Source organism: Glycomyces sp. NPDC021274, assembly GCF_040641195.1.
Taxonomy (GTDB): Bacteria; Actinomycetota; Actinomycetes; order Mycobacteriales; family Micromonosporaceae; genus Glycomyces.
The window spans coordinates 169,557-284,160 of the sequence record NZ_JBFADC010000004.1 but is presented as its reverse complement, the minus strand read 5'-3'; the positions used below and the strand labels follow the sequence as shown (position 1 = coordinate 284,160).

110 protein-coding genes, 1 tRNA gene and 1 riboswitch (2 of these 112 only partly in view) are annotated in these 114,604 nt (G+C 68.9%); of the genes, 81 read left to right on the top strand and 30 right to left on the bottom strand.

Annotated features, from left to right (window positions below; genetic code table 11):
* The 33 genes from AB0I03_RS12240 to AB0I03_RS12080 all read left to right on the top strand — a co-directional run.
* Positions 1–563, top strand: partial view of a hypothetical protein gene (locus tag AB0I03_RS12240; RefSeq protein ID WP_360410674.1) — the 3' end only. Its footprint begins 718 nt before the window's first position; only the last 563 of its 1,281 coding nucleotides appear in the window; its start codon lies beyond the left edge, outside the window; its stop codon occupies positions 561–563.
* Between the two features lie 1,069 nt (positions 564–1,632).
* Positions 1,633–5,067 carry a DNA-directed RNA polymerase subunit beta gene (locus AB0I03_RS12235; protein WP_360410672.1) on the top strand — a complete coding sequence of 1,145 codons (3,435 nt, stop codon included), beginning with the start codon at positions 1,633–1,635 and terminating at the stop codon, positions 5,065–5,067.
* A 94-nt stretch (positions 5,068–5,161) separates the two neighbouring features.
* Positions 5,162–9,049, top strand: a complete 3,888-nt coding sequence (locus tag AB0I03_RS12230; protein WP_360410669.1) for a DNA-directed RNA polymerase subunit beta' — start codon at positions 5,162–5,164, stop codon at positions 9,047–9,049.
* Between the two features lie 123 nt (positions 9,050–9,172).
* The gene (locus AB0I03_RS12225; protein ID WP_360410666.1) at positions 9,173–9,430 is read left to right on the top strand and encodes a hypothetical protein; all 258 of its coding nucleotides are present in this window, start codon (positions 9,173–9,175) and stop codon (positions 9,428–9,430) included.
* Complete coding sequence (locus tag AB0I03_RS12220) at positions 9,427–9,822, top strand: type II toxin-antitoxin system VapC family toxin (RefSeq protein WP_360410663.1); 396 nt, start codon at positions 9,427–9,429, stop codon at positions 9,820–9,822. Before AB0I03_RS12225 ends, AB0I03_RS12220 begins: the two co-directional genes overlap by 4 nt.
* 8 nt (positions 9,823–9,830) lie before the next feature.
* Entirely contained in the window at positions 9,831–10,055 is a 225-nt protein-coding gene (locus AB0I03_RS12215; RefSeq protein ID WP_360410660.1) for a hypothetical protein, read from the top strand.
* Positions 10,056–10,064: 9 nt separating this feature from the next.
* Positions 10,065–10,427 (top strand): hypothetical protein, encoded by a 363-nt coding sequence (locus tag AB0I03_RS12210; protein WP_360410657.1) that lies wholly within the window; start codon positions 10,065–10,067, stop codon positions 10,425–10,427.
* 699 nt (positions 10,428–11,126) lie between these two features.
* The gene (gene rpsL / locus AB0I03_RS12205) at positions 11,127–11,498 is read left to right on the top strand and encodes a 30S ribosomal protein S12 (RefSeq protein WP_270114993.1); all 372 of its coding nucleotides are present in this window, start codon (positions 11,127–11,129) and stop codon (positions 11,496–11,498) included.
* 3 nt (positions 11,499–11,501) lie between these two features.
* Positions 11,502–11,972 (top strand): 30S ribosomal protein S7, encoded by a 471-nt coding sequence (gene rpsG, locus AB0I03_RS12200; protein ID WP_030155149.1) that lies wholly within the window; start codon positions 11,502–11,504, stop codon positions 11,970–11,972.
* A gap of 18 nt (positions 11,973–11,990) precedes the next feature.
* On the top strand, positions 11,991–14,099 hold the full coding sequence (fusA, locus tag AB0I03_RS12195; protein WP_360411069.1) for an elongation factor G: 2,109 nt from the start codon (positions 11,991–11,993) through the stop codon (positions 14,097–14,099).
* Positions 14,100–14,227: 128 nt separating this feature from the next.
* Positions 14,228–15,421, top strand: a complete 1,194-nt coding sequence (gene tuf, locus AB0I03_RS12190) for an elongation factor Tu (RefSeq protein WP_270109021.1) — start codon at positions 14,228–14,230, stop codon at positions 15,419–15,421.
* A gap of 463 nt (positions 15,422–15,884) precedes the next feature.
* Positions 15,885–16,193, top strand: coding sequence for a 30S ribosomal protein S10 (gene rpsJ / locus AB0I03_RS12185; RefSeq protein WP_026922761.1), 309 nt, complete (start codon positions 15,885–15,887; stop codon positions 16,191–16,193).
* A gap of 7 nt (positions 16,194–16,200) precedes the next feature.
* On the top strand, positions 16,201–16,848 hold the full coding sequence (gene rplC, locus AB0I03_RS12180; protein ID WP_360410653.1) for a 50S ribosomal protein L3: 648 nt from the start codon (positions 16,201–16,203) through the stop codon (positions 16,846–16,848).
* Positions 16,849–16,850: 2 nt separating this feature from the next.
* Entirely contained in the window at positions 16,851–17,501 is a 651-nt protein-coding gene (gene rplD / locus AB0I03_RS12175) for a 50S ribosomal protein L4 (protein WP_360410650.1), read from the top strand.
* Positions 17,498–17,812 (top strand): 50S ribosomal protein L23, encoded by a 315-nt coding sequence (gene rplW / locus AB0I03_RS12170; protein ID WP_360410647.1) that lies wholly within the window; start codon positions 17,498–17,500, stop codon positions 17,810–17,812. The genes rplD and rplW overlap by 4 nt, the downstream gene beginning before the upstream one ends.
* 11 nt (positions 17,813–17,823) lie before the next feature.
* Positions 17,824–18,666 (top strand): 50S ribosomal protein L2, encoded by an 843-nt coding sequence (rplB, locus tag AB0I03_RS12165; protein ID WP_270109024.1) that lies wholly within the window; start codon positions 17,824–17,826, stop codon positions 18,664–18,666.
* Positions 18,667–18,669: 3 nt separating this feature from the next.
* Positions 18,670–18,951 (top strand): 30S ribosomal protein S19, encoded by a 282-nt coding sequence (gene rpsS, locus AB0I03_RS12160; RefSeq protein WP_208496280.1) that lies wholly within the window; start codon positions 18,670–18,672, stop codon positions 18,949–18,951.
* Between the two features lie 38 nt (positions 18,952–18,989).
* Positions 18,990–19,454, top strand: a complete 465-nt coding sequence (rplV, locus tag AB0I03_RS12155; protein ID WP_205326518.1) for a 50S ribosomal protein L22 — start codon at positions 18,990–18,992, stop codon at positions 19,452–19,454.
* Positions 19,454–20,266, top strand: coding sequence for a 30S ribosomal protein S3 (rpsC, locus tag AB0I03_RS12150; protein ID WP_360410642.1), 813 nt, complete (start codon positions 19,454–19,456; stop codon positions 20,264–20,266). Before rplV ends, rpsC begins: the two co-directional genes overlap by 1 nt.
* 5 nt (positions 20,267–20,271) lie before the next feature.
* On the top strand, positions 20,272–20,697 hold the full coding sequence (gene rplP / locus AB0I03_RS12145; protein WP_136528409.1) for a 50S ribosomal protein L16: 426 nt from the start codon (positions 20,272–20,274) through the stop codon (positions 20,695–20,697).
* 2 nt (positions 20,698–20,699) lie between these two features.
* Positions 20,700–20,933 carry a 50S ribosomal protein L29 gene (gene rpmC, locus AB0I03_RS12140; protein ID WP_205326516.1) on the top strand — a complete coding sequence of 78 codons (234 nt, stop codon included), beginning with the start codon at positions 20,700–20,702 and terminating at the stop codon, positions 20,931–20,933.
* Positions 20,930–21,199 carry a 30S ribosomal protein S17 gene (gene rpsQ, locus AB0I03_RS12135; protein WP_289955202.1) on the top strand — a complete coding sequence of 90 codons (270 nt, stop codon included), beginning with the start codon at positions 20,930–20,932 and terminating at the stop codon, positions 21,197–21,199. Before rpmC ends, rpsQ begins: the two co-directional genes overlap by 4 nt.
* 12 nt (positions 21,200–21,211) lie before the next feature.
* The gene (gene rplN / locus AB0I03_RS12130) at positions 21,212–21,577 is read left to right on the top strand and encodes a 50S ribosomal protein L14 (RefSeq protein WP_270114987.1); all 366 of its coding nucleotides are present in this window, start codon (positions 21,212–21,214) and stop codon (positions 21,575–21,577) included.
* Between the two features lie 3 nt (positions 21,578–21,580).
* The gene (gene rplX / locus AB0I03_RS12125) at positions 21,581–21,895 is read left to right on the top strand and encodes a 50S ribosomal protein L24 (protein ID WP_289955198.1); all 315 of its coding nucleotides are present in this window, start codon (positions 21,581–21,583) and stop codon (positions 21,893–21,895) included.
* Positions 21,895–22,470, top strand: coding sequence for a 50S ribosomal protein L5 (gene rplE / locus AB0I03_RS12120; RefSeq protein ID WP_360410636.1), 576 nt, complete (start codon positions 21,895–21,897; stop codon positions 22,468–22,470). The genes rplX and rplE overlap by 1 nt, the downstream gene beginning before the upstream one ends.
* Positions 22,463–22,648: a type Z 30S ribosomal protein S14 gene (locus tag AB0I03_RS12115; protein WP_030155111.1), complete on the top strand. Its 186-nt coding sequence runs from the start codon at positions 22,463–22,465 to the stop codon at positions 22,646–22,648. The genes rplE and AB0I03_RS12115 overlap by 8 nt, the downstream gene beginning before the upstream one ends.
* Before the next feature lie 85 nt (positions 22,649–22,733).
* Positions 22,734–23,141 (top strand): 30S ribosomal protein S8, encoded by a 408-nt coding sequence (gene rpsH, locus AB0I03_RS12110; protein WP_360410633.1) that lies wholly within the window; start codon positions 22,734–22,736, stop codon positions 23,139–23,141.
* A gap of 15 nt (positions 23,142–23,156) precedes the next feature.
* Positions 23,157–23,696 carry a 50S ribosomal protein L6 gene (rplF, locus tag AB0I03_RS12105; protein WP_360410630.1) on the top strand — a complete coding sequence of 180 codons (540 nt, stop codon included), beginning with the start codon at positions 23,157–23,159 and terminating at the stop codon, positions 23,694–23,696.
* Positions 23,696–24,091: a 50S ribosomal protein L18 gene (gene rplR / locus AB0I03_RS12100; protein WP_360410627.1), complete on the top strand. Its 396-nt coding sequence runs from the start codon at positions 23,696–23,698 to the stop codon at positions 24,089–24,091. The genes rplF and rplR overlap by 1 nt, the downstream gene beginning before the upstream one ends.
* A 133-nt stretch (positions 24,092–24,224) precedes the next feature.
* Positions 24,225–26,030, top strand: coding sequence for a glycoside hydrolase family 3 N-terminal domain-containing protein (locus tag AB0I03_RS12095; RefSeq protein ID WP_360410624.1), 1,806 nt, complete (start codon positions 24,225–24,227; stop codon positions 26,028–26,030).
* Positions 26,031–26,258: 228 nt separating this feature from the next.
* Complete coding sequence (locus tag AB0I03_RS12090) at positions 26,259–26,948, top strand: lysozyme (protein WP_360411066.1); 690 nt, start codon at positions 26,259–26,261, stop codon at positions 26,946–26,948.
* Between the two features lie 151 nt (positions 26,949–27,099).
* Positions 27,100–27,339: an AbrB/MazE/SpoVT family DNA-binding domain-containing protein gene (locus AB0I03_RS12085; RefSeq protein ID WP_360410621.1), complete on the top strand. Its 240-nt coding sequence runs from the start codon at positions 27,100–27,102 to the stop codon at positions 27,337–27,339.
* A complete protein-coding gene (locus AB0I03_RS12080; protein ID WP_360410618.1) occupies positions 27,332–27,748 on the top strand; it encodes a type II toxin-antitoxin system VapC family toxin in 417 nt (138 codons plus the stop codon). The genes AB0I03_RS12085 and AB0I03_RS12080 overlap by 8 nt, the downstream gene beginning before the upstream one ends.
* 6 nt (positions 27,749–27,754) lie before the next feature.
* Here the strand turns inward: AB0I03_RS12080 and AB0I03_RS12075 are convergent, their stop codons facing one another.
* Complete coding sequence (locus AB0I03_RS12075; protein WP_360410615.1) at positions 27,755–28,636, bottom strand: MurR/RpiR family transcriptional regulator; 882 nt, start codon at positions 28,634–28,636, stop codon at positions 27,755–27,757.
* 102 nt (positions 28,637–28,738) lie between these two features.
* Here AB0I03_RS12075 and murQ point away from each other — a divergent pair, with 102 nt between their 5' ends.
* On the top strand, positions 28,739–29,668 hold the full coding sequence (gene murQ, locus AB0I03_RS12070) for an N-acetylmuramic acid 6-phosphate etherase (RefSeq protein ID WP_360410612.1): 930 nt from the start codon (positions 28,739–28,741) through the stop codon (positions 29,666–29,668).
* 14 nt (positions 29,669–29,682) lie between these two features.
* On the opposite strand, the gene AB0I03_RS12065 is transcribed toward murQ, so the two are convergent.
* The gene (locus AB0I03_RS12065) at positions 29,683–30,636 is read right to left on the bottom strand and encodes a BadF/BadG/BcrA/BcrD ATPase family protein (RefSeq protein ID WP_360410609.1); all 954 of its coding nucleotides are present in this window, start codon (positions 30,634–30,636) and stop codon (positions 29,683–29,685) included.
* Positions 30,637–30,772: 136 nt separating this feature from the next.
* Here AB0I03_RS12065 and AB0I03_RS12060 point away from each other — a divergent pair, with 136 nt between their 5' ends.
* The 5 genes from AB0I03_RS12060 (at position 30,773) to AB0I03_RS12040 (ending at position 36,580) form a co-directional block, all read left to right on the top strand.
* Entirely contained in the window at positions 30,773–31,702 is a 930-nt protein-coding gene (locus AB0I03_RS12060; protein ID WP_360410606.1) for a MurR/RpiR family transcriptional regulator, read from the top strand.
* A gap of 57 nt (positions 31,703–31,759) precedes the next feature.
* Complete coding sequence (gene ngcE / locus AB0I03_RS12055; RefSeq protein ID WP_360410603.1) at positions 31,760–33,169, top strand: N-acetylglucosamine/diacetylchitobiose ABC transporter substrate-binding protein; 1,410 nt, start codon at positions 31,760–31,762, stop codon at positions 33,167–33,169.
* Between the two features lie 29 nt (positions 33,170–33,198).
* Positions 33,199–34,122 carry a sugar ABC transporter permease gene (locus tag AB0I03_RS12050; RefSeq protein WP_360410600.1) on the top strand — a complete coding sequence of 308 codons (924 nt, stop codon included), beginning with the start codon at positions 33,199–33,201 and terminating at the stop codon, positions 34,120–34,122.
* Between the two features lie 8 nt (positions 34,123–34,130).
* Positions 34,131–35,036, top strand: coding sequence for a carbohydrate ABC transporter permease (locus AB0I03_RS12045; RefSeq protein WP_360410597.1), 906 nt, complete (start codon positions 34,131–34,133; stop codon positions 35,034–35,036).
* Between the two features lie 68 nt (positions 35,037–35,104).
* Positions 35,105–36,580, top strand: coding sequence for an ATP-binding protein (locus tag AB0I03_RS12040; protein ID WP_360410594.1), 1,476 nt, complete (start codon positions 35,105–35,107; stop codon positions 36,578–36,580).
* Between the two features lie 143 nt (positions 36,581–36,723).
* Here AB0I03_RS12040 and AB0I03_RS12035 read toward each other — a convergent pair whose 3' ends face one another.
* From AB0I03_RS12035 to AB0I03_RS12020, 4 genes are read right to left on the bottom strand one after another with little or no spacing between them, the layout of a single operon-like run.
* Positions 36,724–40,251, bottom strand: a complete 3,528-nt coding sequence (locus AB0I03_RS12035; protein ID WP_360410591.1) for a PQQ-dependent sugar dehydrogenase — start codon at positions 40,249–40,251, stop codon at positions 36,724–36,726.
* The gene (locus AB0I03_RS12030; RefSeq protein ID WP_360410588.1) at positions 40,241–41,680 is read right to left on the bottom strand and encodes a glycosyltransferase family 2 protein; all 1,440 of its coding nucleotides are present in this window, start codon (positions 41,678–41,680) and stop codon (positions 40,241–40,243) included. Before AB0I03_RS12030 ends, AB0I03_RS12035 begins: the two co-directional genes overlap by 11 nt.
* The gene (locus tag AB0I03_RS12025) at positions 41,677–44,016 is read right to left on the bottom strand and encodes a glycosyltransferase (protein WP_360410585.1); all 2,340 of its coding nucleotides are present in this window, start codon (positions 44,014–44,016) and stop codon (positions 41,677–41,679) included. Before AB0I03_RS12025 ends, AB0I03_RS12030 begins: the two co-directional genes overlap by 4 nt.
* Complete coding sequence (locus tag AB0I03_RS12020; RefSeq protein ID WP_360410582.1) at positions 43,952–44,452, bottom strand: GtrA family protein; 501 nt, start codon at positions 44,450–44,452, stop codon at positions 43,952–43,954. Before AB0I03_RS12020 ends, AB0I03_RS12025 begins: the two co-directional genes overlap by 65 nt.
* Positions 44,453–44,976: 524 nt before the next feature.
* Between AB0I03_RS12020 and AB0I03_RS12015 the strand changes: the two genes are divergently transcribed.
* The 9 genes from AB0I03_RS12015 to AB0I03_RS11975 all read left to right on the top strand — a co-directional run bounded on the left by AB0I03_RS12015 (position 44,977) and on the right by AB0I03_RS11975 (position 52,216).
* A complete protein-coding gene (locus AB0I03_RS12015; protein ID WP_360410579.1) occupies positions 44,977–46,434 on the top strand; it encodes an RICIN domain-containing protein in 1,458 nt (485 codons plus the stop codon).
* A gap of 251 nt (positions 46,435–46,685) precedes the next feature.
* Entirely contained in the window at positions 46,686–47,345 is a 660-nt protein-coding gene (gene rpsE, locus AB0I03_RS12010) for a 30S ribosomal protein S5 (RefSeq protein ID WP_309299866.1), read from the top strand.
* A 10-nt stretch (positions 47,346–47,355) separates the two neighbouring features.
* Positions 47,356–47,538, top strand: a complete 183-nt coding sequence (gene rpmD, locus AB0I03_RS12005) for a 50S ribosomal protein L30 (RefSeq protein ID WP_106361906.1) — start codon at positions 47,356–47,358, stop codon at positions 47,536–47,538.
* Positions 47,539–47,540: 2 nt separating this feature from the next.
* Complete coding sequence (gene rplO / locus AB0I03_RS12000; protein WP_353895351.1) at positions 47,541–48,014, top strand: 50S ribosomal protein L15; 474 nt, start codon at positions 47,541–47,543, stop codon at positions 48,012–48,014.
* Positions 48,015–48,298: 284 nt separating this feature from the next.
* Complete coding sequence (gene secY, locus AB0I03_RS11995) at positions 48,299–49,636, top strand: preprotein translocase subunit SecY (RefSeq protein WP_360410574.1); 1,338 nt, start codon at positions 48,299–48,301, stop codon at positions 49,634–49,636.
* A gap of 41 nt (positions 49,637–49,677) precedes the next feature.
* A complete protein-coding gene (locus tag AB0I03_RS11990) occupies positions 49,678–50,313 on the top strand; it encodes an adenylate kinase (protein WP_360410571.1) in 636 nt (211 codons plus the stop codon).
* Between the two features lie 4 nt (positions 50,314–50,317).
* Positions 50,318–51,154: a type I methionyl aminopeptidase gene (gene map, locus AB0I03_RS11985; protein ID WP_360410568.1), complete on the top strand. Its 837-nt coding sequence runs from the start codon at positions 50,318–50,320 to the stop codon at positions 51,152–51,154.
* Between the two features lie 24 nt (positions 51,155–51,178).
* A complete protein-coding gene (locus AB0I03_RS11980; RefSeq protein ID WP_360410565.1) occupies positions 51,179–51,694 on the top strand; it encodes a DUF1707 domain-containing protein in 516 nt (171 codons plus the stop codon).
* A 30-nt stretch (positions 51,695–51,724) separates the two neighbouring features.
* A complete protein-coding gene (locus AB0I03_RS11975; protein WP_360410562.1) occupies positions 51,725–52,216 on the top strand; it encodes a DUF1707 domain-containing protein in 492 nt (163 codons plus the stop codon).
* A 56-nt stretch (positions 52,217–52,272) separates the two neighbouring features.
* Here the strand turns inward: AB0I03_RS11975 and AB0I03_RS11970 are convergent.
* Both AB0I03_RS11970 and orn read right to left on the bottom strand, forming a co-directional pair.
* Positions 52,273–52,348 (bottom strand) — tRNA-His (locus AB0I03_RS11970).
* A 66-nt stretch (positions 52,349–52,414) separates the two neighbouring features.
* A complete protein-coding gene (gene orn / locus AB0I03_RS11965) occupies positions 52,415–53,047 on the bottom strand; it encodes an oligoribonuclease (RefSeq protein ID WP_360410559.1) in 633 nt (210 codons plus the stop codon).
* Positions 53,048–53,657: 610 nt separating this feature from the next.
* Here orn and AB0I03_RS11960 point away from each other — a divergent pair.
* The gene (locus tag AB0I03_RS11960) at positions 53,658–54,608 is read left to right on the top strand and encodes a sigma-70 family RNA polymerase sigma factor (RefSeq protein WP_289955138.1); all 951 of its coding nucleotides are present in this window, start codon (positions 53,658–53,660) and stop codon (positions 54,606–54,608) included.
* A gap of 232 nt (positions 54,609–54,840) precedes the next feature.
* Here AB0I03_RS11960 and AB0I03_RS11955 read toward each other — a convergent pair whose 3' ends face one another.
* The 3 genes from AB0I03_RS11955 to AB0I03_RS11945 all read right to left on the bottom strand — a co-directional run bounded on the left by AB0I03_RS11955 (position 54,841) and on the right by AB0I03_RS11945 (position 57,853).
* Positions 54,841–55,731: a C40 family peptidase gene (locus AB0I03_RS11955; protein WP_360410556.1), complete on the bottom strand. Its 891-nt coding sequence runs from the start codon at positions 55,729–55,731 to the stop codon at positions 54,841–54,843.
* 109 nt (positions 55,732–55,840) lie between these two features.
* Positions 55,841–56,000, bottom strand: a riboswitch (cyclic di-AMP (ydaO/yuaA leader).
* Positions 56,001–56,353: 353 nt separating this feature from the next.
* Positions 56,354–57,181 carry a fused MFS/spermidine synthase gene (locus AB0I03_RS11950; protein ID WP_360410553.1) on the bottom strand — a complete coding sequence of 276 codons (828 nt, stop codon included), beginning with the start codon at positions 57,179–57,181 and terminating at the stop codon, positions 56,354–56,356.
* Positions 57,182–57,208: 27 nt separating this feature from the next.
* A complete protein-coding gene (locus AB0I03_RS11945) occupies positions 57,209–57,853 on the bottom strand; it encodes a MerR family transcriptional regulator (protein ID WP_360410550.1) in 645 nt (214 codons plus the stop codon).
* A 183-nt stretch (positions 57,854–58,036) separates the two neighbouring features.
* Here AB0I03_RS11945 and AB0I03_RS11940 point away from each other — a divergent pair, with 183 nt between their 5' ends.
* Positions 58,037–59,578: a heparinase II/III family protein gene (locus AB0I03_RS11940; protein ID WP_360410547.1), complete on the top strand. Its 1,542-nt coding sequence runs from the start codon at positions 58,037–58,039 to the stop codon at positions 59,576–59,578.
* Here AB0I03_RS11940 and AB0I03_RS11935 read toward each other — a convergent pair.
* Positions 59,525–61,249, bottom strand: coding sequence for a SulP family inorganic anion transporter (locus tag AB0I03_RS11935; protein ID WP_360410544.1), 1,725 nt, complete (start codon positions 61,247–61,249; stop codon positions 59,525–59,527). The genes AB0I03_RS11940 and AB0I03_RS11935 overlap by 54 nt on opposite strands.
* A 138-nt stretch (positions 61,250–61,387) precedes the next feature.
* On the opposite strand from AB0I03_RS11935, the gene AB0I03_RS11930 reads away from it, so the two are divergent.
* Both AB0I03_RS11930 and AB0I03_RS11925 read left to right on the top strand, forming a co-directional pair.
* On the top strand, positions 61,388–61,840 hold the full coding sequence (locus AB0I03_RS11930) for a hypothetical protein (protein WP_360410541.1): 453 nt from the start codon (positions 61,388–61,390) through the stop codon (positions 61,838–61,840).
* Entirely contained in the window at positions 61,837–62,310 is a 474-nt protein-coding gene (locus AB0I03_RS11925) for a hypothetical protein (RefSeq protein WP_360410538.1), read from the top strand. Before AB0I03_RS11930 ends, AB0I03_RS11925 begins: the two co-directional genes overlap by 4 nt.
* Here the strand turns inward: AB0I03_RS11925 and AB0I03_RS11920 are convergent.
* Positions 62,307–63,134 (bottom strand): GNAT family N-acetyltransferase, encoded by an 828-nt coding sequence (locus AB0I03_RS11920; protein WP_360410535.1) that lies wholly within the window; start codon positions 63,132–63,134, stop codon positions 62,307–62,309. The two genes, AB0I03_RS11925 and AB0I03_RS11920, sit on opposite strands and share 4 nt — an antisense overlap.
* 202 nt (positions 63,135–63,336) lie before the next feature.
* On the opposite strand from AB0I03_RS11920, the gene fdxA reads away from it, so the two are divergent.
* Together fdxA and dapC are read left to right on the top strand one after the other, a co-directional pair.
* Entirely contained in the window at positions 63,337–63,657 is a 321-nt protein-coding gene (gene fdxA, locus AB0I03_RS11915; RefSeq protein ID WP_289955116.1) for a ferredoxin, read from the top strand.
* 5 nt (positions 63,658–63,662) lie between these two features.
* Complete coding sequence (gene dapC, locus AB0I03_RS11910; RefSeq protein ID WP_360410532.1) at positions 63,663–64,778, top strand: succinyldiaminopimelate transaminase; 1,116 nt, start codon at positions 63,663–63,665, stop codon at positions 64,776–64,778.
* 103 nt (positions 64,779–64,881) lie between these two features.
* Here the strand turns inward: dapC and AB0I03_RS11905 are convergent, their stop codons facing one another.
* Complete coding sequence (locus AB0I03_RS11905) at positions 64,882–65,358, bottom strand: hypothetical protein (protein ID WP_360410529.1); 477 nt, start codon at positions 65,356–65,358, stop codon at positions 64,882–64,884.
* Between the two features lie 348 nt (positions 65,359–65,706).
* On the opposite strand from AB0I03_RS11905, the gene AB0I03_RS11900 reads away from it, so the two are divergent.
* Positions 65,707–68,709, top strand: coding sequence for an AAA family ATPase (locus AB0I03_RS11900; protein WP_360410526.1), 3,003 nt, complete (start codon positions 65,707–65,709; stop codon positions 68,707–68,709).
* Between the two features lie 65 nt (positions 68,710–68,774).
* Here the strand turns inward: AB0I03_RS11900 and AB0I03_RS11895 are convergent, their stop codons facing one another.
* The 3 genes from AB0I03_RS11895 to AB0I03_RS11885 all read right to left on the bottom strand — a co-directional run bounded on the left by AB0I03_RS11895 (position 68,775) and on the right by AB0I03_RS11885 (position 73,126).
* On the bottom strand, positions 68,775–69,632 hold the full coding sequence (locus tag AB0I03_RS11895; RefSeq protein ID WP_360410523.1) for an ABC transporter permease: 858 nt from the start codon (positions 69,630–69,632) through the stop codon (positions 68,775–68,777).
* 30 nt (positions 69,633–69,662) lie between these two features.
* Complete coding sequence (locus AB0I03_RS11890) at positions 69,663–70,622, bottom strand: ATP-binding cassette domain-containing protein (RefSeq protein WP_360410520.1); 960 nt, start codon at positions 70,620–70,622, stop codon at positions 69,663–69,665.
* A 101-nt stretch (positions 70,623–70,723) separates the two neighbouring features.
* Entirely contained in the window at positions 70,724–73,126 is a 2,403-nt protein-coding gene (locus tag AB0I03_RS11885) for an HAD-IC family P-type ATPase (protein WP_360410517.1), read from the bottom strand.
* Between the two features lie 167 nt (positions 73,127–73,293).
* On the opposite strand from AB0I03_RS11885, the gene proS reads away from it, so the two are divergent.
* The 15 genes from proS to AB0I03_RS11810 all read left to right on the top strand — a co-directional run bounded on the left by proS (position 73,294) and on the right by AB0I03_RS11810 (position 85,903).
* The gene (gene proS, locus AB0I03_RS11880; protein WP_360410514.1) at positions 73,294–74,700 is read left to right on the top strand and encodes a proline--tRNA ligase; all 1,407 of its coding nucleotides are present in this window, start codon (positions 73,294–73,296) and stop codon (positions 74,698–74,700) included.
* 161 nt (positions 74,701–74,861) lie between these two features.
* Positions 74,862–75,347, top strand: a complete 486-nt coding sequence (rpsP, locus tag AB0I03_RS11875; protein WP_360410511.1) for a 30S ribosomal protein S16 — start codon at positions 74,862–74,864, stop codon at positions 75,345–75,347.
* A complete protein-coding gene (locus AB0I03_RS11870) occupies positions 75,347–75,580 on the top strand; it encodes an RNA-binding protein (protein ID WP_344473217.1) in 234 nt (77 codons plus the stop codon). Before rpsP ends, AB0I03_RS11870 begins: the two co-directional genes overlap by 1 nt.
* 89 nt (positions 75,581–75,669) lie before the next feature.
* A complete protein-coding gene (gene rimM, locus AB0I03_RS11865; RefSeq protein ID WP_360411062.1) occupies positions 75,670–76,182 on the top strand; it encodes a ribosome maturation factor RimM in 513 nt (170 codons plus the stop codon).
* Positions 76,182–76,952 carry a tRNA (guanosine(37)-N1)-methyltransferase TrmD gene (trmD, locus tag AB0I03_RS11860; RefSeq protein ID WP_360410508.1) on the top strand — a complete coding sequence of 257 codons (771 nt, stop codon included), beginning with the start codon at positions 76,182–76,184 and terminating at the stop codon, positions 76,950–76,952. Before rimM ends, trmD begins: the two co-directional genes overlap by 1 nt.
* Positions 76,953–77,036: 84 nt before the next feature.
* Positions 77,037–77,384: a 50S ribosomal protein L19 gene (gene rplS, locus AB0I03_RS11855; RefSeq protein WP_030155016.1), complete on the top strand. Its 348-nt coding sequence runs from the start codon at positions 77,037–77,039 to the stop codon at positions 77,382–77,384.
* Between the two features lie 100 nt (positions 77,385–77,484).
* Positions 77,485–78,675: a signal peptidase I gene (lepB, locus tag AB0I03_RS11850; RefSeq protein WP_360410505.1), complete on the top strand. Its 1,191-nt coding sequence runs from the start codon at positions 77,485–77,487 to the stop codon at positions 78,673–78,675.
* Positions 78,676–78,770: 95 nt separating this feature from the next.
* On the top strand, positions 78,771–79,367 hold the full coding sequence (gene lepB / locus AB0I03_RS11845) for a signal peptidase I (protein ID WP_360411059.1): 597 nt from the start codon (positions 78,771–78,773) through the stop codon (positions 79,365–79,367).
* 4 nt (positions 79,368–79,371) lie between these two features.
* Complete coding sequence (locus AB0I03_RS11840) at positions 79,372–80,025, top strand: ribonuclease HII (RefSeq protein ID WP_360410502.1); 654 nt, start codon at positions 79,372–79,374, stop codon at positions 80,023–80,025.
* A 145-nt stretch (positions 80,026–80,170) separates the two neighbouring features.
* Positions 80,171–80,473 (top strand): DUF2469 domain-containing protein, encoded by a 303-nt coding sequence (locus tag AB0I03_RS11835; RefSeq protein ID WP_091040324.1) that lies wholly within the window; start codon positions 80,171–80,173, stop codon positions 80,471–80,473.
* A gap of 151 nt (positions 80,474–80,624) precedes the next feature.
* Positions 80,625–82,103 (top strand): histidine kinase N-terminal domain-containing protein, encoded by a 1,479-nt coding sequence (locus AB0I03_RS11830; protein ID WP_360410499.1) that lies wholly within the window; start codon positions 80,625–80,627, stop codon positions 82,101–82,103.
* Positions 82,104–82,524: 421 nt separating this feature from the next.
* Positions 82,525–84,201: a nitrite/sulfite reductase gene (locus AB0I03_RS11825; RefSeq protein ID WP_360410496.1), complete on the top strand. Its 1,677-nt coding sequence runs from the start codon at positions 82,525–82,527 to the stop codon at positions 84,199–84,201.
* Entirely contained in the window at positions 84,198–84,401 is a 204-nt protein-coding gene (locus AB0I03_RS11820) for a hypothetical protein (protein WP_360410493.1), read from the top strand. The genes AB0I03_RS11825 and AB0I03_RS11820 overlap by 4 nt, the downstream gene beginning before the upstream one ends.
* Before the next feature lie 22 nt (positions 84,402–84,423).
* Positions 84,424–85,134 carry a phosphoadenylyl-sulfate reductase gene (locus AB0I03_RS11815; protein ID WP_360410490.1) on the top strand — a complete coding sequence of 237 codons (711 nt, stop codon included), beginning with the start codon at positions 84,424–84,426 and terminating at the stop codon, positions 85,132–85,134.
* Positions 85,127–85,903 carry a CbiX/SirB N-terminal domain-containing protein gene (locus tag AB0I03_RS11810; RefSeq protein ID WP_360410487.1) on the top strand — a complete coding sequence of 259 codons (777 nt, stop codon included), beginning with the start codon at positions 85,127–85,129 and terminating at the stop codon, positions 85,901–85,903. The genes AB0I03_RS11815 and AB0I03_RS11810 overlap by 8 nt, the downstream gene beginning before the upstream one ends.
* A 93-nt stretch (positions 85,904–85,996) precedes the next feature.
* Here AB0I03_RS11810 and AB0I03_RS11805 read toward each other — a convergent pair whose 3' ends face one another.
* Entirely contained in the window at positions 85,997–86,446 is a 450-nt protein-coding gene (locus AB0I03_RS11805; RefSeq protein WP_360410485.1) for a hypothetical protein, read from the bottom strand.
* Between the two features lie 32 nt (positions 86,447–86,478).
* On the opposite strand from AB0I03_RS11805, the gene AB0I03_RS11800 reads away from it, so the two are divergent.
* Both AB0I03_RS11800 and AB0I03_RS11795 read left to right on the top strand, forming a co-directional pair.
* Positions 86,479–87,432 carry a diacylglycerol kinase family protein gene (locus AB0I03_RS11800; RefSeq protein WP_360410482.1) on the top strand — a complete coding sequence of 318 codons (954 nt, stop codon included), beginning with the start codon at positions 86,479–86,481 and terminating at the stop codon, positions 87,430–87,432.
* A gap of 845 nt (positions 87,433–88,277) precedes the next feature.
* On the top strand, positions 88,278–88,541 hold the full coding sequence (locus AB0I03_RS11795) for a WhiB family transcriptional regulator (protein ID WP_205326283.1): 264 nt from the start codon (positions 88,278–88,280) through the stop codon (positions 88,539–88,541).
* A 207-nt stretch (positions 88,542–88,748) separates the two neighbouring features.
* Here the strand turns inward: AB0I03_RS11795 and AB0I03_RS11790 are convergent, their stop codons facing one another.
* On the bottom strand, positions 88,749–89,195 hold the full coding sequence (locus AB0I03_RS11790; RefSeq protein ID WP_360410477.1) for an anti-sigma regulatory factor: 447 nt from the start codon (positions 89,193–89,195) through the stop codon (positions 88,749–88,751).
* Between the two features lie 280 nt (positions 89,196–89,475).
* Positions 89,476–89,886 carry a superoxide dismutase, Ni gene (gene sodN, locus AB0I03_RS11785; RefSeq protein ID WP_243901056.1) on the bottom strand — a complete coding sequence of 137 codons (411 nt, stop codon included), beginning with the start codon at positions 89,884–89,886 and terminating at the stop codon, positions 89,476–89,478.
* 189 nt (positions 89,887–90,075) lie between these two features.
* Here sodN and AB0I03_RS11780 point away from each other — a divergent pair, with 189 nt between their 5' ends.
* A complete protein-coding gene (locus AB0I03_RS11780; protein WP_360410473.1) occupies positions 90,076–91,038 on the top strand; it encodes a zinc-binding dehydrogenase in 963 nt (320 codons plus the stop codon).
* A gap of 134 nt (positions 91,039–91,172) precedes the next feature.
* Positions 91,173–91,667: a hypothetical protein gene (locus AB0I03_RS11775; RefSeq protein ID WP_360410470.1), complete on the top strand. Its 495-nt coding sequence runs from the start codon at positions 91,173–91,175 to the stop codon at positions 91,665–91,667.
* A gap of 160 nt (positions 91,668–91,827) precedes the next feature.
* Here AB0I03_RS11775 and AB0I03_RS11770 read toward each other — a convergent pair whose 3' ends face one another.
* The 5 genes from AB0I03_RS11770 to AB0I03_RS11750 all read right to left on the bottom strand — a co-directional run bounded on the left by AB0I03_RS11770 (position 91,828) and on the right by AB0I03_RS11750 (position 99,692).
* Positions 91,828–92,718 carry a carbohydrate ABC transporter permease gene (locus AB0I03_RS11770; protein WP_360410467.1) on the bottom strand — a complete coding sequence of 297 codons (891 nt, stop codon included), beginning with the start codon at positions 92,716–92,718 and terminating at the stop codon, positions 91,828–91,830.
* Position 92,719: 1 nt separating this feature from the next.
* Positions 92,720–93,667: a sugar ABC transporter permease gene (locus AB0I03_RS11765; protein WP_360410464.1), complete on the bottom strand. Its 948-nt coding sequence runs from the start codon at positions 93,665–93,667 to the stop codon at positions 92,720–92,722.
* Positions 93,668–93,688: 21 nt separating this feature from the next.
* Complete coding sequence (locus AB0I03_RS11760) at positions 93,689–95,029, bottom strand: extracellular solute-binding protein (RefSeq protein WP_360410461.1); 1,341 nt, start codon at positions 95,027–95,029, stop codon at positions 93,689–93,691.
* A gap of 229 nt (positions 95,030–95,258) precedes the next feature.
* Positions 95,259–99,023 carry a multifunctional oxoglutarate decarboxylase/oxoglutarate dehydrogenase thiamine pyrophosphate-binding subunit/dihydrolipoyllysine-residue succinyltransferase subunit gene (locus tag AB0I03_RS11755; protein WP_360410458.1) on the bottom strand — a complete coding sequence of 1,255 codons (3,765 nt, stop codon included), beginning with the start codon at positions 99,021–99,023 and terminating at the stop codon, positions 95,259–95,261.
* A gap of 315 nt (positions 99,024–99,338) precedes the next feature.
* A complete protein-coding gene (locus AB0I03_RS11750; protein ID WP_143015085.1) occupies positions 99,339–99,692 on the bottom strand; it encodes an STAS domain-containing protein in 354 nt (117 codons plus the stop codon).
* Positions 99,693–99,992: 300 nt separating this feature from the next.
* Between AB0I03_RS11750 and AB0I03_RS11745 the strand changes: the two genes are divergently transcribed.
* The 3 genes from AB0I03_RS11745 (at position 99,993) to AB0I03_RS11735 (ending at position 103,851) form a co-directional block, all read left to right on the top strand.
* Positions 99,993–100,712, top strand: a complete 720-nt coding sequence (locus AB0I03_RS11745) for a response regulator transcription factor (protein WP_270118629.1) — start codon at positions 99,993–99,995, stop codon at positions 100,710–100,712.
* Positions 100,709–102,211: a HAMP domain-containing sensor histidine kinase gene (locus tag AB0I03_RS11740; RefSeq protein ID WP_360410453.1), complete on the top strand. Its 1,503-nt coding sequence runs from the start codon at positions 100,709–100,711 to the stop codon at positions 102,209–102,211. The genes AB0I03_RS11745 and AB0I03_RS11740 overlap by 4 nt, the downstream gene beginning before the upstream one ends.
* Positions 102,212–102,372: 161 nt before the next feature.
* Positions 102,373–103,851, top strand: coding sequence for a trypsin-like peptidase domain-containing protein (locus tag AB0I03_RS11735; protein WP_360410450.1), 1,479 nt, complete (start codon positions 102,373–102,375; stop codon positions 103,849–103,851).
* A 176-nt stretch (positions 103,852–104,027) separates the two neighbouring features.
* Here the strand turns inward: AB0I03_RS11735 and AB0I03_RS11730 are convergent, their stop codons facing one another.
* On the bottom strand, positions 104,028–104,687 hold the full coding sequence (locus tag AB0I03_RS11730) for a restriction endonuclease (protein WP_360410447.1): 660 nt from the start codon (positions 104,685–104,687) through the stop codon (positions 104,028–104,030).
* A gap of 303 nt (positions 104,688–104,990) precedes the next feature.
* On the opposite strand from AB0I03_RS11730, the gene rsmI reads away from it, so the two are divergent.
* The gene (gene rsmI / locus AB0I03_RS11725) at positions 104,991–105,842 is read left to right on the top strand and encodes a 16S rRNA (cytidine(1402)-2'-O)-methyltransferase (RefSeq protein WP_360410444.1); all 852 of its coding nucleotides are present in this window, start codon (positions 104,991–104,993) and stop codon (positions 105,840–105,842) included.
* Between the two features lie 129 nt (positions 105,843–105,971).
* Here rsmI and AB0I03_RS11720 read toward each other — a convergent pair whose 3' ends face one another.
* Both AB0I03_RS11720 and AB0I03_RS11715 read right to left on the bottom strand, forming a co-directional pair.
* Positions 105,972–107,075, bottom strand: a complete 1,104-nt coding sequence (locus AB0I03_RS11720; protein WP_360410441.1) for an ABC transporter permease — start codon at positions 107,073–107,075, stop codon at positions 105,972–105,974.
* Positions 107,072–107,989, bottom strand: a complete 918-nt coding sequence (locus AB0I03_RS11715; RefSeq protein ID WP_360410438.1) for an ABC transporter ATP-binding protein — start codon at positions 107,987–107,989, stop codon at positions 107,072–107,074. Before AB0I03_RS11715 ends, AB0I03_RS11720 begins: the two co-directional genes overlap by 4 nt.
* A 193-nt stretch (positions 107,990–108,182) precedes the next feature.
* Between AB0I03_RS11715 and AB0I03_RS11710 the strand changes: the two genes are divergently transcribed.
* The 3 genes from AB0I03_RS11710 (at position 108,183) to AB0I03_RS11700 (ending at position 113,123) form a co-directional block, all read left to right on the top strand.
* Complete coding sequence (locus tag AB0I03_RS11710) at positions 108,183–109,586, top strand: MFS transporter (RefSeq protein ID WP_360410435.1); 1,404 nt, start codon at positions 108,183–108,185, stop codon at positions 109,584–109,586.
* Positions 109,587–109,721: 135 nt separating this feature from the next.
* Complete coding sequence (locus tag AB0I03_RS11705; RefSeq protein WP_360410432.1) at positions 109,722–111,800, top strand: molybdopterin oxidoreductase family protein; 2,079 nt, start codon at positions 109,722–109,724, stop codon at positions 111,798–111,800.
* 165 nt (positions 111,801–111,965) lie between these two features.
* Positions 111,966–113,123, top strand: coding sequence for an alpha/beta hydrolase (locus AB0I03_RS11700; protein WP_360410429.1), 1,158 nt, complete (start codon positions 111,966–111,968; stop codon positions 113,121–113,123).
* 99 nt (positions 113,124–113,222) lie between these two features.
* On the opposite strand, the gene AB0I03_RS11695 is transcribed toward AB0I03_RS11700, so the two are convergent.
* Together AB0I03_RS11695 and ispH are read right to left on the bottom strand one after the other, a co-directional pair.
* Complete coding sequence (locus tag AB0I03_RS11695; RefSeq protein ID WP_360410426.1) at positions 113,223–113,834, bottom strand: DUF1349 domain-containing protein; 612 nt, start codon at positions 113,832–113,834, stop codon at positions 113,223–113,225.
* A gap of 102 nt (positions 113,835–113,936) precedes the next feature.
* Positions 113,937–114,604, bottom strand: the 3' portion of a protein-coding gene (gene ispH, locus AB0I03_RS11690) for a 4-hydroxy-3-methylbut-2-enyl diphosphate reductase (protein WP_360410423.1). The gene runs 292 nt beyond the window's last position; only the last 668 of its 960 coding nucleotides appear in the window; its start codon lies off the right edge, out of view — the gene reads right to left on this strand; its stop codon occupies positions 113,937–113,939.

Here is a 114,604-nt window from a genome sequence, read left to right as displayed (position 1 = left end):
CCCTCTACGGCGAGCCCACCCTGGTCGAGGAGACCTTCGAGGACGACGAGGGCGGCAACTACTCCTACTGGACGTACCGCCCCGAGAACCCGACGTACGGCACCGGCGAAGAGGACACGATGTACGACGGCATCAACGCCGAGTACGCCGCCGCCATGGGCGACCTCCAGAGCAAGTACCTCGACTGCATCACCGAGCGCGGCTACGCGGACTTCGACTTCGACGAGTGGGGCAGCCTGCCGGTCCGCATGTGGCTCAACGAGATCTACTACGACGGCGTGCCCGAGGACGAGCGGATGGTCTCCTACGGCGACAGCGACATGGAGCTCCCGGCGCTGCCCGACGACATGCCCGCCGACTACGCGGCCAAGAAGGCCTTCGAGATCCAGACCGCGGTCGACTTCGGCGAATGCGGCGAGGAGACCGGCTACGCCGACGCCTCCGAGAAGGCCTACGACGAGGCCAGCGTCGAGGCCTACGTCGCCGTTGAAGACGAGCTCTACGCCTGGCAGCAGGACATGCAGGACGCGCTGACCAAGGCCCAGGAGATGCTCGACCAGTAAAAGCCACCTCTCTATCGGGGAAGAAAGGCCCGGGCCGCGCAGATGGGGCGCAGCCCGGGCCGCCCTGTGTCCGCCGTGCGACGACTGCCCCGATGAGCCCGCGTCACCTTTGCGGCGCGGGCTCGTTGTACACCTCGAGGCGGCCGGCCGTTCGCGGACCGGACGCCCCGAAGGTGCGAGGCCGGGACGCCGCATTGCGGCCGGTACCGGAACGCGCGAGTGCTCCGGCACCGGCGGCAGGCGACGCAAAGGCGTCCCGCGCCCGCACCGAACCCGCCTTCACGCCGCGCGGTCGTCCGCCCGATGCCCCGTGGACGCTCGGACCGGCCCGAGCGGCCGGCAACGGCTCGCGGTCGGCTGCGCCGCCAGGCCGACCCCCGGGCGCCGGCGCCCGGCGCGACACGCCCGGGTGCCGAAGCTTGTGCGTCCCTTTGCAACGGCCGCCCGCGCCGGTGCCGTCCGGCCCTCCGCGCCCGCCCGCGGCCCCGCTGCGCTGGGATTCGCCCGCCCGCAGCGGCCCGCCGCAACGCCGCTTCACGCGCTGGGGCCGAAGGGGCGCATCCGGGCGAATTAGACGCCTGACTTGACGAACTGTGACTTGATCCTGCAAACTAGTTCCTCAAGCGCCACTGCGTGGCGCGCGCTACGTTCGCCCCCACCGGGCCGGTCCCGGCACCGCGGACGGAGCGCCAGGGCCGCCGCGGGGCGGCCCGGAGGCAGGACTGAACCGGCGAGCGTGCGAACCGGACTCGGAGCGATGTACGGAAGGAACTTCGGCAGCGGGAGAGATTGTCGTCACCCCTGACCCCACCACCCGGTGGGGAAGTTGACAGTTGCCGGAGCGTACATTAAGCTATTAATTTGCGCTGCCTCCTTCACGCCTTCTTGACGCGGTGAGGGTCGTGGACGGTGGGGATTCCAGGCAATCGACCGACGTAGGACGCCGATTTTCGGCTGCTCCGCCTCGATCTGGTGCCCGACTCCGGCTGTCCTCGTCTATCCCGCATCGGTGCGGTGACTGCGGCATGCGCCGGCCGTCGTAACAATCAGGTCCTCGGAAGGACGAATCTTGGCAGCTTCCCGCACTGGCAAGACCAGCTCCAGCAAGAGCAAGCACGCACCTCGCCGTATCTCGTTCGGCAGGATCGAAGAGAAACTCGAAGTCCCGAACCTTCTGGCGCTCCAGACCGACTCGTTCGACTGGCTCGTCGGCAACGAGGCCTACCGCGCCCGCGTGGGCGAGGAGGCGGTCAGCGGCCTCGACGAGATCCTCGAGGAGATCAGCCCGATCGAGGACTTCTCGGGCACCATGAGCCTGTCCTTCTCCAACCCTCGCTTCGACGAGGTCAAGGCCCCCATCGAGGAGTGCCGCGAGAAGGACCTCACCTACTGCGCCCCGCTGTTCGTCACGGCGGAGTTCATCAACCACACCACCGGTGAGATCAAGAGCCAGACGGTCTTCATGGGCGACTTCCCCATGATGACGCCGAAGGGCACCTTCATCATCAACGGCACCGAGCGCGTGGTCGTCTCGCAGCTCGTTCGCTCGCCGGGCGTGTACTTCGACAAGCAGCCCGACAAGACCTCCGACCGCGACCTCACCAGCGCCAAGGTCATTCCCGGCCGCGGTGCGTGGCTCGAGTTCGACATCGACAAGCGCGAGACCGTCGGCGTGCGCGTCGACCGCAAGCGCCGCCAGGCCGTCACCGTGCTGCTGAAGGCCATCGGCTGGGACAACGACCGCATCCGCGAGCGCTTCGGCTGGTCCGAGCTCATGATGACGACCTTGGAAAAGGACACCATCAACTCGCAGGACGAGGCGCTGCTCGACATCTACCGCAAGCTCCGCCCGGGCGAGCCGCCGACGAAGGACAACGCGCAGTCGCTGCTGGAGAACCTGTTCTTCAACAAGAAGCGCTACGACCTGGCGAAGGTGGGCCGCTACAAGGTCAACAAGAAGTTCGGCCTCGACTCGCCGATCTCCACGGGCGTGCTCACCGAGGACGACCTGGCCGCGACGATCGAGTTCATGCTGCGCCTGCACTCGGCCGAGCCGGGTTACGGCCCCGACGACATCGACCACTTCGGCAACCGCCGCCTGCGCACCGTCGGCGAGCTCATCCAGAACCAGATCCGGGTGGGCCTGTCCCGCATGGAGCGCGTCGTGCGCGAGCGGATGACGACCCAGGACGTCGAGGCGATCACGCCGCAGACCCTGATCAACATCCGCCCCGTGGTGGCCGCGATCAAGGAGTTCTTCGGGACCTCGCAGCTGTCGCAGTTCATGGACCAGGTCAACCCGATCACGGGCCTGACCCACCGCCGTCGCCTCTCGGCGCTCGGCCCGGGTGGTCTGTCCCGCGACCGCGCCGCCATGGACGTGCGGGACGTTCACCCGTCGCACTACGGCCGCATGTGCCCGATCGAGACGCCGGAAGGCCCGAACATCGGCCTCATCGGCGCCATGTCGACCTTCGCCCGCGTCAACCCGTTCGGCTTCATCGAGACGCCGTACCGGAAGGTCGTCGACGGCAAGGTCACCGACGAGATCCAGTACCTGACGGCCGACGAGGAAGACCGCGTCGCCATCGCGCAGGCGAACCAGCTGCTGAACGATGACGGCACGTTCGTCGACGCGCAGATTCTGGCCCGCGGCCGCGACGGCGGCGAGGCCGAGCTGCTCTCCGCCGAAGAGATCGACTTCATGGACGTCTCGCCGCGCCAGATGACCTCGGTCGCCACCGCGCTGGTGCCGTTCCTCGAGCACGACGACGCCAACCGCGCCCTCATGGGCGCGAACATGCAGCGTCAGGCGGTGCCGCTCATCAAGACGGACTCGCCGCTCGTGGGCACCGGCATGGAGTACCGCGCCGCGGTCGACGCCGGCGACGTGGTCGTCGCCGAGTCCGACGGCATCGTCGAGGACTCCAGCGCCGACTACATCACCATCGCGCAGGACAACGGCATGCGCCGCACCTACCTGCTGCACAAGTTCCGCCGCTCCAACGCGGGCTCGTGCATCAACCAGGTGCCCCTCGTCACCGAGGGCCAGCGCGTCGAGGCCGGCCAGCCGATCGCCGACGGTCCGTCCACGGACAAGGGCGAGATGGCGCTGGGCAAGAACCTGCTCGTCGCATTCACCACCTGGGAGGGCCAGAACTTCGAGGACGCCATCGTGCTCTCCTCGCGCCTGGTCGAAGAGGACGTGCTCACCTCGATCCACATCGACGAGCACGAGGTCGACGCCCGCGACACCAAGCTGGGTCCGGAGGAGATCACCCGCGACATCCCGAACGTCGGCGAGGAGATGCTCTCCGACCTGGACGACCGCGGCATCATCCGCATCGGTGCCGAGGTCGAGGACGGCGACATCCTCGTCGGCAAGGTCACGCCGAAGGGCGAGACCGAGCTGACCCCGGAGGAGCGCCTGCTCCGCGCGATCTTCGGTGAGAAGGCGCGCGAGGTTCGCGACACGTCGCTGAAGGTCCCGCACGGCGAGGCCGGCACGGTCATCGGCGTGCGCACCTTCTCGCGCGAGGACGGCGACGAGCTGTCCCCGGGCGTCAACGAGATGGTCCGCGTCTACATCGCCCAGAAGCGCAAGATCGGCGTCGGCGACAAGCTCGCCGGCCGCCACGGCAACAAGGGCGTCATCTCCAAGGTCGTGCCGCAGGAGGACATGCCGTTCCTCCCCGACGGCACGCCGGTCGACATCCTGCTCAACCCGCTGGGTGTGCCGGGCCGTATGAACATCGGCCAGGTACTGGAGGTCCACCTCGGGTGGGCGGCCAAGACCGGCTGGAAGCTGGAGGGCTTCGACGAGGCCTGGCAGCAGGCCCTGCGGGCCATCGGCGCCGACGAGGCGCCGGCGGACTCGAAGGTCGGCACGCCGGTGTTCGACGGTGCGCACCCGGACGAGGTCCAGGGCGTCCTGGCGAACACGCTCCCCAACCGGGACGGCCAGCGCATGGTCGCCCCGACGGGCAAGGCGCAGCTGTTCGACGGGCGTTCGGGCGAGCCGTTCCCGGACCCGATCTCGGTCGGCTACATGTACATCCTGAAGCTGAACCACATGGTCGACGACAAGATCCACGCGCGTTCGACCGGTCCGTACTCGATGATCACCCAGCAGCCGCTCGGCGGTAAGGCCCAGTTCGGCGGCCAGCGCTTCGGTGAGATGGAGTGCTGGGCCATGCAGGCCTACGGCGCCGCTTACGCGCTGCAGGAGCTGCTGACGATCAAGTCCGACGACGTGGTGGGCCGCGTGAAGGTCTACGAGGCCATCGTCAAGGGCGAGAACGTGCCCGAGCCGGGCATTCCGGAATCGTTCAAGGTGCTGCTCAAGGAGCTCCAGTCGCTCTGCCTCAACGTGGAGGTGCTGTCCGCCGACGGGCAGGCCATCCAGATGACGGAGAGCGACGACGAGGTCTTCCGCGCAGCTGAGGAGCTGGGGATCGACCTGTCCCACGAAGAGCCCTCGAGCGTGGACTTCGAGAGCGCCTGACGTCGAGAGAGAGCGGGCGGATAGCTATGCGAGAGCCGCCCGCTCTCCCCAACGTCTCATCCAATCCTTAAGAACCATCAAGGGGAAGAGTTCAGTGCTCGACGTCAACTTCTTCGACAAGTTGAAGATCGGCCTCGCCACCGCCGAGGACATTCGGCAGTGGTCGCACGGCGAGGTCAAGAAGCCCGAGACCATCAACTACCGCACTCTGAAGCCGGAGAAGGACGGTCTTTTCTGCGAGAAGATCTTCGGTCCGACCCGGGACTGGGAGTGCTACTGCGGCAAGTACAAGCGGATCCGCTTCAAGGGCATCATCTGTGAGCGCTGCGGCGTCGAGGTGACCCGTTCGAAGGTCCGCCGCGAGCGCATGGGCCACATCGAGCTCGCCGCGCCCGTGACCCACATCTGGTACTTCAAGGGCGTTCCCTCGCGCTTGGGCTACCTGCTGGACCTGGCGCCGAAGGACCTGGAGAAGGTCATCTACTTCGCGGCGTACGTGATCACCGCGGTCGACGACGAGGCCCGCCAGCGGGACGTCCCGACCCTGGAGAACGAGATCGTCGCCGAGAAGCGCCACCTGGAGCAGCAGCGCGACGCTGCGATCGAGGAGCGCGCCTCGAAGCTCGAGGGCGACCTGGCCGAGCTGGAGGCCGAAGGCGCCCGCGCCGACGTCCGCCGCAAGGTCAAGGACGGCGGCGAGCGCGAGATGCGCCAGATCCGCGACAAGGCGCAGCGTGAGATCGACCGTCTCGACGAGGTCATGGACACGTTCCGCAAGCTCGAGGTGCGCCAGCTCATCGGCGACGAGATGCTCTACCGCGAGCTGCAGCAGCGCTTCGGGGAGTACTTCACCGGCGGCATGGGCGCGGAGTCCATCAAGAACCTGCTGGAGAACCTGGACCTGGACGCCGAGGCGATCAGCCTGCGCGAGACGATCGCGACCGGCAAGGGCCAGAAGAAGCTCCGTGCGCTCAAGCGCCTGAAGGTCGTGGCCGCGTTCCAGGCCACCGGCAACTCGCCGCTGGGCATGGTCCTCGACTGCGTGCCGGTGATCCCGCCGGAGCTGCGCCCGATGGTGCAGCTCGACGGCGGCCGGTTCGCGACCTCGGACCTGAACGACCTGTACCGCCGCGTCATCAACCGCAACAACCGCCTGAAGCGCCTGATGGACCTCGGTGCGCCCGAGATCATCGTGGCGAACGAGAAGCGGATGCTGCAGGAGTCGGTGGACGCGCTGTTCGACAACGGCCGCCGCGGCCGCCCGGTGACGGGCCCCGGCAACCGTCCGCTCAAGTCGCTGTCCGACATGCTCAAGGGCAAGCAGGGCCGGTTCCGCCAGAACCTGCTCGGCAAGCGCGTCGACTACTCGGGCCGTTCGGTCATCGTGGTCGGCCCGCGCCTGAAGCTGCACCAGTGCGGTCTGCCCAAGCAGATGGCGCTGGAGCTGTTCAAGCCGTTCGTGATGAAGCGCCTGGTGGACCTGAACCACGCGCAGAACATCAAGTCGGCCAAGCGCATGGTCGAGCGCGCGCGTCCGGTCGTGTGGGACGTGCTCGAAGAGGTCATCTCCGAGCACCCGGTCCTGCTCAACCGTGCGCCCACGCTGCACCGCCTCGGCATCCAGGCGTTCGAGCCGCAGCTGGTCGAGGGCAAGGCCATCCAGCTCCACCCGCTGGTGTGCACCGCCTTCAACGCCGACTTCGACGGCGACCAGATGGCCGTGCACGTGCCGCTGAGCGCTGAGGCCCAGGCCGAGGCCCGCATCCTGATGCTGGCGTCGAACAACATCCTCAAGCCCTCCGACGGCAAGCCGGTGGCCCTGCCCACGCAGGACCAGATCATCGGCCTGTACTACCTGACGCACCTTTCCGAAGGCCGTCCCGGTGAGGGCCGCGCGTTCGCGAACGAGGGCGAAGCGCAGATGGCGAAGGACCGCGGCGAGCTGGACCTCCAGGCGCCCATCCGGATCCGTCTGGAAGGCATCGAGACCATCAACAACGGTCCCGGCGAGCCGTGGACGGCCCCTGAGGGCTGGACCCCGGGCGAGCCGCTGCTGGTCGAGACCACGCTGGGCCGGGTGTTCTTCAACGAGTGCCTGCCGCCGGACTTCGAGTTCGTGAACTACGAGGTCCGCAAGGGCCAGCTCTCGGAGATCATCCACGACCTGTCCGAGCACTACTCCAAGGTGCAGCTGGGCGCCTGCCTGGACGCGTTGAAGTCCGCGGGCTTCAAGTGGGCGGGCTGGTCCGGCGTGACCATCGGCATCGAGGATGTCGTGGAGCCGGAGCACAAGGCCGAGATCTTGGAGAAGTACGAAGCGGACTCCGCCAAGATCGACAAGCAGTACGTGCGCGGTCTCATGACCGCCGAGGAGCGTCGCGGCGAGCTGACGGAGATCTGGACCAAGGCCACGGCCGAGGTGCTGGACGACCTGAACCAGACGCTGCAGCCGGAGAACCCGCTGTGGCAGATGATCAACTCGGGCGCGCGAGGCAACATGCTGCAGCTGCGCCAGATCGCCGGCATGCGCGGCCTGGTGGCGAACCCGAAGGGCGAGATCATCCCGCGTCCGATCAAGTCCTCGCTGCGCGAGGGCCTGACGGTGCTGGAGTACTTCATCTCCACCCACGGTTCCCGCAAGGGCCTCGCCGACACCGCGCTGCGCACCGCCGACTCGGGTTACCTGACCCGTCGTCTGGTGGACGTCTCGCAGGACGTCATCATCCGCGAGGACGACTGCGGCACCGACCGCGGCCTGGAGTTCCAGGTCTCGGTCGAGGTCGACGGCCGCCGCATCGAGTCCGACCTGGTCGACTCCTCGATCGACGCCCGCAACCTCGCGGACGACGTCGAGGTCGACGGCAAGGTCGTCCTCGAGCGGAACACGCCGCTGAACTCGGACCACATCGCCACGCTGGTCGCCGCGGGCGTCCAGGACGTGAAGATCCGTTCGGTGCTCACGTGCGAGTCCCGCCAGGGCGTCTGCGCGGCCTGCTACGGCCGGTCGATGCCGACGGGTGAGAAGGTGGACCTCGGCGAGGCCGTGGGCATCATCGCGGCCCAGTCGATCGGTGAGCCGGGCACGCAGCTGACCATGCGCACCTTCCACACCGGTGGTGCGGCGACCGCGAACGACATCACGCAGGGTCTGCCCCGTGTGCAGGAGGTCTTCGAGGCGCGTGTGCCGAAGGGCAAGGCGCCGATCGCGGAAGCGAGCGGCACCGTGCGCATCGAGGACGCGGAGAAGAGCCGGAAGATCATCATCACCCCGGACGACGGTTCCGAGGAGATCGTGGTCGAGAAGGTGCCGCGTCGTCTGCGTCTGCGCTTCGGCGACGGCGAGCACGTCGAGGTCGGCGAGAAGCTCGTCGAGGGCACCATCGACCCGCACGAGCTGCTGCGCGTGCTCGGTCCGCGGAAGGTCCAGCGCCACCTGGTGGAGCAGGTCCAGGACGTGTACCGCTCGCAGGGCGTGATGATCCACGACAAGCACATCGAGATCATCGTGCGCCAGATGCTCAAGCGCGTCACGATCATCGACTCGGGCACCCTGGAGTTCCTCCCGGGCTCCCTGGTCGACCGCCTGGAGTTCGAGGAGCAGAACCGCAAGGTGCTGGCCGACGGCGGCGAGCCGGCCTCCGGCCGTCCGCAGCTCATGGGCATCACCAAGGCCTCGCTGGCGACGGAGTCGTGGCTGTCCGCGGCCTCGTTCCAGGAGACCACCCGCGTGCTCACCGAGGCCGCGATCTCCGGCAAGTCCGACTCGCTGGTCGGCTTGAAGGAGAACGTGATCCTGGGCAAGCTGATCCCGGCCGGTACCGGCATCGCCAAGTACCGCAACGTGTCCGTGGAGCCCACCGAGGAAGCCAAGGCCGCGGTCTACTCCCTCGGCGGCTACGAGGACACCACCGCCAACGCCTTCGCCTACGGCGGCGGCCCGGCGGTCAGCCTCGAGGACTCCTACGACCTGGGTTCCTTCTAGCAGCAACAACCTGCCGATTCCCGACGGCATGCAAGAAACCGGTGGGCCGGTGGCGCGAAAGCGCCACCGGCCCACCGGCGTTTCCGAGGTGCCTGGAACAGCGAGAACATGTAAAATACATGCATGGTGAACATTCAAGTACGCGATGTCTCGGAAGAAGTCCGGGACGCCGTTGCGGCGGAGGCCGCCGAGCGCGGCCAGTCCATGCAGTCCTACCTCCAGTCGACCCTCGAGGCCATCGCCCGTCGGCGACGCGCGATAGCAATGCTCAAGAAGCTCGACACGATGGGCGGCGGATACACCGGCCCGGCGGGGGACGTCGTCGAGGAGATCGCGTCCCAGCGAGCCGAGCGCGACCGCCGGATCCAGGGGGCGGAGTGATCGTCGTCGACTCGTCGTTTCTGGTTGAAGCGCTGATCAGCGACGGAGGCACGGGACACCGCGCGAGAATGGTGCTCACGGAAGACCCCGACTGGCATGCCCCTGAACACGTCTCGGTCGAAGTGACCTCGGCGGTTCGCGGGAGCGTACTGGGCCGGAAAGTCACGCTCGAGCGAGCCGAGTACGCACTGGCGACGCTGCGCGAGATGCCGATCGTGCATGCGCCATGGAATGACGTGGCAGAGCGGGCATGGGAGCTGCGAGACAACATGACCCCGTACGACGCTGCATTCATCGCTCTGGCCGAACGACTTGGGTGCCCTGTCATGACGACCGACAAGAAGCTCGCGGACTGCCCGACCCGGCGCTGCGAAGTCCGAGTGATCGAGTGAGGCGACCGATGCCCGAACCGGAGGAAGCGCGCGATCCGTGGGAGCGTCCGGCGGACGTTCCTCCCGATCAGGAGTGGTTTTGGACTCCGGAGTGGATCGCGGGCGAGCGCGAAGCCGACGCCGATATCGCAGCGGGTCGTGGCAAGACTTTCTACAGCGGCGAGGAATTCCTCGCGTACCTTGAGGGGTTCGACGAAACGACCGAGGAAGCGGCGGAGCGACCCGACCAATAGGATGGGCGGGTGGTTGAGGTGCAGCGGGTATTCGGGGTTCGGCATCCGGACGATCCGGAGCCGGTGGAGTCGACGAAGGTGGTGGCGGCGCGGCTGCTCGCGGCCGTCGGGGTCGCCTTGTCGCCCTTTGTGGGCGGTGCGATCCCCGCGCTCATCGCCCTGATGCTGGCGCGGCAGGCCGAGGCCGATATCCGTGCGTCCGAAGGGTTCCTGATCGGCGCGTCACGGCTGCCGCTGGTGCGGCGGCTCTCCTGGATCGCCATCGGCATCGCCTCGGCGGTCGTCGTGGCGGGCCTGCTCGTCTGGGTCGTCTCGCTCGCGCGCGCCGCCGGCGATCCGAGTTACGGCGGGGGCGTCGCGGTTTCGGTCTGACACCTCGGGGAACTGCTGGTGAACAGCGCCTCTAGGAGGGCATCCCGCGCGGGCCCGTCCCGCATCGCGAGCTAATATAGGCCACGGTGTGTCTACCGCACCGAACGAACTGGTCAGGGTCCGAACGCGGCGAAGCTTGCGAGCCGCACTCGAGCACAGCGGTGAAGCTTCCGAGCCGAGCATCTGGCCGCCCTCAAGCTCCGTGACACTGAACACGGATGCCTTGCGGGGCGAAAACGGCTTTGACCTTGTTCGTTAGGCTAGGTAGGCTTCTCCCTTGCGCCTGGACACCGCTTTGAGCGGCATGGTGGCCCTGTCAACTCCGGCAGCTCGGTCCCCGTGAGAGCCAGGCCAGGTTGCGTGCCTGCAAGACGACGGGATCTGATCCCGCCGGCTGGCGTCACCGGCACGCATCCCTCGCACTGGGGGCTTCGTGAACACGGCCATGATGGCCGGCCCTTTCGGGTCAGTTCGCGAACGCGTCTGAATCTGCACGACGGTTGGATCCGGGTTTCGGCCCTGGTCTGCCGGGTGGGCGGATATGGGTCCGGAGAGACGCGACACGCCCGAACGCGGGGGACGGGAACCCACGCCGCTGAGCTGGGCCGTTATACGGCCTCGGGGACGCGCGCGGGTGAACAGGTGACGCCGCAGAGTCAGGAATACGCAACCGTCGACTGTTGAGAGGGGTTCGCCCTAGTGCCAACCATCCAGCAGCTGGTCCGCAACGGCCGCAAGGCCAAGACCAGCAAAACCAAGACGCCCGCGCTGAAGGGCAGCCCGCAGGCTCGCGGTGTGTGCACGCGTGTGTACACCACGACGCCGAAGAAGCCGAACTCGGCCATGCGCAAGGTCGCCCGTGTGCGCCTCATGAACGGCACCGAGGTCACCGCCTACATCCCGGGTGTGGGTCACAACCTGCAGGAGCACTCCATCGTGCTCGTCCGCGGCGGTCGTGTCCGCGACCTCCCCGGTGTCCGTTACAAGATCATCCGCGGCGCGCTCGACACCCAGGGCGTGCGCGACCGCAAGCAGGCCCGCAGCCGCTACGGCGCGAAGAAGGAGAAGTAAGCCATGCCGCGTAAAGGTCCCGCGCCGCGCCGGCCGCTTACCGCCGACCCGGTCTACAACTCGGTGCTCGTCACCCAGCTGATCAACAAGGTCCTCAAGGACGGCAAGCGCCGCCTCGCCGAGCGCATCGTCTACGAAGCCCTCGAGAACTGCCGCAAGAAGGCCGACTCGGACCCCGTGGTGATCCTCAAGCGTGCGCTCGACAACGTCAAGCCCACCCTCGAGGTCCGCTCCCGCCGCGTCGGCGGTGCGACGTACCAGGTCCCGGTCGACGTTCGTCCGCAGCGCGCCACCACCCTCGGTCTCCGCTGGCTCGTGGGGTACTCCCGCGACCGCCGCGAGAAGAGCATGGTCGAGCGCCTCACGAACGAGATCCTGGACGCTTCGAACGGCCTCGGTGCCGCGGTCAAGAAGCGTGAAGACACGCACAAGATGGCCGATTCCAACAAGGCATTCGCGCACTACCGCTGGTAGTCGCAGAGAGACTGAGAGATCGTGGCTAACAAAGCTAACGCGGCGCTCGCCAAGCTCCGCAACATCGGCATCATGGCCCACATCGACGCGGGCAAGACGACCACCACCGAGCGCATCCTGTACTACACGGGCGTGTCGCACAAGATCGGTGAGGTCCACGACGGCGCCGCGACGATGGACTGGATGGAGCAGGAGCAGGAGCGTGGTATCACCATCACCTCCGCCGCTACCAAGTGCGAGTGGGACGACCACATCATCCAGATCATCGACACGCCCGGCCACGTCGACTTCACCGTCGAGGTGGAGCGCTCGCTCCGCGTGCTCGACTCCGCCATCGCCGTCTACGACGGTGTCGCGGGCGTGGAGCCGCAGACCGAGAACGTCTGGCGCCAGGCGAACAAGTACGACGTTCCGCGCATGTGCTTCGTCAACAAGCTCGACCGCACCGGTGCGAACTTCTTCCGCTGCGTCGAGATGATGCAGGACCGGCTCAACTCCAACACCGCGGTGATCCAGCTGCCGATCGGGAACGAGGCCGACTTCATCGGCGTCGTCGACCTGGTCGAGATGCACGCCAAGGTGTGGCGCGGCGAGACCGGTCTGGGCGAGGAGTACACGGTCGAGGAGATCCCCGCGGACCTGGTCGACCAGGCCGAGGAGTACCGCGAGAAGCTCCTGGAGACCCTCTCGGACGTCGAGGACGAGTTCGCCGAGAAGTTCCTCTCCGGCGAGGAGATCACGACCGCCGAGATCAAGGCCGCGATCCGCAAGGCCACGATCGCCAACCAGATCAACCCGGTGCTCTGCGGCACCGCGTTCAAGAACAAGGGCGTGCAGCCCCTGCTCGACGCGGTCGTGGACTACCTGCCGAGCCCGCTCGACATCCCGGCGATCGAGGGCACGCTCACCGACAACGAGACCCCGGCGCAGCGTCACGCGGACGTCGAGGAGCCCTTCTCCGGTCTGGCCTTCAAGATCCAGACGGACAAGCACCTCGGCCGCCTGACCTACGTCCGGATCTACTCGGGCACGGTCTCCACCGGCACCCAGGTCGTGAACTCGACCAAGGGCCGCAAGGAGCGCGTCGGCAAGATCTACCAGATGCACGCCAACAAGCGCGAGGAGCGCTCGGAGGCGCAGGCGGGCGACATCATCGCGGTGCAGGGCCTCAAGGCCACCACCACCGGTGACACGCTCAGCGACTCCAGCGACCAGGTCATCCTGGAATCGATGATCTTCCCCGAGCCGGTCATCGACGTGGCCATCGAGCCGAAGTCGAAGGCCGACCAGGACAAGCTGGCCACCGCGATCCAGCGCCTCGCCGAAGAGGACCCGACCTTCCGGGTCAAGACCGACGAGGACTCCGGCCAGACGATCATCTCGGGCATGGGCGAGCTCCACCTCGACATCCTGGTCGACCGCATGAAGCGGGAGTTCAACGTCGAGGCCAACATCGGCAAGCCGCAGGTGGCCTACCGCGAGACGGTCACCCAGCGGATCGAGAAGGTCGAGTACCTGCACAAGAAGCAGACCGGTGGTTCCGGTCAGTTCGCGCGCGTGCTCGTCAACCTCGAGCCGCTGGAGATGAAGTCCAACGAGGACGAGATCTTCTCCTTCGAGGACAAGATCACCGGTGGCCGCATCCCGCGCGAGTACATCCCGTCGGTCAAGGCCGGCGCGGAGTCCGCGCTCGAGGACGGCGTCCTGGCGGGCTACCCGCTGGTGGGCGTCAAGATGGAACTGATCGACGGTCAGTACCACGAGGTCGACTCCTCGGAGATGGCCTTCAAGATCGCCGGCCGCATGGCGCTCAAGGAAGCGGCCAAGCGGGCGCGTCCGGTGATCCTCGAGCCGATGATGTCCGTGGAGGTCATCTGCCCCGAGGACAACATGGGCGACGTCATCGGCGACATCAACTCCCGTCGCGGCATGGTCCAGGAGATGGGCGAGCGCGGCAACGACCGTACGGTCAAGGCCGTCGTTCCGCTGTCGGAGATGTTCGGTTACGTCGGCGACCTGCGGTCGAAGACGGCCGGGCGTGCGAACTACTCGATGCAGTTCGACACCTACGCCGAAGTCCCGGCGAACGTCGCCAAGGAGATCATCGCCAAGGCGACAGGCGAGTAAGCGTTTCGGGCGCCCAAGCCTGGGCGCCCGGCGCTGACCACCTGTTGCCAGCAGAGGCGCTGAGTTCCAAAGCGACGCAATAGGTCAGATAAGTCAAACCAGATTTAACCAGTCCACAGGAGGACGAAGTGGCAAAGGCAAAGTTCGAGCGGACCAAGCCGCACGTCAACATCGGCACGCTGGGTCACGTCGACCACGGCAAGACCACGCTCACCGCGGCGATCACCAAGGTCCTGCACGACAAGTTCCCGGACCTGAACCCGTACACGCCGTTCGACGAGATCGACAACGCTCCCGAGGAGCGCCAGCGCGGTATCACGATCTCGATCTCGCACGTCGAGTACCAGACCGAGGCCCGGCACTACGCGCACGTCGACTGCCCCGGCCACGCCGACTACATCAAGAACATGATCACCGGTGCCGCCCAGATGGACGGTGCGATCCTGGTCGTGTCCGCCGCTGACGGCCCCATGCCGCAGACCCGCGAGCACGTCCTGCTCGCCCGCCAGGTCGGCGTTCCTTACGTCGTCGTGGCGCTCAACAAGTCCGACATGGTCGACGACGAGGAGATCCTCGAGCTCGTCGAGATGGAGGTCCGCGAGCTGCTGTCCGACCAGGGCTTCCCGGGCGACGACGCTCCGGTGGTCCAGGTCTCCGCTCTGGGCGCCCTCGAGGGCGAGCAGAAGTGGGTCGACGCCGTCGCCGAGCTGATGCAGGCCGTCGACGACTCGGTCCCGGAGCCGGAGCGCGCGACCGACCTGCCGTTCCTCATGCCGATCGAGGACGTCTTCACCATCACGGGCCGCGGCACCGTGGTCACCGGTCGTGTGGAGCGCGGTGTGCTCCTCCCCAACGAGGAAGTCGAGATCGTCGGCATCCGCGAGGGCGCGATCCAGACCAAGGTCACCGCCATCGAGATGTTCCGCAAGACCCTCGACGACGCGCGCGCCGGTGAGAACGTGGGGCTCCTGCTCCGCGGCACCAAGCGCGAAGAGGTCGAGCGCGGCATGGTCGTCGTCAAGCCGAAGACGACCACCCCGCACACGGACTTCGAGGCTGCGGTCTACATCCTTTCCAAGGACGAAGGCGGCCGTCACACGCCGTTCTTCAACAACTACCGTCCGCAGTTCTACTTCCGGACCACCGACGTGACCGGCGTCGTGACCCTCCCCGAGGGCACCGAGATGGTCATGCCGGGTGACAACACCGACATGAAGGTGGAGCTCATCCAGCCCATCGCCATGGACGAAGGCCTGCTCTTCGCGATCCGTGAGGGTGGCCGCACGGTCGGTTCCGGCCGCGTCACCAAGGTCCTCAAGTAAGACCGCACACCGGGGTGGCCCGACGCCCTAGGCGACGCTCACGAGCCGAGCCGCAAGCCCAGGGCCGCCCCGGTTCAATTGCGCCTCATTGCGAACGCATGGTGACCGGGGGTGTCCTCCGGTCCGGCGCTTGAGGCGCGCACGACCCGCATACGCGTAACCTGTCCCACTGTTGCCCGACCCCAGCTTGCTGGGCGAATGGGGGAGCAGGCATAATATTCAGGTTGCGTACGCTCCGGCGTTCCCAGTGCTGTGCACTGCGAAGGACACCGGTGCTCACGCCCGGCCCGCGGGCCCGAGTAGGCACTTAACCGTGCTGAGAGGGACCGTTTCATGACGGGCAGGCGGGCGAGCCAAAGAGACCAGCAAGGGGCACAACTGTGCCCCGGGTGAGCCTCAAACTCGCGACACGCCCGACCGCGTGGAGCGGTCTGAACAGCCAATTTACGTTAGGTTAGGAATCATGGCGGGACAGAAGATCCGCATCAGGCTGAAAGCCTACGACCACGAGGTCGTGGACTCCTCGGCCCGCAAGATCGTGGAGACGGTCACCCGTACCGGTGCTGCCATCTCCGGGCCGGTGCCGCTGCCGACTGAGATCAACCGCTTCTGCGTGATCCGGTCGCCGCACAAGTACAAGGACTCGCGCGAGCACTTCGAGATGCGCACGCACAAGCGCCTCATCGACATTCTCGACCCGACCCCGAAGACGGTCGACTCGTTGATGCGCCTTGACCTCCCGGCCGGTGTCGACATCGAGATCAAGCTGTAGGGGACCAATGGACAGGCAGATCAAGGGAATCCTGGGCACCAAGCTCGGCATGACCCAGGTTTGGGACGAGAACGGCCGCGCCGTTCCGGTCACTGTGGTGCAGGCCGGCCCGAACGTGGTCACCCAGGTTCGCAAGCCCGATGTCGACGGCTACGCAGCCGTCCAGCTGGGCTTCGGCGACATCAAACTCAAGAACGTGACCAAGCCGCTCCAGGGCCACTTCGAGAAGGCCGGTGTCGCTCCGCGGCGCCACCTCGTCGAACTGCGCACTGCGGACGCCGCCGACTACGACCTCGGACAGACCGTCGAAGCCACCATCTTCGAAACCGGTCAGCTCGTGGACGTCACCGGCACGACCAAGGGCAAGGGCTTCGCCGGTGTGATGAAGCGCCACGGCTTCGGGGGCCTCCCCGCCAGCCACGGCGCGCACAAGGTCCACCGCGCGCCCGGCTCGATCGGTGGCTGCGCCACCCCGGGCCGTGTCTTCAAGGGCATGCGCATGGCGGGCCGGATGGGTCACTCCCGACACACGACGCAGAACCTGCGCATCCAGGCGGTCGACGCCGAGCGCGGTCTGCTGCTCATCGTGGGCGCCGTCCCCGGGCCGAAGAACGGCCTGGTGCTCGTCCGCACGGCAGTCAAGCAGGTGGCATAACCATGAGCCTCGAAATCAACGTGAAGAACGCCTCTGGTGAGGCGACGGGCAAGACCATCGAGCTTCCGGCGTCGATCTTCGACGTCGAGCCGAACATCCCGCTCATGCACCAGGTCGTCACGGCTCAGCTGGCCGCCGCCCGCACCGGCTCGGCCAAGACCAAGACCCGCGGCGAAGTCCGCGGTGGTGGCAGGAAGCCGTACCGCCAGAAGGGCACCGGTCGCGCCCGCCAGGGCTCGATCCGCGCCCCGCAGTTCAACGGCGGCGGCGTCGTCCACGGCCCGCAGCCGCGTTCGTACGCCGAGCGGACCCCCAAGAAGATGAAGGCGGCCGCTCTCGCGGGCGCCCTCACCGACCGGGTGCGCGGCGAGAACGTGCACGTCATCGACGCCTTCGTCGAGGGTGAAGCGCCCAAGACGAAGTCCGCGCAGGCCGCTCTGGCCGCGATCACCGAGTCCTCCAAGGTCCTGGTGGTCCTGACGCGCGACGAGCAGACCGCGGCCCTGAGCCTGCGGAACCTGCCCGAGGTGCACCTGCTCGACTGGGGCCAGGTCAACACCTACGACGTGCTCAACAACGAGGACATCGTGTTCAGCGAGGCCGCCATCGAGGCGTTCATCGCTGACCGGACTGAGCAGGAGGTCGCGGCGTGAGCGAAGTGACCGTCGCCGACCCGCGCGACATCATCATCAAGCCGGTCATCTCGGAGAAGACCTACACCCTCCTCGGCGAGGGCAAGTACACCTTCGAGGTCGACCCGCGCGCCAACAAGAGCCACATCAAGATCGCCATCAAGCAGATCTTCAATGTGGACGTCAAGAGCGTCAACACCCTGAACCGGGCGGGCAAGCGCAAGCGCACCCGCACCGGCTGGGGACAGCGCAAGAGTGTCAAGCACGCGATCGTCACCGTGGAAGGCGACCCCGGTCGCCTGGGTGAGATCTTCGGCGGACAGATCTCGTAGGAGCAAGAAGCATGGCTATTCGCAAGTACAAGCCGACGACGCCCGGGCGTCGTGGTTCGAGCGTCTCCGACTTCGCCGAGATCACCCGTTCGACCCCCGAGAAGTCGCTGCTCCGTCCGATCACCAAGACCGGCGGGCGCAACAACTCGGGCAAGATCTCGACGCGTCACCGCGGCGGCGGCCACAAGCGCCGTTACCGCGTGATCGACTTCCGTCGCCACGACAAGGACGGCGTGCCGGCGAAGGTCGCTCACATCGAGTACGACCCCAACCGCACCGCCAACATCGCGCTGCTGCACTACGCGGACGGCGAGAAGCGCTACATCCTGGCCCCCAAGGGCATCAAGCAGGGTGACGTGATCGAGAACGGCCCGGAGGCCGACATCAAGCCCGGCAACTCGCTGGAGCTGCGTCACATTCCGGTCGGTACCACGATCCACGCGGTGGAGCTCAAGCCCGGCGGCGGCGCCGCTCTGGGCCGTTCCGCCGGCGCCTCGATCCAGCTGCTCGCCCGTGAAGGCAAGTACGCGCACCTGCGCATGCCTTCCGGTGAGATCCGCCTGGTCCAGGTCACCTGCCGCGGCACCGTCGGTGAAGTCGGCAACGCCGAGCAGGGCAACATCAACTGGGGCAAGGCCGGCCGCATGCGCTGGAAGGGCTGGCGCCCGACCGTCCGCGGTGTCGTCATGAACCCGGTCGACCACCCGCACGGTGGTGGCGAGGGCCGTACGTCCGGTGGTCGCCACCCGGTGAACCCGCAGGGCAAGCCCGAGGGCCGCACCCGCAAGCGCAACCACCCGAACGACCGGCTCATCGTCCGTCGTCGCAACGTCAACCGGAAGCGAGGGAAGTAGTCCATGGCTCGCAGCCTCAAGAAGGGCCCGTTCATCGACGACCACCTGCAGAAGAAGGTGGACGTTGCGATCGAGACCAAGAGCAAGAACGTCATCAAGACGTGGTCGCGCCGTTCGACGATCACCCCGGACTTCATCGGGCTGACCTTCGGCGTGCACGACGGTCGCAAGCACGTTCCGGTCTATGTCACGGAGAACATGGTCGGGCACAAGCTCGGCGAGTTCGCTCCCACCCGCACGTTCCGCGGGCACGAGAAGGACGACCGGAAGAGCCGTCGCCGCTAGGCCACGGGCTATGAGAAACGAACGAAGGATTTAAAACGATGGCAACAGTGGAGCAGGAGGCTCCGAAGGCGCGCGCGGTGGCGCGGTACGTCCGCGTAGCACCTCGCAAGGCGCGCCGCGTCGTCGACCTCGTGCGTGGTCTGCCCGTGGACGAGGCCTTGACGACTCTCGAGTTCGCGCCTTTCAGCGCGGCCGAGATCGTGTACAAGGTCATCGCGTCGGCTCAGGCGAACGCCGAGAACAACCTCGGTCTCGACCCGGAATCGCTTCTGGTGTCCGAGATCAAGGTCGACGAGGGCCCGACCATGCGTCGGTACCGCCCGCGCGCCCATGGCCGCGCCTACCGGATCAACAAGCGCACCAGCCACATCACCGTGGTGGTCGAGTCGGTCCAGGCCAAGCAGTCCGCCGCTCCCTCGGTTCGCCGGCCCAAGGCCGCCGCCCCGAAGCCGGTCGAGGCTGACGTGAAGTCCGAGAACGCTGAGAAGGAGGAGACCGCCTAATGGGTCAGAAAATCCACCCGAAGGGTTACCGCCTCGGCATCAGCGCTGACTGGACGTCGCGTTGGTACGCCGACAAGGAGTACGCCGACTACATCGGCGAGGACGTGAAGATCCGCCAGCTCATGACCAAGGGTCTCGAGCGCGCCGGCATCTCCAAGGTGGAGATCGAACGCACCCGCGAGCGGGTCCGCGTCGACATCCACACCGCCCGCCCGGGCATCGTCATCGGCCGCAAGGGCGCCGAGGCCGATCGTCTGCGCGGCAACCTGGAGAAGCTGACGGGCAAGCAGGTCCAGCTGAACATCATCGAGGTCAAGAACCCCGACATCGATGCGCAGCTCGTCGCCCAGGGCGTCGCGGAGCAGCTGTCCAGCCGTGTCAACTTCCGTCGCGCGATGCGCAAGGCCATTCAGTCGGCCATGCGCAACCCGACCGTGAAGGGCATCAAGGTCCAGTGCTCCGGCCGCCTCGGCGGTGCCGAGATGAGCCGTTCCGAGCAGTACCGCGAGGGCCAGGTCCCTCTGCACACGCTGCGCGCGAACATCGACTACGGCCTGTTCGAGGCCGCCACGACCTTCGGCCGCATCGGCGTGAAGGTGTGGATCTACAAGGGTGAGGCCACGCTCAAGGAGCAGGCCGAGCAGGTGCAGCGTCGTCGTGACTCCGGTCCCGACCGCGGTGGACGCGGTGGCCGCGGCGGTGCCGGTGGCGCTGCGCGCGGTGGACGCGGCCGTGGTGGCCGTGGCGCCGCTCAGCCTGCCGAGGCCGCTGTCGCCGCGCCCGCCGCTGAGACTGAGAAGCAGGAGGGCTAAGCGACATGCTCATGCCACGGAAACCGCCGCGCGGTTACCGGAAGCCTCACGCTCCGAAGCGCAAGGGCAAGGCCACTCGCGGCACGAAGGTCTCCTTCGGCGAGTACGGCATCCAGGCGCTGGAGCACAGCTATGTGACCAACCGCCAGATCGAGTCCGCTCGTATCGCCATGACCCGCCACATCAAGCGTGGCGGCAAGGTCTGGATCACGATCTTCCCGGACCGCGCGATCACGAAGAAGCCCGCCGAGACCCGTCAGGGTTCCGGTAAGGGTTCACCCGAGTTCTGGGTGGCGAACGTCAAGCCGGGCCGCGTCATGTTCGAGCTCTCGTATCCGACCGAGGAGATCGCCCACGAGGCGCTCCAGCGGGCGATCCACAAGCTCCCGATGAAGTGCCGCATCGTCTCTCGTGAAGGGGCAGGTGAGTAGCAATGGCTACTGGTATCGACACCGGTGAGCTGCGCGAGCTCAACGACAAGGAACTCCAGGCGAAGCTCGTGGAGAAGAAGGAAGAGCTGTTCAACCTGCGGGTCCGTAACGCTACGGGCCAGCTGGAGAACAACCACGAGCTCGGTCTGGTCCGCAAGGAGATCGCGCGGATCTACACCGTGATGAACGAGCGCCGGTTGGGCCTCAGCGCCGCGCCGGAGGAGGTTGAGAAGTGAGCGAGGAAACTCAGACTCGCGGTCGGCGCAAGGTCCTTGAGGGCTTCGTGACCGGCGACAAGATGGACAAGACCGCTGTCGTCGAGGTCGAAGACCGCAAGAAGCACCCGCTGTACGGCAAGGTCATCAGGTCCAACAAGAAGTACAAGGCTCACGACGAGAACAACGAGGCCGGCATCGGCGACCGCGTGTCCATCATGGAGACCCGGCCGCTGTCGAAGACCAAGCGTTGGCGCATCGTCGAGATCCTCGAGAAGGCGAAGTAGGGGGATCGGGACGTGATTCAGCAAGAGTCGCGGCTCAAGGTCGCCGACAACACCGGTGCGCGGGAGATCCTGTGCATCCGTGTCCTCGGCGGCTCCGGCCGACGCTACGCCGGTATCGGCGACACGATCGTGGCCACCGTCAAGGACGCGAACCCCGGAGCCGGGGTGAAGAAGGGTGACGTCGTCAAAGCCGTCATCGTTCGCACGGTCAAGGAGACGCGCCGTCCCGACGGCACGTACATCAAGTTCGACGAGAACGCCGCCGTCCTCGTCAAGGACGGCGAACCGCGAGGGACCCGTATCTTCGGGCCGGTCGCCCGCGAACTGCGCGACAAGCAGTTCATGAAGATCATCTCCCTCGCACCGGAGGTGCTGTAAGAGATGAAGATCAAGAAGGGCGACCGAGTCCGCGTCATCGCGGGCAAGGACAAGGGAGCCGAGGGCCTGGTGCTGGAGTCGTACCCCGACCGCGAGCGCGTGCTCGTCGAGGGCGTCAACCGCATCACCAAGCACACCAAGGCCGGGCAGACCGCGCGCGGTTCGAAGACCGGTGGCATCGTGGTGCAGGAATCCGCGATCCACATCTCGAACGTGCAGGTCCTGGACGCCGACAACCAGCCCACCCGCGTGGGCTACCGGTTCGGCGACGACGGCCGCAAGGTCCGCGTTTCGAAGCGGACGGGTAAGGACCTGTAATGACTGACGTTGCAGAGAAGGTCCAGCCGCGCCTGAAGGAGACTTACCGCTCCGAGATCAGGCCCGCGCTGCAGGACCAGTTCAAGTACACCAACATCCACCAGATCCCCGGTCTGACGAAGATCGTGGTCAACATGGGTGTCGGCGAGGCCGCTCGCGACTCGAAGCTCATCAACGGGGCGCTGGAGGACCTGACCACCATCACCGGTCAGAAGCCTCTCGTCCGTCGGGCCAAGAAGTCGATCGCGCAGTTCAAGCTGCGCGAGGGCCAGGCGATCGGCGCGAAGGTCACCCTTCGCGGCGACCGCATGTGGGAGTTCCTCGACCGCCTCCTGGCGATCGCGCTGCCGCGCATCCGCGACTTCCGCGGTCTCTCGGACCAGCAGTTCGACGGCAACGGGAACTACACCTTCGGTCTCACCGAGCAGAGCGTGTTCCCCGAGATCGACCAGGACAAGATCGACCGGGTTCGCGGTATGGACATCACCTTGGTGACCACCGCGAAGACCGACGACGAAGGCCGGGCGTTCCTGAAGCTGCTCGGCTTCCCGTTCAAGGAGAACGACAATGGCTAAGAAAGCCCTCATCGCGAAGGCCAAGCGGAAGCCGAAGTTCGCCGTGCGCGCCTACACCCGCTGCCAGAAGTGCGGCCGGCCGAAGGCCGTCTACCGCAAGTTCGGCCTGTGCCGCGTCTGCGTGCGCGACATGGCCCACGCGGGTGAACTCCCGGGCGTCCACAAGGCTTCCTGGTAACTCCAGGGCCCATAGCTCCGATCGCCACAGGCCCCGCCGGTCTTCATAAGGCGGGGAACCGGGGTGAGAAAGGTAAACAACGCTAATGACAATGACCGACCCGATCGCAGACATGCTGACCCGTCTGCGGAACGCCAACCAGGCGTACCACGACGAGCTCAAGATGCCGCACTCCAAGATGAAGGCCTCCATCGCGGAGGTCCTCAAGCAGGAGGGCTACATCGCCGAGTGGCGCGTCGTGGACCCTGAAGAGGGCAAAGTCGGCAAGACCTTGGTGATCGACCTGAAGTTCGGCGAGCGCCGCGAGCGGTCCCTTGCGGGCCTGCGCCGCGTCTCCAAGCCGGGCCTGCGGGTCTACGCCAAGTCCACTGAGCTTCCGCGCGTCCTCGGCGGTCTGGGTGTGGCCATCGTGTCCACCTCCCAGGGCCTGCTGACGGACCGCCAGGCTCGCAAGCGCGGCGTTGGCGGCGAAGTCATCGCCTACGTCTGGTAGCAGGAGGGTATAAGCATGTCCCGCATTGGGAAGCAGCCGATTCTGGTGCCCTCCGGCGTCGAGCTCAAGATCGATGGCGCGACGGTGACCGTGAAGGGCCCCAAGGGCCAGCTCAGCACTGAGCTGCCCGAGCCGATCGGCATCGAGAAGAACGAGGACGGGACCTTCGTGGTCACCCGCCCCAACGACGAGCGCAAGTCCCGGGCCCTGCACGGCCTGGCCCGCAGCCTCGTCAACAACATGGTCGTCGGCGTCTCGGAGGGCTACAAGAAGTCCCTCGAGATCAACGGCACCGGTTACCGGGCCGTCGCCAAGGGCAAGGGCGTGGAGATGAGCCTCGGCTTCTCCCACACCATCCAGGTCGACGCTCCGGAAGGCATCTCGTTCAAGGTCGAGAAGCCGACCCTGCTGCACGTCGAGGGCATCGACAAGCAGCTCGTCGGTCAGGTCGCGTCGAACATTCGCCGACTGCGTCCGCCGGAGCCCTACAAGGGCAAGGGCGTCAAGTACGTCGACGAGCGCATCCGCCGCAAGGCCGGAAAGGCTGGTAAGTAATGGCGAGCAAACTCGAAAACCGCCGCCCGTCCGGTTCGGTCTCGGAGCGCCGCCGGATCGGCAAGAACCGGCGCCACTTCCGTGGCCGCAAGAAGATCACCGGTACGGCCTCGCAGCCGCGCCTCGCGGTCTTCCGGTCCTCGAAGCACATCGTGGCCCAGGTCATCGACGACGTCACCGGCCGCACGCTGGCCGCCGCGTCGACGGTGGAGGCCGGCCTCCGTGCGTTCGAGGGCGACAAGACCGCCAAGGCCAAGGAAGTCGGCAAGCTGGTCGCCGAGCGCGCCAAGGAAGCCGGCGTCGAAGCGGTCGTGTTCGACCGCGGAGGCGTCAAGTACCACGGCCGCGTTGCGGCCCTGGCCGACGCCGCCCGTGACAACGGCCTGAAGTTCTAGGACTTCGGAACGGTTTCGAAGCCGGGGAGGAGCTGATGCTCCTCCCCGGCTTTTGTCGTATTCGGTGTGATTTGCGACGGTGCCGCCGCGGGTCGCCGCGGCGGCGGTTGCGGGTCTGGGTCAGGATGGGCGGGTGCGTTCGCCGAAGCTCTCCCGCAAGACCGTGCTCGTCTCGAGTGTCGTCGGGGCCTTCGCGGTCGTCGGCGGCGGGGCGGGGCTCATCGAGGCCGCCTCACGGCGCGGTGAGGACGAGACCCCCGAACCGAAGGGCGACGAGCCGGCGGCGCCGAGCCCGGACTGGGTCGAGACGCAGCTGGCCGCGATGTCCTTGGAGGACAAGGTCGGGCAGCTCTTCATGGTCTACGTGCACGGCGAGTCGGCCGACACCGGCCAGTCCGATGCGGTGGCCTCGAACCTGGAGCGCCTCGGCGCGGCCAACGGCGCGGCGTTCATCGCCGCCTTCAAGCCCGGCGGGGTCATCTACTTCGACTGGGCCAACGGCCTGACCGATCCTGACCAGGTCGTGGCGCTCTCGAACGGCCTCCAGGAGGCGTCCGAGATCCCGCTCCTCATCGCCACCGACCAGGAGTACGGCTCGGTCGTGCGGATCGGCGAGCCGGCCACGCAGTTCCCCGGGGCGATGCCGCTGGGCGCGACCCGCGACACCGAGGCCGCGCGCCGGGCGGCGGAGGCCGCCGGCGCGGAGCTGCGTGCGATGGGCCTCAACCTCAACTTCGCGCCGGACGCGGACGTGAACGTGGACCCGCAGAACCCGGTGATCGGGGTGCGGTCCTTCAGCTCGGACCCGGCGCTCGTCGCCGAGTTCACGACCGCGCAGACCGGCGGTTACCAGGCCGGGGGCGTGGCGGTGGCCGCCAAGCACTTCCCCGGGCACGGGGACACCGGCACGGACAGCCACGTGGGCCTGCCCGTGATCACGCACACCGCCGAGGAGTGGGAGCGGATCGACGCCCCGCCGTTCACGGCCGCGATCGCGGCCGGGACCGACATGGTCATGTCAGGCCACCTCCAGTTCCCGGCGCTCGACGACTCGCTGAAGCCCGCGACGCTCTCGGCGCCGATCCTCACCGGGCTGCTGCGCGAGCGGCTCGGCTTCCAAGGCGTCGTCGTGACGGACTCGCTCGAGATGGAAGGGGTCCGCACCGAGTACGGCGACGAGCGGGTGCCGGTGATGGCACTGCAGGCCGGGGCCGACCTGCTGCTCATGCCGCCGGACTTCCAGCTCGCCTTCGAGGCGGTGCTCGCGGCCGTCGAGTCGGGGGAGCTGACCGAGGAGCGCATCGACGCTTCTGTGCGGCGCCTGCTCGCGCTCAAGGCCGCCCGCGGCATCATCGCGGAGCCCGCGACCGACCCCGCCGGCACGGACGTGGTCGGTTCGGACGAGCACCGCCGGGTCGCCGCCGACATCGCCGACCGCTCGATCACACTGCTCGTCAACGACGGCACCCTGCCGTTCGCGGGCGGGAGCATTCTCGTCACCGGCTGGGGCGAGCAGACCACCGCCCGCCTGACCGAAGCGCTGAACGCCGAAGGCCTGCAAGCGGCAGCGCTCGTCACCGGTGAGGAGCCGAGCGCCGACCAGATCAAGGCGGCCGTCACCGCCGCCGCGGGCCGCGACCTCGTCATCGTCACGACCTACCGCGTCAAGACCGGTGGGGCGCAGGCGAACCTGGTCGCCGAGCTGCTGCAGACCGGGGTCCCGGTCGTCAGCGCCGCAGTCGGTACACCGTACGACGCCGCGCACCTCGGTGCGGTCAACGCGAGTCTGGCGACCTACTCGTACACGGCCCCTTCCCTTGCGTCCCTGGCGAAGGTCGTGACCGGCGCGGTCGACCCGAGCGGCGCGCTCCCGGTGGACGTGCCCGGAGCGAACGGCGCGATCGCGTTCGCGTTCGGCCACGGCCTGCGCTACACGTAGCCGTTCACCAGCCCGTAGCAGAAAGTTATTTTCACAGGCTTGACTCTTTGTGGAGCTCCTCTTCATACTGGGTTGCGGGTGCAAAACCGTGCACTCGCCCCATTCCACTGATCTCCTCACAAGCAGGGAGTAAAAGTGAAGCACCTCCCCACCCACCGAGAATCCCCCCGAAACCCCCGCCGCAGCCTCCGGGCGGCCGTCGTGCTCATCGCGGCCACCGTCCTCACCATCGCCGGGCTCACCCTCGCGAGCCCGGCCCAGGCGCAGACCCGCATCGCCGGCATCGACGTCTCCCACTACCAGGGCTCGATCAACTGGACCTCCGTCAGGAACTCCGGCGTCCAGTGGGCCTACATCAAGGCCACCGAGGGCACCACCTACAAGGACCCGCGGTTCAACACCAACTACGTGGCCGCCTACAACGCGGGCGTCATCCGCGGGGCGTACCACTTCGCCCGGCCCGGCAGCTCGAGCGGCACTGCGCAGGCGGACTACTTCGCCAGCAACGGCGGCGGCTGGTCGGCGGACGGCCGGACCCTGCCCGGCGCGGTCGACCTCGAGGCCCCGCCCTCGGGCGCGGCCTGCTACGGACTGAGCACCACCCAGATGCGCACCTGGATCACCGACTTCTACAACCGGTACAAGGCGCGCACCGGCCGCGACGTGGTCATCTACACGACCGCCTCGTGGTGGAACTCCTGCACCGGCTCGTGGACGGGCATGGCCTCGAAGAGCCCCTTGTGGATCGCGCACTGGGGCGCCTCGACGCCCACCCTTCCGGCGGGCTGGCGCGACACGACCTGGACGTTCTGGCAGTACACCGCCACCGGCTCGGTCTCCGGCATCAGCGGCAACGTCGACCGCGACCACTTCAACGGATCGCGCGACCGCCTCGTGGCCCTCGCCAACAACACCTGACCCGCATGATCTGAACGGCGGGGGTCCGAAAGGGCCCCCGCCTTCGCCGTGCCCGGCGCGGCCTGAAAACAAAGTGGGCGCACGACACGCCGGCAGAGCTAGAATGTCACTACTACCACTAGGTGCTACGTATCTTGAGGAGGTGACAACTATGGGAATGCTCATGAACAGCAAGGGCCAGGTCACCGTGCCGGCCGAGATTCGCGCGAAGCGCGGATGGCACCCTGGGGATGCGTTCGAAATCGTCGATGAGGGCGACGAGGTCGTCCTTCGCCCGGTGCCGCAGGAGGAGACACGCGGAGAGCGTTTCGCGAGGAGCCTCCGAGGCAAAGGCACCGCGAATATGGACAAGTCCACCGACGAGCTCATGGAGATGCTGCGCGGTGAATGAGCCCGTCTGGACCCTGGTCGACAGCAACATCTGGCTCGATCTCTTCGGCGACGACCAGAAGTGGGCCGATTGGTCGGAGCGGGCGCTCGCCAAGTGCTACGAGGCGGGCCCGCTCTGCATCAACCCGATCATCTTCGCGGAGGTGTCCGTGCGTTTCGATGCCGTGGAACCACTCGAAGCCCTGATGCCTGAGGAACAGGCTGTGCGGGAACCCCTTCCCTACGAAGCTGCGTTCTTGGCGGGCAAAGCCTTTGCGATATACAGGAAGCGCGGCGGCACGAAGCGCTCACCGATACCCGACTTCTATATCGGCGCGCACGCCGCCGTTCGCGGATACCGGCTGCTGACCAGGGACACCGCCCGCTTCACGACCTACTTTCCGAAGCTGGACGTCATAGGGCCGGATTAAGCGCGGTCAGGCGCGCTGGCGGCCTGATACTGCCGCCGCGGTGGCGGCGAGGGCTTTCGCGGTTCGCTTGCGCTGCTTGGCCGCGACGCCGACGAAAAGGCAGTCGACGACCATGAGCTGGGCGATGCGGCTGACCGTCGCGCCGGAGCGGAACGTGGTCTCCCTTGCGGCCGTGGTCAAGACGAGGTCGGCGGCCTTCGCCAGGGGCGAGCGGGCGTGGTTGGTGATGGCGATCGTTGTCGCTTCGCGGTCGCGGGCGGCCTCGAGGAATTCAACGGTCTCGGTGGTCGCGCCGGAGTGGGAGATCGCGACCGCGACGTCCTTCGGGCTCGCGAGCGCGGTGGCGACGAGCGCGGAGTGCACGTCGGGCCAGGAGAACGCGGTGCAGCCGATGCGGTGGAGCTTCTTGACCAGGTCCGAGGCGACGATCCCGGAGGCCTCGACGCCGAACACATCAATGCGGGCAGCGGCCGCGAGGGCGGCGACGGCGGCTTCGCAGGCGGCCGTGTCGAGGGCGTTCGCGGTGTCGGTGATCGCGCCGACGTCCGCGTAGGAGACTGTGGCGATGATGCGGGACATGTCGGCGCCCGTGGGGATGTCGCCGCCCGCGATCTCGCGGTCCGGACCTTCGCCGGTGCCGATGACGGCCTGCGCGGCGCGCATGCGAAGCTCGCGGTGCCCGGCGAGGCCGAGGGAGCGGCAGAACCGCACCACGGTGGCCTCGGAGGTGCCCGCGGCGCGGGCGAGTTCGGTGATCGTCCGGCTCGAGGCGGCCTCGGGCTCGCGGATGATCTCTTGGGCGACCTTGGTCTCCGCCTTCGACAGCGAAGGCAGGACGGACTTGATGAGCACCAGGAGGTTGGGCGTGTCGGTGCGGCTGGCAGGCATGACGACACCGTACACCTGCGGCGGCGGGCCTGCGGTACGGCGCGATTCTTCACTTCCATACGTTGGGATGAAAATTCATTTCATTGCGCTAGGCTCGCAACTGTGAGTGAGACGACCGAGCGCCTGCGGGCGCGCACGCAGCTGGCCGCCCTGGCAACCGAGCAGGCCGACCCCCGCTACGCCGGGATCGAGGCGCTCGCGACGCTCGACCTGGCGCGCACCATGAACGAGGCCGACGCGAGCGTCCCCGCCGCCGTCGCCGCGGTGCTCCCGGAGGTGGCCGCCGCGATCGACGCCGTGGCCGAGCGGCTCGCCAAGGGCGGGCGGCTGCGGTACGTGGGGGCCGGCACGGCCGGGCGGATGGCGGTCATGGACGCCGCCGAGTGCCCGCCCACGTTCTCGACCGACCCCGAGCTGGTGAAGGCCGTCCTCGCGGGCGGCAAGGCCGCTGAGGGCGGCGCGGTGGAGGGCACCGAGGACGACGCCGCCGCCGGGATCGCGGCCATGGCCGCCGAGGACATCGGCCCGGCCGACGCGGTGGTCGGCCTGGCCGCGAGCGGCCGGACCCCGTTCGTGGTCGCGGCCGTCGAGGAGGCCCGGCGGCGCGGGGCGCTCACCGTCGGACTCTCGTGCAACACCGACACGCTCCTGTCCGCCGTGGCCGAGCACCGCATCGAGGTCGAGGTCGGCCCGGAGGTCGTGGCCGGCTCCACCCGCCTGAAATCGGGCACGGCGCAGAAGTTCGTGCTCAACATGATCTCGACGATCACCATGGTGCGCCTGGGGAAGGTCTACCGGAACTACATGGTGGACATGCGGGTCGCCAACTCGAAGCTCGCGGCGCGCGCGGTGCGGATGATCCGCGAGATCACCGGAGCCGACGCCGAGGCCGCAGAGGCGGCCCTGGCCGCCTCGGGCGACCACGTGAAGACCGCGGTGGTCATGCTCGAACTCGGCATCGGCGCACCGGAGGCCAAGGCGAGGCTGGAGGCGGCCGAGGGCCGCCTGTCCGGGGCGCTGCGGGCGGCGTGAGCGCCGCCGAGCGGCTAACGCCAGGCGAGCTGGCGGTGGAGGCGGACGCGGGCTTCGGGGTCGGTGACGAAGGCGCTGGCGGCCATCCAGGCCGCGCCGATGGCCGGGTCCGTGGCCTTGCTGATCCCGGCCTTGGGGTACACGAGCCGGAACCGCTCCTGGAGCAGCGCGGCGATCGGGGTCGGGCGGGTGAGGAGGCTCCCGGCCATCACGATCGGCAGCTCGCGGTCGACCACGTACGAGACCGATTCGGCGAGGTGCCCCACGGCCCTGGCGACGATCGACTCGGCGACCGGGTCGCCGCCGTCGGCCGCCTCGCACACGAGGGCCGAGAAGCGCGAGAGCCGCACCGGCGGGTCCGCCATGCACTTGGCGACCAGCGCGCCCGAGCGGCGCTTGTCGGGTGAGATCGCGGCGATGATGGCCTCGACGAGCCGCCCGCCGGGGCCGTTGCCGTCGATGTGCCGCAGCGCGGCGCGCACGGCCTCGCGGCCGAGCCAGAAGCCCGAGCCAGCGTCGCCGAAGAGCCAGCCGTAGCCGTCCGAGCGCAGGGCCGGGGTGCGGTCGCGGATCGCGAAGGCCACCGCGCCGGTGCCCGAGACCACGACCGTGCCGTCCGATGCGGACGATCCGGCCGCGAAGGCGATCACCGCGTCGGAGACGACCCGGACCTCGCACTGGGTCGCGAAGCGCCGCTTGAGGTCCGCGGAGAGCTCGCGCACCTCCTCGGTGAGGGAGAGCGCTCCGGCGGTGCCGACGCAGACCGAGCCGACCTCGGTCGGGTCGATGCCGCCGAGGGCCCGCTGGAACGCGAGGGCCATGTTGGACAGCGCGATCTCCCGGTCGCCGCCGACCGGGTTGGCCGGTCCTGACGCGCCGGTGCCGAGCAGTGCGCCGGTCTCGTCGATGAGGACGGCGCGGCTGCTGGTCCCGCCGGCGTCGAGGCCGACGGCGAGTCTTGCGTGCATGTTGGGGTCCCCGCTCCTTGCGATACCAGCAGTATCCGCCTTCGGTGCAAATCAGTAAAAATAATTCTCATGAACTTGACACGAGTGTGTCACAGGTAATAGTTTTTCTTGCATCCACCTCCCGAAGGGGATGCCAATGGAGCGAACCAGCCCAGATGCGCCCAACCCGACCGCCGCCGCCGGGGTCCTCGAACGGATCCGCCACGGCGCCGGCGAACTGTCCGAAGCCATGTCCAAAGTGGCAGAACAAGTGCTCGCCGACCCCGAAGCCGCGGCTCGGGCCACGATCATGGACCTCGCTGAAATCTCGGGCACCTCCCCAGGAACCATCACCAGATTCTGCCGTCATCTCGGATACGACGGTTACGCAGCCCTCAGGGTTGCAATCGCAACCGAAACGGGACGTGCGTCCGCCCGCCGCGAGACCGGCTGGGACGTCAACATCGGCCAGGAGATCGCCCCCTCCGACCCGCTCGACCGAGTGCTCAAGCAGCTCATCACCATCGACGCCGCGATGCTCCGCGACACCGTCGACACCCTCGACCTCGACGCCGTCGAACGCGTCGCCGCCCGCGTCTGCGCCGCCCGCCGCGTCGACGTCTACGGCGTCGGCACGAGCGCCACCGTCGCCCGCGAACTCCAGATGGGCTTCTACCGCACCGGCGTCGCCGCCTGGGTCTGGACCGAGGTCCACGACGCCCTCGCCAGCGCCGCCCTCCTCGGCGACGGGGACGTCGCCTTCGCCGTCTCCCTCTCCGGATCCACCGCCGAGGTCATCGAGATGCTCTCCGAGGCCGACAGCCGCGGCGCGCTCACCGTGGCCCTCACCGGCGACGCCGACTCGGCCCTCGCCGAGATCGCCGACATATGCCTCGTCTCGGCCACCACCCGCACCGGCCACCGCGCCGACCTGCTCGCGTCCCGGCACTCGGCGCTGCTCGTCGCCGACCTCGTGCACATCGCCGTCGCGCAGCGGCGCTTCCCCGCAGCCCTCGAAGCCCTGGAGTCCCGGGCCCGAGCCGTCGTCGGCCACCGGCCGGCACGCCGACGGAACGGCGCGAGCTGACCCGCTCGCCCGTCCACAGCGGTCCTGCCCAACCTGCTACCCCTTGAAGGAGCGACCATGACGAACACGCCAGCCGACAAGCCCCCGATGTTCAACCGCCGCAACCTGTTCGGCGCCACCGCGGCCGGCCTCGCCGCCTCCTCGCTGGCGGCCTGCGCCACCAGCGGCAGCGACGGCGACACCGAGGAGGTCACCGTGGGGGAGGACGCCGAGAACCCCTTCGGCGTGGACCCCAAGGCGCCCTTGGACGTCGTCGTCTTCGACGGCGGCTTCGGCAATGAGTACGCCCTCGCCCACCAGGAGATGTACAAGCGGGCCTTTCCGGACGCCGAGATCACGCACCTCGCGACGCAGTCGATCGGCACGACGCAGACGACGCGCTTCGCCGAGGGCAAGCCCGCTGACGTCATCGACAACTCGGGCGCGGACCAGCTCCCGATGGACTCGCTCGTGAGCGACGGCGAGCTCGCCGAGCTCACCCCGCTGCTCGACGCGCCCTCCTACGACGACCCCGACGTCACCGTCCGCGACACGCTCCGCAAGGGCGTGCTCGAAGCGGGCACCTTCAACGGCGAGGTCTACGCCCTCAACTACGTGTTCAACGCGTGGACGATCTGGTACGACGCCAAGCTCTTCCGCGAGCAGAACTGGACCCCGCCGACCACCTGGGACGAGATGATCGCCCTCTGCCCCACGATCCAGGCCGCGGGGATCGCGCCGTGGACCTACGCCGGGCAGCACCCGGTGTACCTCTACGACATGTTCCTCATGCTCGCCGGGCGCCACGGCGGCGTCCAGGTCCTCAAGGACATCGACGACCTCAAGCCCGGCGCGTGGAGCCACGAATCGGTGCTGCTGGCGGCCGAAGCGATGCACAGCCTCGGCGCGTCCGGGTTCCTGCTCGAGGGCAGCGCGGGCATTGACCACATCCAGTCGCAGACCGCCTTCAACAACAACGAGGCCGCGTTCCTGCCGTGCGGGTCCTGGCTTCCCAACGAGCAGCGGGCGATCGCCCCGGCGGACTTCGAGTACGCCCCGATGGGCGTGCCCTACCTCGAAGGGAGCGTCCAGCCCGGGCTCATCAGCGCGGGCGGCGACGAGCCGTTCGTGGTGCCGAAGAACGCGGCCAACCTCGCGGGCGCGTACGAGTACCTGCGGATCATGCTCTCCCAGGAGGGCTCGCAGATCTTCGCGGACGCCGTGCAGGCGGCCACCGTCGTCGCGGGCGTCGAGCTCGACAACCCCGCCGCGAAGATGACGGACGCCCTCGTGTCGAATCCTGACGACATGTTCCAGCCGCAGCTGCGGTACTGGTACGCGGAGACGATCAACCTGGAGATCCGCCCTGCGCTCGGCCAGCTCATCAACGCCGAGACGACGCCCGAGGAGTTCATCACGCGGATGCAGACGGTGGCCGACGAGACCGCCGCCGACGACAGCATCGTGAAGTTCACCCACGACGACTGACCGCGACGATCGAGAGGAGGGCCCGACCGGTGAAGCACGGTAAGTATCCGTTCATCCTGAGCTTCCTGGCGCTGCCGGTGGGGCTGTACGCCTGGCTGGTGATCCTGCCGTTCGCCCAGGCCTTCCAGATCTCCCTGACCGACTGGTCGGGGTCGTCCAACACCTTCGAGTACATCGGGTTCGACAACTACGCGAACCTGTTCAAGGACGAGCGGCTCGTCCTGCCCGCCTTGCGGCACACCGGGATCATCCTGGTGGTGCTGCCGGTCGTGACGATCGCGCTGGGCCTGTTCTTCGCGTTCATGCTCAACCTCGGCGGGCGGGTCCGCCGGGGCCGCATCGAGGGCGTGCGCGGGGCCGGGTTCCACAAGGTCGTGTTCTTCTTCCCGCAGGTGCTCTCGGTGGCGATCGTCGGCATCCTGTGGAAGCAGGTGTACGCCCCCGAGAACTTCGGCGGGCTCATCACGGGAATGCTCACCGCGGTCGGGCTTCCGGCCCCGGTGAACGGGTTCCTGTCCGACACGCGGTTCGTGCTGGCGGCGGTGATCGGCGTCCTCGTGTGGAGCGCGGTCGGGTTCTACCTGGTGTTCTTCTCATCGGCGATGGCCTCGATCCCGCGCGAGCTGTACGAGGCGGCGGTCATCGACGGCGCCGGGCGGGGCCCGATGTTCTTCCGGATCACGCTGCCGCTGCTGTGGGACTCGGTGCAGACCGCGTGGATCTACCTCTCGATCGTGGCGCTGGACGTGTTCGTCCTGATCTACGTGATGACGCCGGAGCGCGGCGGGCCCGACGGGGCGAGCGAAGTGGTCGGCGGCGTCATCTGGAAGTACGCGTTCAACCACGGCGAGCAGGCGTTCGCGTCGGCGCTCGGCGTGGTCCTGTTCTTCGCCGCACTGTCCCTGGCGGTCGTGTCGCTGCGGTTCGGCCGCCGCGAGCGGATTGAGTTCTGAGGAGCGACATGGCAACCGACACCGCCCCCGAGACCGAGACGGCCGGGGCCGCCCCCGCCCGGGCCCCGCAGCGGGCGCCGCGGCCCGAAGGCAACGTGCTCAACGTGTTCTCGCAGGGCTTCCTGTGGCTGTGGGCGCTCATGGTCGTCATCCCGGTGGTCTGGATCGTCATGTCCTCCTTCAAGACCACCCGGGAGATCGCAACGGACCCGCTCGGCCCGCCCGAGGCGATGCACTGGGCGAACTACGTGAACGCGTGGACGAACGGGAACATCGGCGGCTACTTCCTCAACACTGTGCAGGTGATGGTCTTCAGCGTCGCGGGCACCATGCTGCTGGGCGCGATGGCCGCGTACGTGCTCGCGCGGTATGAGTTCCCCGGCAACCGGATCATCTACTTCGGCTTCGCCGCGGGGATGATGTTCCCGGTGTTCCTGGCCCTGTTCCCGCTGTTCAAGACGCTGCAGAACGTGTCCCTACTGAACACCTACGCGGGACTGGTGATCGTCTACATCGCCTACTCGCTGCCGTTCACGGTGTTCTTCTTGACCGCGTTCTTCCGCACGCTCCCGACCGGGGTCGCCGAGGCCGCGGTCGTGGACGGCGCCGGGCACTACCGATTGTTCTTCCAGGTCATGCTGCCCATGGCCAAGCCGGGGCTCATCGCCATCACGATCTTCAACATCATCGGGCAGTGGAACCAGTTCCTGCTGCCCCTGGTGCTCCTGGGCCGCAACCCCGAAGACGCGATGATCTCCCAGGGCCTCGCGAACCTCGCCCTGCGCCAAGGCTACGAAGGCGACTCGGGCGCGCTCTTCGCCGGCACCGTGCTGGCGATGATTCCGATCTTCGTGGCCTACGTGCTGTTCCAACGCCAGATCCAGGCGGGCCTGACGGCCGGAGCCATCAAGTAAGTCAGGCGCTCCCGGGTTTATAGAAGTACAGTTATATAAACTGTAGTTCTATAAACCCGGGAGCTTTCGTGGACAAGCCGCATGAAATGTTCGACCGCGACAGCGAATGGGCTGCTCTGTCCGCTTTCGTAACTGACGAGCGGGCCGGGGCGACTCTCGGCGTGGTGTCGGGACGCAGGCGCCAGGGCAAGACCTTCCTGCTCGATGCCGTCACGAGGGCGGCGGAAGGCTTCTACTTCGGCGCGACCGAGGCCACGAACGCCGAGTCGCTGCGGCGGTTCAGCGATGCCCTGACCCGGTTCTCGTCGCCGCCCTCGGCTTACCACTTCGAGGACTGGGTCGAAGCGGTCGACGCGCTGCTCGCGCTCGGCGCCGAGCGCCCGATCCCGATCGTCATCGACGAATTCCCCTATCTCGCCCGGGCCAATCCCGAACTGCCGTCGATCCTCCAGCAGGCGTTCGGCCCGCTGCGGCCGGAACGCACCGGCTCCCGCGCACGGCTGCTGCTGTGCGGATCGGCCATGTCGTTCATGGGTCGGCTCCTGTCCGGGAGCGCGCCGCTGCGCGGCCGCGCAGGCCTGGAGCTGGTCGTTTCGCCGCTCGAATACCGGATGGCCGCGCAGTTCTGGGGCATCGAGGACCCCGAACTCGCGATCAAGACCCACGCGATCGTCGGCGGCACCCCCGCTTACCCGAACGAATTCCTCCGTGGTGACGTTCCGCGAGGGCTGGAAGACTTCGACGCATGGGTGGTGCGCACCATCCTCAACCCGCAGACGCCGCTGTTCCGCGAAGGCCGTTACCTGTTGGCGGAGGAGGCCGACGTGCGCGACCCGGCGATGTACCTGTCGGTGCTCTCCGCGGTCGCGGACGGCAATACGACGCGGGGCGGTATTGCGACGTACCTGGGGCGCAAGGCCATGGATGTCGCTCATCCGATCGCGGTCCTGGAGGACATCGGCCTCCTGCGGCGCGACGGCGACGCTTTTCGTAAGAACCGCTCGGCCTTTCGCATCGCCGAGCCTCTGGTCGCCTTCTATGCCGGCATTATGCGCCCGGTCTGGGACCAGCTCCAGCGCCCCGGCATGGCCGAGCGGGTCTGGGCGGCTTCCGGCCACCGTTTCGCCAGCAAGATCCTCGGCCCGCACTTCGAGCAGCTGTGCCGGGAATGGGCGCTGTTCCACGCCGATCCGGAGGTCTTCGGCGCCCTGCCGACCTCGGTCGCCGGCGGAGGGGTCAACGACCCCGGGGCCAAGACGATGCACGAGGTCGATGTCGTCGTCATCGAATCGACCGGTGGGGGTCGGCCGCGCCTGCTCGCCATCGGGGAGGCGAAATGGCAGGACACCATGGGACGTGCGCATCTGGAGCGGCTCGAGCACATCCGCACGATCCTTAGGAGATCGGACTCCTTCGACACGACGGAGACGCGCCTCCTCTGCTTCAGCGGCGCGGGATTCAACGATTACCTGCGGGAAGCAGCCGAGTCCCGGGACGACCTGCGGCTCATCGGGGCTGCCGACCTCTACCGCACGGCGGGGTAGGAGGGCCGGGAAGAGTATAGAAGTCGGTACTCAAAAGTTTGGTACTCTCCCGCTTCGGCCTTGAGAGAGCGCCGCCCGGGACATTCCCCTTCTCGTCCCGGGCGGCTGAAGACACTGGAGGCCGGAGGGCCTCCGGTGTCGGCTTATGCGACGGTGACCGAGTCGAACACCGCGGTGCCCGGATCGGAGCCGTCGTGGGAGGTGGTGAAGAGGCCGACGACCGCTTCTCCTGCCAGCTCGACGGTGCCGAACTGGGTCCAGGTCTCGCCGTCGTCCGACCACGCGGCCGTGATCGTGTCGCCGGTCCTGGTGAGCTGCAGCCATATCGGGACGCCCGCGGCAGGTCCCTCGACGTCGGTGTCGAAGCCCGACTGGAGGTGCACGCCGTTCTGGGGCGTCACCATCAGTGCGGCGTAGTCGGCCCCGGCCGTAGCGCTGGACTTGATCATCACCCCGGCCTTCGCCCAGTCGTCCGTGTCCTCCTGAGAGACCACCCTTGCGGTGATCTGCCCGTCCCCGGCCAGCGGCTGGTGGCAGTAGTGGAACTGGTCCGCGTCGCCCCAGATGTCGTCGCCGGCGCCCACGATCGTCCAGGTCCCGCCGTCGTACACGGCGTCGCCGGGCATCTTCGGATTCCCGACATCGGCGCACGCCCACGGCTCAGGAATTTCGGGTGCGTTGTCCCGGAAGGCGATCGAGTCGAACATGGCCGTGCCCGCTCGACTCCCGTCATGGGAGGTCACGAACAGGCCCACCGTCGCAGGGCCCTCCAACACCGCGCTGGCGAACGGCTCCCAGGCCAGGCCGTCCACCGAGTGGTAAGCGGTGACGACCGAGCCTTCCCGCACCAGCCGCAGCCACACCGGAGCGTCAACCATCGGACCGCCCACGTCGGTGTCGAAGCCGGTCTGGAAGTGCACGCCCTCCGCCGCGGTCGCCATGGCCGCCGCATAGGCCGCGCCCTCCTCCGGCGCGGACTTGATCATCACTCCCGCCTTCGCCCAGTCGTTCGTGGCCTCGAGGGACGCGACCCTTGCGATGATCTCGCCGTCGCCCGCGAGCTCCTTGTGGCAGTAGTGGAACTGGTCCGCATCCCCCCAGATGTCGTCGCCCGCGCCGGTCATCGACAGCGTGCCGTCGGGGTCGAACGACGCCGAGCCCGCCAGCGCCGGATCGCCCACGTCCTCGCACGTCAACCCCGGGTCCGCCGCCGCGACCTCGACCGAGTCGAAGACCGCCGTGGAGAACTGCGTGTTGTCGTGCGCGGTCGAGAACAGCCCGACCTGCGCGCTGGTCGACATCGGCACCGTCGCCGAGCCGATCACCGTCCACGCCACCCCGTCAGGGGAGAGCTCGGCGGTGAACTCGTCTCCGGCCCGCGTCAGCCGCAGCCACGCCGCGCCCTCGGTATAGGCGAACCCGCCCCCGTCGATCCCGAAGTCCGCCTGGAAGTGCGCGCCGTGCTCCGGAGTCACTGCGATCGAGGCGTACGTCGCACCCTCGGTGGCCGACTCCTTGATCATGATCCCGGCCTTCGCCCACGGGTTCGTGGCCTCCTGCTCGCGCAGTCGGGCCGTGATCGACCCGTCCCCGGTGAGCGGCCGGTGCGTGAAGTGGAACTCGTCGGTCTCGCCCCAGATGTCCCAACCGGCACCGGTCACCGTGAACTCGCCGTCGTCGAAGCTGCTGAGCCCCAACTGGGTCCGTTCGCCGATGTCCGTGGACTCCCACGGCGCGGGCGGGTACGGCAGCTCCTCGAACTGGGCCGTGACCGCGATGTCCGCGTCGGGCACGGTGAACACGTGCTGCTGCTCGGCCCCGGTCGACCAGCCCGCGAACCGGAACCGCGAACCGGCTGTGTACTGCGGCGACTCCGCGCCCAGTACGTACTCGGTGCCCACGACCAACCGTTTCGTCGCCGTCTCGAACGGCCGCCCGTCGAGCGTGAACTCCAGTCCCGGCGGCTCCGTGCTGATCGCGACCTCGACGGTGTTCGGGTGAATGTCGACGTGTGTCGTGTCGGTGAGGCCCCCGGAATCGGTGGCGGTCAAGGTGATCCGGTAGAACGTGTTGTCCCCGCCGTGCGGCGCGCGCGGGATCTCGATCTGGCCCGTCGCACCTTCCGCCGGGCCGTAGAACGGGTGCACGTGGTCGGCGTGGTGGAATTGCACCGTCCACGAGAGCGAGGCCGCGTCGAGCGCGCCGTCCTCGGGATCGATCGCCGAGCCCGAGAAGGACACCAGGTCACCGCCGTCGTAGGTCAGGCCCGCGGCGGGTGTCAGGACCACCGCCTCTGGCCTGGTGTTCCCCACCTGTATCTCCACGGTGGACTGCGCCGACTTGTCGCCGTCCGAGACCGTCAGCACCGCTTGGTACACGCCGTCCTCGGTGTACGTGTGCACCGGATTCGCCTCGGTCGAGGCCGCCCCGTCGCCGAAGTCCCAGGCGTAGGTGAGCGGGTCGCCGTCCGCGTCGGACGACCCGGCCGACGAGAACGCCGCCTCCAAAGGCGCATAACCGTTGTCCGGCGTCGCCGCCGCCTTCGCGACCGGCGTCCGGTTCCCGCCCGAAGGCGCGATCCGGTACAGCTCACCGGGGTAGATGTTCAACTGGTACAGCGCCCCGTCCGGGCCGGTCTGCAGCTCCACCGGCGTACCCGCCTCGGCGTCGAACACGTGCTCCGACACCACGGTCTCGAAGGCCTCGTCCATCACCAGGTACTTCACGAACCCGAGCGTGTAGTCCGCGAAGAACACCGCCTGCTCGTACTCCTCGCCGAGCAGCCCGCCCTCGTACACCTCCACCGCCGAGATCGAGCCCGCGCTCGCGGGCGGCTCGGTGTGCGGATAGGCGTACACCGGCTGCGCGTACGGGCAGTCCGCGCACACCCCTTCCACGTGCGGCCACCCGTAGTTCGCGCCGCGCTCGATGAGGTTGAGCTCCTCCCACTCCGAGCCGCCCACGTCACCGGCCAGCACGCTCCCCGCATTCGGTCCACTGGGGACGAAGTCCCAGCGGAACGAGTTCCGCAGCCCGTACGCCCACACCGAGGGCTCGGCCCCCGGCGTGTCGACGAACGGGTTGTCCGGCGGGATCGAGCCGTCGGCGTTGATCCGGTGCATCTTGCCGTGCACGTTGCCCAGGTTCGGCGGGTTCTGGTTGTTCGTGTTCATCCCGAGCGTCCAGTACAGCTTCCCGTCCGGACCGAACTTGACGCTCCCGGAGTGGTGGAACACGTTCGCGTTCTGCTGCGACTGCAGCAGCACCAGCTCCGAGGCCGGGTCGATCGCGTGCCCGGTCATCGTGAAGCGGCTCAACCGGTCCAGGTTGTCCGCCGCCGTGTACCCCGCGTACACGTACCCGTTGGACGCGAAGTCGGGGTCCAGCTCCAGTCCCAGCAGCCCCCGCTCGTCGGAGCCGGCCGTGGCGAGCTCGATCAGCGGGTGCTCGTGCAGCACCCCGTCGTGGAGCAGCTGGATCGCCCCGTTCTTCTCCGCGATCAGCACGTCCCCGTCCGGCGTGAACCGGAACGCGGTCGGCTCCTCCAGGCCGCCGACGACGAGCAGTTTCTCGAAATCCGCCGGAGGCGCGGCCTGCGCCTCCGGCGCCACCAGCAGCGCGGCTCCCACCAGCGCCCCGGCCGCCAAGCGGCCCCAGCGTTCACCGCGCACGAACGACCTCCTCCTCGACCTCGTCCGACGTGTCCAACCCGTGTTCGGTCAGCTCCCAGAAGTGGCGCTTGCTGGGCTGCAGCAGCTGCCCGAGCGCCTTGTACGCCGCCACGCTCATCAGCGCCCAGTACAAGGGCACCGTGAGCATCGCCCGCACCGCCGCGTACAGCCCCCGCTTGAGGCAGCCGAGCATGAGCGCGTAGCACATGAGCGCGTTGCCCGCGATCATCGCGAACATCCCTCCATAGAGGACTACCGGCGGGAACAGCGGCTCCATCCACTGCGGCCCGAAGATGAAGTACGACAGCGTCAGCGCCCACATCAACGGGTTCACCAGCGTCGTCACCGTCGAGAACCCGAGCGTCAAGTGGATCGCCAGGGTCTTCCTCGTCCCCAGCTCGCGCCACAGCTTCACCGGCTCCCTCGAGTGCACGAGCCACGTCTGCATGTACCCCTTGATCCACCGGCTGCGCTGGCGGATCCAGTTGCCCAGGCGCGAGTTGGCCTCCTCCTCGGTGACCGAGACGAACATCCGCACGTCCCAGCCGCGCCGGGCGATGCGGATGCCGAGGTCGGCGTCCTCGGTGACGTTGAACGGGTCCCAGCCGCCGAGGTCGCGCAGCGCGTCGATGCGGAAGTGGTTCGACGTGCCGCCCAAGGGGATCGCGAGGCGGTGGCGGTCCATGCCGTGCAGGGTCAGGCTGAAGTTCGTGGCGTACTCGGCCGAGAAGCACCGCGTGAGCCAGTTCGTCCACGGGTTCCAGTACTGGAGCTCGGCCTGCACGCACACCACCCGGTCGGGCAGCACCCGGAACGCCAAGGCCGCCTTGCGCAGCTGATCGGGGTCGGGCCGGTCCTCGGCGTCGAAGATGACGCAGAGCTCGCCGGTGGCGCGGGCCAGGCCCACGTTGCACGCCTTCGGCTTCGTCTTCGGCAGCGTGTCGGGCACGACCACCGTCTTGAAGGCCGGGCCGAGGCCCTGCGCGGCGAGCGCGGTCCGGGTCTCGCCGTCGTCGGCTTCGACGAGCAGCAGGATCTCGAGCTTGTCGGCGGGGTAGTCGAGGGCCGAGAGGCGGCGGACGAGCCCGGGGACGACGGCGGCCTCGCGGTACAGCGGCACGAGGACGGTGTACCGGGGCAGTTCGGAGTCGGGGAACGTCTGCAGCGCACCGGGTTCGAAGCGCATCGCGGTGGAACGGCCGGAGCCGAGGACCATCGCGAGCTTGAACCCGATGACGGCGAGGTAGAGGCCGATGAGGGCGAACATGCCGCCTTGGGCCCACTGGAGCGGGCTGGGCCCGAAGCCGGTGAGCAGGTCGAGCGCGATCGCGGCGGCGATGAAGGCGGCGACGCCGATCGCGAGGCCGGTCTGGCCGGGGGAGAGCAGCCGCTGGGCGCTGAGGCCGGGGGGCGGGGCGTCGGGGTTCACGCGGCACCCCCGTCCTCGGCGCGGTACACGAGGCGGTCGCCTTCGTCGTAGACGAGTTCGTAGTGGTCGGCGAGGACCTCGGTGTCCCACAGGGCCTCCCAGACGTCGTCCTCGCTGCCGGGGGTGGCGCGCATGTAGATCCATTCGACGCCCGCCGCGTGCGGGTCGGCGAGCGAGGCCTCCCAGATCCGGTAGGAGCCTTCGTAGACGAGGGAACCGGTGGGGACCTGGGACTCGAAGGTCACGGACTCGTTCTCGAAGGACATCATGAGCGTCGTCCCGCCGTCGTGGTGCTCGCGCAGCCACTCCGCGACGGCGGCGTTGTCGACCTCCCAGCCGCTGGTGCGGTACTCGACGGCCTCGTCGAGGGTGACCGCGCCGTCGACGGCGACAGTGGCGCCCGCGACGGCGGCCGCGGCGAGGGTCCCGGCGGCGAGGCGCCGACCGGGGAGGCGCTTCGCGAGCGTCCCGATGAGGAACCCGGCGAAGACGGCGGCGGGGATGAGCATGATGAGCCCGAAGCGCACGTTGTAGAGCGCGCCCATGACCTCCTCGACGTGGAGGGGCCGTTCGCCGCTGTAGAGCGCCCACACGAAGAACGGCGCGAACACGAGCATGGCGTACGGGACGAGCGACTTGGACCGCAGCCGCTTCTGCACCGCGTACAGGACGAGCCCGGCGACGCCCATGGCGGCCGTGGCGATCCCGAGGTTGTGGAGGGACGCGAGGCCGTACGTCTCGGCGGCGGTCGGCAGCGAGCCGACGTTGGCCTCGCCTTCGGAGACCCACAGGGAGGCGTCGGCGTACTCGCCGGACTTCCAGTTCAGCGGGTCGCCGAAGATGGCGAGATTCCAGGCCATCCAGCCGATGACCCCGGCGCCGGCGACGAACCCGAACACGACGACCGAGCCTTCGGTGTGCGAGTACCGGCGGTGGCGGCGCAGCGAGGTGTAGGCGACGATCGCGCCGGCGACGGCGCAGAGGATCCAGCCCTCGTAGCGGGTCAACGTGGCGGCGAGGACGGCACCGGAGGCCAGGGAGAGGTCCCGCAGGCGGCCTTCGGCGCACCATTCGTGGAGGTAGTGGAGTGCGACGATCGCGCACGCGAACAGCAGCAGCTCCGTCATGGCCGTGGCCTGGAGGTACAGCACGTTCGGGTTGAGTGCGAAGAGCCCGGCGGCGGTGAGGCCCCCGGCCCAGTGGCCCGAGAGCGACCGGGCGTGCGTGAACAGGAACCGCACGGCGACCACGTACGACACCATGGAGACGAACGCGCCCGCGAACCCGTTGAGGTACAGGGCCTCCCAGGCCGCGAGTGGGGCGGCCAGCAGGTGGGGGAGCGGGAGCCAGACGCCGCCGAGCTGGGCGAGCCCGGCCGTCGGGCTGTCGACGACGCGCCGGGCGATGAGCAGGTGGGAGTTGGCGTCCTTGTACGCCAGGAGGTACCCGTGGTCGGCGAAGTAAAGGTACGCGCCCACGGCGAGGAGGCAGGCCGCGAGGGCGACGATCGCCGCGACTGGGTCCTTGGGGGAGGCGAGGCGCCGGACCCAGCCGAGGCGGCGGGCGTCGCGGACCATGTGGCCGTAGACGACCGCGAGGCTGAGGAGGGACTTGGCGACGACCGAGAGGCGCGCGCCGGTCTGCTCGCCGTGCTCACGCGGGTAGTGCTCGACGGGGTGCTCGACGATGCGAGCGCCGTCGCCGCTGATGCGGCACAGGAGCTCGGGGGAGATCGCCGCGGCCTCGCCGCTGAGCCGGAGGTCCTGGAGGAGCGAGCGGTCGATGAGCTTGTAGGCGCAGTCGACGTCGCGGCCGGGGACCTGCAGCAGCGTCTTGCACAGCAGGGTCCACACCTTGGCGTTGAGGCGGCGGCGCCACGGGTCGGCGCGGTGGCGGCGGTAGCCGATGACCGCGTCCGCGCGCTCCTCCTTCTTGAACTCGCGCAGGCGCACCAGGTCGTCGGCGTGGAACTGGCAGTCCGCGTCGGTCAGCAGGATCTCGCGGAACCCGGTGCGGCGCAAGGCGGTCTCCAGGCCGGTGCGCACGGCCGCGCCGTAGCCCTGGTTGCGGTCGTGGTGGACGGCGATGACGCGGGCGGGGTGGGCCGCGGCGAGCCGGTCGATGATCGCTCCGGTGCGGTCGTCGCTGCCGTCGTCGACGACGATGACGGCGTGCGGGATGCCTTCGCGCACCAGGGTCGACAGGAAGTCCTGGACCGTGGAGGCGACGTTCGCCTCCTCGCGGTAGGCGGGCATGACCACCGCGACGCCGTCAGTCGGCGGCGGGGCCGCCGTTCGGACCTGGGAGTGCTGCGGCTGGTCGGCGATGATCGTCAAGGGAAACTCCAAAGTGGTCGGTCTGAGCCGCCTTGCGGCGGCGGAACACGAGGTGGTCGCTGGCGAGATAGGTGAGGAGGGCCCCGGCGCACACGGCCACGGCCGCGGCCGCCACCGGGGGCGCGAAGCGCGAGACGAGCGCGAACACGGCGGTGTTGCAGGCCAGGCTGATCGCGACGGTGACCTGGAACGAGGCCCAGCGCGCCGCGACGGGCCGCGCCCCCGGTCCGGGGAGGCGGCGGTCGGCCCAGGTGAAGGCGGAGCTCAGCAGGAAGTTGACCTGCGCCGAGGCGAGGAACCCGGCCGCGTTGGCGGCCGTGTCCGGCACGCCGGCCTCGCGGAGGGCGAGGAGAATCCCCGCCTGTATCGCGAAACAGGTGGCTCCGACGACTGAGAATCGGGCGAGCCGCTTTATCGGCGGCCGGTGCCGATGCATTTTATGAGCCTCCATTGGGCACGACGGATAGACGCATCGACTCGTCCTCAATAGAAGATGCCGTGCGTATGGAATATGGGTTTTGCGAATTGCTCCGGGAAGAGCCGCGGGGGCGCCGACGCCCGCGGATCATGTTGTCACTGAACGGGTTGCACTGACCACGCTAGCGGAGATCCACCTGGTGGTGGGTCCCGCAGGCTTACGTCTCTGTTACGTTCAGTCATCGCGGGCGGCCAAATGTCCTTTTTGTTCGATAAGGAATTCACCGCAGGTCGTGCGTATCCGATTGAATCGGGCAAGTCGCGGTGACAATGCGGCGGGAAAGAAGTCGAATTGCCGACAGTAAGACCCACTCGATCGGGGGATGACGGTGGAGTAACTTTCGCGGACTCCGATGCGAATATGAAGAGATTCGTTCTTATGCCGGTTATACGAAGGGTCTTTACAAGGACGGGAATCTGTGGAAATATCGAAATGATTCGATCGCGCCCTCGTCCTCGAGGGTGCTCGTGAAGGAGACGACGATGTCAGCAAGCAAGCGGCTGGGCGCCCTCGCCGCCGCGACCGCCCTCGCGACCACGGCCATCGGCCTCGCCGCCCCGGCCCCCGCCACGGCCGCGCCCGTGACGTTCGACAACGGCCAGACCATCACCGACACCTCCGGTAATCTCATGCACGCCCACGGCGGCGGCATGCTCAAGGTCGGCAGCACCTACTACCTGGTCGGCGAGCAGCGCAACGGCTACCTCTTCGACCAGGTCAGCATGTACTCCTCCACCGACCTCGTGAACTGGACGTTCGAGAACGACATCCTCAGCGCCGAGTCCGACCCCGACCTCTCCCCGGCCAACATCGAGCGGCCCAAGGTCATCTACAACGCCGCCACGGACAAGTACGTCCTCTGGGCCCACAAGGAGAACGGCGTCGACTACGGCGACGCCGAAGTGGCCGTGGCCGTCTCGGACACCGTCGACGGCGACTACGCCTACCAGGGCTCCTTCCGGCCCGCCGGATACGACTCCCGCGACATGACCCTCTTCGTCGACACCGACGGCACCGGCTACCTCATCTCCGCCGCCGACGTGAACTACGACCTCAACGTCTACCGCCTCACCCCCGACTACCTCGCCATCGACGAGCTCGTCCACGTCTTCGACGGCTACCACCGCGAGGCCCCGGCCGTGTTCCAGCGCAACGGGGTCTACTTCCTGGTGACCTCCGGCGCCACCGGCTGGAACGCCAACCAGACCCAGTACGCCACCACCACGAACTTCCCCGAAGGCGCCTGGTCCGGCTGGGCCAACGCCGGGAACTCCACCACCTACGGCTCCCAGCCGACCTTCGTCACCACCGTGCAGGGCACCGCCGGCACCAGCTACCTCTACATGGGCGACCGCTGGGGCCCCCAATGGGGCGGCAAGCCCATGGACAGCGAGTACGTCTGGCTCCCCATCAGTTTCCCGAGCAACACCAGCATGACGCTGACCTGGTACTCGACCCTCAACATCGACGCCGCCGCGGGCACCGTCCAAGGCGTCGTCGGCACCGAGGACGGCAGGCCGTACGGCACCAAGTTCGTCAACGCCGCCTCCGGCCGCTGCATCGACGTGCCCAGCGGCTCGAGCACCGACGGCACCAGGCTCATCCAGTACGACTGCTGGAACGGCGCGCCCCAGGCCTTCACCTTCGACCCGGTCTACCCCGGCTCCAAGGTCGGATCGGTCGCGAACACCGCCACCGGCAAATGCTGGGACGTGCTCGACGAGGCCACCGCCAGCGGCGCCCCCGTCGGCCAGTGGGGCTGCTGGGCCGGCGGCAACCAGCGCTTCTCCCTGCGCGCCTCCGCCAACGGCAACTACGCCATCGTCGCCCAGCACTCCGGGCTCTGCCTCCAGGCCGCCTCGAACGCGAACAACGCGGCGATCGTCCAGAGCACCTGCACCGGCGCCGCCAACCAGCAGTGGGACGTGACCGCCCTCTAGCCGCCATATACAAGGACCGCCGCCGACGTCCTGCGCTGCGTCGGCGGCGGTCCTGCTGTGTCCCCGGCCTCAGCCCGACCCCGCCGTTCGTCGATGCACCCCTGACCAGGCATAATCGAGAGGTTGCGCCTCGGCGTGACTTCACCGGCTCTCGAAGTCGGACGCCCCGGGCCGAAGGCCCGCAAAGGGGCACAGTATGCGAGTCGGCCCGGTTCCGGGCCGGCGTTGAGCGAACGAAAGGAATCAGTCTCGTGGCTGATCAACAGCAAGCGGCCGGCAGCCGTGACGGCGCCGCCGGCGGCGGCGACCGCCGCGGCGGCGGTCGTGGCGCCGGAGGCGGACGCGGTGGCCGTGACGGCGGTCGCGGTCGCGACCGCGCCGAGAAGTCCCCGCACGTCGAGCGCGTAGTCACCATCAACCGCGTCGCCAAGGTCGTCAAGGGCGGCCGGCGCTTCGCCTTCACCGCCCTCGTGGTGGTCGGCGACGGCAACGGCAACGTCGGTGTCGGCTACGGCAAGGCCAAGGAAGTCCCCGCGGCCATCGCCAAGGGCGTCGAGGAGGCCAAGAAGAACTTCTTCACGGTCCCCCGCATCGGCGGCACCATCCCGCACGAGGTCTTCGGTGAAGACGCGGCCGGCAAGGTGCTCCTGAAGCCCGCCTCCTCGGGTACCGGTGTCATCGCGGGCGGTCCCGTGCGCGCCGTGCTCGAATGCGCCGGTATTCACGACATTCTGTCGAAGTCCCTGGGCTCCTCGAACGCGATCAACATCGTCCACGCGACGGTGGCCGCGCTCAAGGCCCTCGAGTCCCCGGAGGCCGTCGCGGCCCGCCGTGGCATGGCGCTCGAGGACATCGCTCCTCAGGGCCTGCTGCGCGCCCGCGCCGAGGCCGCCGCGGCCGCGAAGGCGTAGGGGTATCGACATGGCACGTTTGAAGATCACCCAGCACAAGTCGGTCATCGGTGAGAAGCCGAAGGCCCGTGCGACCATCCAGACGCTCGGCCTGCGCAAGATCGGCCAGACCGTCTACAAAGAGGACCTTCCGCAGTACCGCGGCATGGTCCACCGTGTCCGCCACCTGGTCGACGTCGAGGAGGTTGAGTAGTCATGGCTATTCGCATTCATGACCTGCAGCCGGCCCCCGGCGCCAAGAAGGCCAAGACCCGCGTCGGTCGCGGTGAGGGCTCGAAGGGCAAGACCGCCGGCCGCGGCACCAAGGGCACCAAGGCCCGCAAGACCGTGCCGGCCGGGTTCGAGGGCGGCCAGCAGCCGCTCCAGATCCGCCTGCCGAAGCTCAAGGGCTTCAAGCCGCACAACAAGCTCGTCTACACCGTGGTCAACCTCGACCGCCTCGCGGAGCTCTTCCCCGAGGGCGGCCAGGTCGGCCCCGAGCAGCTGATCGAGGTGGGCGTCCTCAACAAGAAGGAGCTCATCAAGGTCCTCGGCTCGGGCGAGCTCGAAGGCGTCAAGCTGGACGTGAAGGCCCACGCCTTCTCCTCCTCCGCCTTCACCAAGATCACCGCCGCCGGTGGCACCGCCACCGTGGTGGACAAGAAGACCGGCGAGGCCCTGGGCGAGTAATCGCCGGCCGATTTTCGGCTCGCAAGCTTCGCCAAGGCAGGGACTTCCCTGTTCGAACAAGAGATCTGCGGAACGGGTCGGAGGAAACTCCGGCCCGTTTCGTCGTGATGAATGCCGAATACTCTGCGTCCGAATGCGCCTGCTAGGCTCCCATGGCGAGGACCACCGTCTGCCTCGGGCGTGTGACGCTCTCGCTACGAACTACACACGCCCACTGGTAACGAAAGGTGTTGCCCCGCAACACCATGGGCCCCGCCAGGGGGTCTTGTTCAGGAGGAACCGCATTGCTCTCCGCCTTCATCAGCGCGTTTCGGACCCCCGATCTGCGCAAGAAGATCCTGTTCACCTTGATGATCATCGGTCTGTATCGTCTGGGTGCGCAGGTGCCGAGTCCCGGTGTGGACTACGCGGCAGTGCAGTCCTGCCTGAACGTGCGGCCCGACGACACCGCCGGCGTCTTCGGGCTCCTGAACCTGTTCACCGGTGGAGCGCTCCTCCAGCTCTCGGTCTTCGCGCTCGGCGTCATGCCGTACATCACCGCGTCGATCATCATGCAGCTGCTGACGGTCGTGATCCCCAGGCTCGAGCAACTCCGTAAGGAGGGCCAGCCCGGCCAGGTCAAGATCACCCAGTACACGCGCTACCTGACGCTGGGCCTCGCCCTGCTCCAGGCCGCCAGCTACATCGCGCTGGCGCGATCGGGCGTGCTGTTCCAGACCCAGTGCCCGGACGACATCCTGCCGGACCTCTCGCAGACCGACGCGGCCATCCCGTACTGGATGACGATCGTGGCCGTCGTGGCCGTCATGGTCGCGGGCACCGCGATCATCATGTGGTTCGGCGAGCAGATCACCGAGCGCGGCATCGGCAACGGCATGAGCCTGCTGATCTTCGCCTCGATCGCGGCGCAGATGCCGGGCCAGTTCTGGTCCCTGCAGAAGTCCGAGGGCTGGTTCATGTTCAGCGTGATCATCGGGCTGTGCATCGTGATCATGGTGGCGGTCATCTTCATCGAGCAGTCGCAGCGGCGCATCCCGGTGCAGTACGCCAAGAAGATGGTCGGCCGCCGGATGTACGGCGGCACCTCGACCTACATCCCGCTCAAGGTCAACCAGGCCGGCGTCGTGCCCGTCATCTTCGGCTCCTCGCTGCTGTACATCCCGACGCTGTTCCGCCAGCTCAACCAGAACAGCGACTCGTCGTGGGTGCAGTTCATCGACCGGTACCTGCTCAACCAGGGCTCGTGGGTCTACATCTCGCTGTACGCGCTCCTGATCATCTTCTTCACCTACTTCTACGTCTCGATCACCTTCAAGGTGGACGACGTCGCCGAGAACATGAAGAAGGCCGGCGGGTTCATCCCCGGCGTGCGCCCCGGCAAGCCCACCGCGACCTACTTGCAGCGAGTCCTGTCACGCCTGACCTTCCCGGGCTCGCTGTATCTGGCGATCATCGCTATCCTTCCCAATCTGGCCATCATCGCTTTCGGTAACCAGGAGCTGTTCGCGACATTCGCGTTCGGCGGTACCTCGGTGCTGATCATGGTGGGCGTCGGCCTGGAATCGGTCAAGCAGATCGAGTCCCAGCTGATGCAGCGCCACTACGAAGGCTTCCTCCGCTGACGCAGGAACATCTTCATAGGCACCACACGGGAGGAACAATTGTGCGACTGGTACTCGTAGGCCCGCCCGGGGCCGGCAAGGGCACCCAGGCGGAGATCATCGCCGAGCGGCTCGGCGTCCCCAAGATCTCCACCGGCGACATCTTCCGGGCCAACGTCTCCGGCGGCACGCCGCTGGGGCTGAAGGCCAAGGAGTACATGGACGCCGGGAACCTCGTGCCCGACGAGGTCACCAACGAGATGGTGGCCGACCGGCTGGCCGAGGACGACGCCAAGGGCGGCTTCCTGCTCGACGGCTACCCCCGCAACACCGAGCAGGCCAAGGTCCTCGACCGGGTCCTCGAAGCGGCGGGCGCGACCCTCGACCTGGCCCTGGAGCTGGTCGCGAGCGACGACGAGGTCGTGCGCCGCCTGTCCGGGCGCCGCGTCTCGAAGTCGACCGGCAAGGTCTACCACCTGGAGTTCGACCCGCCCGCGGATCCCGACTCCGACGACCTGTACCAGCGCAGCGACGACCGTCCCGAGACGATCAAGAACCGCCTCAAGGTCTACGCGGAGCAGACCGCGCCGCTCGTGGGCTACTACGAGGACCAGGGCAAGCTCGTGCGGATCGACGCGATCGGCGAGGTCGCCGAGGTGACCGAGCGCGCGCTGACCGCCATCGGCGCCGCGGCGTAGCCCCGTGTTCCGCCGTCGCCAGCAGATCCAGTACAAGACGCCTGAGCAGATCCGGAAGATGCGCAAGGCCGGCCTCGTCGTCGCCGAGGTCCACCAGGCCATGCGCGAATCGGCCGGGCCGGGCGTGACGACGGCGGAACTCGACCGCATCGCCGAGCACGTCATCCGCGACTGCGGTGGCGTGCCGTCCTTCAAGGGCTACGACATCGGCAACGGGCCCTACCCGGGCTCGATCTGCTCGTCGGTGAACGAGCAGGTCGTGCACGCGATCCCCTCGGAGGACGCGGTCCTCAAGGAGGGCGACCTCCTGTCGGTCGACGTCGGCGCGATCGTCGACGGCTGGCACGGGGACGCGGCGATCACCATCGAGATCGGCCAGGTCGCGCCCGAACTCACCGCCCTGCGCGAGGCCTGCGAGGCCGCCATGTGGGCCGGGATCCAGGCCGCGGCGACCGCGAAGCGGCTCGGCGGGATCTCCCACGCCATCGAGGAGTCGGTGGACCGCTCGGGCGAGTACGGCATCGTGACCGGCTTCGGCGGGCACGGCATCGGCACCGAGATGCACCAGGACCCGCACATCCTCAACTACGGCCGCCCCAGCGAGGGCCCGAAGCTGCGCCCGGGCATGGCCCTGGCGATCGAACCGATGATCACCCTCGGCTCGGAGGAGACCGCGGAGCTCGCGGACGGCTGGACGATCGTGACCGACGACGGCTCCATCGCGGCGCACGTCGAGCACACCATCGCGCTCTGCGAGGACGGCGTCTGGGTCCTCACGGCCCCTGACGGCGGCGTCGAACAACTGGGCGACGCGGTCGCGAGCGCGGCTCGCGCCGAATAGGACCCCGATGCCATAATTGGCAGCGTGACGGAAGACCACGGCAAGCTGCGCATCTCGAACGCCGACCGCGAACTGGCGATCGCGCAGCTGCAGGCCGCGCTCGACGAAGGCCGCATCGACCTCGTCGAGTTCGACGAGCGCGCCAAGACCGCTTACGAGGCCAAGACCAATGCCGAGCTCGACCTCATCTTCGACGACCTCCCCGGCGGCCGCCCGAAGGAGGGCGAGGTCGTCCCGGCCGGGCCCGCCGCCGTGAACGCCAAGGCCGAACGCGCGCCCCGCGGCAACTGGCTCCACGAGGTCCCCGCGCTCCGGGCCCTGATCCTCGTCGGCGGCATCTGCACCCTGATCTGGCTGGCCGGCGCGGTCTCCTCCGGGGAGTTCGGCGGCTTCTGGCCGATCTGGCCGATCATGGGCCTCTCCATCGCCACGTTCGTGCAGCTGGTCAACCGCGGCCGCTGGGGCGATGACGCCGATGACGAAGACGACGACGAAGACGACGGACCCCGGCGCCGGCGCCGCGGCCACGACTGGCACTGACCACCCCCCCGCCCCCAAGGAGCCCAACGAATGTCCTCCCTCGAACGCTTCGGCGGCGACCGCGAGCTGCGGGTCGGCAACGCCGAACGCGCCTCCTTGACCGAGCTCCTGCGTTCCGCCGTGGACCAGGGCTACATCGACCTCGAGGAGTACGAGAAGCGCGTCGACCTCCTCATGGCGGCGAAGACCGTCGGTGAGACCGAGGTCGTCCTGCAGGACCTGCCGTCCTACCAGCGCGTGCTGCAGGCCCAGGCCGACGCGCACGTGCCCGAGAAGCTCCACACCCCCGAATGGATCAAGTGGCTGTGGGCGGGCGTGACGATCCCGATCGGCATCGTCACCGGCGTCTGGGGGTTCGTGTACTTCCTGTCGGGCAGCCATCAGTACTTCTGGCCGCTCTGGGTCGTGATCCCGCTGGGCGTCGTGGCGTCGGTGCTGACCGTGGCCGAGCGGACGATCATCCGCCCGAGCGAGGAGCGCAAGCGCCTGGAGCGCTTGCGCCGCAAGCGGAACCAGAACTGATCCCAGGACGGGATGAACGAAAGAGCCTCGCGGCGCTGCCGCGAGGCTCTTTGCATTGGGGTGACCGACGGGGCTTGAACCCGCGACCTCCTGGACCACAACCAGGTGCTCTACCAGCTGAGCTACGACCACCAAGACCGGTTCCGCGGGAAAAACCCGGGACCGGCGACAATCATAGCCAAGCTTCCCGTGTTCGTGTCAACGGGGTTCGGTGTCGGCCGTCTCAGTGGCGGCCCGGGTGATGCTCGCGGACGCGGCCTTGGCCTCGTCGCTGCTCGGCCCGGGCAGCGGCACGAACAGGGTGCGCCGGTAGTACTCGAGCTCCTGCACGCTCTCGAGGATGTCGGCGAGCGCGCGGTGGGCGAGGCCCTTGGGCGGCTGGTTGTAGTAGACGCGCGGGTACCAGCGCCGGGCGAGCTCCTTGATGGAGGAGACGTCGATCATCCGGTAGTGCAGGTGGTCGTCCAGGCGCGGCATGTACTTGGTGATGAAGGTGCGGTCCGTGGCGATCGAGTTGCCGCACAGCGGGGCGGTGCGCGCTTCGGGCACGTGCTGCTTGATGTACTCCAGGACCGTGTCCTCGGCCTCCTGCAAGGAGATCGGCGAGGCCCGCACCTCATCGGTGAGTCCGGACTTGGCGTGCATGTCGGCGACGAACGCGCCCATGTTCTCCAGTACCGACTCGTCGCAGGCGATGACGAGGTCGAGTCCGGTGTCCAAAGGGGTGAGGTCGGGCTCCGTGACGAGTACGGCGATCTCGATGAGGGCTTCGGTCTCCGGGTCGAGGCCGGTCATTTCGCAGTCGACCCACACTAGGCGTTCTTCAGTCACCGGGCCAACTCTACGCGCAAGGTGCACGGAAGGTGATCTACGAGGCACGCTGCCGGAAGCGGCCCGCGAGGGCCTCGGGAGGGCGCAGACTGAGAAGAACGAGAGGTGTTCGGAATCGGACATCAACGCCTGAGAAAGGTGTTGCTTGTCACCGCTACCGTCCGCTATGGTGCGGGTATCAGAGCGTCGCCGCCTTTGCGGCCCGGATCGCAGTGATTAGGGCCGCAATAAGATGATCTCTCAACTTTTTCAAGGTAGGGCGCGTGTACCCCTAGAGATTGAAGGTCTGCGATGAAGCAGGCTGGAGACGATACCGTGACCAGGACTCGGGTCATCAGGCCTCTGCCGAGGTGAGGTGATCTCCATCTCAGAGACATCATGAGCGCGACGCGCCCCCGTCTCAGAGAAGGAAGCCGTGAACCGAGCTTAGCCGATGAAAACGGGTACCCGAAACGGTGCGAAGGCCTTAGGGCCACTGATTCGCATCGATTCCGTAACCGTGGCGCATCGAACACCGGGGCACGGAATTCCACGCAACGAAGCGGTCGTTGTAACTGGTACACCGTTTACGCGGTGTCGGGGGACGAGGAAGCTGGAGGAGACCTTGAGCGTGGAGCAAACGACAACACCCACCCTCACCACCGAAGAGGTCGCTGAGGAACGAGACCTTGTGGGTGTCTACCTGCATGAGATCTCGAAGACGCCGCTGCTTGACGCCGCCGCCGAGGTCGACTTGGCGAAGGCTGTCGAAGCCGGTCTGTTCGCGAAGCACCTGCTCGGCGAGGGGGAGACCTTCGGCGACGCCACCGAGAAGGACCTGAAGCGCCTGGTCGAGGACGGGGCGAAGGCGAAGGAGCAGTTCATCAAGGCGAACCTGCGGTTGGTCGTCTCGATCGCCCGCCGCTACGTCCGCTCCGGGATGCCGATGCTCGACCTGATCCAGGAGGGCAACACGGGCCTGGTCCGCGCCGTCGAGAAATTCGACTACCAGCGCGGCTTCAAGTTCTCGACCTACGCCACGTGGTGGATCCGTCAGGCCATCAGCCGGGCGATCGCCCAGCAGGAGCGCACCGTGCGCCTGCCGGTGCACCTGGTCGAGGACGTCAACCGGATGCGCAATGTGACCCGCCAGCTCACCCGTGAGCTCGGCGGCGATCCCGAACCCGAGCAGGTGGCCGCCGCACTCGGCGTCACCGTCGAACGGGTCAGGGAGCTCATCCGCTGGAGCCAGGACACCGTCTCGCTGGACACGCCGATCGGCGACGACGGCGACACCAACCTCGGCGACCTGGTCGCCGACTCCGACGAGCCCAGCCCCGAGGACGTCGTCCTCGCCGGCATGGAACGCCAGCGGATCGAGATGATGCTCAATCACCTCGACGAGCGCTCGGCGGGGATCGTCAAGGCCCGCTACGGGCTCGAGGACGGCCGCGAGCACTCGCTCACGGAGGTCGCGCACCGGTTCCACCTGTCGCGCGAGCGCATCCGCCAACTCGAGATCCAGGCGCTGGCCCGTCTCAAGGAACTGGCCAACGACCAGGTCATGGCCGAGGCGGCTTGACTGCGCAAGCGTTAGGGCCGCGTAAGCACTAGAACGAATAGCGGGAGGGCCGGGGCGGGAGCCCCGGCCCTCCCGTCGTATCCGGAGCGTGTCGGCAGCGGGGCGGCGCAGGGCCGCGCTGTATGCGGTCGTGGAGCCGGTCGGCACGCCGAATGAGTCCCGCAGCGCAGGTGAACGCGAGCGTGGCCCGTCCCCACCGGGGACGGGCCACGCTCGTTCATGCGTTCCGGGGTCAGACCCGGCGGTACCCGTCGATGGACATGCCCATGTCGAGGTCCGAGATCTTCACGACGTCGCCCGGCTTGGGCGCGTGGATGACCTCGCCGCCGCCGATGTACATGGCGACGTGGTTCTGGCCGTTGTAGAAGACCAGGTCGCCCGGCTGCAGGTCGTCGCGGTCGATCGCGCTGGTCTCGTCCCACATGGCCCACGTCGAGTGGGTCAGCGAGATGTCCGAGACGCCGTAGGCGCCCGCGATGAGGCCCGAGCAGTCCCAGGTGTCGGGGCCGGCGGCGCCGAACACGTACGACTCGCCGAGCTGGTCCTTCGCGAACTGGACGGCCGCGGTGGCGGCGTCGGCGCTGTAGGACGCAGTCGCGTTCGAATCCGACCCGGAGTCCGAGTCGGCGGTCGCCTCGCTGGACGCGGCGGCCTCGGCTGCAGCGGCGGCTGCCGCTGCGGCTTCGGCGGCCTCGGCTTCGTCGCGGGCCTGCTCGGCCTCGTCGATCTGCTTGTCGAGGGCGGCGATCTCCTGGTGCTCGGCCCTGATGCCGGCGGTGAGCTCCGTGGCGGACTCGGAGGCGTCCTGCGCCTCCTCGTACTTGTCGGACTGCTCCTGCGCGTAGGCCACCAGGGTGGAGACCTTCGCGTCGAGGTCGTCCTCGGCGGATTCGACAGCGGCGGTGACGACGGTGAGCTGCGCGTTGGAGGTGCCGTACTCGGCGGCGGCGGCGTCGATGACGGCCTGGGCCGCGTCGAGCTGGGCCTGGAGGGCCTCGAGGTCGGCGGCGGCGGCGTCGCGCTGGGTCTCGAGATCGGTGAGGTGGTCCTCGATCTCGGCGGCGGACGCGGAGGTGTAGTCGATGTCGGCCGCGTCGGCGTGCGTGCCGGAGAAGGCGGTCACGAGCCCGACGGTGGCGATGGTGACCCCCGTGTAGGCGGCGACGCGGCGAAGGATGGCGCTGGTTCGGGAACGTTGTTCGGTTTCAGAGCAGGCGTGAGCCACAAGGTGGCCTTTCTTCCTCGGCCGCCTACCGGGTTAGCTGTCGGGTTCGGGCAGGGAAGAGCGCCCTACCCGCTGCGGCTGCGCTGCAGCGGGATTCACCCCGTGCGCCATCAACTGGGGGTGTGGCGCGGCTGGGTCCCCGGCCCGCGCATCGGTGTTTCGCCCGGAACCGGGAGGAACGGACGTCATGCGAGCGCGGCTCGGCGGTCCGGACGGGTGGGTCTCTGGGGGAGCCCTGAGGACCCGACCGGAAGGCGCCGACGCTAACGCATGGTGACCCGAGTCGCCAAGTCCTCTGTGAGTCGCTCCACAGTCCAGTAACGGACAGTGAGGACGGGTGGGGAGACAGGGCCACTATCCAGCGGGTTTATTGCCCGAACGGCCGAGGCGGCGATAGTACGGGTGGCGACGGGCGTGGCGGCGGCGCGCAGTAGTGAAGAAACCTCGCGTGCTCAGTCGCCCCCGAGACCATGGTGACCGGTGCGTACGACATCGGTTCGCGATCGGGTTCGCTCGCGGCTCAGAAGCTGCGGAGCGAGCGCGGGGGCGGCGGGGACTGGATCGCGGTCGCGTCAGTGGCCGGGGGAGCGCCGGCGATGTACTCCTTCAGCTCGGTGCCCTCGAGCACCCGGCACGGGAAGGCCGCGCCGGCGCAGCGGCGCCGCAGCGCCGCGATCGGCAGCTCCACGCCGGCCGCCACCGCGACCACGTTCCCGAACCGGCGGCCCCGCAGCACTGCGGGCTCGGCCATGATCGCGACGTGCGGCCACACCGCGTACATCGCCGCGAGCGCCGGCTTGAGGAACTGCATCTGGCCGCCGTCGCACAGGTTCACTGCGTAGTGCCCGCCCGCGCGCAGCACCCGCCGTGCCGCTTGCAGGAACTCGGTGCTCGTGACGTGCGCGGGCACCCGGGCCCCGGCGTACACGTCCGTGACGATGAGCTCGTAGCTCGCGTCGGGCGCGGCCTCGACCGCTTCGCGCGCGTCCGTGTGCCGGATCTTCACCTTCACGCCGCGCGGCAGCGGCGCCTCGGCCCGTACGAGCGCGACCAGCTCCTCGTTCGTCTCGACCGCCTGCTGGTACGACCCGGGCCGGGTGGCGGCCACGTACCGCGCCATCGCGAGCCCGCCCGCACCCAGGTGCAGGACCCGCAGCGGCTGCTTCGGCTCGGCCATCGCGTCGACGAGGTACGCGATCCGCTGCATGTACTCGGCGTCCAGATAGGACGGATCGTCGAGGTCGACCGTGGCCTGCACGACGCCGTCGGCGACCAGGTGCAGCAGGTTCGGGCGGCCGGGATCGCGGTCGATGCGCAGAGCGGGCCGTTCGGCCTCGGACGGTTTCACGGACCCAATTGTGCCCGAGAACGAACCCTAGGGCCCCTGCCCGGCCTGGGTCCTGGCCGAGGCCGCCACGTGCGCGATGCGCCGCAGCGCCGCGAACATCGTCTCGCCCAGCACCGTCGCCACCACCGCCTGCTCCACGTTCACGCCCTCGATCCGGGTCGCCTCCGCGATCGCCTCCATGTCGGCCGACGCCAGCGCCGCCGCCGCGTCCGCGTAGTGCCCCAGCACCTCCTGCGGATCGGGGTTTCCCAAGCGGTAGAACGCGCTCAGTGCGGTGACCAGCGCATCGCGGTAGTTCGGCGGGGCCACCTCGGCCCAGCCGTACTCGTGCAGCAGCTGGTCCACGGTGCGCTCGGCCGCATCGTGGGTGCCCTCGCTCGCGAGCGAGAACTTCGGGTCCCGGTGGGTCGCCGCGAGGGTCGCACCGAGGGCCTGGAACGCCGACTCAGGGTGGCGCCCAAGCACAGTCAAGACCTCGCCGATCTGCGCAACCGAGAGCCCGGCGGTCTCGGAGAGGGCGCGGATGAGCGTCAGCCGGTGCACGTGGGCCGGACCGTACTCGACGGTGTTGCCCTCGCCGTGCTCCCCGGCCTGGAGCAGGTGCTCCCGCAGGTAGTACTTGATGGTGGCGGCCGGAACGCCCGTCCGCTCCGACAGCTCCCCGATGCGCATACGAGGGAGTCTATGACGGAAAGCGCGCCCGCGTTACCGTTGAGCCGGGCATGAACCCCCGCCTTGGATCACCCGACCTGGAAAGGCGACGGTCAATGACGGACCGGCACCGCCCGCTCGTCGCCCGCCGCACACGACCGACCGCTCGCTACGCTCGCTTCCCCGAACCGGAATGGCCGCGCCATGACTGATCTTCTCCGTTCCGCACTCCTCGAAGAGCTGCGCGAGATCGCCGCGCTTCCCGTGCCGGCCTTCGACCCGGACCTCGCCGACGACTACGCCGAGACGGGCCGCCGCCTGCCGTTCGAGAACCAGTACTTCGCCCGCCGCCGCCACCTCGCCGCTCTTGCGCTGGTCGGCGACGGCGCCGTCCTCTCCGCCCTCATCGCCGACATCTGCGACGAGCGCTCCTGGGCCCTGCCGGCCCACTGGGACGACGGCGACCCGGCCGTCTGCGTCGACCTCTTCGCCTGCGAGACCGCGGGGGCCCTCGCCGAGATCCTGCGCCTGCGCGACGACGTGAAGGACCCCGAGCGCGTCGAAGCCGAGATCCGCCGCCGCGTCCTCGACCCGTTCTTCGACTCCGAGGACCCGTTCTGGTGGGAGGAGCGCTTCTCCAACTGGACCGCCGTCTGCGCCGGCGCCGCCGGGATGGCCGCCCTCGCACTCGGCTACGACACCGACGTCATCCGCGGCCGCGTCCTGCCCGCCCTCCAGGCCTACATCTTCTCCTTCGGGCCCGACGGCGGCTGCGTCGAAGGCATCGACTACTGGGTCTACGGCTTCGGCTACTTCACCTACTTCGCCGAGGCCTGGCGCGACGCCACGGACGAGGACCTCCTCGCCGGGACCGAGGCCATCGCCTCCTTCCCCGCGCACGTCCAGCTCTACCCGCGGTCCTTCGCGACCTTCGGCGACGCCCAGGACAACCCCTCGCTCCCGCCCGGGCTCCTCTCCCGGCTCGCCGACCGGCTCGGCGTCCCGCTCCCCGCGATCGAGCACGCGCCCGCCTTCGCCGACGACTACTGCGCCCGCTGGGCCCACCTCACCCGCACCCTCGAATGGGGACGCGAGCTCGGCGGCGAGATCGCGGCCGGCCGCAAGCTCCTCGCCGACGTCGGCTGGTACGTCGAACGCCGCCAGATCGGCCGCCGCATGTGGTCGCTCGCGGTCAAGGGCGGCTACAACATGGAACCGCACAACCACCTCGACCTCGGCTCGTTCATCATCGCCGCGGACGGCGAGCAGCTGCTCTGCGACCCCGGCGCCGGCGAGTACACCGCCGCGTACTTCGGCGACGAACGCTACGAGCAGGTCCACCCCGCCGCCGCCTGGCACTCCGTGCCCACCGTCGAAGGCGCCGAGCAGCAGGTCGGCGAGGACTCCCGCGCCGAACTCGTCTACACCGACGACGGCGTCGACGCCTACATCGACGCGTACGGCGACGGCGCGCTCCTGCGCAAGTTCACCTGGACCGCGAACGGCATCGAGCTCTTCGACGCCGGACCCGAACTCGTCGAGTCCTTCGTCAGCCGCATCAAACCCGAGACCGAGGGCGACCGCGCCACCTGGATCGGCGAGCGCGGCACCCTCGTCCTCCACGGCGTCGACCCGGACACCGTGCGCATCGAGGACGTCGAGACCAGCACCCACCTAGGGCAGCCCGACCGCCTATGGGCGCTCCGTTTCGACTTCACCGGCAGCCTCCGCTTCGAGCTGCTCTAGGAGCCCGTCCGCCTTGAGGCGCTGGCGGGCGGCGGCGATGGCCTCGCTGGTGTGCTCGAACAGCCGCCCCTGCTGCCAGAGCGGCTCCAGGACGCCCAGGGCCGCAAGCGGTTTGGCGTGCACCGGTTCGAGGCCGGAGAGGTAGACCGCTATGCCGCGGTGCTCCAGGCGCTTGATCGCGTCCGCGAGCACCGTCGCCCCCGAGGCGTCCATCGTGGACACCCGGCTCATGCGCAGCACCACCACCCGCACGTCGGCGACGTCCAAGAGCTGCAGCAGGAACCGGTGCGCCGCCGCGAAGAACAGCGGTCCCTCCAACCGGTACGCCACGATGTGCTCGTGGAGCAGCGCCGCCTCCTCGTCGTGGTGGTCGGCGGGCTCGATCGGCTCCTCCTCGACCGACACCGACCGCGAGATCCGCCCCAGCGCCAGCAGCCCGGCGAGCGCGATGCCCACCGCCACGGCCCACACCAGGTTGAACAGCACCGTGGCCGCGAGCGTCAGCCACATGACGGCCGCGTCCGCGCGAGTCGACCGCGCCAGCGCCAGCATCGAACCGACCTCGATCATCCGGATCGAGGTCGCGATGAGCACGCCCGCGAGCGCCGCGAGCGGCACGTGCGCCACCAGCGGCGCGAGCGCGAGCATCATGAGCGCCAGCACGACCGCGTGCGTCAGCGACGCGAGCCGCCCGGCCGCCCCCGACCGGACGTTCACCGCCGTGCGCGCCAGCGCGCCCGACGACGGCATCCCGCCGAAGAACGGCGTCACCAGGTTCGCCACCCCCTGGCCGAACAGCTCCCGGTCCGGGTTGTGGTGCTGGTCCACGGTCATGTTGTCCGCCACCGTCGCCGACAAGAGCGACTCGAGCGCGCACAGGGCGCAGATCGCGACGGCCGCCGCCACCAGCTCGGGCATCTCCGCGAACTCGAGGAAGTCCGCCTCCGGGGCGGGGATCGTGCGCGGCAGCGCCCCGATGACCGACACGTCGGCCGCGGCCCACCAGGTGGCGACCGTGGCGACGACGACCGCGAGCAGCGGCGTCGGGATCTGCGAGTGCAGGCGCGAGCCGAGCAGGATCGCGGCGGCCACGCCGAGCGCGACCGCGGGCGGGGCCCAGTTCGGGTCGGCCACGAAGACGCTCACCGATTCCCAAGCGCCGCTGAGGATATGCGCGTTCTGCGCGGGCAGCCCGAGCGCGGGCGGCAGCTGCTGGATCGCGATCACGATCGCGACGCCGGCGGTGAACCCCTCGACCACGGGCACCGGCACGTAGCGCGCGTAGCGGCCCGCGCCGGTGAGCGCGAGGGCGACGAGCATGAGCCCGGCCATGATGCCCACGAGCATCACGCCCGCATGGCTGTGCGTGGCCGCGAGCGGCACCAGGACCACGGCCATGGTGCCCGTGGGGCCGGTGACCTGCAGGTTCGAGCCGCCCAGCAGCGCGGCGATCATCCCCGCGAGGATCGAGGTGATGAGCCCGGCGAACGCGCCGAGGCCCGAGGCGATCCCGAAGCCGAGCGCCAGCGGCAGCGCGACGACCGCGACGGTGAGGCCCGCGAGGAGGTCGGTGTGCCAGTGGCGGCCGAGGTGGAGGTAGTCGGACCGTTCGGGAAACAGCTGTCGGAAGCGTCGGCGTTTCGTGGCAGTTGTCTCTCGTATCGTGGTCATGCGCTGATTGTCCCGGATCGGTTGATCTGCAAGGACTTACGAGCGCGGCCGGGCGAGTCGCCCGACCCGGCCCGCCACCTGATCCGAGGCCCCGCGCTGCCGTTCCGCGCCTTCGCTTCCTGCCGTAGGATCGCCACCGTGCGTGCGAAGGGTGTTGAGGCGGCGATCCGCGTCGGCGGCGCGGTGATCGTCACCGCCGCGGCCGTGCTCGCGGCCGTCCTCGAATCCTTCCTCGTGCCGTACTACCTCGGCGGGATCGCGGTCCCGCTCGCCGGCGCGATCGCGTTCTTCGCGAACTGGCGCCTCGCGGCGCTGGCCGTGTACTGGACCGGCGGCCGCTGGTCCGTCCTGCTCACCGCTCTCGCCTGGTTCGCAGTGGTGCTCGCCGCCTCCACCCCCACGGAGGCGGGCTCGCTGGTGATCACCAGCGGCTTCAACGGCTACATGCTGCTCCTGGCGGGGACCGCCGGGATCGCCCTCTCGCTGTGGCAGTATTTTCGACCCAGGCCGAACGCCAAGGCCCGAACCGTCGACGGCCCCCCGGTCGCCGCGCAGGCCACCCCCACCGCTACGAAGGAGTCCCGACCGTGACCCTCCTCAGCCGCCTCCTGATGCCGCACTGGCCCTCGATCTACGGCTTCGCCCTCGGCCTGATCGTCGCCAACCTGGCCGGCCGGTTCGCCTCCACGAAGTGGAGCGAGGGCACCGCGGTCGGCGACCTCGTGGGCGTCTTCACGTTCGGTGCGATGGCCGCCGTCGCCATCGCGGCCGGGATCTGGTGGGGCGTGCGCCGCCGCCGCCAGGAGATCACGGGCGAGCTCCTGCCGATCTTCGTGGCCGCCACGCTGTTCACCGTCCTGGTGAACCCGGTGATCGCCCGCGTCGACTACCCGTCGCTCGACGGGGTCTTCTCGCAGACCCTCATCTACTTCGCGCTGCTGGCCCTCTCGGGCTGGGTCGGCTACCTCATCGTGATGGCGCTCGGCGTCGACATGTACGGCCGCGAGCTCAAGGCCACCCGGATCGCCTGGGAGCGCAAGGCGAACCCGAAGGCCGCCTAGCGCGGACCCCGGTACCGGTACCGGTAGCGCTCGGTGTAGCCGAGCCGCTCGTACATCGCGATCGCGGCCTCGTTGTCGGCCTCGACCTGGAGCGCGGCCCGCCGCGCTCCGCATCCGTGCCCCCACGCCTCCAGCGCGCGCAGGATCTCGGTGCCGAGGCCCTGCCTGCGGAACGCGGGCAATGTGCCGATGTTCGTGATCGCCACGAGGTCCCCGGCGATCGCGCCCCGGCCCCGGGCGGCGAGCTCGCCGCCGCGCCAGACCTCCGCGTAGCCCCGGCCCGGTCCCGACCCGAAGATCCGCGCCGCGACCGCCGGGGCCCCGCGCCCGACCTGCTCCAGCAGTGCCGCGCCCGGCGCGTCGACCACCACGGCCTCGCCGTCGTATGCCGCGCCTTCGAGCCGCTTCACCATCACCGCGGTGTCGCCTTCGGCCTCCCAGCCGCGCGCCGCCAGCTCCTCGTCGAGCCGCTTCGCGACGCCCCCGGGCAGCGCGACGAGGGGCCGTGCCCCGCGCGCCTCGTACCAGGCGCCGACCTCTGCGAGCGCCGCGTCCGTGCCTCCCGGGGGCGCGGTGAGCGCCAGCACCGAGTTCGCGCGCCGCGAGAAGCCCTGCGCGTACCGCAGCAGCCAGCCGCCGAGGTCGGCGGTCTCGAGTGCGGGCCAGGTGGCGGCGAGGAGCCGCTCCAGTTCGAGGATCTCGGAGAACGGTGTCGGCTTGGGCGGGATGGCCCGGGCCGCGACGACCGCGGACGCGTCGATCGTGACGGCCGCCCCGGAATGCGCCACACTGTCGGGCAGCACGCGCCAGAACGCCGGGCCCATCTCGATAAGCTCACCCGTGACATCCGTGAACCGGCGACCCGGTTCGGGGTTGGCCAACCTGATCCGTACCGCCACTCGCCGACCGACATGCTCTGGTCCCAGCATCTGGCGCACCCCCTGCCTTCGGGTCTATACATGGAAATAGGCTTTAGGCTCATCTCAGCGCAGTCCGCCCGATTGCGCGCTGTAGGAAGGACGACTCGTGACTTACGTAATCGCCGAGCCGTGCGTGGACCTCCTCGACAAGGCCTGCATTGAAGAATGCCCTGTCGACTGCATCTACGAAGGCAACCGTAAGCTCTACATCCACCCTGACGAGTGCGTCGACTGCGGTGCATGCGAGCCGGTGTGCCCGGTCGAGGCGATCTTCTACGAGGACGACGTCCCCGAGGAGTGGGCCCCGTACACGAAGGCCGAAGTCGACTTCTTCGACGAGCTGGGCAGCCCCGGCGGCGCCTCCAAGGTCGGCAAGATCGACAGCGACGTCCCGTTCGTGGTCGCGCTGCCCGCGAAAGAGGAGTAGCCGCGATGGCGCTGCGCCGTCTTCACAGCGCCTCCCCGGCCAGGCGGCTGCCGCGCTTCCCTTGGGACCGCATGGCCCCGTACCAGGAGCGCGCGGCCGCCCACCCCGGCGGGATGGTCGACCTCACGGTCGGCGCCCCCGTGGACGAGGTGCCCGAGTCGATCCGGCAGGCGCTCATCGACGCATCCGCCCGGCCCGGCTACCCGACGGTGGCCGGCCCGGCGGCGCTCGGCGAGGCGATGCGGTCCTGGCTCCACCGGCACACCGGCGTGGCCGAGGACGTCGCGGTCCTGCCGACCGTGGGCTCCAAGGAACTGGTCGCGAACCTGCCGCTGCAGCTCGGCATCGGCCCCGGCGAAGCCGTGGCCTATCCCGAGATCGCCTACCCCACGTATGAGATCGGCGCGATCCTCGCGAAAGCGGACGCGGTGCCGGTGGCCGACCCGCGCGACGCGGCGGGCTCGCGCGTGCGCCTGGCGTGGATCAACTACCCGACGAACCCGACAGGCGAGGTCGCCTCCGTCGAGCACCTGCGCGACCTGGTCCGCTGGGCGCGCGACAGCGGCGTGGTGCTCGCCAGCGACGAGTGCTACCTGACGCTCGGCTGGGACGACGAGAACCCGCCGGTCTCGATCCTCGACCCGCGCGTGAACGACGGCGACCTCACGGGTCTGCTTGCGGCGCATTCGCTTTCGAAGCGCTCGAACCTGGCCGGGTACCGCTCGGCGTTCCTCGCCGGAGATCCCGCGCTCATCGCGGACCTCCTGGAGATCCGCCGCCACTCCGGTTTCATGGTCCCGTGGGCCGTCCAGCAGGCCACCATCGCGGCCCTGCACGACGAGTCGCACGCGATCGAGCAGCGCGCCCGCTACGAGCACCGGCGCAGCGTCCTCCGCGGCGCGGTCGAGGCCGCCGGGTTCCGCATCGACCACTCGACCGCGGGCCTGTACCTGTGGGCCACGCGCGGCGAGGACTGCTGGGACACCGTGCGGTGGCTCGCCGACCGCGGGATCCTCGCGGCGGCGGGAGAGTTCTACGGCGCCAAGGGAAGCCGGCACGTGCGCCTGTCGCTCACCGCGACCGACGAGGCGATCAACGATGCGGCGCAGCGCTTGAAGTGAGCGCCCGCGCGCCGCGCAGCGGCCGCAGCGGCGGGAATGCGGACACGACGAAGGACCCGCGGCTGGTGGCCGCGGGTCCTTCGCTGTTCTGCTGGTGCGATCCCTACTCGGACTTCGGCAGTGCCGGCTGCTCCACGGGCGCGTCCGGGACCGGCGGCAGCAGGCCCTTGACGACCTCGACGACCTGCTTGCAGACCTCGGTCAGCGCGCCGATGTCGGGCACGGCCGGGGCCCCGGGGTCCGGCAGCGGCAGGCCGGGCAGCTGCTCCGACTCGACCGGAGCCGGAGGCGCCGCGGGCGGCGGCGGCAGCTGGGCGATGAGCCCTTGCAGCTCGGTGAGGCACGCCTGGAGGTCGAGCAGTGCGGTCGGGTCGGGCACGCCCGGCAGTGCGGGCGCCTGCTCGCCTTCCGCGATCAGCGCCTCCGCCTGCGCCCGCACCTGGGCCGGATCGGCCTCCGCAGCGCTCGCCGCCGGCGTGCCCGCGAACATCATGACCGGGACCGCCGCCCCGATGACGAGGGCCTTCCAGGTCTTCTTGGACTGCTTGTCGTGTTCTTCCTTGAACATGGGCTCTGCCATGAGGACTGCTCCCGTTGATCGTCGGCTTTCCCGGTTCGGGCGCGGTCGGTGCGAACCGCCGGTGGGCGACTCGACCGCCCGTCGACACCGAGATGTCTACTTTGGGTAGCACTTTAAGTACTCTTCGTGATCAACGCTTGGGTTCGGTGAAAACAAACCGAACCCCTGTTGCACATGTAAACGGATTTTCGGGGCTGACCTGGCGCAATGCCGAAACATGAGGTGAAACATGAGGTAGTTCGTCCGATAGTCGACAATCCACCCCGGACGCTCACTCCGGCCCTCCGGCGGAGGTCCTAGGACCAGAACCCCATGGCGCATGTCGCACCCTTCGGCCACACTGGTCGGGTGACTTTCCTGATCGGCCGCGACCACCCGGCGGCGGCCCTCCGCTCGGCCGTCGAACGCACCGTGCACAGCCACGGCGGACTCGCACTCGTCACCGGCGAGGCGGGCATCGGCAAGTCCACCCTCGTCACCGACGTCGCCGCCGCCTTCCGCGGCGAACTCACCGTCGCCTTCGCCACCTCCTGGGAGTCCGAGGCCGTCCCCGACCACTGGCTCTGGGTCCAGGTCCTGCGCTCCCTCCGCGCCCAGCTCGGCGACGAGGCCTGGCAGGACCTCCACCCCGCGCCCGCGGTCGAAGCCCTCCTCGGGCAGGGCGACGGCTCCGCGCCCGGCCAGTTCGAGCTCTACGACGCCGTCACGCAGCTGCTGATCAGCGTGTCCCAGCGCGGACCGGTCCTCGTCGTCCTCGACGACCTCCACTTCGCCGACCCCGGCAGCCTCGAACTGCTCAAGTTCGCCTCCCAGCACACCTGGTTCGAGCGCGTCCTGTTCGTGGCCACCTACCGCGACTCCGAGATCGACCCGGGCCACCGCCTGCGGGCCCGGATGCTGCCGCTCGTCGCCAAAGCCACCATGATCAGCCTCGAAGGGCTCGACGAGCACGGCGTCGCCGAACTCTGCCGCGCCACCGTGGGCGACGCGCCCGACGCCGCCACGGTCGCCGAGATCACCCGACGCACCGGCGGCAACCCGTTCTTCGTCGAGCAGACCGCGCAGTTGTGGGCCTCCGGGCAGCGCGTCGACGCCACCACCGCCGGGATGCGCGACGCGCTCCAGCGCCGCATCGACCAGCTCCCCGAACCCGTCGTCAGGATGCTCACCCTCGCCTCGGTCGGCGGCCGCGAATTCCACGCGGGCGTCATGGCCCAGGCCTCCGGCCTCGAACTCCACCGGATCGAGTCGGCCCTCGACGCCGCCTGCCAGACCCGGCTCGTGCGCCGCGAGTCCGACCGGTACGTGTTCGTCCACGACCTCGTGCGCGAGACCCTCTACAACACGATGTCGAACGAGGAGGCCGCCCACCACCACGGGTGCGTCGTGCGCGCCCTCGTCGCCGACGAGTCGCTGCAGAAGCTCATGCTCCCCACCGAGATCGCCCACCACGCCTGGCTCGCCGGAGACGACCTCGACCCGCAGATCGCCGTCGAGTTCCTCGCGCGCGCCGCCGACGAGTCCCGCGGCTGCCTCAGCGTCCCCGGCGCCGAGAAGTACTACCGCCGCGCCCTCGCGCGCTGCACCCCCGACATGGTGCGGCGCCGGGTCCTGCTCCGCCTCGAACTGGCCGGCACCGTCAAATGGCTCCAGCGGGAAGAGGAGTCCTGGCGGCTCTACGACCAGGCCGTCCTCGACGCGCGCGACTCCGGCGAACCGATGCTGCTCGCCCGCGCCGCCATGGAGATGCCCCAGACCGAACGCCTCGACGCGTTGCGCCGCCTCAAAGCCGAGGCCTACGAGGCGCTCGCCGGGGAGCGCATCGACCCCGCCCTCGACCACGACCTGCTGACCCGGCAGCTCAACTACCAGTTCCTCATGGCCGCCAGGAAAGGCGGCGACGACGAGGAGATCGCCTTCGGGCTGTGGGCCGCGCACTCGGTCAACTGGGGCCCCGGCACCGCCGCCGAGCGCCAGGTCATCGTCGAGGAGATCGACGAGGTCACCAGGCGCAGCGGCGACCTCGACATGCGCCTGTTCGCCGCGTCCCTGCGCTGGGTCGCGATGCTCGAGCAGGGCGACCCGGCCTTCCGCGCCCAGGTCGAGCTCTTCTGCGCCCTCGCCGAGAACAGCGACTCCGAGCGCTGGCACAGCGGCGCCCACATCGACCGCGCGGTCATCGACACCCTGCAAGGCCACTGGGAATCCGCCGCCGAACGCCTCGAGCACTCCTTCGCGATCGCCGGCGACGACCCCATGAACGAGCACATGATGAACCACCTCCGCTGGGAGCTGGAGTTCGCGCGCGGCGGCACGCCCGAGCCCGTCCCGGAGTCGTGGCGGACCTTCTTCGGGGTGTGGCACACCGACCTGCTGAGCGGCCTGAGCGCCCTGCGCCGCGGCGACCTCGACGAGGCCCACCGGGCCATGGCCCGCCTCGACACCGACGCCGACCCGCACGACGCCTGGCTCTCCCTGCGCCTGCGGTTCGAGGTCGAACTCGCGGCCGCCGCAGGCGACACCCAGGCCATCGCGGCGCTGCGCGAACGGCTCGAACCCCACGAAGGCGAATGGCTCGTCGCCTTGTGGGGCACCAGCATCCACGGCCCCATCAGCCACTGGCTCGGCATCCTCGCCGCCGCCGCGGGCGAGCCCGCCCGCGCCGCGAAGCACTTCGCCGCCGCGATCGAACAGGCCGAACGGTTCCAAGCCGCGCCCTGGGCCGAAGCCGCCCGCACCGCCGCCGCAGCCCTCACCGACACCGCCGCACCGGCACCCGGGCGCCGCCCGGCGACAGGCCCTGGCGCGCTCTTCCGCCGCGAAGGCTCGACCTGGACCCTCCGCTACGAAGGCCGCACCGTCCACCTCCCGCACACCAAAGGCCTCGCCGACCTGCACCGGCTCCTCCAGCAGCCGGGCCTTGAGGTCGCCGCCGTCGAGTTGCTCGATCCCGAAGCGGGCGAAGCGGTCACGGCCGACGCCCGCCTCGGCGGCGACGACCTCCTCGACGCCGAGGCCCGCGCCCGCTACCGCGACCACCTCGAAGCGCTCGACGAGCAGATCGACACCGCCGCCGCACTCGGCGACGACGCCCGCGCCGCCCGCCTCGACGCCGAACGCCAGGCCCTCATCGAGCAGCTCAAAGCCGCCACCGGCCTCGGCGGGCGCTCGCGCCGCCTCGGCGACAACGCCGAGCGCGCCCGCAAGAGCGTCACCAACCGCATCCGCAACACGCTCAAGAAGATCGAGGCCGTCCACCCCGCGCTGGCCTGCCATCTCAGTACCGCCGTCGCCACCGGTTCCGCCTGCGTCTACCGGCCCGAAAGCGAAGCGCCCCACTGGGAGCTGTGAACGCGGAAGGGGCCGGGCGGATCCTCGGATCCGCCCGGCCCCGCCGGGTGTTGTGCAGTGAAGTCTTACTTGCGGTTGTAGGCCCTGATCGTCAGGAACCCGAAGACCACGATGAAACCGGCCGACCAGATCAGCGTCGTCACGATCGAACCGGAGTCCACGTTCCCGTCGAACAGGCCGCGCACGCCGTCGACCAGCTGGCTGATCGGCGTGTTCTTGACGACCGGCTGCAGCCAGCCGGGCATCGTCGACGGGTCCACCATGATGTTCGACAGGAACGTCAGCGGGAACATGATCGACATCGAGATCGACATGACGGTCTTCTCCGACCGCGTGATCAGGCCCAGCCAGGTCCACAGCCACGAGAACGCGAAGCAGAACAGCAGCAGCAGCCCCACGCCCAGCAGCACGCCCACCGCGCCGCCGTCGGGCCGGTAGCCCATGACCAGGCCCGTGCCGAACATGACCGCTCCCGCTGCGGCGTAACGGAACACGTCCGCCAGCAGGTACCCGACCATCGGCGCGGCCCGCCAGATCGGCAGCGTCCGGAACCGGTCCGAGACGCCCTTGTTGATGTCGATGTTCACGCTCATGCCCGTGTACATCGTGGTCATCACGATGCTCATCACCATGATGCCCGGCAGCAGGAACTGCAGGTAGTCACCGGTGCCGCCGGCGATCGCGCCGCCGAACAGGTACGTGAACATCAGCAGCATCATGATCGGGAAGAGCAGGATGTCGAACGCCTGCTCCGGCACGTGCTTGATCTTCAGCATCGAACGCCAGGCGAACGCCCGCGCCGAGGCGAACGCGCTCGGCGCCGCCGGCCGCTCGCCGGTGGCGAGCAGGCGCCTCAGGTGCTCCTTCTCGACCGGAGCCGGAGCGTCGACATCGGACTTCGTGTTGGGTTGCGTGACAGTCATTGCGATTTCCTTCCTGAAAGTCCGTAGGGGTTAGGCGTCGACTTTGTCGGTCAGCGACAGGAAGACCTCGTCGAGGCTCGGCTGCCCGAGCGAGAAGTCGTCCACGAGGATGCCGGCGCGGGCCAGCTCGCCGAGGGCGTGCGAGCCCTGTTCGGCGGTGTCCTGGCCGGGGGCCAGGCGCGCGGTGAGCGCCACCGGGTCGTCGTCGAACACGACTTCCCCGGCGAGTGCCCCGGTGAGCACCTTCTGCGCGTGCTCGCGCTGGTCGGCGTGGTGCAGCCGCACCCGGATCGAGCCCGCGCCCACGGAGGACTTCAGCTGGCCCGGCGTGCCCTCGGCGATGACCCTGCCGGTGTCGATGACCGCGATGCGGCTCGCCAGCTGGTCGGCCTCTTCGAGGTACTGGGTGGTCAGCAGCACCGTGGTGCCCTCGCCGACGATCGTGCGGACCACGTCCCACACCTGGTTGCGGCTGCGCGGGTCCAGGCCCGTCGTCGGCTCGTCCAGGAACAAGAGCTTCGGCGTCACGATGATCGACGCGGCGATGTCCAGACGCCGGCGCATACCGCCGGAGTACGCCTTCACCAGCTTGCCGGCGGCGGCGGTCAACCCGAACGCCTCCAGCAGGTCCGCGGCGCGGTCGCGCGCCGCCGGCTTCCCGTAGCCGTACAGCCGCGACAGGAGCACCAGGTTCTCGATCCCGGTCAGGTCCTCGTCCAGCGACGCGTACTGCCCGGTAAGGCTCACCTGGGACCGCACGGAAGCGGCGTCGGTGATCAGGTCGCGGCCGAACACCGTGGCGCTCCCCGCGTCCGGACGCAGCAGGGTGGCCAGCATCCGAACCGTGGTGGTCTTGCCGGCCCCGTTCGGGCCCAGCACGCCGTAGACCGTGCCGGCCGGGACCTCGAGGTCCACGCCGTCGACCGCCTTGACGTCTTTGAAGTGCTTGACGAGCCCTTCGGCTCGGATCGCGAGGTCGCGCTGCGACATGTCCGCCTCCTGGATGCTTCGATCAGTTGCTCTCATCCAGAAGGCGCTACGCACACGCCACGGCCCCCGCTACATCCGATGTAGCGGGGGCCGAAGGCTCGCTAGTCCTTGAGGTGCTTGGGCCGCACCACCAGCCAGAACAGCAGCGCCGCGACGCCCGAACCGACCGCGATCGCCGCCGCTGTGGTGTTCCACACGCCCGGCAGCTCCAGCTCGTAGAACGACGCCAGCGGCGGGACCGCGACCACCGTCACGAACGCCGCCGCGCAGCCCCCCACCAGGAGGGCCTTCCACCACACGTACGGCCGCGCGACGATCGCGAGCGCGGCCAGCGCCAGGCAGAACAGCGTGATCGCCGCCGTGGTCTGCGGCAGCTGCGAATCGGTGCCGTCGTGCGCCAGCGACATCAGGTACACGATGAACGTGGGCACCGCGCAGCAGATACCGGCCGGGATCGCGAACTTGAGCACCCGCTTCACGAAGTTCGGCCGCGCCCGCTCGAACGTGGGCGCGAGCGCCAGGAAGAACGCCGGGAGCCCGATCGTGAACAGGTTGATGAGCGACTGGTGGATCGGCAGGAACGGGTACGGCAGCGCGTCATTGCCCGAGGCCCACGCCGAGATCGCGCCGACCGCCACGAACAGCGCCAGCGCGATCGCGTAGACGGTCTTCGTCAGGAACAGGTTCGAGACCCGCCCGATGTTGCCGAGCACCCGCCGGCCTTCGTCGACCACGTGCGGGAGCGTCGCGAACTCGTCGTCGAGGAGCACCACCTGCGCGACCGAGCGCGCCGCCGCCGAACCCGAGCCCATGGCGATGCCGAGGTCGGCGTCCTTGAGCGCCAGCACGTCGTTCACGCCGTCGCCGGTCATCGCGACGGTGTGCCCGCGCGACTGGAGGGCCTTCACGAACGCCTGCTTCTGATGCGGCTTCACGCGGCCGAAGATCGTGGCCCGCTCGAGCAGGTCCGCGAGCTCCTCCGGGTCCTCCGGGAGCCGGCGCGCGTCGACCGTGTCGGCCGCGCCCTCCACGCCCAGCTGCGCGGCGACCGCGCCGACGGCGGCGGGGGAGTCGCCGGAGATGATCTTGACCTTGACTCCCTGCTCCTTGAAGTAGGCCAGGGTGGCCGCGGCGGTCTCGCGCAGGCGCTGGCGCAGGACGACGAGGGCCTGGGCCTTGACGCCGCTGACGCCGCCGGTGGTGGAGGCGGATTCGGCGGTGACGAGGGCGAGCACGCGCAGGCCCTGGGCGGCGAGCATGTCCGCTTCGAGGGCGACGGGGTCGCCGTGGTCGAGGAGGATGTCGGGTGCGCCGAGGAGCCAGGTGCCGTTGTCGGTGAAGCGGGTGCCGCTCCATTTGCGGGCCGAGGAGAACGGCATGACGTCGATGACGCGCCAGTTCGGGTCGGCGACCTCGCGTTCGGCCAGGTATGCGGCGACGGCCTGCATGGTCGGGTTGGGGCTGTCGTCGGCGGCGGCCAGGGCCGCGAGCGCGTCGGTGACGGACGGTCCGTCGGCGCCGTCGATGGGGCGGATCTCGTCGACGTCCATGCCGCCCTCGGTGAGGGTGCCGGTCTTGTCGAGGCACAGCACGTCGGTGCGGGCGAGGCCTTCGATGGCGGGCAGCTCCTGGACGAGCACGTGGCGCGCGCCGAGGCGGATGACGCCGACGGCGAACGCGACGGAGGTGAGGAGCACCAGGCCCTCGGGGATCATCGGCACGATCCCGGCCACGGTCTTGACGATCGTCTGGCGCCAGTTGCCGGCGTCGGCGAGCTGGCTGACGATGAGGAGGAGCGCGATCGGGACGATGAGCCAGTTGATGAGCTTGATGAAGCGGTTGATGCCCTCGCGCAGCTCGGAGCGGGCCAGTTTGAACTGGCTGGCCTCCTCGATGAGCTTGGCGGCGTAGGAGTCCGCGCCGATCTGCTCGGCCCGGAAGAGGCCGGTGCCGGCGACGGCGAAGGAGCCGGAGCGGACCTCGTCGCCGGGGGTCTTCGCGACCGGGTCGGCCTCGCCGGTGAGGAGCGATTCGTCGATCTCGAGGTTGCGGGACTCGACGACGGGGCCGTCGACGACGATGCGGTCGCCCGGCTCGACGTAGACGAGGTCGTCGCGGACGATCCGGTTCGGCTCGATCTCCTGGAGCTCGCCGTCGCGCAGGACCTTCGCGTTCGACTGGTTCATCAGCGAGAGCTTGTCGAGGGTGCGCTTGGCGCGCAGTTCCTGGATCGTGCCGATCGCGATGTTGGCGATGATGACGCCGGCGAAGAGTCCTTGCTTCAGGCCTTCGAACAGGCCCTCCTCCATCGCGGTGAAGCTGATCGCGATCGCGGCGAGCACGCCGATGACGGCGTTGAGCGGGGTGAAGAAGTTCGCGCGGAGAATCGCGGAGAGCGGTCGACTGGTGTGGCGCTTCGCCTCGTTGACGGCTCCGGCCTCGACGCGTTCGGCCACCTCGGCGGCCGTCAGGCCGCGGTCACCTGCCAGCATGGGTGTTGTCACGTCGACAGCTTATGCGACAGATGCCGTCCTGTATCACCGCCGAAGGACGGAGGAGCCGGTTTCGCGCCTCCTCCATTCGACCGAGGCGTTCGGCGATGGAGACGCGGCCCCCAAGCGGCCTTATCCGATTGCGGCGCCAATGGGCGCGACCACTAGAATCCCTGATTATGGCCAATGTACTCACACCGCAGGGCGAGGACTTCCCTCGCTGGTACCAGGACGTCATCACCAAGGCCCAGCTGGCCGAGAACGGCCCGGCGAAGGGCTCGCAGGTGATCCGACCGACCGGTTTCGCCCTGTGGGAGCGCATGGTCGCCGAGCTTGACGACCGCATCAAGGAGACCGGCACGGAGAACGCCTCGTTCCCGCTGCTGATCCCCGAGTCCTACTTCCAGCGCGAGGCCAACCACGTCGAGGGCTTCGCGCCCGAGCTGTGGATGGTCACGCACGGCGGCGGCAAGGAGCTCGAGGAGAAGCTGGCCATCCGGCCCACCTCCGAGACGATCATGGGCGAGTACATGGCCAAGTGGGTCAACTCGTACCGCGACCTGCCTCTGCTGCTCAACCAGTGGTGCAACGTGATGCGCTACGAGCTGCGCACCCGCCTCTTCCTGCGCTCCTCGGAGTTCCTCTGGCAGGAGGGCCACACGGTCCACGAGTCCTATGAGGACGCCCACGCGTTCACGCTGCGCATCCTCCACGAGGTCTACGCCGACTTCATCGAGAACGTGCTGGCGCTGCCGGTGCTGCGCGGCATCAAGACCGAGACCCAGCGCTTCGCCGGGGCCGTCAACACCTTCGCGGTCGAGTCCCTGATGCGCGACGGCAAGGCCCTCCAGATGGGCACCTCGCACGAGCTGGGGCAGAACTTCGCCAAGGCCTTCGACATCCAGTTCCAGGGCAAGGACGGCAAGCAGGCCTTCGGCTGGACCACCTCGTGGGGCGTCTCGACCCGCATGGTCGGCGGCCTCATCATGGGCCACGGCGACGACGCGGGCCTCCGCGTGCCGCCGAGGCTCGCGCCCGTCCAGGCCCTCGTCATGGTCGTCAAGGACACCGACGAGGTCCAGGCCGCCGCCCGCAAGGTCTTCGACGAGCTCAAGGCCGACGGCGTGCGTGTCAAGCTCGACCACCGCGGCGACGTGGCCTTCGGCCGCCGCGCCGTCGACGCCGAGCTCAAGGGCTACCCCGTGCGCATCGAGATCGGCCCGCGCGACCTCAAGAACGGCGAGGCGACCATCGCCAGCCGCGTCGAGGGCACGAAGCAGACCGTTCCGCTCGGGATGCTCGCCGAGGCCGTCGCCGCCGCTCTCCAGGGCGCCCAGGACCAGCTGTGGGACGAGGCCGTCGCCTTCCGCGAGTCGCACACCGCAGACGCCTCGACCGTCGAGGAGGCGGTCGAAGCCGCCCAGATCGGTTACGCCCGCATCCCGTGGGACGCGTGCGGCGTCGAGGGCGAGGCGAAGGCGGCCGAATCCGCGGTGTTCGTGCGCGTGCTCCAGCGCGAGGACGGCTCGGTTCCGGACTCCCTGGATGAGTCCGGTCTCATCGCCTACCTGGCCCGCCAGTACTGACCACCCGATGCGCTAGACTCGGTCGCTGTACATGAGCTTTGGGACGGAAGCCCTCTCAACTACCGTGACGCAAGGCCAAGTTTCAGCGCGAGCGAAATCCGGAGTAATTCCCCTGGGCGTCGTGCGCGCTAACGTGATCCTTACTACAGGAGTAACAAAACGTGGCAGTTAAGATTCGCCTCACGCGAATGGGGAAGATCCGTAGTCCCCAGTACCGTATCGTCATCGCCGACTCGCGCGTCAAGCGCGACGGCAAGGTGATCGAGAACGTCGGGATCTACCACCCGAAGGAGAACCCGTCCCGGATCGAGGTCAAGTCCGACCGCATCCAGCACTGGCTCTCGGTGGGAGCCCAGCCTTCCGACACCGTCAAGGCCATCCTGCGCAAGACCGGCGACTGGCAGCAGTTCAAGGGCCTGCCCGCGCCGGCCCCGCTGAAGGTCGCCGAGCCCAAGCCGGAGAAGGAGAGCCTCTACGTGGCCGCCCTCAAGGAGTCGGGTATCGACCCCTCGAAGGCGTACGTCTCGGAAGAGGCCGCCAAGGCCGCGCCGAAGTCGAAGAAGTCCGCCGCCAAGGCCGACGAATCGGCTAAGACTGAAGAGGTCGAGGCCGCTGCCGACGAGGCCTCTGAGACCAAAGGGGAGTAATCGTGCTGCGACCGGCGCTTGAACACCTTGTCAAAGGCATCGTCGACAATCCTGACGACGTCCGTGTCCGTCTGGTCGATTCCCGCCGCGGCAAGCGGCTCGAGGTCCGGGTCAACCCGGAGGACCTCGGGACCGTGATCGGCCGCGGGGGTCGCACCGTCAACGCGCTGCGCCAGGTCATCGGCTCGATCGGCGGCAAAGGCATTCGTGTCGAAGTCGTCGATTCCTACTGAGTCTTCTTTTCGGAACGGCCCCGGGTTCGCTCGGGGCCGTTCCGGCATTTTCTCTGCGGTACTGCACGAAGGGTCTTCTCTTGTCTGAAGTGTTGGTGGTCGGCCGGATCGTGCGCCCGCACGGGCTGCGCGGCGAGGTCATCGTCGAGGTCCGCACCGACGATCCCGAGACCCGGTTCCAGCCCGGCGTCGAGTACCAGACCAAGGGCGGCCAGCTCAAGGGCGCGCCGCTCAAGGCCGTCTCGGTGCGCTGGCACCAGGGCCGGCCCATGATCGCCTTCGAGGGGCATGCGGACCGCAACGCCTCCGAGCTGCTGCGCGGCGTCCTGCTCAGCGTCGAGGTCGACGAGGAGGAGCTGGTCGCCGAAGAGGACGAGGTCCACGACACCCTGCTCCTGGGCCTCACCGTGGTCGACAAGGAGGCCGGGGAGGTCGGCACCGTGAGCCGCATCGACCACGGCGCGGCCTACGAGACCCTCGTCGTCAAGCGCAAGGGCCAGACGCCGGCGCTCATCCCGTTCGTCGCCGACATGGTCGTCGAGGTCGACCTCGAGGCCGGGGTCGTCAACGTGGACCTGCCGCCGGGCCTGCTGGACCTCTGATGAAGATCGACGTCGTCACCGTCTTCCCCGAATACCTCGCACCGCTCGACCTCTCGCTCATCGGGCGCGCCCGCGAGCGCGGGATGCTCGACCTCAACGTCCACGACCTGCGCCGCTGGACCCACGACGTGCACCACTCGGTGGACGGCGCGCCCGCCGGCGGCGGCGCCGGGATGGTCATGAAGCCGCAGCCGTGGGGCGAGTGCTTCGACGAACTCATCCCAGGTGAGACGAAGCCGCGCCTGCTGGTGACCAGCCCCGCGGGGCGGCCCTTCACGCAGGCCATGGCGCACGAGCTGGCGGCCGAGCCGTGGCTCATGTTCGCCTGCGGCCGTTACGAGGGCATCGACCAGCGGGTCGTGGACTACGCGGCCGACCGGATGGAGGTCACGGAGGTCTCCATCGGCGACTACGTGCTCTTCGGCGGCGAGGTCGCGGTGCTCGCGATCATCGAGGCCGTGACCCGGCTCGTGCCCGGCGTCCTCGGCAACGCCGCGTCGCTCGACGACGAGTCGCACACCGCCGGGGTCCTGGAGGCCCCCGCGTACACCCGCCCCGCCGAATGGCGCGGGTACGAGATTCCCGCCGTGCTCCTCTCGGGGGACCACGGCAAGGTCGACCGCTGGCGGCGTGAGCAGGCACTCCTTCGCACCGCGCGGGCCCGCCCCGATTTGCTGGCGCGGCTGGACCCGGGTAGCCTCGATGAACGTGACCGGCGCCTACTCGAAGGGGCCGGGTTCAGCCTGCCCGAGCAGGGTGTGGCAAGGTAGAAAAGTTCCCGTGACGTGCCGTACGTTCAAGCGGTACCTCTCTCGGCAGGACTGCTGAGCATTACCCAACAGAGGACGAGACCAATGAACATTCTGGATGAGCTGAACGCTGCCTCCATGCGCGCCGACGTGCCGGACTTCCGTCCCGGCGACACCGTCAAGGTGAACGTCCGAGTCCAGGAAGGCGCCCGGTCCCGTGTCCAGGTGTTCCAGGGCGTCGTCATCCGCCGCCACGGCGCGGGCATCGGCGAGACCTTCACGGTCCGCAAGCTGAGCTACGGCATCGGCGTCGAGCGCACCTTCCCGGTGCACGGCCCCATGGTCGACTCCATCGAGATCGCCATGCGAGGCAAGGTCCGCCGCGCGAAGCTGTACTACCTGCGCGACCGCAAGGGCAAGGCCGCCAAGATCAAGGAGAAGCGCGAGCTCTAAGCCGCGTCGCTCCTCGCCGGTCTTCGGCACGAGCTTTCGGAGAACCCCGGGCATCGCCCGGGGTTCTTTGCCGTTCCCTCTTTTCGGATACCCTCGGCACATGAGTCCTGGTACCCCCGGCGGGGGGAAGGGGCCCCGCCGCATCGGTTGGGACCGCCTCCCCGGTCCCGGCGGCCCGGACGCCCCGCCATCCGCTCCCGCGCGCCCTCCGGGCATGCCGCCGCCCGGTCCCGTCGCGGGCTCCGGCGGCACCGAGTCGACGCACCGCCTCCGCGAGGACCTCGACGCGACCCGCACGTTCCGCCGCCCGGAGACCCCTTCAGCCGCGCACGACCGCGTGGCCGCCGAACGCGAACGGGTGAGCGCGGTCGGCCGCGCCTCCGCCGCGAACGACCAGGTCCCCGATGAGCCGAAACCGAAGGGCGGCAAGGGCACCGAGAGCCGCCTCTCGCAGCCGCACAAGCGCCAGTACCTGTCGCTGTGGGTCGAGCTGCCGCTGCTGCTCGTGATCGCGTTCTCGGCGGCCGTGCTGCTGCGCACCTTCGCCGTGCAGCCCTTCTACATCCCCTCCGGGTCGATGGAGCAGACCCTCCAGGAGGGCGACAAGGTCCTCGTCCTCAAGCTCACGAACACGCTGCGCACCCCGCAGCGCGGCGAGGTCGTGGTCTTCCGCGGCACCGACTCCTGGGACCCCGAGTACCGGCCGGCCACGGGCGACGACGGCGCGTTCTCGGCCTTCACCACGGGCGTGCTCGACCTCATCGGCCTCGCGAAGCCCGACGAGAAGGACTTCATCAAGCGGGTGATCGCCGTCGGCGGCGACACCGTCTCCTGCTGCGACGCGGACGGCAACGTCGTCGTCAACGGCGTCTCGCTCCACGAGGAGGCGTACGTCTACGAGAACTCGCCGCTGGAGATCGAGCCCGGCGTGTGCGGCGCGCGGCGCTTCGAGGAGCTCACCGTGCCCGAAGGCGAAGTGTGGGTCATGGGCGACCACCGCGGCGACTCCTCGGACTCGCGGTGCTCGGGCACCGTGCCGGTGGAGAACATCATCGGCCGCGCCATCGCCCTCGTCTGGCCCACCGACCGCGCCCGCGAACTCGAGATCCCCGACGCGTTCGACGCCCTCGACGAGACCGGGGACACCGCGGGGGAGCAATCTGCAGCGGGAACCGTTGCCGACGGCCTGCCCGCCGCCTGGAATACCGCCTGGCAGCAGCCGCCTTCCTTGCCCGGCACGGTGATGCTGGCCCATGGGGCCGGAGCGCGAGCGCGTAGACTCGGACCGTGATCGATGAAGGGCAAGCGCCCGGCGCTGACGGTGAGAGCGCCGAGGAGACCTCCAAAGAACAGCAGCCCAAGAAGAAGGGATCGTTCTGGAAAGAACTGCCGATCCTGCTCGGCGTCGCCATTCTCGTGGCGATCGTGGTGCGGACCTGGGTCGTCCAGACCTACTACATCCCTTCCGGTTCTATGGAGAACACGCTCCTGATCAATGATCGGGTGCTCGTCAACAAGCTCGTCTACGACTTCTCCGAGCCCGAGCGCGGTGAGATCATCGTCTTCACCGCCCCCGAGTCGTGGCGCTCCGTGATGGAGGAGGACGAGTTCATCAAGCGGGTGATCGCCGTGGGCGGCGACCACATCGTCGCCGACGACGAGGGCAACATCACGATCAACGGCGAACCGCTCGAAGAAGAGTCCTATCTGTACACGAACCCGATGACGGACGAGCAGGACCTCTCCTCGCAGGACCCGTTCGACGTGGTCGTGCCGGAGGGCCGCCTGTGGGTCATGGGCGACCACCGCTCGGCCTCGGGCGACTCGCGCGAGCGGTACGTGCGCACGGACGGCGACATCGAGTCGTCCACGATCCCGGTGGACGCGGTCATCGGCAAGGCCTTCGTGCTGTTCTGGCCGGTCGACGACTTCACCTGGTTCAAGATCCCCGAGACCTTCGACGACGTCCCCGCGCCGTCCTGAGCCCATGCTCCGTCCCGCTCCCTCCCGCATCAGGCGCGACAGCGACCTGTACGCGCTGGAGGCCGCGCTGCACCGGCGCGGCCTCGGCCCGGTCGCCGGAGCCGACGAGGCGGGCCGCGGCGCCTGCGCGGGACCCCTGGTCGTCGCGGCGGTGCGGCTGCCGCCGACCGCGCGGTTCGACGAGCTCAACGACTCGAAGCTGCTCACCGAGGCCGCGCGCGAGCGGGTCTTCGAGCTGCTGCGTCGTTCCCAGGCCGAGATCAGCGTGGTCGCGTACGGCCCCGACGAGATCGACCGGCGCGGCATCGCCGTCTGCAACCTCGAGGGCATGCGGGTCGCGGTGGCGCGCCTGCCCGAGCGGCCCGGGTACGTGCTCACCGACGGTTTCGCGGTGCCGGGCCTGCCCGGCAGCCTGGGTGTGGTCAAAGGCGACCGCACTGCCGCGTGCGTCGCGGCGGCCGGCGTGGTCGCCAAGGTCACGAGGGACCGCATCATGACCGAACTCGACCGCGACCACCCCGAATACGGGTTCGCGGTCCACAAGGGATACAGCACGGCGATGCACGAGGAGGCGCTGCGGCGCTTCGGTCCGTGCGAGCTGCATCGCAAGTCCTATGCGAACGTCGCCGCGCGCGTCGTCCCGGCCGCCCGGGTTTGAACGGGTTTGACGGCACCGGCCGCGGTGAAACCAGGACACCGGGACGGCACCGATTTGCGGCTTCGCCGCCGTTCGCTGCGAGAGCCGCGAGCGGACCGGGGCACCCGCGCACTATCGTGGGAACCGTCGTTGAGAAGGAGGAGCGTTGAGCGCCGAGGACCTCGAGAAGTACGAGACCGACATGGAGCTGCAGCTGTACCGGGAGTACCGGGACATCGTGCGGCAGTTCACCTACGTCGTCGAGACCGAGCGGCGGTTCTACCTGGCCAACGCTGTCGAAGTCCACGTGCGGGGGGCCGACGCCGAGACCTACTTCGAGGTCGAGATGAGCGACGCGTGGGTCTGGGACATGTACCGCCCGGCCCGCTTCGTCAAGCACGTGCGAGTCCTGACCTTCAAGGACGTGAACGTGGAAGAACTCGATAAGCCCGACATGACGCTCCCGTAGCCGCTCGGTCATGCGCCCCGTCCTCTGCGGCGGGGCTTTTCGCCGCCCGGCCTCGGCAAACGCTCGCGGGGCTCGTGGGGGCGCGGTGACCTGCGCCGGTGCGCGTTCGAGGACGAGGTCCGGAGCCCGGGCCGCCGCTAGTATTGGTCGGGTGTCCACTCTCCGCGACGTCATCAGCGCGCACACCGACCTGACCTCGAACTCCGCGGCGCACCTGCAGCGGCTCGTGGCCGAATGGCAGCTCCTCGCCGACCTCTCCTTCGCCGACTTCCTGCTCTGGGGCGCGGTCAAGGACCACCCGGGCCGGTACGTCTGCCTCGCGCAGGTCCGGCCCACCACCGGCCCGACCGCCTACGAGGAGGACCAGGTCGGCCGCATCCTCGAAGGCGAGGACGCCCAGCACCTCAACGTCGCCTTCACCGAGGGCCGCATCTTCCGCGAGGGCGACCCGGTCTGGCGCGGCGACGTCGCCGCCCGCCACGAGGCCATCCCGGTGCGCCGCCGCGACCGCCGCGAGGTCATCGCCGTGGCCGCCCGCGACACCAACCTCTCGGACACCCGCAGCCCCTCCCACCTGGAGCTGAACTACCTCAAGACCGCCGACTACCTGGTGCAGATGCTCACCGACGGCGGCTTCCCGCCGCCGCTGCTGCCCGGCGAGCCGACCACCGCGCCGCGCATCGGCGACGGCCTGGTCCGCATCGGCTCGGACGGCCTCGTCCGCTACGCCTCCCCGAACGCGCTCTCCGCCTACCGCCGCATGGGCGTCACCGGGCACCTCCGCGACCGCGACCTCGCCGAGCTGACCCGCAGCCTGCCGTCGAACGCCGACATCGGCGCCGATGCGGCCCGCCGCATCGCCGACGCGCTCGCCGGAGGCACCCCGCGCCGCAAGGAGATCGAGTCCAAGGGCGCGACGGTGCTCATGCGCGCGCTGCCGCTGCGCCCGGGCGGCAAGGCCGCCGGCGCGCTCGTGCTCGTCCGCGACATCACCGAGGTCCGCCGCCTCGACCGCGAGCTGGTCACCAAGGACGCCACGATCCGCGAGATCCACCACCGCGTCAAGAACAACCTCCAGACCGTCGCCGCACTGCTGCGCCTCCAGGCCCGCCGCGTCGGCTCCCCGCAGGCCCGCCAGTCGCTCGAAGAGTCGGTGCGCCGCGTCTCGTCGATCGCGCTGGTCCACGAGACCCTGTCGCAGTCGGGCGACGAGTCGGTCGGCTTCGACCAGATCGTCGACCGCGTCGCCTCCATGGCCGTCGAGGTCTCGGTCGCCGAGTCGAAGGTGACGCTCCGCCGCGAGGGCACCTTCGGGGTGCTGCCGAGCGAGTACGCGACGCCGCTGGTGATGGTCGTCAACGAGCTGCTCCAGAACGCCGTCGAGCACGCCTACCCGCCCGGACAGGAAGGCGAGGTCGTCCTCTCCGTCGCCCGCGACCGCGACCACTTCCGCGTCACCGTCTCCGATCACGGCAAAGGCCTCCCCGAGGGGTTCCGCATCGCCGGCTCCACCCGCCTGGGGCTCCAGATCGTGCACACCCTCGTCACCGGCGAGCTCCGCGGCACGATCGACATGCGCCCGCGCGCCGAAGGCGGCACCGAGGCCGTTGTCGACTTCGCTCTGCAGTGACGAAGGAACGGAACGGGCGAAGCATGAAGCACAGCGCCCTGCAGTGACGAAGGAACGGAAGAGCGAAGCAAGAAGCACAGCGCCCTGCAGTGACGAAGGAACGGAACGGGCGAAGCAAGAAGCACAGCGCTCTGCAGTGACGAAGCCGAAGCGCTCCGCACTTCAGTAGGCGCCGGAAGTGAGCCGGGCCGGTCGGATGACCGGCCCGGCTCCCGCGTGTGACGGCCCGTCCAAGCAGCGGGACGACAGGTGCCGTCCGCTGAGATGTGTGGCATGCTTGCAGGCATGTCTCGCGCACATGGGCTCCGACTGGTGGCACGCCGCCACGTCGACTTCTGCCGTGTGTTCAGCGCCGCCTGTCTGATGCGCCGCTAAATCCTTCCGGCATTCTGCCGTTGAACCACGCCACACCTGTGTCCGCATGAGGAGAACTGTGCCAACGCCAACGCGCAAACCGTCCCGCCCGAAGGGCCAAGGCCAATGGGCCATGGGCCACCGGGAGCCGCTCAACAAGAACGAGCAGTCCAAGAAGGACGACAACCCGCTCAACGTGCGCCAGCGCATCGAGGGCGTCTACGCTCACCGCGGCTTCGACTCCATCGACCCCGCCGACCTGCGCGGACGGTTCCGCTGGTGGGGCCTGTACACCCAGCGCAAGCCCGGCATCGCCGGCGGCAAGACCGGCATCCTCGAAGAGGAGGAGCTGGACGACAAGTACTTCATGATGCGCGTGCGCATGGACGGCGGCCAACTCAACTTGGCGCAGCTGCGGACCATCGCGGGGATCTCCAAGGAGTTCGGGCGCGACACGGCCGACGTCACCGACCGCGAGAACGTCCAGTACCACTGGATCCGCGTCGAGGACGTCCCCGAGATCTGGCGCCGCCTCGAGGCCGTCGGCCTCGACACCCAGGAGGCCTGCGGCGACTGCCCGCGCGTCATCCTCGGCTCCCCGGTCGCCGGCGTCTCCACCGAAGAGGTCATCGACGCCACCCCGCAGATCCAGGAGATCTACGACCGCTTCATCGGCGACAAGAGCCTCTCGAACCTGCCGCGCAAGTTCAAGTCGACCATCGGCTGGCTGCCCGACAGCCCGTACGAGACCAACGACATCTCGCTCATCGGCGCCCACCACCCCGAGCTCGGCCCCGGCTTCGACCTCTACGTCGGCGGCGGCCTCTCCACCAACCCGATGTTCGCCCCGCGCCTGGGCGTCTGGGTCTCCCAGGACGACATCGTCGAGGTGTGGGTCAACGTGGTCCGCATCTTCCGCGACTGGGGCTACCGCCGCCTGCGCACCCGCGCGCGCTTGAAGTTCCTCGTCAAGGACTGGGGCGCCGAGAAGTTCCGCGAGGTCCTCGAGTCCGACGCGTACCTCGGCCGCAAGCTGCCCGATCTCGAGCAGCCGCCCGTGCCGGAGAAGCTCCTCGATCACATCGGCGTCCACAAGCAGAACGACGGCAAGTACTACATCGGCGTCGCGCCGGTCGTCGGCCGCGTCTCCGGCACCATCCTCGACCAGCTCGCGGACATCGCCGAGAAGTACGGCTCCGACCGCGTGCGCGCCACCCCGCTCCAGAAGCTCCTGCTCCTCGACATCCCCGAGGACAAGGTGCGCGACGCGGTCGTGGACCTGCGCGCCATCGGACTCGAGGCCGAGCCGTCCAACTGGCGCCGAGCCACCATGGCCTGCACCGGCATCCAGTTCTGCAAGCTCGCCATCGTCGACACCAAGGACCGCGCCCGCGACCTCGTCGAGGAGCTCGAGAAGCGCGTCCCCGAACTCGACGTGCCGATCTCCATCCACGTCAACGGCTGCCCCAACGCCTGCGCCCGCACCCAGACCGCGGACATCGGCCTCAAGGGACAGCTCGTCACCGACGAGGCCGGCGAGCAGGTCGAAGGCTTCCAGGTGCACCTGGGCGGCGGCCACGCCTCCGCGGCGAGCCTCGGACGCAAGTCCCGCGGCCTCAAGGTCGCCTCGGCAGACCTCGGCGACTATGTGGAACGCCTCACCCGGCGCTACCTCACCGCCAGGTCGGAAGGCGAGACGTTCGCCCAGTGGGTCCACCGCACCGAGGAATCGGAATTGCAGTGACCGCCCGAGTCGTTCCCTACTACTGCCCCTACTGCGGCGAAGAAGACCTCACGCCGTACGAACCGGAGCCCGACAGCGACGTCGAGATTCGGGGCGGCTGGCACTGCGCGGACTGCACGCGCGTGTTCGCCGTCAAATACCACGGGATGGAGTCCGCGACGAAATTCGCGGCCCCGCCCACGGGCGTCCAGCCCGAGTAAGACACCCCGATCGGAGTGAAGCATGAGCAGCACAGGGAAAGAGAGAGACCCCTTCGAACTCCGTGACCTCGCAACGGACGCGGGGAAGCGCCTCGAAGACGCCACGGCCCACCAGATCCTCGAGTGGGCGGTCGGCGAGTTCGGCGAGCGCTTCTGTGTGACCTCCTCGATGGCCGACGCCGCCGTGGTCCACCTCGCCAGCGAGGTCGCCCCCGGCATCGACGTCGTCTTCCTCGACACCGGCCTGCACTTCCCCGAGACCCTGGCCGTCCGCGACTTCGTGGCCTCCACGATGAACGTGAACGTCCGCTCGATCCAGCCCGAGCAGTCGGTGCTCGAGCAGGACGCCGAGTTCGGTCCCCGGCTCTTCGCCCGCTCTCCCGACGAATGCTGCTCGCTGCGCAAGGTGCTCCCGCTCAACCGGGCCCTCGCCGACTACGACGGCTGGGCCACCGGCCTGCGCCGGGACGAGGGCCCGACCCGCGCCAACACGCGCGTCGTCGACTTCGACCTCTCCCGCCGCAAGGTCAAGGTCTCCCCGATCGCGAAGTGGACCGAGGCCGACCAGGAGGCGTACATCGAGCGCTACAACATCCCGGTCAACCCGCTGCTCAAGGACGGCTTCCGCTCCATCGGCTGCTGGCCCTGCACCCGGCGCACCGCGCCGGGCGAGGACCCGCGCGCCGGCCGCTGGGCCGCGTTCGACAAGACCGAATGCGGACTGCATGTCTGAGAGTCCCGCTCTGGAACCCGACGCGCCCGCCGCGTCGGGTTCCGGCGTCTCACCCTCGGCACCGCCGGCCGACGCGCCCGAAGCCGCTTCCCAGGCACCGCATCGGCCGGTCGTCCTGGTCGCCCACGGCAGCCCGGACCCGCGGTCTCCGGAAGCGGTCCGCGCGATCGCGCTGGCGGCCGGGGCGCACGTCGGGTTCCTGGAGTTCAACGAACCGCGCCCGGTCGAAGTGCTCCACAGCCTGGCGGACAAGGGCTTCGCGGCGGCGGTGGCGCTGCCGCTGCTGCTGACCGACGCCTACCACTCGCGCACCGACCTTCCCGAGGTCGCGAAGCGCGCGCAGGAGGACCGGCCAGGGTTCACGGTGCACGTGGGCCGCCCGGTAGGGGACCCGTCCCTCGCGCACGCGCTGGTCCGCGGCCTGCCGGAGGACATCGACGGCCTGGTGGTGTGTGCGGCGGGGACCCGCGTCGACGAGGGCCGGGCGCATGTCGCGGCGGTCGCCGCCGAAGCCGGACGCCTGCTCGGCGTCCCGGCCGGACCGGGATTCGCCTCAGGTCCGGGACCGACGGCGGGCGCCACGGTCGCATCGCTGCAAGCCCAAGGGGCGCAACGCATCGCGGCGGTCTGCTACTTCATCGCGCCGGGGTTGCTGTGCGACAAGGCGATCGAGTCGGCCCGCGACGCCGGCGCCGTGCACGTCGGCGAACCGCTCGGCACCGCACCGGAACTGCTCGACCTCATCGCGAAGCACGCCGCCGCGGCCTGAAGCGCCTCAGCTGGTAGACCACCTGGTTGTGGTCCAGGAGATCTGGGTTTCAAGGCGGCTGCCAACGCCTCTTCGGCTCCGTACTGTGCTGTCCTACTCGGCTCCGCCGAGGGGCCGCTGCTCGCCGAATCCGACCGCGCGCCGGGTCGGCCCGCTGAGGACCAGTCCGACGATCGCCGCCGCCAGCCCCCAGGCCGCGATCCCGATGACCGGGTGGGCCCCTTCTCGGAGGTAGTACCCGACCGGGAGCCAAAGGAGCCCTTGGAAGACCGCCTGCGCGATGACGTCGTCCATCCGCAGCAGCCGGCGTCCGAGGAACCAGTAGTAGAGCGCTCCGAGGAACGCGATCAGCGCGACACCGACGGCGCCGCTGACCGTGTCCACCTGCCCCGTCACGATCTGTACCAGGCCCCACACTCCTGCGGCGGCGAGTCCCGTTGCGAGGAGCCAGAACAGGATCGCCGCAGCGGTCAAGGTCCAAGGACGGTCACCGGAGTCGGGGGTTTCGGTGACCGCGCCCATGTCGGCATCGGTTTCGTTCACACGCCAACCGTATCCCGGGCTACGCTGCGCCTATGCGCGACCTGAAAGCAGCGCCACAGCGTGGTCTGCTCATCGTGAACCCGAAGGCCTCCACCGGCTCGCGCCGACGCACGCGCTGGGTGCGGAAGAAGCTCGACGAAGTGCTCGATCTCGAGGTCGAGGTGACGCGCAGGCGCGACCACGCCGAGATCCTCGCGAAGCGGGGGGCGGACAAGGGTTACGACGTGGTCCTCAGTCTCGGCGGCGACGGCACGGTGAACGAGGTCGTCAACGGCCTGGTCTCCGGCGGCCGGCCGGCCGGGGAGGCCCCGATCTTCGCGCCGATCCCGGCCGGTTCCACGAACGTCTTCGCGCGGGCCCTCGGGCTGCCTTGGGACCGCCGCCGGGCTTCGCTGGCGATCGTGTCGGCGCTCGAGGAGCGGCGGGTGCGCACGGTGAGTCTGGGGCGGGCGACCGGCGACGACGTCGACCGGCTCTTCACGTTCTGCGCGGGGCTCGGCTGGGACGCGTCGATCATCAAGAAGGTGGAGTCGTACCGCAAGAAGCGCAACCTCGGCGCGCACTACGCGCGCGCGGTGATGGCCGAGCTGAACGAGCACGGGGTGGAAGGGGATACCATTGAGGTGGAGCTCTCCTCGGGTGAGCAGGACCTCTCGGAAGGGATGGTCGTGGTGCAGAACTGCGCACCGTGGACCTATCTCGGTACCCTTCCGGTGAATCTCAACGCGCGGGCATCCTTTAATGCTGGACTTGATGTCCTGGTTCTGCGTAAACTTGGCCTGTCGGACGCCGCGATGACCGCCGCTTCACTGCTGGTCGGTCGGGACGGGCCCGACGGCAAACACGCGGTGACGCACCACGATCTCTCCAGGATCCGACTGCGCGCTGCGCTGCCGCAGGCCTTCCAGCTCGACGGGGACTATCTCGGAGAGCGAACCGAAGTGGAACTCAGCTCGGTTCCGGAGGCGCTGCGGGTGGCCTGCTAACAACTTGGGAAAACCTCAAGGTGGGTGTTGACAAGTCACCCGTGAGCAGGCAAGGTTGATTTCGCCATCCCTACCGGGACGGCACGAGACTTACAACCGAATATCGTATTTTCGGTGCGTATAGACCGGGCATTCGGTGGGTACTCACGCTTTGGCGAAGCTTGCAAGTCACACTTTGTCAGACCCTGGCGAACTTCCGAGCGTGGTAAGCAAGCCAACGTTGAGTACCAGTGTGTCAAACCGGTTCGACTCGCTGTCACCGACCCCGACAGTTTTGGCGAAGCTCGCGAGCCATAAGTGAGCTAAGTCTGTTCGGGAGAGTGTGGCGGAGGCCGCCATGAGGATCCGCGGTAGGGATTCCGGCGGTAAGGTGGAACGTGTTCCGCGAGTCTTCTTCGAGGTACAGCGCGGTGAGTTCACTCACTTCAGGCTGATTTCCCGAGTCGAACCCTTGACAAATCCCGAGCTTGTGAAAGTATTCACAAGGTAGGTCGGGTCAGAGAGATGCGGACTCATCAGTCGCCACTTGGGCGACCGACGCCGTAGGCGGGTGTGCTCCCCGATGCCCTGGCGTTCAGCAATGACGCTGATGCGAGAGTGCTCCGAACTCGCGGTGACAACGATTCCCTTTGCCGGGAAACGAGTTCCGTGCCGAGTGCTCACTGTGTCGCCCGCGAAGGTGCGACCGTCACACCAGTTTCCGTGACGGACGCGGCGCGGCACGCATGCGAAGCGCGTCTTGAACGCCACCGCGGCCGCAACGGCCCGCGGAACGCCCGAACCGCAAGAGCTGTTCATAACACCGTGAAAGCGAAACGCTTGATGCTTAGCAAGGAGATGTTTTGATGGATTGGCGCCACGAGGCCATCTGCCGTGACGAGGACCCCGAGCTGTTCTTCCCGATCGGGGACACCGGACCGGCACTGACGCAGATCGAGCAGGCGAAGAACGTCTGCCGGCGCTGCCCGGTGACCGAGGAGTGCCTGCGGTGGGCGCTCGAGTCCGGTCAGGACGCGGGCGTCTGGGGTGGCATGAGCGAGATCGAGCGCCGCGAGCTGAAGCGTCGCTCGGGTGCGCTGCGCACGCTGGCGACCCAGGTCGTCGGCTAGCACCGCCGCGCAATCCCTTGATTTAGTCCATCCCTCGAATTTGTGACAACAGAAGCTTGGAAGGCCCGGCGGGTTCCGTCGGGCCTTCAAGCTTGCACGGACGTGAGGATCCCTCGATCCGAAGGGCCCCCTGTCAAACCAACGTATCCGAGGGGTACGACACTTTCGGGTGCCGGATGCCGGGCCCGATCGAGTGAACCGCGTTCGCTAGTAGATCTGGTGGCGCTGGGTGTCGGCGTCGGCCTCGGTGGCCGGGCGGCGCTGGGAGATCGTGATGGTGGTGGTCGCGCCCTCCACGTGGGCGTCGACCTCGTCAGTGAGGGCTCTGAGGACCTGCCACTGGTATGAGCCCGCATCAGGTAGGGGCTCGCCCTTCGGGCGGCTCAGGGCGATCTGGAGGGTCTCCTCGCCCACTGCGAGGCGGCAGTGGAGGGGCTGGTCGTTCGTCTTCCGCCGGAACGGGCGCGGACGCCCGGGCTCGGCGGGGATCAGGAGCGCCACCGCGGCGTTGACCGCCGCCCGGAGGTCCTCGATCTCGTCGAGCGAGAACCCGAGCCTGGTCGCCACCGCCGCGGTCGCGGTCGGCAGGACCGACAGGTAGTCGCCCGTCGAGGGCACGTCGAGCAGCAGCACGTCCTCGCGCTCATCGCTCACCGGCATCGCCGCTTCCTGTGACTGAGGGGACGAAGGACTTCCGCCCTCACGCTGCAAAGGATAATCGGGTCGGCTCCGCAACGCGGAACACCCCGGCTGAAAACCCACTTCCGTGAGCCGGCCGCCGCACCGCGGCGACGCATCCGTCCCGCCCGCCGCCGTTCGCGGGCCCGTCCGCCGTACCGCGAAGCGCCGACCGCTCCGTGAGCCCGCCGTCCTACGGCGAAGCGCCCGCACCGCTGGCCGCGGTGGCGGGCGCTCCTCACGGATGCAGCGGGCGCTAAGCCTGCTTGGTCTCCCAGAAGATCTTGGCGATCTCGTCGATCTTCGCGAGCAGCTCCTCGGCGACCTTCGGGTCGGCGGAGCCCTTGGCGCCCGAAGCGCCGGCGAGCTTCGTCGCCTCGTTCACGAGCGTGTGCAGCTGCGGGTACTTCTCGAAGTGCGGCGGCTTGAAGTAGTCCGTCCACAGCACCCACAGGTGCTCCTTGACCAGGTTCGAACGCTGTTCCTTGATGATCAGGGCGCGCGTGCGGAACTCAGGGTCCTCGTTGGCCTGGTACTTCTCGCAGATGGCCTTGACCGACTCCGCTTCAATGCGGGCCTGCGCCGGGTCGTAGACCCCGCACGGCAGATCGCAGTGAGCCGAAGCCGAGATCTGCGGCATGAGCCGCTTGAACAGAGGCTTGAACATTGCCCCTCCGCTTCTTTTCAGTGGGCGTGATTCCACCGCCGACCCTACCTCTCCGGAGGGCGATTTCGGCCCGGCCCCTACAGTTAGAGACCCAGCGCGGTCCCGCACGGAACACCATGCTGGACAGTGCAAACGCCGTTGTCATGAACGCCGGCACCGCAAGCGCCGCAAAGATGGAGGTCAATCCAGATGCTCGCCGCCTACGCCAGTGCAGTGAACCCCGACGACCCCTTCGCCGCCCTCTCGGTGGGTGAGATCGAGCCGCCGGACGTTCCCGAGGACTGGACGCGCATCCCCCTCGCCGCGGCCTCGCTCAACCACCACGACCTCTGGTCGCTCGCCGGCGTCGGCCTCCGCGCCGAACAGTGCCCGATGATCCTCGGCACAGACGCGGTGGGACGCAACGACAACGGGCACCTCACCGTGGTCTACCCGGTCATCGGCGACGCCTCGCTCGCCGACGAGACCCTGGACCCCAAGCGAACCCTGCTCTCCGAACTGCACCCCGGCACCCTCGCCGAGCACGTGGCCGCGCCGGAACGCAACCTCGTGCCCGCACCGCCCGGATGGACCGCCGCCGAGGCCGCGTGCCTCCCGACCACCTTCCTCACCGCCTGGCGGATGCTCACCACCCGCGGGCGCCTCCCCGCCGACGGCGCGGTCCTCGTGCAGGGCACCGGCGGCGGCGTCGCCACGGCCGCGATCGTGCTCGCCAAGGCCCTCGGCGCCCGCGTCTACGCCACCGGCCGCGACCCCGGGCGCCGCGAGCAGGCCGCCGCGATCGGCGCGATCCCGGTCGAGGCCGGAGACCGCCTGCCCGAGCGCATGGACCTCGTCATCGACTCCGTGGGCGCCCCGGTCATGTCCCATTCGATCAAGTCCCTCAAGCCCGGCGGGCGCCTCGTCAACTGCGGCGCGACCGGCGGGCCGGTCGCCGAGGTCGACTTGCGGCACGTCTTCTTCAAGCAGCTCGAGATCCTCGGCTCGACCATGGGCACCCGGGACGAACTGGTCGAGGTCATCCGCTTCTGCGCCGAACGGGACGTCAAGCCCGTCATCGACTCCACCTTCCCGCTCGCCGACGCCGAGCAGGCGCTGCGCCGCCTCGCCTCAGGCGAGGCCTTCGGCAAGGTCGTGCTCGTCAACGAGTGAAACCCAGCGTCGTAAGTACGACACTGGAGCCGCTTTCTGACGCGTTCGCACCACGGCCGGCCCCGCCTGCGTTCACCCTGTAATGGATGTCACCGCCGACAGAGGTCCGCGGTTGCACAAGGGGGAGAGCGGCCATGTCAGTAATGGGTCGGGTCAAGGGCGGGGTCAAGTCCGCCGCCGGGAGCACGTGGACCGTCACGAAGAAGCTCCTGATCAGAGTGGCGATCGCGACCGCCATCATGGTCGTCGCCATCGCGCTGGCCAGGCACGGGGAGAGCGCCGCGGCCGAGACCGGGGGCGTGGAGGTCTCGGGGACCGAGGCGCATCCGATCAGCGCGCAGCGGGCGATCCTCTCGGCGGGCTGGGCCGACGAGCAGCTCTTCCTCTGCACGTACCGCGTGGACGCCACGTTCGGGGTCTCGATCTTCACCGAGACCAGCTGGAGCTCGCGCCGCCTGGCGCGCCTGTACAACGACACCGAGGTCGAAGGGGCCTGCGCATCCACCGAGGGCGAGAAGTCCTTGGGCTGCAACGGCCTCCAGTTCGAGACGGCCTGGATCCACGTGCGCCACGGCGACACGGTCGGCTACACGCCGGCCTCCTGCCTCATCAGCGACGGCATCTTCTAAGGGCAGGGCCTCGCAGGGGCAGGGCGAGGAGGCAGCGCTCCGAGGAGGCGCTTTCAGGAGGCAGCGCCGAGGCGCAGAGCAGGAGGCGGATGGACGGCACTGGGGGAGCGCGAAGCGGGGTCCGGCGAAAGCCGGACCCCGCTCGCTGCGTGCTGGGCGCCTACTTCAGGCCGACGCCCGCGACGCCTTCGACGATCCGCTTCTGGAAGATCAGGAAGACGATGAGCAGCGGCGCGGCGCCGAGGACCGCGGCGGCCATGTTCTGGGCGTAGAACAGGCCGTAACCGCCCGCGACGACCTGCAGGCCCACCGGCAGGGTCATCATCGACGGGTCGCTGGCCACCAGCAGGGGCCACAGGTAGTTGTTCCAGGAGCCGATGAAGGTGAAGATCGCGACGGCCGCGATGATCGGGCCCGACATCGGGAGGATGACGTTCCACAGCACCCGGAAGTGCCCGGCGCCGTCGAGCTTCGCGGCCTCCTCGTAGTCCTTCGGGATGGCGTCGAAGAACCGCTTGAGGATGAACACCATGACCGGGGCGACGACCTGCGGGAGCGCCAGACCCCAGTAGGTGCCGCCCATGTGCAGGGCGTTGACCAGGTCGAACAGCGGGATGATGAGCGCCTGGCCGGGCACCATGAGGCCGGCGATGATCGCGCCGAACAGGAAGTTCTTGCCGGGGAACTCGAACCGCGAGAACCCGTAGGCGGCCGTGACGCACAGGACCAGCGTCAGCACGGTGACGATCACCGAGACGATCGTGGAGTTGATCATCCAGGTGAAGTGGTCGCCGCGCTCGAACAGGACCCTGTAGCCCTCGATGGACCAGGTCTCGGGCCACCAGTGGATGTCCTGGCCGAGGCTCGCCTCGGTCTCGGTCTTGAACGAGGTCGAGAGCGCCCACAGGAGCGGGAGCAGCCAGAAGATCGCCAGCAGCGTCGCCGCGACGTACACGATGACGGCGCCGACGGAGGGGCGCCTGAACCGGCGCCGCACGGTGCGGGGCTCGGTGGGGGTGGCCGCGACGGAAGTCGCCTGCGCTGCGGTCATGTCAGGACTCCTTCCGGGAGAACAGCCGGAACTGGAAGATGGAGATGATCAGGATGAGGATGAAGAGCACATAGGACAGTGCGGAGGCGTAGCCGATGCGGTAGCCCTCGAAGCCGGCGATGTAGATGTAGTGGATCGCGACCTCGGACTCGCGGTTGGGGCCGCCGCCGGTCATGATGTACATCTGGTCGAAGATGCGCAGGGAGGCGATGAGCTGCAGCACGATCACCATCGCCGTGGTGCGGTTGAGCAGCGGCAGGGTGATGTGCCACAGCTGGCGCCACCAGCTCGCGCCGTCGATGCTCGAGGCCTCGTAGACGCTCGGGTCGATCGTCTGGAGCGCGGCCAGGTACAGCAGGAAGTTGAAGCCGACGGTCCACCACACGGTGGTGATGACGACCGACCACATGGCCATGCCGTTCTCGCCCTGGTACCAGACCTGCGGCGCCGAGGCGTCCTGGAGGCCCAGCATCTGCAGGTAGTGGTTGAGCAGGCCGCCTTCGGGCTGGTAGATCCACATCCAGATCATGGTGACCACGGAGACGGGGACCACGAACGGCGCGAAGAAGGCCATGCGCAGGAACCAGCCGAGCTTGCGCGCCCGGTTGACCAGCAGCGCGAAGACGATCGCGAGGACGACCAGCGGCGGCGTCGAGTACAGGGTGAACTCGGCGGTGTTGACCAGGGCGTTCCAGGCGCGCTCGTCGCCGAAGGCCTCGGCCCAGTTGTCGAAGCCGACCCACGAGGCGGGGCGGCCGGTGAGGCTCTTGTCGGTGAAGGAGTAGTAGAGGCCGAGGAAGGTCGGCCAGATCAGGAACAGGGCGTAGAAGGCGATGAAGGGCAGCACGAACCAGAGTCCGGTCCATGACTTCTTCTTGCGCGCGGTGGCGCTCGGGGGCCGCGTCATCGCGGCCGACGCCTCTGCGGGCGTCGCGGTTTTCACAGTCATCGGGAGTCCTAATAGAACGATTCAGTCGACCGGATTGGGAAGGGCGAGGAGGGTGTGGATCCGGTCTTTGACGACGTCGAGCGCCTCTTCGGGCTTCATCGCCAGCGCGTAGACCTGGTTGAACACGGAGCCGGTCTCGTCGAACAGGCGGGCGGCGGAGCCGGAGAACCACACGTCCGGGTCGAACTGGACGTTCTGGACGACGCCGGAGTACTCCGCGTTCGGCTGCAGCGCCTGGTATTCGGCGCTCTCGGTGACGGGCAGGTAGGACGGGGTGTGCCCGCCGCCCTCGCCCCAGCGGAAGCTGTTCTTGAGCATGTAGGCGGCGTATTCGATGGTCGCCTGGCGGACCGCGGGGTCCCATTCGTTGTGGTGGGGCAGTACGAACGAGTGGCAGTCGCCCTGGGTGCGGCGGTTGCCGAAGAAGTCCGGCATCTCGGTCATGGAGAACCAGTCGGGGTTGTCGCCGCCGAAGAGCTTGAAGCGGTTGATCTCCCAGTTGCCGACCTGGACGAAGGCGGCGGCGCCGTTCTCGAAGTTGGCGGCGCACTGGGCGCCGTCGGAGAAGGTCGGGCAGAGGCCTTCCTCGGCCATGAGGTACATGGTCTCGATGGCCTGGAGCGCCTTGTCGTCGTCCATCTCGAAGTCGTCGTCGCCGAAGGTCATCTCGCCGTCGGCCTGGCGGTACCAGGCCCAGAACTGGCGCCAGCCGCCGAACGTGTCGAGCGAGGTGCCGAACTGGCCGGTGACCGCCTTCGCCTCGCGGAGCACGTCGAAGTAGGCCTCGCGGCCAGTGGTGTCGACGAGGGTGCCGTCGGGGTTCAGGGCGCCGATCTGCCGGCACATCTCAACGTTGTAATAGTTGACGAGGGCGTGCGTGTCGAGCGGCAGCGCGTAGAGCCTGTCCTCGTAGAAGCACTTCTCCCAGATCGTCTCGGGGAAGTCCGCCGCGTCGATGCCGACCGCGGTGAGCTCGTCGATCGTGATGGCGTCGAGGAGCGTGGCGGGCGAGACGCTCTTGAGCCGGGAGAGGTGGATGGTGGCGATGTCGGCGGCGTTGCCGCTGGAGGCGCCCATGACGAGGCGGGTGTAGAACGGGGTGCCCCAGCCGAAGGTGGTGGCCTCCAGTTCGATGTCCGGGTGCTCGTCCGAGAAGTTGCCGTGCATCTCGGTCATGATGGCGCCGTCGGCGCCGGCGAGCAGGTTCCACTGCTTGACGCGGGTCCGGTCGCTCAGGCCTCCGGTGACCGAGCCGCAGCCGGCCAGGCCGAGCCCGGCGGCCGCCGCCGTGCCGGTGAGGAGTGCCCGTCTGGAAAGCGCTGGGCGGAAGCCGGCGCCAGGGGGCGAGGGATGATTCGGCATCAATGCATCACTCCAATGTGATTCTTTGTCGGGGAGGCCGGTCGAGGGGTGGGCCGTGGAGCCATTGTTATCGTTCTCATGTGCCTGGTCAAGGGCGGACATCGGAAGAAAACGAAATCGCAACCTGCGTAAAGTACCTTGCGGCCGAAACGTTACCGGTAAAGTTACGGGTGGTACGACAAAGGGGAGGCCTTTCGGCCTCCCCTGCATCGTCTGACGCTTTGCGGTGCTATTGCGGCTGCGGGACCGCCACGTCGACCAGCGCCTGCTGCTCGACCTCGTGGACCTTCGGCGAGCCGGTGGACGGCGCGGCGGCGGCCGGGCGCGAGATGCGGCGCAGGTGGACCCCGCCGAGCTGCTCGAGCAGGTTGAGCGCGATGTGCGACCAGGCGCCCTGGTTCGCCGGCTCCTCCTGGACCCACGCGGTGTCGGTCGCGTTCGGGAACGCCTCGAGGGCGCTCTTCAGCTCCTCGGCCGGCAGCGGGTAGAGCTGCTCGACGCGCAGGATCGCGGTGTCGGTGACGCCGCGGTTCTCGCGGGCGGCGGCCAGGTCGTAGTAGACCTTGCCGGAGCACAGGAGGACCCGCTTGACGTCCTCGGCGCGGATCTGGCCGCTCGCCACGGCGGTGTCGTGTAGGACCGGCTGGAAGCGGCCGGTGGTGAACTCCTCGAGCTGGCTGACCGCGGCCTTGTGGCGCAGCAGCGACTTGGGCGTGAAGACGATGAGCGGCTTCTTGACCGGGTCGAGGGCCTGGCGGCGCAGCAGGTGGAAGTAGTTCGCCGGGCTCGTGGAGTTGACCACGCGCATGTTCTCGTCCGCGCACAGCTGCAGGAACCGCTCGATGCGGCCCGAGGTGTGGTCGGGGCCGGCGCCCTCGTGGCCGTGGGGGAGGAGCAGGGTGAGGCCGGTGTGCTGGCCCCACTTGGCCTCGCCGGAGGAGATGAACTCGTCCGTGATGGTCTGGGCGCCGTCGACGAAGTCGCCGAACTGGGCCTCCCACAGGACCAGCATCTCGGGGTTCTCGACCGAGTAGCCGTACTCGAAGCCGACCGCGGCGAACTCGGAGAGCAGGGAGTCGTAGACGAAGAACTTCGCGGCCTGCTCGCCCAGGTGCGCCAGCGGCGTGTACTCGGCGCCGGTGGCCTGGTCGACGACGACGGCGTGGCGCTGCACGAACGTGCCGCGGCGCGAGTCCTGGCCGGCGAGGCGGATCGGCTTGCCCTGCATGAGGAGCGAGCCGAACGCGAGGGTCTCGGCGTACGCCCAGTCGACGGTGCCCGAAGTGGACATCTCGCTGCGCTTCTCGAGGACCTTGCGGACGGCCTTGTGCGGGCCGAAGCCCTCGGGGAGGGTGGTGTGGGCCTTGCCGATCATGGCGATGGTCTCGGCGTCGACGGACGTGTCGATGTCCGCGACCGGCTCGGGCTGGTGGCGCCAGGGCAGCGGGCCGGTCTGCCCGGCCAGGGCCTCCTTGGTCTCGCGGAAGACCCGTTCGAGCTGGGCCTGGTAGTCCGCGAGGGCCTCCTCGGCGTCCTCCATGGTGATGTCGCCGCGGCCGATGAGCGCGCGGGTGTAGAGCTTGCGCACGGACTGCTTGCCGTCGATGACCTGGTACATCTGCGGGTTGGTCATCTTCGGGTCGTCGCCCTCGTTGTGGCCGCGGCGGCGGTAGCAGACCATGTCGATGACGACGTCCTTGTTGAACTGCTGCCGGTACGCGAAGGCGAGCTTCGCGACCTCGCACACGGCCTCGGGGTCGTCCCCGTTGACGTGGAAGATCGGCGCCTGGATCATGCGGGCGACGTCGGTGCAGTACAGGCTGGAGCGCGAGTGGGCCGGAGCGGTGGTGAAGCCGACCTGGTTGTTGACGACCACGTGCACGGTGCCGCCGGTGCGGTAGCCGCGCAGCTGCGAGAGGTTCAGGGTCTCGGCCACGACGCCCTGGCCGGCGAAGGCCGCGTCGCCGTGGATCGCCACGGGCATGACGGTGAAGCCGTCCTCGCCCAGGTTGAGGCGGTCCTGCTTGGCGCGGACGATGCCCTCCAGCACCGGGTTCACGGCCTCCAGGTGCGACGGGTTGGCCGCGACGGAAACGACCGTCGTGTTGCGCCCGTCCGGGGACGTGAACTTGCCGGTGAGGCCGAGGTGGTACTTGACGTCGCCGGAGCCGCCGATGCTCTTGGGGTCGATGTGCCCCTCGAACTCGGTGAAGATCTTGGAGAGCTTCTTGCCGACGATGTTGGCGAGCACGTTCAGGCGGCCGCGGTGCGGCATGCCGATGACGACCTCGTCGATGTCGGCCGTGGCGGCCTCGTTGAGGACCCGGTCGAGCAGCGGGATGAGCGACTCGCCGCCTTCGAGGCTGAAGCGCTTCTGGCCCACGAACTTCGTCTGCAGGAACGTCTCGAACGCCTCGGCGGCGTTGAGGCGCCCGAGGATGTGCTTCTGCTCCTCGACCTTCGGCTTCTCGAACGGGACCTCGATGCGCCGCTGGATCCACGACCGCTCCTCGGGGTCCTGGATGTGCATGTACTCCACGCCGACGCGGCGGCAGTAGGAGTCGCGGAGCACGCCGAGGATGTCGCGCAGCTTCATGCGCTGCTGGCCCGCGAACCCGCCGACGGGGAAGGTCCGGTCGAGGTCCCACAGGGTGAGGCCGTGCGACAGGATGTCCAGGTCGGGGTGGCGGCGGATCTCGTAGTGCAGCGGGTTCGTGTCGGCCATGAGGTGGCCGCGCACCCGGTAGGCGTGGATGAGCTCGATGACCCGGGCGTTCTTGTCGATCTGGCCCTCGTGGGTCTTCGACACGTCGCGGACCCAGCGCACCGGCTCGTAGGGGATGAGCAGCGAGCGGAAGACCTCGTCGAAGAAGCCGTCGCCGAGCAGCAGCTTGTGCAGCGTGGCCAGGAACTGGCCCGACTCGGCGCCCTGGATGATCCGGTGGTCGTACGTCGACGTCACCGTCATGATGCGGGAGACGCCCAGGTCGGAGAGGGTCTCGTCGGAGGCCCCGGCGAACTCGGCGGGCACCTCCATGGCGCCGACGCCGACGATGAGGCCCTGGCCCTTCATCAGGCGCGGCACGGAGTGGACGGTGCCGATCCCGCCGGGGTTGGTGAGCGTGAGCGTCGCCCCGGCGTGGTCCTCCATCGTGAGCTTGCCGTTGCGGGCCTTGCGGACCAGGTCCTCGTAGGCCTGCCAGAACTCGCGGAAGTCCATCGACTCGGTGTGCTTGATCGACGGCACGACGAGGGTGCGGGTGCCGTCGGGCCGGGCCAGGTCGATGGCGAGGCCGAGGTTGATGGATGAGGGCGTGACCAGCTGCGGCTTGCCGTCCACGACCTTGTACGAGGCGTTCATGCCCGGGTGGGCCTTCACGGCCTGCACCAGCGCGTAGCCGATCAGGTGGGTGAAGGAGACCTTCCCGCCCTGGCCGCGCTTGAGGTGGTTGTTGATGACGATCCGGTTGTCGAACAGGAGCTTCGCGGGGACCGCGCGCACCGAGGTGGCGGTGGGGATCTCCAGGGACGCGTCCATGTTCTGGGCGACCTTGGCCGCGACGCCTTTGAGCGGCTTGGTGCCGGCGGAGCTCGCGGAGCCGGAGACGGAGTCGTTCACAGTCGGGGTCGCCTTCTTCACGGGTTCGGCCTGGTCGGCCTGCGGCTCGGGGACCGCAGCGGGAGGTTCGCTCGCGGGCGTGTCGGTGACGGTCTCGACCGGCGCCGCCTTCGACTCAGGCTTCGGCTCGGGCTGCACCGCTGCGACCGGGGCCGGAGCGGGCTTCGCCGGAGCGGCGGCCGGCGGCGCTGCGGCCTCGGCCCTGCCCGCGCCTGCATCGTTGGACGACGCGTCCGACGGATCGCCGCCGAAGAACTCGCGCCAGCCGGCGCTGACACTTTCGGGGTTTTCGCGGTAACGCTCGTACATCTCGTTGACCAGCCATTCATTGGCACCGAAATCGGTCAACGGATTACCCGGAGTCGCACTCGACACGACTGAATCGCCTCTTCTTTGACGCTGCGTGGACGGGGACGGCAGTCCCCGGACTCAAGGGTAACCGGGGGGAGGAAAAAGTGTAGTACCGGTAACGCCGTTGCGGGGCCGGTCACTCGGGCCGCAGTGAATGTGCTGCGCAGCAGGGGGAAACGCGTGCAAGTCTCGTTCGCCACAACGGCGTTTCGCACAACCGCGAAGCCCCCGAAGTGCGCCGATTCGGCCTCCGCGCCGCCCCGGACACCACCCGAAACGCGCGATCGCGCCCCGGCTCGGCCGGGGCGCGATCGAAGACTCGCGACGACGCGGGCGGACCTAACCGGCCGCGCTGCGCTCCTTGCTCGAGAACGTCTCGGTCGGCTCCTCGAGAAGCTCCTCGGCGCCGACGACGGTGAACAGGCGGGTGATGAAGCGGTTGGGGTTGACGACCGCCAGCGCCACGCCCATCTCGCGGGCGATGCGGTACGCCACCACGATGGTGCCGATGCCGGTGGAGTCGAGGACCGTCACCTTGGCGACGTCGACCCGGATGGCGGTCGCGCCGCCGGCCTCGAGGGCGTTGGTGATCGTCTCGCGGATCTGGGGGGCGGTCGCGTAGTCGACTTCGCCGGCCAGCTCGACGGTGACGACCCCCGCGTCGGTCGTGGCAGTCTCGATTGACAGCGTCATGAACTCACCTGATTCGGTAGGGTTTCGAGCGCGTGGGCGTCGTTCGAGCGGCCCAGCCTCGGCTGCGACACAAAGTCTATCCGACCGGTACGACGGAGAACAGCTCGCGCGCGCCAGTTTTCCGCATAGCCGCACACACTTCTGATAAAGGTCACTCGAACGTGTTTCACGCCGGTGCGCGGTGCCACCGCCACCGGTGTGACCGCGCGCGGACCGCTTGGCACGCCTCGGGACCGGGCGTATGCTTCACAACCACCCGTGACCTGCGGACCGCTGACCCGCCGACCCTGTGAGAGGCCCATGCCGCTTTCGACTAGCCAGCCGAACGCCGAGACCGAGGCCACCCTGCTCGTCGTCGAGGACGACGAGAACATCTGCGAGCTGCTCTCCACCTCACTCCGGTACGCCGGGTTCGCCGTCCACGGCGTCGGCACCGGTGACGAAGCCCTCCGCTCCATCGCCCGGCACCGCCCCGACCTGGTCGTCCTCGACGTCAACCTCCCCGACTTCGACGGCTTCGAGGTCGTGCGCCGCATGCGCTCGGGCTCCGACCACACCCCCGTGCTCTTCCTCACCGCCCGCGACGACACCGCCGACACCGTCACCGGCCTCTCGGTCGGCGGCGACGATTACATCACCAAGCCCTTCGCGCTCGAAGAGGTCGTCGCCCGCATCCGCGCCGTGCTGCGCCGCTCCTCCGGCGAACTGCCCCGCCCCTCCCGCCTCCAGTACGCCGACCTCGAACTCGACGAGGAGACCCACGAGGTGTGGCGCTCGGGCAAGGCCGTGCAGCTCTCGCCCACCGAGTTCAAACTCCTGCGCTACTTCATGATCAACGCCGGGCGCGTGCTCTCCAAAGCCCAGATCCTCGACCACGTGTGGCGCTACGACTTCCGCGGCGACGACGGCATCGTCGAGTCCTACGTCTCCTACCTGCGCCGCAAGATCGACACCGGCGAGCCCAAACTCATCCAGACCCTCCGGGGCATCGGCTACGTCCTGCGGGAGCAGCATCGTTGAGCGCACCTCGCGTACTCGAGGGCGTCCGCGACAAGTGGGACCGGACGCCGCTGAGGGTCCGGCTCACCGCGGCCGTGCTCGTCCTCGTGGCGGGCTCCCTCATCCTCATCAGCGTCTCCACGATCCTCGCGCTGCACTCCTACTTCCTCGGCACGGTCGACGACGAGCTCAAGACCCAGCTCACCAGCTGGAGCCCCGACACGTTCGACCCCGAATACGACGAGGACTCCGATGAAGCGCCGGGCCTGCGCCCCCAGCAGTACGTCTTCAGCCTGGTCACCCCGACCGGGAACCGCTACGACCGGCCCGACGACCGCGCCGACTACCCCGTCTTCGACTACGAGCAGCTCCAGGCCGCGAACGGCGAGGCGTTCACGGCCCTGAGCGCCGACGGCGCGACGCGCTGGCGGGTGCTGGGCCTGCCGGGCTCCCAAGTGGGCAGCAAGTACGACGACTACGAGCCCGAGGAGCACAACCTCGACGCCGACTCGTACTACGTGCTCTCCTACAAGCTCTCGCACTTCGACAAGACCGTGGCCGGGCTGGTGTGGGTCGACCTGCTCATCGGCGCGGGCGTGCTCGCCGGGCTGGCCGCGATCGGCGTCGGCCTGGTGCGGGCGAGCCTCTCGCCGCTGCGGCAGATCGAGAACACGGCGGCGATGATCGCCGCCGGGAACTACTCGCGCCGCGTGCCCGACCACGACCCGAGCACCGAGGTCGGCCGGGTCGGGCGCGCCATCAACTCGATGCTGACCAAAGTGGAGGGTGCGATCCGCGCCCGCGAATGGTCCGAGCAGCGCGCGCACGACTCCGAGGAGCGGATGCGCGAGTTCATCGCGGACGCCTCGCACGAGCTGCGCACGCCCCTGACCAGCGTGCGCGGGTACGCGGAGCTGGTGCGCACCAACCCGCAGATGCCCGAGGCCGACCGGCAGCAGTACGTCGGGCAGATCGAGGAGGCCGCCAAGCGCATGGGCCTGCTCGTGGGCGACCTGCTGCACCTGGCCCGGCTCGGGCAGGAGCGGCCGGTCGAGACCGAGCCGGTGGACCTGGCCGTGCTCGGCCACGAGGCCGTGGCGGCGCACGCCGTGATGGCCGAGGGCCACGAGTTCCGCTTCAGCTGCCTCCCCGGCAGCTCCACTGTGGTCGCCGCCGACCGGGCCCGGATGCGGCAGGTGCTCGACAACCTCCTCTCGAACGCGGTCCGCCACACCCCGGCCGGCACGAACATCAGCGTCGAAGTGGCCGCCGAGGACGACGCGGTGCGCCTCACCGTCGCCGACGACGGCCCCGGCATGACCCCAGAGACCGCCGAACGGGTCTTCGAGCGGTTCTTCCGTTCCGACTCGGTCACCCACCCCGGCTCGGGCCTCGGACTCGCCATCGTGGCCGCGATCGTGAAGGCCCACGGCGGGACCGTCCAGGTCGACTCCGAGCCCGGCGAGGGCACGGCATTCACCGTGGTCCTCGCCGCCGAACCCCAGGCAGCCGACGAGTGAAGCTTGGAAAGCTTTAATGCATGTCGATGCCCCGCCCGCCCGCCGAAGCGGCCCCGACCCCGCTGACCTGGCCGCCCGCACCTGAACGGGACACGGAGCATTAAAGGCTTTTAAGGCGTTTTCGCAGCGGGCCGCGAGCTGGGCCCGGCATGCTGCCTTACATGAGCAGCACTGAGAGCACGAAGGGCCCCGAGGGGACCGCACCGCAGGGCCCCGACGGGCCTCGCACCCCCGACACCGCATCCGAGCCGGCGGCCGAACCCGCCGCCCCGGCCGCCGACCAGGCCGCGAGCCTGCCGCCGAGCACCGCGCCCGCCGCAGGCGACACCGCCCTCTTCGGCGCGCCGGCCCCGAACGCCGCACCGGGGCATCCGCACGCCGCACCGCAGCCGGCCGCCGCAGCGCCGCATCCGGGCGACGCGGTCGGTGCCGCGCCGCACCCGACCGAACACACCACGTCCGCACACACTGCGCACACCCAAGTCCTGCAAGGGACTCCCGCTCCGGCACCCGCCGGGGCCCCGCACATGTCCGCCCCCGCCTGGCAGCCCGGCGGACCCGTCCCTCCGATGTACCAGCACCCCGGCGCGCCGGTCGGCCCGCCGCCGCGGCCCCGCGGCCGCGGCAGGCTCGTGGCCGGGGCACTCGTCCTCGCCCTCATCGCGGGCGGCGCCGGCGGCATCGCCGGATGGGTCATCGGCAGCGGCGACGGCGCCACCACCACCGTCCAGTCCGTCTCGATGGACGCCGGGCAGGGCATGACCTACACGGAGATCGTGAACAAGGTCAGCCCCTCGGTCGTCACCATCGTGACCGACGCCGCCGAAGGCTCGGGCGTCGTCTACTCCAAGGACGGCTACATCGTCACCAACAACCACGTGGTCGACGGCGCCCAGTCCGTGGAGGTCCGCTTCTCCGACGGCACCACCGCCGACGCGACCATCGTCGCCACCGACGCCACCCAGGACCTCGCCGTCATCCAAGTGGACGGCGTGGACGACCTGACACCGGTCGCCTTCGCCGACTCCAGCGCCGTGCAGGTCGGCGACGTCGCCGTCGCCATCGGCTCGCCGCTCGGCCTCGAAGGCACCGTCACCACCGGCATCGTCTCGGCCCTCGACCGGTCCATGACCGTCGCCGGCGAGCAGGGCGGCGGCATGGGCCAGCAGTCCAGCTCGACCCTGAGCGGCCTCATCCAGACCGACGCGGCCATCAACTCCGGCAACTCCGGCGGCGCACTCGTCAACGGCGACGGCGAACTCATCGGCATCAACACCGCCATCGCCACCACCGACTCCGGCTCCATCGGCCTCGGATTCTCGATCCCGTCCAACACCGTGAAGGACACCGTCGAGCAGCTCATCCAGAACGGCTCAGTCGAGCAGGGCTACCTCGGCGTCTCGGTCGCCAACACCGACGGCAACGGCGCCATGGTCCTCAGCGTCGAACCCGACTCCCCGGCCGCGCAGGCCGGGCTCCAGGAGGGCGACGTGATCACCGCGATCGACGGGACCCCCGTCACCACCGCGTCCGAAGTGGTCGCCGCCGTCCAGGGCACCTCATCGGGCACCGAGATCGCCATCACCTACACGCGCGACCAGCAGGAGGCCCAGACCACGGCCACCCTCGACGCCTCTTGACGGGGACAACGACGCCGGCTGGCACGAACGCGGCCCCGAGCCATTGGCTCGGGGCCGTGGACGTGCTCAGGGGCCGCTGAGCACGCGTCTGTTCGCGCCGCGGCGCCATGTCGCGATCACAGCGCCACGACACTCCCCCCGCGAAACCCGGGCGGTCTCGCGACCCTGCGCCGCACTCACTGCGCCGCGGAGCTCCCGCTGGACTCGAGCGCGGCGCGGACCGGACGCAGCTGCGGCGGGGCCTCACCGGTGTCGATCCACTCCGCGAGGCGGTCGCGGTCGACGATGAGGACGCCCAGCTGCGCGGCGACGGCCTCGTTCCGCGCGGCGTGGTGCATCCAGTGCAGGTTCGCGTTCGTGATGAGGACGCCCGCGTCGCAGTCCCAGCGGGCCTTGATCTCCCCGCCGAGGATCTGGACGTGGCGGTTGCCGTTGCGCCGCCGCATCGTCTTGTCGTCCTTCTTGGCGCGCACGATGATGCGCTGGCCGTTGTTGAAGGTGACGACGAAGTTGCAGCCGAGGTCGTTCTTGCGGTGGCCGAACTTCTTGACGCGCTTGGCGTCCAGGCCGACCAGGAGCTGGCCCGCCATGGCGTCGAACGCCGGGATGTTCATCTTGTCGACGCTGCGCATGATGGTGTTGCGCTCGGCGGCGACCGCGCGGTCGCGGTGCTCGTGCCCGCGGCTGCGGAACAGGATCCAGCCCGCCAGTGCGGTGCCGCCCAACAGGATCGCTATGGACGCGAACCAGGCCCAGTGGTCGGCTATGAATCCGAGAACGAAATAACCGAGGATGAGAACGGCGATTCCCGCTCCGGCTCTGAGGATCACGGACATGGCGGCCTCCACTGGGTTAGAGGGCTCAGCTGAACTACGGCACGCCAGCATCGCCCAGAGCGGCTGGCGCTATGTCGCCTGTGATGTCGTGGTACTTGTTCATGGCTCGCAAGCGTCGCCATGACGGTGCAAATGTATGGCTCGCAAGCTTCGCCATGACTATGAGTATCCGTTACCGTTCGCTCACGCGTAAGGCCAATGTCCGGTACCCGACAGCTTGGCGCGGCATCCTGCATGTGCGGCCCGTCGCGACACGCTCACCGAGCCCGTGCCCCGCCTTCGGCGGTGGGGGATACTGGCCGGATGTCGACATCTTCAACGGGCGTTTTGGTGCTTCTCGGTGCGCCCCTGGGAAATCCAGAGGACGCCTCGTCTCGGCTCCGGACCGAGCTGGCCCGCGCCGACGTCATCGCCGCAGAGGATACCCGGCGGCTTCGGCGGCTCCTCAGCGAACTGGATGTCGTTCCCACCGCCTCGATCACGTCGTATTTCGAGGCGAACGAGGCGGGCCGAACGACGACCCTTATCGAACAATTGTACGACGGAAAGCGGGTCGCCGTCATCACCGACGGCGGCATGCCCTCGGTCTCCGACCCGGGCTTCCGGCTGGTCAAGGCCGCGATCGACGCCGGCATCGCGATCACCTGCGCGCCGGGCGCGAGCGCGGTGACGACCGCGCTGGCGCTCTCGGGGATGCCGTGCGACCGGTTCTGCTTCGAGGGGTTCGCGCCGCGCAAGGACGGCGAGCGGCGGCGGCTGTTCGGCGAGCTCGCCGAGGAGAAGCGCACCATGGTGTTCTTCGAGTCGCCGCGGCGCGTCGAGGACACCTTGCGGGCGATGGCCGCGGCCTTCGGCGACGACCGCCCGGCGGCGCTCTGCCGCGAACTCACCAAGACCCACGAGGAGATCCGCCGCGGCGGCCTCGCCGAACTCGCCGAAGGCGCGGAGGCCGACCCGCCGCGCGGCGAGGTCACCCTGGTGGTCTCGGGCTGGACCGGCCCGGACGCGAGCGAGGCCACCCCCGAGGCGATGGCCGCGGCCGTGGCGGCCCTGGAAGCGATCGGCACCGACCGCAAACTCGCCATGAAGGAAGTCGCCGTCCGCTACGGCGTCAGCCGGCGCGACGTCTACGACGCAGTGCTGAAAGCGGACTGAGCGGCATCATCTGGCGGCCGAATCATCAAATATCCGCTAATAAGCGGATATATACCCCCTTAGGGACCCCTGGCGCAAAAGTACTCCTGAGGTCCGACGATCCCGCCTCGAACACGACGTGAGCGAAACTCAGAGCTCGTCGAACTTGAACGTCTTCCAGGAGAAGAGCGCCACGATCGCCGCGAAGGCGGCGAGGAAGCCGATCTGCGGGAGAACCGCCGTGGGCGGCTCGCCGTAGACGACCACCGACTGCAGCGCCTCGTTCAGGTACCGCATCGGCGACGCGTACGAGATCGCCTGCACCCACCCCGGCGAGAGCGCCAGCGGGTAGAACGCGCCCGACACGAACGCCATCGGCATCGTCACGAGGTTGCTCAGCCCGGCCGCGGCCGGGCTCGTCTGCGCGATCCCGCCGATGACCACGCCGATCGCCAGGAACGCGAGCGTCCCGAGCAGCACCAGCGGCACCGCGAACCACGTCCACGCCGACAACCGCAACCCGAAGCCCAAAGCCGCCACCGCCAGGAACACCGCGGTCTGGCCGACCGCGACCACGAGGTTCACCGAGACCTTCGCGCCCAGGAACGTCCGCACCGAAGCGGGCGTCAGGCGCAGCCGCCGCAGCAGCTTGTCGCGCTTCCAGTCCACGATCGTGCCGGCCGCGCCGAACACGCCCGCGATCGCCACGCCCCACGCCAGGATCCCCGGCGCGAGGTACTGGATCGGCTGCAGCGCCCCGCCGTCGGCCTCCTCGACCTCGGTCGCCAGCACCGGCTCGCCCGGTGCCGCCGCCGAGAGCACCTCGACGTTCACGTCGTCGACCAGCGCCGAAAGCCGCCCTTCGGCGATCGCGCCCGAGGTCGAGTTCGTCGCCGACGGGTAGATCCGCACTGTCGAACCGTCCTGGACGACCGCAGCGTCCGCGTCGCCGTCGCGCAGCATCGCCAGCGCCGCGTCCAGGTCCGACGCCTCGGCGACGGCGAACTCGTCAGCGTCCGCGCCGTCGAGCACGGCCACGTCACCGACCGCGACGATCCGCGACGCCGCGGTGTCGCCGGAGCCGAACACGCTCGCGAGCAGCACCATGAACATCAGCGGCAGGAGGATCGTGAAGAAGATCTGGCTGCGGTCGCGGAGCCACCCGCGCCCCAGCGCCTTGAACAGGCTCCGGTACGCCCGGCCTCCCGAACGCTCGGCGCGCACCGTGCGCGCCTCCGCCGTCTCGAGGCTCATCCGCGCCACTCCCGTCCGGTCACGTGCAAGAAGACGTCTTCCAGGTTCGCCGTGCGCACCGACAGGCCGTCGAGGGCCCCGTCGGACGCCAGCGCGGTCAAGAGCTTGCGCGGATCGCGCGTCTCGAACACGACCGCGGTCTCGCCGGCCGTCCACGGCTCGCCGGCCGCGAGCTCCTGGACGCGTTCGTCGCTGAGCTGCCCGGCGGCGACGGTGACCTTGGTGGGGGCGTCGAGGCCCTGCACGAAACCGGCGGGCGAGTCGATCGCCCGGATCTTCCCCGCGTCCATGATGGCGACCCGGTCGCAGAGCGCCTCGGCCTCCTCCATGTAGTGGGTCGTCAGCACCACGGTGCGGCCTTCGGCGTTGATGGAGCGCATGAGGTCCCACAGGTTGCGCCGCGCCTGCGGGTCGAGCGCAGCGGTCGGCTCGTCGAGGAACACCAGCTCAGGGTCGCCCACGAGCGCGCACGCGATCGAGAGGCGCTGCTGCTGGCCGCCCGAGAGCTTCTCGCACCGCACGTTCGCGTGCTCGGCGAGACCCACGAGCTCGAGCATCTCGGCCGCGCGGCCCTGCCCGGCCCCATACAGCTCCGCGAACGTCTCGATCTGCTCGCGCGCGGTCAGGAACTCGAAGAACGCCGACGCCTGGAGCTGCACGCCGAGGCGGCCGGTCAGCTCGGGAGAGTGCGGCCAAGGGGAGCGGCCGAGCAGGCGCACTGTCCCCGAATCGGGCTTGCGCAGGCCCTCGACGATCTCGAGGGTCGTCGTCTTCCCGGCCCCGTTCGGGCCGAGGATGCCGAAGAACTCGCCGCGTTCCACGCGGAAGCTCACGCCGTCGACCGCGCGAACCTCACCGGTCCTGCGGCCGCGGTAGGTCTTGCGGAGGTCGGCGACCTCGATGGCGGCGTCCATAGCCGCTAACGCTATGCCATCGGCATTTGTGACCGGGTTCTCGCCTTACGGGTGTACACGTCCGGTCCCGTGTACGTCCAGGGCGGCAGCCGCGGCCCTTTCACACCCTCCGTAACAAGACCGTGAGCCGAACTTCATCGCACCGGCACAGGTGCCGCACAACCAGGCAACGCCGCTCGCGGAAGGTTGCGCCATGACAGCGACACTGACGCAACCCGCACCGCCCGCCCGCAAGGGGTGGATCACCGACTGGCGCCCGGACGACGAGGCCTTCTGGCAGTCGACCGGCCGCAAGGTCGCCCGACGCAACCTCATCTGGTCAGTGCTCGCCGAGCACCTCGGCTTCTCGGTGTGGACGATGTTCAGCATCATCACCCCGTTCCTGGCCGCGGCGGGCTACGACTTCACCACCAGCCAGCTGTTCTGGCTCACCGCCGTCCCGAACCTGGTCGGCGCGTTCCTGCGCATCCCCTACACCGCCGCAGTGGCGCTGTTCGGCGGCCGGAACTGGACCATCATCTCCGCGGCCCTCCTGGTCCTGCCCACCGCGCTCCTGGCGTACTGCGTGATGACGCCGGGCACGCCGTACTGGCTGTTCGTCGTCTCGGGCGTCCTCGCCGGCTTCGGCGGCGGCAACTTCGCGTCCTCGATGGCCAACATCTCCTACTTCTACCCCGAACGCCACCGCGGCGCGGCCCTCGGCATCAACGCCGCCGGCGGCAACATCGGCGTCTCGGCCGTGCAGTTCATCGGCCCGCTCGTGATCGGCCTCGGCATCTTCGGCGCCTCCCAGGGCACGACCCCCGCAGGCAGGGACTTCTTCCTGCACAACGTGCCGCTGCTGTGGCTCGTGCTCGGCGTGTTCGCCGCGATCATGGCCTGGCGGGCCATGGACAACCTCGCGGTCGCCCGCACCCCCCTGCGCGAGCAGGTCCCGGCGCTGGCACGCAGGCACACCTGGATCATGAGCGTCCTCTACATCGGCACGTTCGGGTCGTTCATCGGCTACTCCTTCGCGTTCCCCCTGGTCATCAGGATCGAGTTCCCCGAATTCCAGTCCCTGTGGATCGCCGCGCTCGGCCCGCTCGTCGGCTCGCTCGTGCGGCCCATCGGCGGCTGGTTCGCCGACCGCCTCGCCGGAGCCCCCATCACCAGCGGCGCGTTCATCCTCATGGGCGTCGGCGCGATGGGCGCCATCTGGGGCATCAACTCCGGGTCGTTCGCCCTGTTCTTCACCTCGTTCATGCTGCTGTTCGCCATGAGCGGCATCGCCAACGGCTCCACCTACCGCTCGATCCCGGCGATCTTCCAGGCCGAGGCGGCCGCCGCCGCAGGCGGCAAGGCCAGCGAGACCGAGGTCGTGAAGGCCAAGAAGATCACGGCCGCCGCCCTCGGCTGGATCTCCGCCATCGGCGCCTTCGGCGGATTCCTCATCAACCAGGGCTTCCGCATCGCGAACGAGCAGACCGGCTCCGTCGTCCCCGCCATGTGGGCGTTCGTCGCCGCCTACGGCGTCTTCCTGATCATCAACTGGTGGTGCTACCAGCGCACCGTCCTCGTCGAGAAGGCCCCCAGCCTCGCCTACGCGAAGGTCTGACCGAGCCCCCACCGCGGCAGCGTCGCCGTCGAGCCACCGGCCCGCAATCGTCACTTACCGACGATTGCGGGCCACTTAGCATTCCGGAAACATTGCTCACGTGACGCCGAAACGACGCCCGGACACACTCGCCGCATGACCGTTCGCGCCGCCCTCCCCGTCGTCCGCACCGCCGACACCCACTGCCCGTACTGCGCGCTCCAGTGCGGCATGCGGCTGGAGGAGGACACCGAAGGCAAGGTCACCGCCGCACCCCGCGGCGGCGGCATGTGCAAGAAGGGCTGGACCTCGCCCGAACTCCTCGACCACCCCGAACGGCTCACCACGCCGCTCCTGCGCGGTGAACCCGTCTCCTGGGAGACCGCCCTCGACCACGTCGCCGACCGCATCCGGTCCGTCCAGGCCGAGCACGGGAAGGACGCCGTGGGCGTCTTCGGCGGCGGCGGCCTCACCAACGAGAAGGTCTACCAGCTCGGCAAATGGACCCGCCTCGCCTTGGGCAGCAAGCACATCGACTACAACGGCCGCTTCTGCATGTCGTCGGCGGCAGGCGCCCTCAACCGCTCATTCGGCATCGACCGCGGCCTCCCCTTCCCCAAGGAGGACCTGCAGGACGCGGACGTCATCGTCCTCGTCGGCGCCAACCCCGCCGAGACCATGCCGCCGCTCATGCGGTTCCTCACCGGCGCCGAGCTCATCGTCGTCGACCCCCGCCGCACCGCCACGGCCGAGCAGGCCCAACTGCACCTCCAGGCCGCGCCCGGCACCGACCTCGCGCTGGCGAACGGCCTGCTGCACATCGCGATCGAGCAGGGCTACCTCGACCACGACTACATCAAGGCCCACACCGACGGCTTCGACGAGGTCCGCCAGACCGTCGCCGGCTACTGGCCCGCGTTCGTCGAGCGCATCACGGGCGTCAGCGTCCCCGACCTGTACGCGGCGGCGCGGCTCATGGCTGCACCAATTGACGGCCCGCAAGGGCCGAGGCCGAAGAAGACGGTGATCCTCACCGCGCGCGGCTCCGAGCAGCACGCGAAGGGCGTCGACACCGTCACCGCCTGGATCAACCTCGCCCTCGCCCTCGGCCTGCCCGGGAGGCCGAGCTCCGGGTACGGGTGCATCACCGGCCAGGGCAACGGCCAGGGCGGGCGCGAGCACGGCCAGAAGGCCGACCAGCTCCCCGGCTACCGCATGATCACCGACCCGGCCGCGCGCGAGCACGTCGCCGCCGTGTGGGGCGTCGACCCCGAGACCCTGCCCGGTGCGGGCGTCTCCGCCGTCGAGCTGCTGCGCAAATGCGGCGACGAGGTGAAGATGCTCTTCGTGCTCGGCTCCAACCCCGTGGTCTCGGCGCCGCGCGCGGCGCGCGTCGCCGACCGCCTCAAGGACCTCGACTGCCTCGTCTCGTTCGACTTCGTCATGTCCGAGACCGCGCGCCTCGCCGAAGTCGTCCTCCCCGTCACCCAATGGGCCGAGGAGGACGGCACGATGACCAACCTCGAAGGGCGGATCATCCGCCGCAAGTCCCTGCGCGGCGCACCCGACGGCGTCCACTCGGACCTGTGGATCATGAAGGAGCTCGCCGCGCGCCTCGACGCCCCCGGCTCGTACTCCACCGACCCGGAGGCGATCTTCGAGGAGCTCGGCCGCGCCTCCGCCGGCGGCAAGGCCGACTACTCCGGCGTCTCCTATGAGCGCCTTGAGGACCGGACCTTCCAATGGCCCGTGCCCGGCCCCGAGCACGACGGCACCCCCCGCATGTTCGCCGACTTCAAGTTCGCCACCCCGGACGGGCGCGCCAAGTTCATCGCCGTCGACCACCGGCACCCGGCCGAGCGCCGCGACCGCTCCTACCCGCTGTACCTCACCACCGGCCGCGTCCTCACCCAGTACCAGTCGGGCGCGCAGACCCGCCTCATCGCGTCCCTCGACGGGCCCGACAGCGAGCAGTTCCTGCAGATCCACCCCGACACCGCGGTGCGCCACGGCATCGGCGAAGGCGACTGGGTCCGCATCACCTCCCGGCGCGGCTCCTACACCGCGCCCGCGCGCCTGACCGCCGACATCCGGCCGGACACCGTCTTCAGCCCGTTCCACTTCCCGGGCGCCGGCAACGCCAACGCCGCCGTCTCCGACGTGCTCGACCCGATCAGCCGCATGCCCGAGTTCAAGGTCTGCGCCGTCAAGATCGCCCCGGCCGCCCGGCCCTGACCGCGTCCTGCACCCCTGACTTTCGGCAGGGGCCGAGGCGCCGAATACCGGTCGAAAGACCTAGAAGCTCTGGTCGAAATACCCAGGGCGGCAACGATTCCAGACGCCAGACTTGATGGTGCGGGCCCGAACGGGCCCGCACCATCGACCGATTGGAACTCGACGTTGCGACGCCACGCGAAACGACTCCTCCTCGGCGCCACCGCACTCGCGGTCACCGCCGGAGCGACCGCAGCCGCCATCTCCACTGCGCAGGCTGAAACCACCGGGCTGGCCGAGACCGCCGCACCAGCGCTGGCGATCCCCGAACCGGGCGGTGCGTTCGATACCGGCACCACGCAACTCCACCTCGTCGACGAGGACCGGCCCGACGTGTGGGTCCCCGAGGAGGACCGGGAGCTCATGGTCACCATGTGGTACCCGACCGCCGAGACGGAGGGCGCGACCGCGCCCTACATGACCGCCGAGGAAGGCGCGCTGTTCGGCGCGCAACTCCAGCTGCCCGGCGAACTCCTCGCCTCGGTCGAGACGAACTCGGTGGCCGACGCCGAACCGCTCGCCGACGACGGCGCGCTCCCGCTCGTGGTGCTCTCACCGGGCTTCTCGTTCCCCCGCGCCACCCTCACCGGCATGGCCGAAGAGCTTGCGAGCCAGGGGTACGCGGTGGCGGCCGTCGGCCACAACTACGAAGCGCCGATCACCTTCCCCGACGGACGCACCACCGAGTGCCTCACCTGCCAGCATGAGGACCTCGACGTCGAGTCACTGGTCCCGAATCGCGCCGAGGACCTCTCCTTCGTCCTCGACGAGCTCACCGGCGACGACGCGGCCTGGGAGGACGCCGACTTCCCTTATGAGCTCAGTATCGACGCCGATCGCATCGCCGTCGGCGGCCACTCGATCGGCGGCGCGAGCAGCCACCGTGCCATGCACGACGACGAGCGCTTCGACGCTGGGTTCAACCTCGACGGCACCTTCTTCGCGCTCGACCCGCACAAGCTCGACCGCCCCTTCATGATGGTCGGCGGCGGCGACGACCACGGGTCCCCCGGCCAGGACAAGACCTGGGACAAGGCCTGGAAGAAGCTCGACGACTGGAAGCGCTGGATCACCGTCACCGGCACCACGCACAGCTCGATGACGGACTTCGGCCCCCTCGGCGAGCAGGCCGGACTCAACCAGGACGACCTCGACGGCAACCGCAGCAACGAGATCGCCCGCGCCCTCGTCACCGGCTTCGTCGACGCCCACCTCCGCGGCGAAGAAGCCCCGGTCCTCGACCCGAACGCAGACTGGCCCGAGCTGGTCTTCCACAACCCATAACCCGCACAAGGAAACCGAAAGCCCGGCCGCGCAATGCGCGGCCGGGTTGTTCTTGCGTCAGACGGCCACTGAGACGAGCAGAAAGGCTGGAATGCGCTATCAGGAGCCGTTGCGGAGGTCCGCGAGGGTCTCCTGCTTGAAGGCGATGTCGGTGAACTGGACGTTGCAGCCCTGGCCTTCCGGGGCCTGGACGCCGAAGCCGGCCTTGACTGGGGTGTCCACGCCGAAGCCGAAGCAGCGCACGAACTCCCAGCGCTCGCCGTCGGAGGAGGCGTGGAAGGCGAAGCCCTCGCCGATGCGGCTGACGCGCATCCAGACCGTGTCGCCCTCGACGTTCCAGGCGTTGGCGTCGTCGGAGATGCCGCGGGTGACGACCGAGACCACCGTGCCCTGCTCGTCCGGGGAGTACTCGAAGCACAGCTTCGACCAGTGGCGCTCGTCGGCGACGAGGAAGAGGGTTCCGGCGTCGTACTTGCCGTTGAAGCCCACGGTGATGCGGGCGCTGAACTGCCAGTCGCCCTCCGGCGGCAGGCCGAGCAGGCGGGCGCCGTTGGCGGGGGCGGGCGCAGTGGGGTCGGGGGCGTAGACGTACCAGTCGGTGCGGGCCGCGGCGGTCGCCTCCAGGCCGGCCTCGGTGACCTGCCACTTCGGCGGTTCGACGGCGTCTTCCCAGTCGAGGGGGAAGGGGAGAGCGGGAATGTTGACTGTCATCCGGCCAGCTTAGCGGTGGAAAGAAGTCCCAGGAGTTTCTTTATTCAACGGTTGGGAAAAGGGGGGCGGGCGGGCCGAGATGTTGCCCGTTGGTTCGGGGTCTCAGCGTTGGCGGTTCTTGGCGGTGGGCCTGAGCCGTTGGGGGAGTAGGAATTCCTGGGTCTCTCGGGTGTGGACTCGTTCGACGATCTCGATGGGGCCCAATGCGGCGAGGGCCTGCACCACCTCGTCGACGAGGCGCGGCGGGGCTGAGGCTCCGGCCGTCACGGCCACGGTCGCCGCGTGCTCCAGCCAGTTCGGGTCGATCGCCGCGGCGTCCTCGATGAGGTGGGCCGCGACGCCGGCGCTGTCGGCGAGTTCCACCAGGCGGTTCGAGTTGGAGGAGTTCGCCGAGCCGACCACCAGGACGAGGTCGGCTTCGTCCACCACGGCGGCGACCGCCGCTTGGCGGTTGCTGGTGGCGTAGCAGATGTCCTCGGCCCCTTGGTCTTTGATCTGCGGGAAGCGCTGCTTGAGGGCTTCGGCGATGGTCTCGACCTCGGCCACCGCGAGGGTCGTCTGGCTCAGGTACGTGAGTTTCGCCGGGTCGGGGACCTGCAGCGCCGCGATCTCGGCGGCGCTCTCGACCAGGAGCGTGCGGTCCGGGGCCACGCCGATCGTGCCGATGACCTCTTCGTGGCCTTCGTGTCCGATCAGGATCACCGTGTCGCCGCTGTCGGCCGCCCGCTTGGCCTCGGCGTGGACCTTCGCGACCAGTGGGCAGGTCGCGT

What these genes read in the sequence shown, in the direction of transcription:
- AB0I03_RS12225 (WP_360410666.1), top strand. Translation starts at nt 9,173, where the DNA reads ATGGTGAACATTCAAGTACGCGATGTCTCGGAAGAAGTCCGGGACGCC.
- AB0I03_RS12215 (WP_360410660.1), top strand. Translation starts at nt 9,831, where the DNA reads ATGCCCGAACCGGAGGAAGCGCGCGATCCGTGGGAGCGTCCGGCGGAC.
- rpsG (WP_030155149.1), top strand. Translation starts at nt 11,502, where the DNA reads ATGCCGCGTAAAGGTCCCGCGCCGCGCCGGCCGCTTACCGCCGACCCG.
- rpsJ (WP_026922761.1), top strand. Translation starts at nt 15,885, where the DNA reads ATGGCGGGACAGAAGATCCGCATCAGGCTGAAAGCCTACGACCACGAG.
- rplC (WP_360410653.1), top strand. Translation starts at nt 16,201, where the DNA reads ATGGACAGGCAGATCAAGGGAATCCTGGGCACCAAGCTCGGCATGACC.
- rplD (WP_360410650.1), top strand. Translation starts at nt 16,851, where the DNA reads ATGAGCCTCGAAATCAACGTGAAGAACGCCTCTGGTGAGGCGACGGGC.
- rplB (WP_270109024.1), top strand. Translation starts at nt 17,824, where the DNA reads ATGGCTATTCGCAAGTACAAGCCGACGACGCCCGGGCGTCGTGGTTCG.
- rpsS (WP_208496280.1), top strand. Translation starts at nt 18,670, where the DNA reads ATGGCTCGCAGCCTCAAGAAGGGCCCGTTCATCGACGACCACCTGCAG.
- rplV (WP_205326518.1), top strand. Translation starts at nt 18,990, where the DNA reads ATGGCAACAGTGGAGCAGGAGGCTCCGAAGGCGCGCGCGGTGGCGCGG.
- rpsC (WP_360410642.1), top strand. Translation starts at nt 19,454, where the DNA reads ATGGGTCAGAAAATCCACCCGAAGGGTTACCGCCTCGGCATCAGCGCT.
- rplP (WP_136528409.1), top strand. Translation starts at nt 20,272, where the DNA reads ATGCTCATGCCACGGAAACCGCCGCGCGGTTACCGGAAGCCTCACGCT.
- rpmC (WP_205326516.1), top strand. Translation starts at nt 20,700, where the DNA reads ATGGCTACTGGTATCGACACCGGTGAGCTGCGCGAGCTCAACGACAAG.
- rplX (WP_289955198.1), top strand. Translation starts at nt 21,581, where the DNA reads ATGAAGATCAAGAAGGGCGACCGAGTCCGCGTCATCGCGGGCAAGGAC.
- rplE (WP_360410636.1), top strand. Translation starts at nt 21,895, where the DNA reads ATGACTGACGTTGCAGAGAAGGTCCAGCCGCGCCTGAAGGAGACTTAC.
- AB0I03_RS12115 (WP_030155111.1), top strand. Translation starts at nt 22,463, where the DNA reads ATGGCTAAGAAAGCCCTCATCGCGAAGGCCAAGCGGAAGCCGAAGTTC.
- rpsH (WP_360410633.1), top strand. Translation starts at nt 22,734, where the DNA reads ATGACAATGACCGACCCGATCGCAGACATGCTGACCCGTCTGCGGAAC.
- rplF (WP_360410630.1), top strand. Translation starts at nt 23,157, where the DNA reads ATGTCCCGCATTGGGAAGCAGCCGATTCTGGTGCCCTCCGGCGTCGAG.
- rplR (WP_360410627.1), top strand. Translation starts at nt 23,696, where the DNA reads ATGGCGAGCAAACTCGAAAACCGCCGCCCGTCCGGTTCGGTCTCGGAG.
- AB0I03_RS12085 (WP_360410621.1), top strand. Translation starts at nt 27,100, where the DNA reads ATGGGAATGCTCATGAACAGCAAGGGCCAGGTCACCGTGCCGGCCGAG.
- AB0I03_RS12075 (WP_360410615.1), bottom strand. Translation starts at nt 28,636, where the DNA reads ATGCCTGCCAGCCGCACCGACACGCCCAACCTCCTGGTGCTCATCAAG.
- AB0I03_RS12065 (WP_360410609.1), bottom strand. Translation starts at nt 30,636, where the DNA reads ATGCACGCAAGACTCGCCGTCGGCCTCGACGCCGGCGGGACCAGCAGC.
- AB0I03_RS12060 (WP_360410606.1), top strand. Translation starts at nt 30,773, where the DNA reads ATGGAGCGAACCAGCCCAGATGCGCCCAACCCGACCGCCGCCGCCGGG.
- ngcE (WP_360410603.1), top strand. Translation starts at nt 31,760, where the DNA reads ATGACGAACACGCCAGCCGACAAGCCCCCGATGTTCAACCGCCGCAAC.
- AB0I03_RS12045 (WP_360410597.1), top strand. Translation starts at nt 34,131, where the DNA reads ATGGCAACCGACACCGCCCCCGAGACCGAGACGGCCGGGGCCGCCCCC.
- AB0I03_RS12020 (WP_360410582.1), bottom strand. Translation starts at nt 44,452, where the DNA reads ATGCATCGGCACCGGCCGCCGATAAAGCGGCTCGCCCGATTCTCAGTC.
- AB0I03_RS12015 (WP_360410579.1), top strand. Translation starts at nt 44,977, where the DNA reads ATGTCAGCAAGCAAGCGGCTGGGCGCCCTCGCCGCCGCGACCGCCCTC.
- rpmD (WP_106361906.1), top strand. Translation starts at nt 47,356, where the DNA reads ATGGCACGTTTGAAGATCACCCAGCACAAGTCGGTCATCGGTGAGAAG.
- rplO (WP_353895351.1), top strand. Translation starts at nt 47,541, where the DNA reads ATGGCTATTCGCATTCATGACCTGCAGCCGGCCCCCGGCGCCAAGAAG.
- AB0I03_RS11975 (WP_360410562.1), top strand. Translation starts at nt 51,725, where the DNA reads ATGTCCTCCCTCGAACGCTTCGGCGGCGACCGCGAGCTGCGGGTCGGC.
- AB0I03_RS11945 (WP_360410550.1), bottom strand. Translation starts at nt 57,853, where the DNA reads ATGCGCATCGGGGAGCTGTCGGAGCGGACGGGCGTTCCGGCCGCCACC.
- AB0I03_RS11940 (WP_360410547.1), top strand. Translation starts at nt 58,037, where the DNA reads ATGACTGATCTTCTCCGTTCCGCACTCCTCGAAGAGCTGCGCGAGATC.
- AB0I03_RS11935 (WP_360410544.1), bottom strand. Translation starts at nt 61,249, where the DNA reads ATGACCACGATACGAGAGACAACTGCCACGAAACGCCGACGCTTCCGA.
- AB0I03_RS11920 (WP_360410535.1), bottom strand. Translation starts at nt 63,134, where the DNA reads ATGGGCCCGGCGTTCTGGCGCGTGCTGCCCGACAGTGTGGCGCATTCC.
- dapC (WP_360410532.1), top strand. Translation starts at nt 63,663, where the DNA reads ATGGCGCTGCGCCGTCTTCACAGCGCCTCCCCGGCCAGGCGGCTGCCG.
- AB0I03_RS11905 (WP_360410529.1), bottom strand. Translation starts at nt 65,358, where the DNA reads ATGGCAGAGCCCATGTTCAAGGAAGAACACGACAAGCAGTCCAAGAAG.
- AB0I03_RS11895 (WP_360410523.1), bottom strand. Translation starts at nt 69,632, where the DNA reads ATGACTGTCACGCAACCCAACACGAAGTCCGATGTCGACGCTCCGGCT.
- AB0I03_RS11890 (WP_360410520.1), bottom strand. Translation starts at nt 70,622, where the DNA reads ATGTCGCAGCGCGACCTCGCGATCCGAGCCGAAGGGCTCGTCAAGCAC.
- proS (WP_360410514.1), top strand. Translation starts at nt 73,294, where the DNA reads ATGGCCAATGTACTCACACCGCAGGGCGAGGACTTCCCTCGCTGGTAC.
- trmD (WP_360410508.1), top strand. Translation starts at nt 76,182, where the DNA reads ATGAAGATCGACGTCGTCACCGTCTTCCCCGAATACCTCGCACCGCTC.
- rplS (WP_030155016.1), top strand. Translation starts at nt 77,037, where the DNA reads ATGAACATTCTGGATGAGCTGAACGCTGCCTCCATGCGCGCCGACGTG.
- lepB (WP_360410505.1), top strand. Translation starts at nt 77,485, where the DNA reads ATGAGTCCTGGTACCCCCGGCGGGGGGAAGGGGCCCCGCCGCATCGGT.
- AB0I03_RS11840 (WP_360410502.1), top strand. Translation starts at nt 79,372, where the DNA reads ATGCTCCGTCCCGCTCCCTCCCGCATCAGGCGCGACAGCGACCTGTAC.
- AB0I03_RS11825 (WP_360410496.1), top strand. Translation starts at nt 82,525, where the DNA reads ATGAGGAGAACTGTGCCAACGCCAACGCGCAAACCGTCCCGCCCGAAG.
- AB0I03_RS11815 (WP_360410490.1), top strand. Translation starts at nt 84,424, where the DNA reads ATGAGCAGCACAGGGAAAGAGAGAGACCCCTTCGAACTCCGTGACCTC.
- AB0I03_RS11810 (WP_360410487.1), top strand. Translation starts at nt 85,127, where the DNA reads ATGTCTGAGAGTCCCGCTCTGGAACCCGACGCGCCCGCCGCGTCGGGT.
- AB0I03_RS11800 (WP_360410482.1), top strand. Translation starts at nt 86,479, where the DNA reads ATGCGCGACCTGAAAGCAGCGCCACAGCGTGGTCTGCTCATCGTGAAC.
- AB0I03_RS11795 (WP_205326283.1), top strand. Translation starts at nt 88,278, where the DNA reads ATGGATTGGCGCCACGAGGCCATCTGCCGTGACGAGGACCCCGAGCTG.
- sodN (WP_243901056.1), bottom strand. Translation starts at nt 89,886, where the DNA reads ATGTTCAAGCCTCTGTTCAAGCGGCTCATGCCGCAGATCTCGGCTTCG.
- AB0I03_RS11780 (WP_360410473.1), top strand. Translation starts at nt 90,076, where the DNA reads ATGCTCGCCGCCTACGCCAGTGCAGTGAACCCCGACGACCCCTTCGCC.
- AB0I03_RS11775 (WP_360410470.1), top strand. Translation starts at nt 91,173, where the DNA reads ATGTCAGTAATGGGTCGGGTCAAGGGCGGGGTCAAGTCCGCCGCCGGG.
- AB0I03_RS11770 (WP_360410467.1), bottom strand. Translation starts at nt 92,718, where the DNA reads ATGACCGCAGCGCAGGCGACTTCCGTCGCGGCCACCCCCACCGAGCCC.
- AB0I03_RS11765 (WP_360410464.1), bottom strand. Translation starts at nt 93,667, where the DNA reads ATGACTGTGAAAACCGCGACGCCCGCAGAGGCGTCGGCCGCGATGACG.
- AB0I03_RS11760 (WP_360410461.1), bottom strand. Translation starts at nt 95,029, where the DNA reads ATGCCGAATCATCCCTCGCCCCCTGGCGCCGGCTTCCGCCCAGCGCTT.
- AB0I03_RS11750 (WP_143015085.1), bottom strand. Translation starts at nt 99,692, where the DNA reads ATGACGCTGTCAATCGAGACTGCCACGACCGACGCGGGGGTCGTCACC.
- AB0I03_RS11745 (WP_270118629.1), top strand. Translation starts at nt 99,993, where the DNA reads ATGCCGCTTTCGACTAGCCAGCCGAACGCCGAGACCGAGGCCACCCTG.
- AB0I03_RS11735 (WP_360410450.1), top strand. Translation starts at nt 102,373, where the DNA reads ATGAGCAGCACTGAGAGCACGAAGGGCCCCGAGGGGACCGCACCGCAG.
- AB0I03_RS11730 (WP_360410447.1), bottom strand. Translation starts at nt 104,687, where the DNA reads ATGTCCGTGATCCTCAGAGCCGGAGCGGGAATCGCCGTTCTCATCCTC.
- rsmI (WP_360410444.1), top strand. Translation starts at nt 104,991, where the DNA reads ATGTCGACATCTTCAACGGGCGTTTTGGTGCTTCTCGGTGCGCCCCTG.
- AB0I03_RS11720 (WP_360410441.1), bottom strand. Translation starts at nt 107,075, where the DNA reads ATGAGCCTCGAGACGGCGGAGGCGCGCACGGTGCGCGCCGAGCGTTCG.
- AB0I03_RS11715 (WP_360410438.1), bottom strand. Translation starts at nt 107,989, where the DNA reads ATGGACGCCGCCATCGAGGTCGCCGACCTCCGCAAGACCTACCGCGGC.
- AB0I03_RS11710 (WP_360410435.1), top strand. Translation starts at nt 108,183, where the DNA reads ATGACAGCGACACTGACGCAACCCGCACCGCCCGCCCGCAAGGGGTGG.
- AB0I03_RS11705 (WP_360410432.1), top strand. Translation starts at nt 109,722, where the DNA reads ATGACCGTTCGCGCCGCCCTCCCCGTCGTCCGCACCGCCGACACCCAC.
- AB0I03_RS11695 (WP_360410426.1), bottom strand. Translation starts at nt 113,834, where the DNA reads ATGACAGTCAACATTCCCGCTCTCCCCTTCCCCCTCGACTGGGAAGAC.